The sequence below is a fragment of the Paracoccus indicus genome (assembly GCF_003056335.1).
Taxonomy (GTDB): Bacteria; Pseudomonadota; Alphaproteobacteria; order Rhodobacterales; family Rhodobacteraceae; genus Paracoccus; species Paracoccus indicus.
Genome location: NZ_PYWA01000005.1, coordinates 223,968 through 338,262 on the forward strand (window position 1 = coordinate 223,968; position 114,295 = coordinate 338,262).

Sequence of the window (114,295 nt, forward strand, 5' to 3'; positions counted from 1 at the left end):
GCACCATGTCCAAGGTCGAGTTGTGGTGCGCCGTGTACTGGCGGAAGCCAAGATCGGTCACCAGCATGTCCAGCTTGGCCAGGAAAGCCATGCCCGAAGCCTCATGCGTGCCGAACAGGCCCAGCTGCGGCAGGAAGTTGCCGGTCAGCTGCAGCGAGATGAAGATCGCCGGAATGGTATAAGCGATGATCAGCACGACATATTGCGCCACCTGCGTGTAGGTGATGCCCTTCATGCCGCCAAGAACGGCGTAGCAGAAGACCAGCGCCGCGCCGATCCACAGACCGGTCGAGTTCGACACCTCGAGATAGCGCGAAAAGGTGACGCCCACGCCGGTCATCTGACCGATCACATAGGTGATCGACACGATCAGCAGGCAGATCACGCCGATGATGCGCGCGGTCGGCGAATAGAAGCGGTCGCCGATGAATTCCGGCACGGTGAACTTGCCGAATTTCCGCAGGTAGGGTGCCAGCAGCAGCGCCAGCAGCACATAGCCACCCGTCCAGCCCATCAGGTAGGTCGAGTTGTCATAGCCCGTGAAGGCGATCAGGCCCGCCATCGAGATGAAGGACGCGGCCGACATCCAGTCGGCAGCGGTCGCCATGCCGTTCATGACCGGGCTGACACCGCGGTTCGCGGCGTAGAATTCCGCCGTGGACCCTGCGCGGGCCCAGATGGCGATGCCGATATACAGCGCGAAGGACGCGCCGATGACCAGCAGGTTGAGTGTAAACTGGCTCATCTCCGCATCCTCACTCGTCCACGCCGTATTCGGCGTCCAGCTTGTTCATGCGTGCGGCATAGAAGAAGATCAGCACGATGAAGAACAGGATCGAGCCCTGCTGCGCAAACCAGAACCCCAGGTCCGTTCCTCCGACCGGGATGGATTTGAGCAGCGGGCGAAAGATGATCGCGGCGCCATAGGACACCAGCGCCCATACGATCAGGCAGCCATAGATGATGCGAAGATTGGCCTGCCAATAGGCATTCGAAGATTGTCTGTCACTCATGTCCCTTAGGTCCTCCCTGTTCAGACATGTCGATCCGCCTTGGCCTTTTGATGCTGCCCTGTGCCTGGCGGGACGACCGGGGCAGTGTTGCGAGGCGGACGAACCGCCCCTGCCGATCTCAACCGCGATTCATGCGGTTTTCGATCAATTCGTCGACGACCTCGGGTTCGGCCAAGGTCGAGGTGTCGCCCAGGGCGCCATAGTCGTTCTCCGCGATCTTGCGCAGGATGCGGCGCATGATCTTGCCCGACCGCGTCTTTGGCAGACCGGGCGCCCATTGGATCAGGTCGGGCTTGGCGATGGGGCCGATTTCGGTGCGGACCCACCGTTCCAGATCGGCGCGCAATTCGTCCGAGGGCTCGATCCCGTTCATCAGCGTGACATAGGCATAGATGCCCTGGCCCTTGACCTGATGGGGGTAACCGACCACCGCGGCCTCGGCGACCTTTTCATGGGCGACAAGGGCGGATTCGACCTCGGCGGTGCCCATGCGGTGGCCGCTGACGTTGATGACATCATCGACGCGACCGGTAATCCAGTAATAGCCATCCTCATCCCGGCGGCAGCCGTCGCCCGTGAAGTAATAGCCGGGATATTGCTGGAAATAGGTCTCCATGAAGCGCTGGTGATCGCCCCAGACCGTCCGCATCTGGCCGGGCCAGCTGTCGGCGATGCACAGCACGCCCTCGGCGGGGTTGCCCTCGATGCGTTCGGCGCTAGAGGCGTCGAGGATCTCGGGCTTGATGCCGAAGAAGGGCACCGTGGCCGAACCGGGCTTGGTCTCGGTCGCGCCGGGCAGAGGGGTGATCAGATGGCCGCCGGTTTCGGTCTGCCACCATGTGTCGACGATGGGGCAACGGCCCTTGCCGACATGGTCGTTGTACCAGTTCCAGGCTTCGGGGTTGATGGGTTCGCCCACCGTGCCGAGGATGCGCAACGACGACAGGTCGTGGCCGTCGACATATTCCGGCCCCTTGCCCATCAGCGCACGAATGGCGGTCGGCGCGGTATAGAATTGCGTCACCTTGTGCTTTTCGCAGACCTGCCAGAAGCGGCTGGCATCGGGCCAGGTCGGCACGCCTTCGAACATCAGCGTCGTGGCGCCGTTGGCCAGCGGACCATAGACGATATAGCTGTGCCCCGTCACCCAGCCCACATCCGCCGTGCACCAGAAGACGTCGCCCTCGTGATAGTCGAAGGTGTATTGATGCGTCATCGCGGCATAGACCAGATAGCCGCCGGTCGTATGCACGACCCCTTTCGGCTTGCCCGTCGACCCCGAGGTATAGAGGATGAACAGCGGATCCTCGGCACTCATGGGACGCGGCGGGCAGTCGGGACCGACCTGCTGCATCTGTGCCTTCACATCGACGTCGCGGCCGTCGATCCAGGTCGTCTGATCGCCGGTGTGCTTGACCACCATGCAACGAACCTTGTCCGAGCAGTGCAGCAGGGCGGCATCGGTGTTGGCCTTCAGGTTCGTGCGACGCCCGCCCCGCGGCGCGGTATCGGCGGTGATGACGACCTTGGCGCCCGAGTCGTTGATCCGGTTCGCCAGCGCATCGGGCGAGAACCCCGCAAAGACGATCGAGTGGATCGCCCCGATCCGCGCACAGGCCAGCATGGCATAGGCGGCCTCGGGGATCATCGGCATGTAGATGACGACCCGGTCGCCGCGCATCACGCCCTGGCTCAGCAGAACGTTGGCAAAGCGGTTCACGCTGTCGGACAGCTGGGCATAGGTGATGTGCTGGGCGGGGGTCTCGGGATCGTCCGGCTCGAAGATGATGGCGGTCTGATCGGCGCGATTGGGCAGATGGCGGTCAACGCAGTTCACGCAGGCGTTCAGGACGCCATCCTCGTACCACTTGATGTCGACCTGCCCGAAGGTGAAATCGGTGTTCTTGACCTTGGTGTAAGGCTCGATCCAGTCCAGCCGCTTGCCTTCATGGCCCCAGAATGCCTCCGGATCCTCGATTGATTCGGCATAGCGACGCACATAGTCGTCGGGTCCGACATGCGCGTTTTCCAAGCCTGCCGTAATCGCGTGTTTCTGAATGTTTTCAGCGCTCATGACATCCCCTCCTCTCAGCCATGTGGCAGCGGGATGCACATCCGTCCCCTGATGCGTCCTGCCGCGTTCAAGAGATGTTAATCACAAACGATCCCAAAAGTTAACTATCTTTTCTTGCTGGATTTTTTTGTAAATTAATTCACAGGAAGAGGCAGGCGATAGTAAAAAATTCACCAAAAAGGGCGCCGGTCCCGCGACCGACGCCCCTTTCCGCAATCCCGCAGGCAACCGCGCTATTGCGGACGATCCATCCTGACATAGACGCAGACGCGCCCCTTCAGCGGTTGCGCCCAGCTGAGGCGGATCTGGCGACGCGCGCTGCCGACCTCGAACTGGACGTTGGGACTGGCATCGACGCGGGTGTTGTCACCCGTCAGGAGCGCGGATTCCGCGACGACCGATTGCACCGATTTCGCCCAGCCCTGGAACGGCAGCCCCGTGATGTTGGTCGTCGTCCAATTGGAGCCCGGGTTGTTCTGCGACACCTGGATCATCAGCGGATTTGCCACGTAGGTGTCGATGCCGTTGAAGGTATTGGCCTGAAACTGCAGGTTCCGCATATTGTTATAGTTCAGATCCGCGATCGAGGTATCGACCCGATCGATCCGGTCGACATTGCCGTAAAGCGCCTTGAAAACGTTGCCGACGACGTTCAGCCCTTGGATAAAATGCCCGCCGCCATAGGGTTTGACGGTGATCCAGGTGAACCAGGGCACGGTGTTGGAACACAGGAAGGTGTTCCCGGTCAGTGTCAGCCCGCCAAAGCTGAACTCGTTGTTGTTGAAGACGGGAAAGGCGCTGTGTTCGTTCGTCCATTCGATCGAGGCATTGTCGATATAGTTGCCGCTGACCGTCGTCTGCACGTTGGGCTGGGTCAGCACCAGGCCCGCATAGCGCAGCCCCTGCCCCGAGCCGTCCCCCTGGAACCAGTGGTTCCCCGAGATGATATGCCCGCCTCCGTTCGCGACCATAAAATGGGCGAAGCGAACGAAGCGGTTGTTGCGGATCTTGATGTCGTTGGCATTGACGTTGATGGCCACGGTGGTGCGCTGCTGTGCGGGTAGGTCCATGTCGTTGGACAGGAACTGGCAGTTGTCGACCAGCAGATCCTGGCAGCCCCGGCCGATCGAGGTGATGGCCCGATCCAGCGGACGGGTGAAATAGCAATCCTTGACCTGGATCATCTCGCCCTTGGACGACAGCATGATGCCGCTGGCGATGCCCTCGCAGCCGAAATCGATGTCCACGAAGTTCAGGCGGTCCAGCTGGCGCACGCCCGAAAAATCGAACAGATAGCGATAGCGTTCGAAGGAATAGGTGCGGGTGGCCGCGCCGCCATAAAGGGGCTGCGACAGCGTCAGCGTGCCTTGGCTGATGTTGCGCGCATTGACATAGACCTCGCGCCCGACGCCGCTGCCGACGACGCGGCTGCCGACCTCGATCTGGGCGACATTGGCCACATTGGTCAGCTGCATCGGGTTGTTGGGCTTGTAGGTTGCGACGCTGGTCCATCGCCCGGTGTTCCAGGCCGGGCCGGGCTTGGCCTGGATGCCGCCGTTGCGGATCAGGCGGCGGTTGGAAAACCCGTCCAGATCGGGGGCGAACTTGTCCAGCATCAGCGGCTCGTCCAGATCCACGCGGCGGCCGCAAAGGTCCAGCGACAGGTGATCGGTATAGCCCAGCAGCGCCTGGATGGCCTTCTTCATCCCAAGCGTCTCGTCACCGAAAGCATCGGCATAGGTGGGGAAATCGAAGCTCTTCATGAATGCCACCCGCGTCGAGGTGGGCGTGCTGATGCGCCCCTTGAAGCGGATCGGGCTGTCGATGGACAGATCGCCCGAGATGAAGAAATTCCCCTCGGGAACCACGACCCAGCCACCGTCGCTGGCCCGGTCGGCGGCGATGAAGGCGTCGCGGTCGTTGGTTACCCCGTCGCCAACCGCGCCGAAGTCCCGCACGTCCACCCAGTCCAGCAGGGACGGCACGAAGGCCGCGGTGATATCGTCGATCCGCAGCGATTCGACGCGGAACACGCCGCCGTTCGCGCCGACCAGATCCAGCCCGAAATGGCCGAAAACAGGCTTGGTGCCCCATGCCATGTCCACGCCCTTGCGCGACCCGATGCCGACGATGGCGCTGACCTCGATGATCTCGCCATAGTTGCGCATGGCAGTGGTCGGGCCGACCTCGACCAGCCCGTCGACGTGGTTTCGCTGGCCGTCACCGGCCCATCCGGCGATGCGGGCGCTGGCCAGCGCCCCCGCGACCGCCTTGACCCGCGCCGAGACCCGCAGATAGACGCCGGGGATCATCGGGGTTTCACCCATGAAGCGCAGGCTGGTGGTGGTCTGTTGCTTGATCACCTCGAAACACGCGCCGAAGTCCTGATCCGCCGGCACGACCGAGGCATTACCCGCCTGATCCCAGGTCGGACTGCCCGAGGTGCCATTGGTGCGCGACCAGACACTCAGACCCGCGCGAAAATCCGAAGGCGTCAGCAACAGCCCGTTCGTGATCGCAATATTCATCCGCTATCCCCTTGTGTCGGCATGACGGCCGGACAGGAAAGGGCCCGGCGTGATGGGCACAGAAATAGTTGATGAAGTGTTAACGCGGGTTGAACGGGGCGTGCGCTGCAACGGGGGTATCCGCAACGGCGCGTGTGAAAAAGGGGGCCGAAGCCCCCCGTTCCTCAGTTTTTCCCGATCAGCTCGCCGGCCAATGCGGCATCGATCAGCTTGCGGGTTTCGTCGATGCCGTACAGCGCGATGAAACCACCGAAGCGCGGCCCCTGATCGGCGCCCAGCAGCACCTGATACAGCGCCGAGAACCATGTCCGCAGCGGCTCGAACCCGTGTTCCTTGCCGATGGCGAAGACCATGGATTGCAGGGCCTCGGGGTCGGCAGGCTGATCCCATGCGGCAAGACGACCGGCCAGATCCTCCATCGCGCGACGCTCGACCTCGGTCGGGTCGCGGAAGGTCCGCGTGGGTGCCACGAAGTCGTTGAAGTAGCGCAGCGCAAAGCCCGCCGCCGCATCCAGACCCGGATGGGTTTCGGGCGTGGCCTCGGGGGCATAGCGCTGGATGAAGCCCCACAGCCCCTCCTTGCCGGTCTGACCGGCGACGGATGCCAGGTTCAGCAGCATCTGGAACGGCACGACCATGTCGGACGCCGGAACATCGCCGCCGTGAATGTGCCAGACGGGGTTCGCCAACTGCTGTTCGGGCGTCTGGTCCGGATAGGCGCGCAGCTGCTGGTGATATTCGTCGACAGCCTTGGGGATGACGTCGAAATACATCCGCTTGGCCGTCTTGGGCTTCAGATACATGAAGTAGGACAGGCTCTCGGTCGAGGCATAGGTCAGCCATTCGTCGATCGACAGCCCGTTGCCCTTGGACTTGCTGATCTTCTGCCCGTCCTGATCCAGGAACAGCTCATAGGTGAAATGCTCGGGCTTGCGGCCGCCCAGGATCTCGCAGATCTTGTCATAGATCGGGGTGTTGGTGCTGTGATCCTTGCCGTACATCTCGAAGTCGACGTCCAACGCCGCCCAACGGGCACCGAAATCGGGCTTCCACTGCAGCTTCACCTGTCCGCCGGTGACGGGCAGCGTCAGCTCTTCGCCGTCCTCGTCGTCGAAGGTGATGGTGCCGGCCCTGGCGTCGACATGCTTGATCGGCACATAGAGGACACGCCCCGTCTTGGGGCTGATCGGCAGGAAGCAGCTATAGCTCTGCTGGCGTTCCTCGCGCAGGCTGGCCAGCATGACCTCCATGATCTGGTCGTATTTCTCGGCGGCACGCAGCAGCGTCTCGTCGAACTTGCCGGACTTGTAGTAATCGGTGGCGCTGATGAATTCGTATTCGAAGCCGAAGGTGTCCAGGAAGCGGCGCAGCATGGCGTTGTTGTGATCGCCGAAGCTGTCGAACTTGCCGAAGGGATCGGGCACCGATGTCAGGGGCATCTGCAGGCTTTCGCGCAGCTTCTCCTGATCGGGGACATTCTCGGGGACCTTCCGCATCCCGTCCATGTCGTCAGAAAAGCAGACGAGGCGCGTGGGAATGTCGCTGATCAGCTCGAAGGCGCGGCGGATCATCGTCGTGCGCGCGACCTCGCCGAAGGTGCCGATATGGGGCAAGCCCGAGGGACCATAGCCCGTCTCGAACAGCACATAGCCCTTTTCCGGGGGCGCCTTCTCATAGCGTTTGAGCACCCGGCGCGCCTCTTCGAACGGCCAGGCCTTCGATTGCATTGCGGCTTCGCGCAAGGTGGTCATGTCATCTTCTCCTGCTAGGGTCCGGAACGCTTATTGAATGCGCGCGGCATCGTCAATAATCTGCGCCCGACCCAACCGGAGATCACCATGACCATCGACCTGCCTTCCCTGTCGCCCTGTGACGCGCTTGTCGCGGTGATGGTGGCCGTTTCGGCTTCGGACAGCACGATCCGCACGTCCGAGCTGGTGGCGATCCAGCGCATGGTCGATCATGCGCCGGTCTTCGCATCCTATGACGACGACCGCATCCGCGCGGTCAGCCAGACCGTGATGACCTTGTTCGACGAGGAAGATGGGCTGGACGCGATGTTCGGCCTGATCCGCGACGCCCTGCCCGAGAAACTGTACGAGACCGCCTATGCGCTGGCCTGCGACGTGGGTGCGGCCGACGGGCGGCTCTACGACGGCGAGATCGTCATGCTGGCCGAGATCCGCGACCAGCTGAACATTTCGCGGCTGCATGCCGCCGCGATCGAGCTGTCGGCGCGGGTCCGTCACATCACCCTGTGACCCCCAAGCCGTCCGACAAAAGCGCCGATCAGGTCGCGCTGCAGTGACTTGGCCGCATGGGTCCAGGTGCTGACCCCGGCGGGCAGCTCCTGCCCCTTGCTGGCATCCCGACGCGGCGGATCGGTGCAGAAGATTGCAAAGCTGCCCTGCTGCCCGTCGGGGGTGGTGACATAGCCCGCCAGGTTCGACACGAAGTTCAACGTGCCGGTCTTGGCCGCGACCCGATGGCGGATCGTGGCGTCGCGCCCCAGATCCGCCGCCAGCGGATCGGATTTCAACAGCGGCTGCAGGTTCAGATCGCGCCCCGGCCCGTTCAGAACCCGTACCATCCCGAAGGCCGAGACCAGGCTGTCCGACGACAGCCCCGAATGATCCGCCAGCCGCATCCCGCGCCCGATGTTGCCCAGCCACGCGCGCATGGCCTCGGCCGATGCAGCCAGATCGGGGGCGCCGCTGGCGTGCAGGCCGATCGTCTCGGCGGTCAGATTGGTGGAATACTTCAGCATGTCGCGGATGATGACATCCAGCGTCGGGCTGTCGTGCGATGCCACGACCTGCCCGTCAGGCAGCTGGTCGATGACCTCGGGGGTGGGCAGAACGACGCCCTGCGCCCGGCAGAGGGTCTGGAAGACGTCGCCTGCATAAAGCTCGGGCAGCCGCACGGGCAACCAACGGCTGCCGTTGCGCCCCAAGGCCGCGCGCGACACTGTCCAATATTCGCGGTCATCGTCGTGACGATAGCTGAACAGATCGGACTGCGCTGCGGGCGCCGCCGTGACGGTATAGGCGCGCGGAGAATGCCTGGCGGCCCGCGCCTCCATCTGCAGCTGATAGTCGACGCCGACCCGCCGCCATCCCAGATGCACCCGGTTGAAGTTCAGCATCATCCCCGAGACCGAGGGGTTGTAGGACAGGTAATCCGCCTGCTGATCCGTGATTTGCGGCAACTGTGGCAGCGCGCCGCCCCAAACGGCAAAGCGTGTCGGACGATCCATCCCCGATCCCGCCACCTGCTTGGCCAGCATCGCCAAGTCGTCCGTCGTCAGGACCGGATCGCCGCCTCCCGCTAGGATCAGCATATCGCCCGACCGGATGACCCGCGTCCGGAAGCGGTGGGAAGGCCCAAGGCGGTCCAGCGCGAACAGCGCCGTCAGCACCTTCATCGTGCTGGCAGGCGCGACAGGCAGGGCGGCGCGGCCTAGCGACAGCGCCTCGCCCCGGGCATCGGTCAGCGCATAGCCCACCTGTCCGGGCAACCCCGAGCGGGCGATCAGATCGCGGGGATCGGGCGCGGGCCGCAGGGGCGGCCGTTGATCCAGCCCCTGCCCCATCGCGCCCCCCGAGATCAATCCGGCGGCAAGTCCCGAGGCCAAGAACCCCCGGCGAGAGAAAGTCATGATGCATCCTTCCGGCGAATCGCGGTCGAGGACAGCCCCGACATCGGCAGGTTCAGAAAGGCCCACGCGGGGGCCTGCGCGCGGGCGATCTGCGCCGCACGGAATTCGGGGAATTGATGGGACTGCAAGACGCGGGCCGCAACAGATCGCCGCGCCGCAAGCCGGCTGCCGGGTCGCGCCATGACGGCCATCGGCACGGTCTGCGCGATCTGCCGCCAGCGGTCCCAATGGTGGAACTGAACCAGATTGTCCGACCCCATCAGCCAGACGAAGCGCACCCCCGGATAATGCAAGACCAAGGCCTGCAACGTATCGGCCGTCTTGCGCAGCCCAAGCCGCGCTTCGATATCGGTAATGATGATGCGGGGGTCATGGGTCAGCTGCCGGGCGGTCCGTATGCGCTGCTGGATAGGCGAGGGCCCGCGGGTCTTCAACGGATTGCCGGGGCTGACTAGCCACCAGACGCGATCCAGCCCAAGGCGGCGCAGGGCGACCTTGCTGATCAGGACGTGGCCGGCATGAGCAGGGTCGAAGGACCCGCCCAGCAGGCCGATCGTCTGTCCGGGCAATGCGATGGGAAAACCGGTTCTCATGGCGACCGCTTAGCCGATCGCATCGGCCAAGCCAACGCCCTGATGAGTCTGCGGATGCCCCGCCGGTCAGGGGGCATCCGCGTCAGGGTTATTTCACGACGATACGGCCATCGGTATAGGGCTCGTATCCGCCATCCTGCGCGCCAAGGTAATCGGCCACGACCTCGGCCAGATCGGGTCCGAAGTCATAGGCGTTCTGCCCCTTCTGTGCAAAGGTCGCATAGCCGTCGCCGCCACCGCGCATATAGTTGTTGGTCGTGACGCCATAGGTCGCAGCGGCATCGATGGGGGCCCATTCACCGTCCGCCTGCACCATCACATCGCTGATGCGCGCACCGACCTCGGCTGCCGGATCGACGGTATATTTCAGCCCCGAGACCTGCGCAAAGCGACCGGCCATTTCCTCGTATTGGCTGGCACCGTTCTCCAACGCCTCGACGATGTCGGCCCCGGTCAGCTGAAAGGTGGCCAGCGTGTTCTGGAAGGGAAGGACGGTATAGACCTCGCCCATGGTCACCTCGCCCTCGTCGATCGAGGCACGCAGGCCGCCGCCGTTCTGGATGGCGATGATGACGCCTTGATCCTTGACGCGGTCCAGCATGGCATCGGCCACCAGGTTGCCCATCTCGCATTCGCGGACGCGGCAAACCTCGCGGTTGCCTTCGATGGTGCCGGTGCTGGAGGCGACGATCTTCTCACGCAGTTCGGCGATGGGCTTCGCCATCTCCGCGACGCGGGCGGCGATGGCTTCATCCTCGGGGACGGTGTTGTCCAGCAGGATGGGCGCACCTTCGGCCTTGGTCAGCTTGCCCGCATCGTCGAAGGTCAGCTTCAGATGGCCAAGGTACTTGCTGTAGGCATAGGCCTGCACGACCGGCACCTGCACGCCGTCCGCCCCGTCGATCATGGTCGGATAGGCGCCCATCGCCCCCTCCATATCGCCCAGCAACGTGTGCGAGTGACCGCCGACGACCGCATCCAGCCCGGGCACGGCGGCTGCAAGCTCCTGATCGCGCAGATAGCCGACATGGGTCAGGGCGATGATCTTGTCTACGCCCTCATCGGTCAGCTCCTGCACCGCCGCCTTCAGCCCTTCCACCTCATCCTGGAAGATCACGTCGGGACCGGGCGAGGATGTCTCGACCGTATCCGTCGCCAGCGCCGAGACGATGCCGATCTTCTGATCGCCGACCTCAAGCACGGTATGCTTGCCGACCTTTCCCGACAGCACCTTGGATTGCGAAACATCCAGATTGCTGGAGATCACGGGGAATTCGACGCCATCGGTCAGCACCGCCAGCCCTTCGGGACCGTCGTCGAATTCGTGGTTGCCCACAGCCATCACATCATAGCCGATGGCCGTCATGAACTCGACGACATCCTTGCCCTTGTAGGTCGAATAGAACAGCGACCCCTGGTACTGGTCACCCGCATCCAGAACGACCACATTGCCGCCATCCGCGGTGATCTGATCGCGCAATTCATTGATCTTGGTCGCGATCCGCGCCACGCCGCCAAAGCATTCGCCGGCCTCCAGCGTTTCGGTATCGCAGGTGCTGTCGTACTTGTTGACCGGCTCGATCCGGCTGTGGACATCGTTGGTGTGAAGGATGTCCAACACCATCTCGGCATTGGCGGTCCCGGCAAACAGCGCAAGTGCCGAGGCGGCAGCAAGAAGACGACGTGTCATGCATGATTCCCTTTGTGGCCCAATATGGCGGCAGCGCCAGATTGGCGCTGTGGATCATGCACGTCAAACTTTCCCGCGCGGCACAGACGGCCAAGATCGCATCTTGACCCGGTGCCTGTCGGAACGGCAAATACGCCCATGCTGATATACAAGGTTTTCCGCGCGCCCGAATGGGCCCAGATGCAACGCGACGGCCAGACGGCCGGTGCGCCCGTCGATCTTGCCGACGGCTATATCCATTTTTCCACCGCCGCGCAGTTGCGCGTGACGCTGGCCAAGCATTTCGGGGGGGGAAGCGATCTGACCCTGTTGGCCTGCGATCCGCAGGCCTTCGGGGATGATCTGCGGTGGGAACCGTCGCGCGGCGGCGATCTGTTCCCGCACCTCTACCGCGAACTTCGGCAGACGGATGTGCTCTGGGCCCGCGCCATCGAAGGCACCAGTGACAATCAAAACATCGGGGATCTGGAATGAGCGTGATCGAAAAGCTGGGTCTTGCAGCCCTGCATCGCATGGACCCGGAGACCGCCCATGACCTGTCGATCAAGGCGCTGGCCGCGGGTGTTGCGCCCTTGCACGGGGGGCCTGTCACATCCGATCGCCTGCGCGTGCAGCTTGCCGGGATGGATCTGCCGAACCCCATCGGTCTGGCAGCAGGATACGACAAGAACGGTCGCGCCATCGCTCCGCTGATGAAATCGGGCTTCGGCTTCATCGAGATCGGCGCCGCAACGCCGAAACCGCAGCCCGGCAACCCCAGGCCGCGCCTGTTCCGGCTGACCGACCAGCAAGCCATCATCAACCGTTTCGGCTTTAACAACGAAGGGGCCGAGGTGATCGGCAGGCGTCTTGCCGCCCGTCCCACTGGCATTCCCGTCGGATTGAACCTTGGCGCGAACAAGGACAGCGACGATCGGGCCGAGGATTTTGCCAAGGTGGTGCGCACCGCAGGTGCGTCCGCCGATTTCGTGACGGTCAATGTCTCCTCTCCCAACACTGAACGCCTGCGCGATCTTCAAGGCGCCGATGCCTTGGCGGCCCTGCTGGACCGCGTGCTGATCGCGCGGAGTGGACTTGGGAAACGCCTGCCGGTTTTCCTCAAGATTGCCCCGGACCTGTCGGACGATGAAATCCGCCAGATCGCCTCGGTCGCGCGGAATGCCGGGCTGGACGGTATCATCGCGACCAACACGACACTGACCCGCGACGGCATCACCGGACCTCATGCGTCAGAGGCCGGTGGGCTTTCCGGGCGCCCGTTGTTTGCAAAATCGACCCGCGTTCTGGCCCTGTTGCACAAAGCAACCAAAGGAACGATCCCCCTGATCGGCGTCGGCGGCGTCGCCACTTTGGATGACGTGTGGCAAAAGCTTCGCGCAGGTGCATCGGCGGTGCAGGTCTATTCGGCCATGATCTATCAGGGCCTGTCGATCGCGCCGCGGCTGGCGGAAGGTCTAGATGACCTGCTTGCGCAACACGGCATGACCTTGCCCGAAGTCTGCGGCAGCGGTGTCGACGATTGGACCTGATCAGCCGAAGTCCTGCGCCCCGAGCAACTGGTTCATGCTGTGTGAAGGTTCGGAACACCCTGCGTCACCGATAACGCGCGCAGGCACGCCCGCCACGGTCTTGCATGGGGGAACCTCGTGCAGAACCACGGACCCCGCGGCAATGCGCGAATGATGCCCGATGCGGATGTTGCCCAGAACCTTGGCACCCGCCCCGATCAACACACCATCGCCAATCTTGGGATGACGGTCGCCGTCTTCCTTGCCTGTGCCACCAAGTGTCACCGAATGCAGCATCGAAACGTCATTGCCGACCGTCGCCGTTTCACCGATAACGATGGAGTGGGCGTGGTCGATCATCACTCCGGTCCCGATCCTGGCCTGCGGATGGATATCGACGCCAAAGCACTCCGAGCATCGCATTTGCACGAAATACGCCATGTCGGCGCGATTATTCGAATAAAGCCAATGGGCCATTCGATAGGCCTGCAAGGCTTGGAAGCCCTTGAAGAACAGCACCGGCTGCAACAGGCGATGCGTTGCCGGATCACGGTCATAGACGGCCATCAGATCTGCCCGCGCCGCATCGCCCAGTTCGGGCGCCTCGGAATAGGCCTGATCGGCGATTTCGCGCAATATTTGCTCGCTCATTTCGCCCGAGGCAAGCTTTAGCGAGAACCGATAGGCCAGCGCCGCTTCCAGGTTCGGATGGTGCAGCAGACCGGCGTGGATAAGCGATCCCAGCAAAGGCTCGTTGGCGACCGCTGCGCGGGCTTCGTCGCGCAATTGCGCCCAGATGGCGTCACGGTCCATCGTGACTGGGATCTTTTCTGCATGCAGCATGTTCATATCGGGCCCGCCGGATCTCTTGTCATCCAGTCATAAACCAGAATTGCGACAGGGAAAAGCCGGGCGGGCCCCAAGACATTACACTGGCAGGCGCAACTCCCACCAGTGAACCGCCAGCTTGATCCGTCCGCCGGTAAAGCTGCCACCCTCGGCCGAGATCAGAAGCGGCTCGGGTTGGTAATAGGTCATAGGGCTGCCAAGCATGCCGCGCGCCCACGACCCGGCATCTTTACCCAACCCCTGCCCGAACCGGTTGGCGGCCCCGTTGGTGCCAAGGCGCCAACTGGTCAGACTGCCGGTGATCGGTTGAACAACCCGCGCCACCGCACCGGTGACCATCGCTCCGGATGGGATAAAGACGTCCGTGATCAATTGCGATCCGGGCAGAAGGTCCACCTGGGCCTCGGACAGGCCCGCCACCAACCCCGAGCCGAACGCGCCCAGGTTCTGCGCCCCCGCAACCCAGACCGTGCCGTCGAAGATCGCCACGGCACCCCGATCCGCGACGAAGGCCTGCATGCCGCGTGCGGCATCGACGAAGACCCACCCCCCGTTCGCGGCGATGGCGATCTGTCCCGCATGACCTGCCCAATCACCCTGAGGCTGCGCGGGTACCGCCCAGCACTGACCGTCGATCGCAACCTCGGGCGGGTTTGTGAGAGAGATGCTTTGCAGGACCATGTTCACCATGCCGTCAAGGCGCATCAGCGCCTCATTGACGGTCACATGTTTCTGGGCCTGCGCAGGTTGCAGCAAGGGCATCTGAAGGCGCGTGGTGTCATTGGACATCGAAATCTCTCCTTGCGAATGGGCCGCGACCGAAGGTGCGCGACATTTGACAGACCCGGACCGTCAGCCGACCCGGCTTGATCTGGACCCATGCCAGATCGGGCAATGTCAGCTGTGGGCTGCTTGCCTGCGTTTCCAGGATCGTCCTGCCGTCCTGTTCGACCTGAACCAGATAGCTTTCGACATCCTCGCCCAAGGGAATATCGGCCCCCTCCCAGCCATCGCTTTCGATGCGCCCGCGCCGTATCCAAGACAGCTGGCGGCCCTCCATCCGCAGATGACAGGGGGAATAGGGGCGCAGCCCGACCCCCGGCGCCACAGTTCGGCGACTGCGATAGCTTGCGTCGTCGACGCTGCGCAGCGCAGGTCCGATCCACCAGAACCGTTCCTGACTACGCGCCGAAGGCGGCAGATCGACCTGCTTGGGTCCGCCGTCAAGCAGGACCACTAGGCTGCCCTTGGGCCAGACATCGGGCATGAGGGCATCCGTGCCCGCCTGACCGCGCAGTCGGTTGCTGATCTGCCAGACATTCGGCGCGATCAGTTCGGCCTTGGCGAATTGGATCACCTCCCACCCGTCGATCGACCCGTCGCCGATCGCCAGTGCATTCGCCCCCGATAATAGCGCCCGTTCCGTTACCGATTTCAGCGGATCGTTGGTCAGGCGCAATTGCAGCGGCGCACCGCGGTCGATGATGCCGGGACGCGCCCGCACCAGCGGCGTCAGGGTCCGTCCGATCAGCGACCGACGGTCCAACAGCAGGTTGGTGTCGAACCCGCCCTCGTCATCGACCGAGGAATAGGCCGCGACCGAGCCGGGCCAAGGATAGGCCGCCACGGCCAGATGCGGCGCATGCGCCACCTCATCACCCCGCAGCAACGGCAGGTCCAGGAAAACCGGATGAACCGGCGTCGGCGGCGAATACCGCCCGATCCCCCCCTGTTCCTGATAGCTCAGCTTCGGCGTATACAACCCAGGATCAATGCGCACCGCATCGACGGTGATCGCCCCTGCCCGCTCGATGCGGTCGATCCGCCAGCGCTGAACCTCTTGCCCCGGCATACGCGACAAGATCACATCGCCCGCCCCCAGTGCCGACATGGAAGGTGCCAGTGCGAAACGCGCAGTATCACGCGCGACTTCGGCCTCGGCGATCCAACGGTCGGCGATGTCGCGACCTTCGGGGCGTGTCAGCGACATGGCAAATTCGCTGTCCGACACTGCCTGACGGACATCGTCCGACAATGCGGATTCCGCCGTCGCCACCGCGTAGTCGCCGCCTGCAGCCACATGGCTCAGCCTGATGCGACCCGTCACTGCGCTGTCAGCCAGTCGCGTCGTCTCGAAACCCGTGACTTCACCCGCAATTGCCAGGTCGTCAGTTTCGATCTGCGCCTTGGCCAAGCCGTTGCGCGCGATGAACCTGATCTGGCCATCACGCTCGACCGCATCGAAACCATGGGCCAGCATCAAAGGCTGCAACGCTGCCCGTGCGGATTCGCTTCCCTGCAGGACATAGCCCCGCACAACGCCAGAAATTGCACTGACGTCGAAGTCAGTGACCCCCGCCATCCGGCAAAGGTCGCCGACAACGGCGCGCAGCGTCACCGCCCCCGCGCGACCGTTCAACCAATGGCCGCGATCCCAGGCCGGACCGTCCGACCAAAGGTCGTCACGACCCGGAAATGCCGGATAGGGCCGTGCGTCCCAGCACCAGACATGCGCCCGATCGGTATCAAGCATCGCCATGCCGTCGCCGTTTCGGGGGTTGTTGGCAGGATCGTTCCAGAAGTCCATCGAGGCCTCGACATAGGCCGCCTGGATCGCATCATCGCGCACACCGTTCGAATAATGCGGCAGCATGCTTTCCGAGCTCATGGCATCCAGGAACTTGTTGGGCTGGTTGGTCGCCTTGTCCAGCGCCGCGCAGCCCAATTCCGTGAACCAGATCGGCTTCGAGCCGGGCACCCAAGCCGTCGCCTGCTTCTGCCGCACGCCCTGCGGACGGTCGTAGTGCAGGTTCTGCCACCAGCCCGCCAGGTCCTTGTAGCGCCAGACCCAAGGCTCGTCATAGGTGCCATCGGTGATGGGCGTCCGGATCTGGGCGTCGCGATCGGCATCGCTGGCGTAATACCAGTCATAGCCCTCGCCCCCGGCGACATTCGACTTCAGATAGTCGATATTGTCGATCCGGCCCCAATGGGCATCCAAATGGTCGTCGCCATCGCGCCAGTCCGACAGCGGCATGTAGTTGTCGATGCCGATGAAATCGATGTTCGGATCGGCCCACAGTGGGTCCAAATGGAAGAACAGCTCACCCTCGCCCGTGTGGTGACCGAAGTACTCAGACCAATCCGAAGCATAGCCGATCTTGACGTCCGGCCCCAGGATCGCACGCACGTCGGCCGCCAACTGTCGCAAAGCCTCGACGGCGGGATAGCTGTTGCGCGGCCCCCGAATGCGGGTCATGGCGACCATTTCCGACCCGATCAGGAAGGTATCGGTGTTGCCCGCGACGGCGCACAGATGGGCATAGTGCAGGATGAACCGGCGATAGGACCACTCCGCCGGCCCCGAATAGATCACGGCGTCGCCAAAGCGGCGAAAATCATCGGGCGATGCCTTGCCAAAGAAGGCTGCCACCTGATCGACGGCAGCCTGCGTCAGGTCCTGCGTGCCCGGACGACCCGGCGCGATGTCCGTCGTGACGCGACCACGCCACGGCATCACAGGCTGCTCATCCCCACCATAGGGATCAGGCAATCCGTTTCCGGCAAGCTGCTCCATCAGGATGAACGGATAGAAGATCGCCTTGCGACCCGAAGCCGAGAGCGCGCGCAGCCCTTCGATCACCGATTTATCGGCAGGCGTTCCGCCATAGATGGGGCGCCCATCCTTGCGTGCCACCTCCTCGGCGGTTGCACGGCTGATCCCCCCGGCGTGCCAGGGCATCTCGTCACCGTCGACGTCACGGAATTCGACCTTTGGCTGAACCTTGCATTCGCCGATCCGCAGATCGCTGCCGAACCAGGAAACGACCATGGAGACCGAGCCCACATTCGGCAGCTCACGTCCCAGGACATCCAACGAGGCCGAAAAATCGGTCCCCCCCATGGGCGTGTTCACGTTGAAACTGCGGCTTTCGCCCAGATCCTCGCCGGTCGTGACAGGGGTCGTCGCCAGCGAATACTCGCCTGTTCCCGGGATCAGGGCCACGGCCCGGACATCGCGGCACAGCCCCGATCCGTCTCGGGCCGGGCAAGTCACCTCGAAGCTCAGGTGCGGCATGCGATTGCCCCAGCGTTCCAGCGACAGATTCTCCAGCACGACATAGGCCACACCGCGATAGGCCGGAGCGCTGTCGCCTTCATGTGCCGCGATGACCGGATCGGGCATTTGCCCTTCGCCGCCGCGATAGACGCGCATGTTCAGATCATCGGCGGCGATCTCCTCGCCGTCGGCCCAGACACGCCCGACGCTCAGGATGCGGCCCTCGCACAGCGCGAGCGCCAGAGAAAGACGATAGCTGATCTGTGTGACCTGAGGCTTGGGCGCACCCTTGCCGCCCCCGCTTTCCGAACGCGTGATCTCCTCCATGGGCGAGGCCCAGATCACATGCCCGGGCAACCGCATCTGGCCCCAGACGCGCGGGATGGCGATACCCTCACCCGCGGTCTGGATGCGCAGACGGTCGATGCGGCCCGTCTCGACCGCCTTGGCGCCGCCACCCAACAGGCGCTGGTCGATGACGCGACCGGCAATGGCGCCCGCCGCGCGGCCCAGAACCGCGCCCGACAGGCCGAGAACGGCGCCGCCAAACCCCGCGCCAAGCGATGCACCCACCGCTGACAGGACTATCGTGGCCATAAGGGCCTCCTTTGTTGGAATGGGTCAGGGAAAGCGGAAGCGCGCGACGACGCGCGACTTCCAGGGCCGCGTCAGCGGGCTTTCGATGACCCCATGATAGGTATAGGCGTGCAGGAACCGTGCATCGGCACCAACCTGTGACAGGATGCCAAGATGCTTGGCGATCGCGCCCTGACGCATGCGGAACAGCAGCACCTGTCCGATCTGCCATGCGTCACCTTCGCCCACCGGCAGAAGATGACGCATGGCCGCGTCATGCAGAACCTCCGTCCGGCCACATTCGGCCCAATCGGCGGTATAGGCAGGCGTCGGTTCCGGTTCGCTGCCGTGAAGCTGTCGCCAGACGCCCCGGATCAACCCGAGGCAATCCGCCCCGCTGCCCATGACACTGGCCTGATGGACATAGGGCGTCCCCAGCCATTCGCGTGCCGCCGCGACAACCGCCTCAGCCATTGCGCGACCCCGCCTGCGGGGCCATCAGCCAATCCTCGGGCGGCAGGTGCGGAAAGCCCCTGAAGTTCAGGAAGTTGTCAAACTTCAACCGGCAGGTCTTCGCGGCCTTGTCGCACCCCGCCGTCAGCTTCAGCCGATCTCCCGGAACCGGCGGAATGGGCAGCGCCGACCACAGCTCGATCGTACGACTGCCGTCTTCATGCGCGGTGTCGTTCTTGATCGCGGCACGCAGCCCCTCGGCATCCCCGTCCAGGACCAGCAGTTGCCCCTGCTCGAACCAATCGCCCGCAAAGCGCGGGAAGCTGGCAAAGGTGAAGACACGGGCATCCTGCACCGCCTGCACGACCGGCTGCGTGAACCAAGCCTCATTGTCTAGGTTCACCTTGCAGGACCCATCCCCCAGGCGCGCCGCGCAACGGGGGTGATAGACCCGGCCCTGAGGCGCGTTCAGCCGATCAGACAGTCCGCGCAATTCGGCACGGAAGGCGCCATTGGCACGCGTCACCTCGCCCAAGGTGCCGTTGAAGACCAGATCGCGCCGCGACACGTCGGACCAATCCACGTGCCACATCTTCAGCTGGGCGTCGTCCCAACGCCCCGCCATCAGGTCGCGTTCGGTGATGGCATCATCGTCCAGCGCACCCGCGACCTCGGTGTTGTCCACCCCCAGGCCGGTCGCCTGCGCGATGGCCTGCGCCGTCAGACCGACATCGGGGCGAAAGGTCGTGCCGCCGAACGCCAGCGGCGTATCGTGATCGGTAAAGCCCAGGGTCAGCCCGTCGCCCCTCCGAACGAACCAGGCCCGCGCGATTGTCGTCGTCGTCATAGCCGCACCTCGATGACCGGAATGTCGGGCACCTGACCCGCTTGGAAGGATGCGACCGAGACCGCGATGCGATCCGTGTCGAAACGCACCGGCACGTCGAATTCATATCCCGCCGTGACCTCGGCCCCCGTTTCGGGCGCCGCATCGAAGGTGATGACGCCGGTGGCGTGGTCGACCTGATAGTTGCTGCCGATGAAGACCTCGACGCCCCCGATACCAGCACGAACGGTGTTCAGGACCGGCTTGGTGATAGGACGCTGATAGACGGTCCCGCCCGAGCGATAGCCCTTGACCAGCTGGAACTTGCGCGTCTGCCCGTCGCCCGTCCCGATTACCTGATCGCTGAACACCGGCGCGCCCGAGGGCAGGCAGCTCTTGTGATCCGACCAATCCTTCCAGCGGAACCCGTGCAGCTGCCCTGCCCGAGCCTCGAAGAAGGCGATGACGGCGCTCAGATCGTCCAGCGACCGCAGCCCCATGCCCGCATCGAACCGACGGCGGGCATGGGCCCAAGGCGTGTTGCGCTGTTCGAAGCCGTTCGCCATTGAGACGATCTCGGTCCGCCTCTCGGGGCCGCCGATGGCACCGAACGACAGGCCCGCGGGAAATCTCACCTCGTGGAATGCCATGATTCTACCTCGTTTCAGCTGTTGCGATCGCCGCGTGCAAGAACACGCGACATCTGGGCTGCGATCTGCGACTGGCTGCGCTGGAAGCCCGCAACATCGGGCGTCTGGATGTTGAACGTCACGTTCATTGCGCCGCCGCCACCGGCCGCCGCGACACCCAGCTTGCCGTCGGGACCGCGCTGCAGGGGCATGATGGCCTCGGGTCCGGCCTCGCCCATCAGGCCGGTTCCACCGCGCATCGGAAAGGCGGTCGGTGCGCTGGCGATTCCGCCGACCGCCGTGCTGCGGCCTTGGGAAAACGCCCCGCCCTTGGCAAAGGGCGTCATCGCCTGTCCGAAACCGCCGCCCCCCAGGACCGAGGCCATCCCCCCGGCAAGCGAGCCCGCCAGCGCGCTTTCCACGGGCTTCATCGCGATGGAATAGACCGTATCGGCCAGCGACTGCCCGATCGACTTCAGCGCGTCCGACAACTTGCCGCCATCCAGAACCAGCCCGTCGATGGCACGCCCCAGACCTCGCTCTAGCCCCGACGACAGCGTCGTCACCTCGCGCGAGGTGAACAGCATCGACTGGCGCAGGCGGCCAAGTTCCTTCTCGAATTCGGCGGTCATCTGGGCATTGCGGCCCAGATCCTCCTCCAGCAGGTCCAGCGAGGACCCCACATCATCACTCAGCGCCATCCGTCACCCCATCCGGTTGCACCGACACGCCCGCCCTGGCAGGCACGTCGGGAAATTTCGTCAACAGATCCGCCAGCCGGTCGCGTGTCATGCGCGCGGGCGCCGGTTCGACGCCCAGCATCAGCGCCAGCTCGGACGGCGTCAGCTGCCAGAACTGGTCGGGCAGCAGCCGCAGATCACGCATGCCTGCGCGCATCAGACCGGGCCAGTCCAGCGTCGGACCGACCGTCATGCGACGTCCCGAAAGGCCAGCGCGATCAGCTGCGCGGCCGCGCGCGCACCTGCCAACGGACCACCCTCGATCTGCTTTGCCAGCAGATCATCCGCGTCGCCCTGCCAGCCGCCTCCGCGTAGCCCCGCCACCAGAACCGCGATGATGTCACCGCTGGCAAACCGCCCCTCGTCCAGCCGCCGGACCAGATCCGCCAGGCTGTCCTCGGCCAGCTGCGCTTCCAGCATGGCCAGCGCCCCAAGGGTCAGCCGCGCCACATGCGGCTGACCGTCCAGCACGATGGCGACCTCGCCTCTCATCGGGTTGGCCATCACATCGCCTCGAACAGCAGCGCGCCCGCCGAAGCCAAGGCGATCTCATAGGTCGCCTCGCCGTCATGGGTTCCCGCATATTCCAGCGAGGTGATCTGGAACGGGCCCGACACCTGGCCGAAATCGGGAATGACGATCTGGAACTGCGGCAATTCGCCGTCGAAGAAGGCCTGCCGCGCGCGACCGTCGCTTGCCTCGTCGCGAAAGACCCCCGACCCCGAAACCGAGGCACTGCGCACCCCCGCACCGCCCAGCAGTTCGCGCCAACCGCCCTCGCTTTCCATGCTGGTCACGTCGATGGTCTCGGCGTTGAACGACAGGCGCGTGGCACGAAGGCCCGCCACCGTCTCGAACGAGCCATTGCCCAGCATGTCCATCTTGATCAGAAGGTCGCGTCCATTCTGTACTGCCATGATCCTGTCTCCTCAGATCTGGTCGATGCGCGCGCGGAAGGTCAGATCGACCTGACGGGCGGCACCGTTCTTCAACCGACGCGCCGTGGCGCGCAGAAACTGCAAGCCCGCCAACTGCCCACGCGACAGCTGCAGCGGAACATCCTCAAGCGCGTCGGCCACGGCCACGGCTGCGGCCTTGACCGCCCCGAAGCCCGCACCATCGCTGCCCGACATCACCGAGATGATGAAATCATGCCGCGACCCGCGCGCCGTGGTATCGCCAAGGCTCCGCACGTCCTCGGACCCAAGCGAGACATGCACCCCGCTTGGCGCCTCGACCGGCATGGCGTCGAAGATCGCATCCCCCACCAGGTCGGCCAGCGCCGGATGGGCACGCAGCTGTTGATAGACCGCCGCCTGAAGGGCGACGCCTGCTCCGTAACTCATGTCGGATTCTCCTCTCGGGCGTGACAGGTCAGAAAGGCCCCCAAAGGGTCGCGCTCGGCCACGGCCTCGATCGCGAACAGGCGGTCGCCCATGCGGAACCGCTGCCCGGCCTTGGGCCGCCGCGCATCGCCGACAGGGGCCCCGCGCACGGAAATGCGCCACCGCACGGCACTGATCGCCCCGTCCTCGCGCCCCGAGCCCGCATCCATCTGCGCCCACAAGGCCCCAAGCCGCCGCCATGTCGTGAGATAGCCGCCCATTCCGTCGGCAAGCCTGTCAGGCTGTTCAAGCGCCAGCTGCGTCGTCAGGTTCGGCACCGCCATCAGCGCCACCCCTGGTTGCCGCGTCCGGCCAAAGTCCTGACCGCCCGCCATTTCTCGATCAACGCGCTGACACCAAAGGGCAGCGCCTGGCGCAAGCCGTCCTGGCTGCGGTCGTCGTAATATCGCGCCGCCAGCAGGATCACCGCCTGCGCCAGGTCGGCCGGCACCTGCGCCCAGCTGTCGCCGAAACCCGCGACGAAGCTGACCGTCACGCTGCCCCGTCGCGGCACATGCGGCAGCACCACCCCCGTAGGCAGCACGACCGGCCGCTGGCTGTCCGGCACCAGCCGCCACCCCTCGGGGGCCAGGGCGGTGATCGTGCCGTTGCCATCGTCGATCTCGATCTTCTCGACCGAATGGACCGGCGCCAAGGGCAGCGACTGTCCCAGCCTGTCGCGCCAGTCGTCCAACTGCATCCGGAAGCGCCGCTTCAGCAGCACCTTGCCCGTGCGCGCCTCGATCGTGGCGATCGCCGCGCGCAGAAACCCGCTCAGCGCCGCCGTTTCCGCCGCATCGTCGGGGCCATCGAACCCCGAGGCCAGCCGCAAATGGCCGCGCAGCGCCGCAACGGGCAATGCCTCCGCCGCTGGCGCCGTTTCCTCTATCAGCATCATCTTGCGAACCTCCTGTCCTGCCGTCCGCACATCTCCACCAGGACACATCCCCCAGGCCGGGGGATGATCCGTCTTCAAAGGTTCACGAAAGAAAAGGGACGCGCCCGAACACCGGCCATCAGCACGCGCGGACAGTTGCTTCACCGGTATGACCGGCGACGCGCGCGCCCCTCTCCCCTCACCTCTCCCGCAGGGAGATCAGGTGAACTGCAGCAGCTTGACGGCGCGGAAATCGGTCACGCCGCCGCCGACACGCTTGGTGGCATAGAAGAGGACATGCGGCTTGGCGCTGAAGGGATCGCGCAGCACGCGCAGGTCCGGACGCTCGACGATGGTATAGGCGGCGTGGAAATCGCCGAAGGCCACCGATTTCGAGTTCGCGGCAATATCGGGCATGTCCTCGCTGATCAGCACCGGATAGCCCAGCAGCTGCGGCACCTGGCCGACGCTCAGCGCATCGCTCCACAGGAAGCGACCGTCGGCATCCTTCATCTTGCGGATGCGCGCGGCCGTCTTGGAATTCATCACGAAGGATGCATTCGCGCGATATTTCGCACCAAGCGCATAGATCAGGTCGATCAGGCAGTCCGCCTGGTTGGTCGCGGCGAAATCGGCCGACTTGCCTGTCAGCACGGTGCCGATCTGGTTGTCGCCCGCGGTCGCATTGGGCGCCGTGGGATAGGCCAGAAAGCCCTTCGGCTTGTCGATACCGTCGCCGCTGACGAAGGCCGCCGCCTCGGAACGGGCGAACTTGTCGGCGATACGCTCGGCCAGCCAACCCTCGACGTCGAATGCCGCATCGTCCAGCAGGCGCTGGCTGGCCTTGGGCATGGCCGAAAGCTCGTGCACCGGGATGGAAATCCGCTCGATCCCACCCGAGGCACCCTCGACCGCCGCCGCTTCCGTGGCCCAGCCCGCACCCATGTCGCCCTTGTCGACCAGTACCTCATAGGCGGCGCTTTCGATGGTCACGACATTGGCCAGACGGCGCATCGAGGAACCGCCCAGCAGCACCTGCTGAACCGATTCCGCCACCGTCGGCGCGGCCAGGAAACCACCGTCGCTGGCGACCGTCAGGCCCTTTTCCTCGATGGCCAGACCGCGCAGGCCGTCATCGTCGCCGCTGCGCAGATAGGCGTTGAACGCCTTCTGATGGGGCACCTCGACCTCGGCGGTTGCGGAAAGGGGGGCGCGGCCACGCAGGGCAGTCTTGCGATCGATCATGGTCATACGGTGTTCCTGTGCATTGAGTTTGGTCTGGATGTCTTCGCGAAAGCCCTTGAGTTCATCGACGAACCCCAGCATGGCCCCGCGCAGATCGGCAGGCATGTCGCCGCCGCCTGCGGCTTTCACCTCGGTCATGGTCTTCTCCTCGTCATGATGATCAGGGCGCGACCGCCCCTTTTGCCGGACCGGGCCACCTGGGGCAGGGTCCGAACCCGAACGGAAGGCGCGGCAGACGCGCTCCCCTGAAACGTGTCAGCCGCGCAGCGCGTTGGCGGCGGCTGTGAAAAGGGCTGCAACCTCGCGCAGATCGTCGGCATCCTTGCGGCCGACCTTGGCCTCGGGCAGCATCGGGAAGGTCACCAGCGACACCTCCCACAGCTCGACCTCGGTCAGGATGCGCGCGCCCTTCTGGCTGCGCTCGGCGCGGATGGTGCGATAGCCGATCGACAGCCCGTCGATCGCGCCCGCCTGGATCAGCGCCGCCGCCTCGCGGGCCTGAGCAACCTCGGGCAGCAGCCGGCCCTTGACCCACAGGCCCGCGTCGTCTTCGCGGATCTCGTCCCAGACGCCGATGGGGCGGGTGGGGTCGTGCTGCCACAGCATCCGCACCTTGTCCCCCTTGCCCGCCAGCCGCGCCAAGGAGGCCGAGAACGCCCCTTTGGCGACCGCATCGCCGCCCTGATCGGTCAGGCCGAACAGACTGGCATAGCCCTCGATCACCTGTCCGTCGGACAGCACGGGCGCACCGCCCGCAAATTTCACTTCCAGCCCCGGAACCATCCTTCAGCCTCCTCTTGGTGCATAATCCAGTATCCCCTGGACGGCCTGCGTCAGGATCACGGCGACGACGCCATAGACGGTCATCCACAACCGTCGCTCCAGCCCCTCGATCATGGCCTCGATCCGCTCCAGCCGACGCTCGACCTGCCCGAACTGCAGCGCCATGATCCGTTCCTGCGCGTCGATCCGCTGGTCCTGCCACAGACCGTCCTTGACGAAACGAGAGCCCTCCATCGGCTCACGCCCCGTCCATGGGCGGCAGACCCAGCAGACTGCGCTTTTCCGCATCCGTCAGGAAATCCGCCGCTGCGATCCGCGCCCACTGCTGGTTGCGATCCTCGGCCAGCGCCGGGATCTGGTCGGGGTCCGGGCGCAGTTCGACCTCCTCGCCCAGGTGTTCGGACAGCCACCACGCGACCGAGGCCGTTACCCGCGTCGTCAGCGGCAGCACTGTCAGGCGATAGAACGCCCGATGCGCCTCGGCGTAATTGGCATAGGTCGCGTCACCCGGGATCCCCAGCAGCATCGGCGGCACGCCGAAAGCCAGGGCTATTTCCCGCGCCGCCGACAGCTTGGTCTCGTGGAACTCCATGTCACTGGGGCTGAAGCCCATCGGGCGCCAATCCAAGCCCCCCTCCAGCAGCATGGGCCGACCGGCGTTGCGCGCGCCTTGGTGGTTCATCTCGATCTCGCCCACCAGGCGATCATACTGATCCGCACTCAGCGTGCCCTGCCCGTCCATCCCCTTGTAGACGATGGCCCCGCTTGGCCGGGCCGCATTGTCCAGCAAGGCCTTCGACCAGGCCGAGGCGCTGTTGTGCACATCGAAAGCCACCGCCGCCGCCTGCATCGGCGACAGACCATAGTGGTCGTCGACCGGGTGGAAGCTCTTGATATGGCAGATCGGATCGGGGCTGCCCGTCATGTCGAAGCGGTGCTTGCGCCCGCCCACCGCATATTCATAGGCGACCGGCCAGCCATCCGCGCCGGGCACGATGGTCATCCGGTCCGACCGCAGCACATGCAACTCCTCGGGCAGACCCGCCTCTGTCAGCCCGACCGCTTCCAGATAGCCGTTGCCGGACAGCAGCATCTGCCCGAACAGCGCCTCCATCAGCTCGGCCCGCCCCTGCCCCGGATTGGGACGGCGCAGCAGGTCGATCACCGGATGAACCTCGAACCGCTGATCGCGATTGGCGCAGATCAGCGGCACCGCCGCCGCCGCCTCGGCGATCAGCTTGACCGACCGAAAGCCCACCGGATTGCCGACGAACCCGCCGCGCGTCAGGCTGCCCGTGTCCCGCGCCGACCAGACCGTCCGCCCTGCACCGCTGGCAAAAGCCACGACCCGACCCGTGGCACTCGCCTTTCTCTCAGGCACGGTCTGGGGCTTGCCCTCCCGTGAAAACATCCGAAACGCCATCTTCGCCTCCGTCGTTTGACATGAAAAAGGGCCGACCCGCAGGTCAGCCCCTTTTTCCTCGTTCGATTACCCGCGGCCGTCCCGCTAGAGCCGCCGCATCTGCGGACGCCGCCAGCTTGCAGCCGGCTCGATCATCAGCTCGTGCATGGCCCAGACCATCGCATCCAGCCGGTCCGGACTGCCGCGCCCTTCGAAGCCGCGAACCGTCATCTGGCACATCTGATCCTCAAGCGGGCCCAGACCGCCCTGCCGCGCGTGCCTGATGCGCCCCTGCTCATAGAGCGCGGCCACAGGCTCGGCCCGCAGCCCCTTGCCCCGCGACGCCCGCAGCGCCTTGAAGGGCACCAGGGGATCGATCTGCCGGATCACGCTTTCCACCATGTCGCCGCCCTGGTTGACCTCGACCACCAGACGCTCGGCCCCGTGGCGGTCCATCGCGGCAATCGCCGCCTTGGCCCAATCCGAAGGCCCGCCCCGGACGCTCGCATCCTCCAGCACATAGGCCTGCCAGTCGCGCGGCTCGCCCTGTGCCACGACGCCCGCCACGATGATCCCGCATTCGTCGCTGGCCTTCCCGTTCGTCACGGACGGGTCGACCGCCACGACGATGCGGTCCAGCCTGGGCAGCTGATCGACCCGCGCGCCTTCCACCATGGCGGTGGTCCACAGCGCACCTTCGACGTCGTCCAACAGCACCCCGTCCAGCTCCTGCCGCCCCAACCGCGTCCCGCCATAGCGGCTCTGGACCTCGGCCAGGAAACTCTCGGCCAGATAGGCGCGGTTCGCATCCGTCGGCGCATGGGTCACCACCGTCGAGGCGTTCCCCAGGATCCGCTTCAGCACACCCACGTTGCGCGGCGTCGTCGTGATCACCTGCTGGGGGTGCGCGCCAAGCCGCAACGCGAATTGCAGCATGTCCCAGACATCCTCGGCCTTCTTCCACTTGGCCAACTCATCGACCCAGGCCGCATCGAACTGCGGGCCGCGCAGCGCCTCGGGCTCATGCGCGGAATAGACCGTCGCCGTCGCACCATTGGCCCAGACCAGCCTGCGCCGCCCGGCCTCCCAGACCGGACGGCGATCGGGGGGCGAACAGGCCAGGATGCCGCTTTCGCCAAAGACCATCACCTCGCGGACCTGGTCGAAGGTTTCCCCGACCAGCGCCACGCGATGACATCGCCCCGGCCCATCGACGGTCGGCCCCTCGACCATCTGCCGCACCCATTCCGACCCGGCGCGGGTCTTGCCCGCGCCGCGCCCACCCATGATCACCCAGCTCTTCCAGTCGCCCGCAGGGGGCAACTGGTGGGGCAAGGCCCAGAATTCGAACAGCCACGGCAGGCTGCCCAAGGCGTTTTCCGACAGCCCGCCAAGGAAGGCCTCAACCTCCTCCGGCCCGGCGGAGGCAAGCCAGGCGGCGCCCGATCTCATCTCGTGCTGCGTCAAGGTCAAGGCAGCCTTCGGCGACCCCGCCCGCGATTTCTCTGCGAAGTTTGTCAACCTTGTTCCTTTCCGCCATCAGCAACTGGACCGCCTCTCGGGCGGTCTTCGCGGTGTCCATGGCCTTCTTCAGCTTGGCGGGATCCAGATCCCCGGCCTTGGCCGATACAAGCTCGGCCTGGTGCCCCCGAAGGTCCTTGACGTAGTCCCAGAACAGCCACCGCAGGACCGAAATCTCGTCCTCGTCGGCGGTGATCTCGGGAAACCGCAGCTCTGCCTTTTCCGGCAGAGATCCGGCCACGAAAGGACCTTCGAGGGGCTTGCCCTCGCACCATTCCATATCATTCATGCAAACTGTCCCGCCCCGTGTCCTGTCCGCACGAGCCGAAAGACGAAAAAAGCGGCCCAAGGTTCCCCTTGGCCGCTTGCCCATCTCTCCCAGCATGTAAATGTTCTACCTTGGGCCGTTCGCAAAGTCAATTGCTAAACCCATGATTGTGCATCTGGAGAAAATATCAATACAATAACAATACCTTAAATGCGCAACACCCTCTGCGCACGCCGCGCAACACCGGAGGTTTCAGGCGGCAACACCACCCGATGCCGCCGCAACGAAATCCGCAACAAGCTGCGATTCCTTGACGCCCGGCGCCGATTCTACGCCCGAGCTGACGTCGACGACCGGCGCACCGGTCAGCCGAACGGCTTCGGCGACATTGTCGGGCGTCAGACCGCCGGCCAGCATCCAAGGACGCAGCCAGTGCCGCCCGACCAGCAGCCGCCAATCAAAGGCCAAGCCGTTGCCGCCGGGCAGATCGGCACCCTTCGGCGGCTTGGCATCCACCAGCAGCATATCCGCAACCAGCCCATAGTCGGTCAGCGCGGGCAGATCGTCCGGCCCGCTGATCCCGACGGCCTTCATCACCGGCAGACCGGTCAAGGCCTTGACCTCGGTCACGCGGTCCGGCGTTTCGCTGCCATGCAGCTGGATGATGTCCAGCGGAACCTGTGCCAGCACGTCCTGCAGCAGGGCATCATCGGGGTTCACGAACAGACCGACCTGCGCCACCCCGACCGGAACCAGTTGCGACAGCTGCGCCGCCACCTTGGCGGTCACGGCGCGCGGAGATTTCGGAAAGAAGACAAAGCCCACGAAACGCGCCCCGGCATCGACGGCGGCATGCACATGCGCGGGCTGGCTCAACCCGCAGATCTTGACGTCAGCCACGGAATCAGCGCGCCGCGGGCAGCTGTGCCCGCCCAGGGGCCGGACGCTTGGCCGAGGGCTGCTCAAGGATCGCAAGCACGTCATCGCGCGGCGCCGCATGGCTTTCGCGCAGTTGCCCGACTTCATTCTCCAGCTGGACGACCTTGCGATCACGCTGGCGCGCCACCTTGCGGATCTTCGCTTCGCGCATCCACTCCCAGACCAGACCGGCCAGCATGCCAAGAGCGAAGGCGACAAAGATCACCAGGAACAGCGGCACCGCCACCAACCAAGTTCCGCCCAGGAACTGTCCCAGATTTGCCGGGAAAAGCGACAGGGTCACGATCTGCCGGTTCGCCAAGGCGACGGCGACCAGAACCAAGGCCAAGAAAGCCACGAAGATCAGACGGATGAAGCGCATGGGCGGTGTCCCTTGAATTGTCCCGCCCGGTTCGGCCAGGCTTGTCCCCTTTTACGACGCTCAGGCGTCGCCGTTCAACCTGTCACGCAACAGCTTGCCGGTCTTGAAGAAGGGAACATGCTTCTCCTCGACCTCGACGGCCTCTCCGGTGCGCGGATTGCGCCCCACGCGGCTGTCGCGCTGCTTGACGGAAAATGCGCCAAAGCCGCGTAGTTCGACACGGTCGCCCCGTGCCATCGCGTCAATCACTTCCTCGAATACCGTATTCACGATCCGCTCGACATCACGACGGAACAGATGCGGGTTCTCGTCAGAGATCATCTGGATCAGTTCGGAACGGATCATACCTTCCCCCAAATAGATGCGTCCTTGCCGCCGCATGGCGCCGGGAACCGCATAGGGGGTCAACACCCCCGTCAGCACGCTCAACGCGACACAGAAGTCACTGGTTTCATAGCGTTGCCAGCTTTATCCCATTGGCGCAAGACGCATGAACGGGGCGCATGCATAACAGGCATAAAAAAGCCCGCCCCGGATGAACCGGGGCGGGCGATCGTTCAGCCGTCAGGCTTTATCAGTTCTTGCTGCCCAGTGCGGCACCAAGGATGTCACCCAGCGAGGCGCCCGAATCCGAGCTGCCATAGGTGTCGATCGCTTCTTTTTCTTCGGCAATCTCGCGTGCCTTGATCGACAGGCCCAGACGGCGGGTCTTGGTGTCGACGTTGGTGACGCGTGCGTCGACCTTGTCACCGACCTGGAAGCGCTCGGGGCGCTGGTCCTGGCGGTCACGGGCCAGATCGCTGCGGCGGATGAACGACTTGACGCCGTTGTACTCGACCTCGATGCCACCCTCTTCGATCGCGGTGATCTCGGCGGTGATGATCGAGCCGCGCTTCACGCCGTCCACGGCTTCCGCCATGCCTTCGTTCTCAAGCGACTTGATCGACAGCGAGATACGCTCCTTCTCGACATCCACGTCCTGAACGACGGCCTTGACGACGTCGCCCTTGCGGAAGTCCTGGATCGCGTCTTCGCCGCGTGCATCCCAGCTGATGTCCGACAGGTGAACCATGCCGTCGATGTCGCCGTCCAGACCCACGAACAGACCGAATTCGGTGATGTTCTTGACTTCGCCTTCGATGACGGTGCCGGTCGGGTGGGTTTCGGCAAAGACTTCCCACGGGTTGCGCATGGTCTGCTTCAGACCCAGCGAAACGCGACGCTTGGCTTCGTCGATCTCCAGAACCATCACTTCGACTTCCTGAGAGGTCGAGACGATCTTGCCCGGATGGACGTTCTTCTTGGTCCAGCTCATTTCCGAAACGTGGACCAAGCCTTCGACACCGGCTTCCAGCTCCACGAAGGCGCCGTAATCGGTGATGTTGGTCACGCGGCCCTGATGGACCGACTCGATCGGGAACTTGTCGGCAACCGTATCCCACGGATCGGCCTGCAGCTGCTTCATGCCCAGGCTGATGCGGTGGCTGTCCTTGTTGATCTTGATGACCTGGACCTTGACGGTCTCGCCGATCGCCAGGATCTCGGACGGATGGTTGACGCGGCGCCATGCCATGTCGGTGACGTGCAGCAGGCCGTCAACACCACCAAGATCGACGAAGGCGCCGTATTCGGTGATGTTCTTGACCACGCCGTCGACCGTCTGACCTTCGGTCAGGTTGGCGATGACTTCGGCGCGCTGTTCGGCACGCGATTCTTCCAGGATGGCGCGGCGCGACACGACGATGTTGCCACGGCGACGATCCATCTTCAGGATCTGGAAGGGCTGCTTCAGACCCATCAGCGGGCCAGCGTCGCGCACGGGGCGGACATCGACCTGCGAACCGGGAAGGAAGGCGACAGCGCCGCCCAGATCGACCGTGAAGCCGCCCTTGACGCGGCCGAAGATGGCGCCTTCGACACGCTCTTCGTCGCCATAAGCTTTTTCCAGACGATCCCAGGCTTCCTCGCGGCGGGCCTTCTCACGGCTGATGCTGGCTTCGCCACGGGCGTTCTCGACGCGGTCCAGATAGACCTCGACTTCGTCGCCGACGCTCAGGTTGGCGTCTTCACCGGGGTTTGCGAATTCTTTCAGATCGACGCGGCCTTCCATCTTGTAGCCGACGTCGATGATGGCCTGGCCTGCCTCGATGGCAATGACGCGGCCTTTGACAACCGAACCTTCGTCCGGGGTGTCGATCTCGAGGCTTTCGTTCAGAAGGGCCTCGAACTCCTCCATAGTCGCTTTAGCGCACATGCGTGTTCAGTATCCTTTGTGTGTCTTTTACTGGCCTGACGGTTGGCTCCGCCGGTCTTTATGATGTCGGCCCGGGCAACGACAAAGGGCCGAGGCAAATGCCCGACCCGTCCGTAAGCGGCCTGTTCTGACCATGTCGCCCGTTTGACTGCGCCCGCTATAAGCGCGTTTCACCCGAAACTCAACGCTTAAACGCGAGCCCAGGGGCCGTTTGCCCGGCTATAGGTGCTGACCACCGGCTCTTCGAAGGCGTTCACGCCCATCGGCGCGACGTGATGTTCGACGTGCAACTCGGTGCCGTCGACGATCAGCAGCGCGAATTCGTTCTTCGCATCGCTCAGCCTTGCGCAAAGCGCCGTGCCGCCCTGCACCTGCAGGATGCGCGGCCAGCGCCCCGTCGCCATGACCTTGTCCACCGCCCAACGATGCAGATGCCCGCTGAGGACGACATGCACACCCGCGTCCTGCAGGCGGTCCATGGCCTCCTCGGCGCGGCGGGCGGGCTGCTTGTCGATGCCGGGCAGCTGTTGCATCGGGTGGTGCAGCGCGACGACATTGGTGGCGGCGGGATCGATGCCCCCGATCACGCGCCCGATCTCTCCGCGCCGGATCTTGCCGCGCTGCCAAGCATAGGGATCGGCACTGTTCAGCGCAAAGACCCGCGCCTGCCCCACTTGCGCCGTCGGCGTCAGATCGGGGCCGAAATGCTCCCGGAACCCCGCGAAGGGCCAGAACAGCCGCGCGATGGGGTTCAGCAGCGGCACGTCGTGATTGCCCGGCATCAGCATGACCGGCGCGCTGATCCGCGACAGGAAGTCCTGCGCCAGATCCATCTGCGCCGGCAACCCGCGATGCGTGATGTCGCCGGACACCACCACCAGATCAGGGCGCAGCGCCTCGATCCGGTTCAGCAGAGGGCCGATCAGCTCGCTGCGGTGAAAGCCAAAATGCAGGTCCGTCAGATGCAGGATGCGGGTCATGCGCGCCCCTCGGCATCGGCGGTCTTGTTGCGTCCGTCGGCGGGCAGCAGCACCTTCAGTGCCCCATGCCGCACCTTCAAATCGAAGGGACTGCGCAGCGGCGTCTTTTCCCCGTCATGCGCCACCAGCTGCCGCGCCTTTGGCGTGCGCATCTGCAGGCGATCCGTCACGATCAGGTCGAAATCGCTGTCCTTGGCGCTGTGCCCCATCGCCAGCCGCAGGGCCGAGCGGATCAGCGGCAGAGGCTGCCGCGCCTTGGCGATCAGCACGGCGAACTTGCCGTTGCGGATGGCATCCGCGCCCTCCAACCCGAAGCTGTCCAGCTGATAGGCGCTGCGTGCCACGAAGACCAAAGCACTGGTGTATTCCCGGTCCCGGCCATCGACATGCGCGACCAGATCCATCGGGCGGCGCAAGCGTCGCAGCGCCACCAGCACCGACCAATAGGCCGCAATCCGCGACCGACCCCAGCGCTTATAGATCCCCTCGCGTGTTTTCAGGATCTGCGGATAGGCGCCAAGGCTGACGTTGTTCAGAAAGACCAGATCGTTGATGTCGCCGACATCTGTCGCATCGACGCGCCCGTCCAGCAGGGTGTCCAGCGCGTCGTCCATCACTTCGCCCACGCCCAGATCGCGGGCGAAATAGTTGAAGGTCCCGCCCGGCAGCACCCCCATGACGACATCCGTGCCTGCCAAGGCCCCCGCCACCGCCGATTGCGTCCCGTCGCCACCCGCCGCGATCACCAGGTCGAAGCCCTCGGAGGCGACCTGCCGCGCCAGCCCCGGCAGGTCCGCGCCCTTGCGGCTCTGGCGCAGCTGATAGCTGCCGCAGGCCGGGGCCAGCCGCTTTTCAAGCAGCTCCACCAGCTGTCGATGCTTCTTCTTCCCCGAACTGCGGTTCATGACCACGCAGACCCTGGCGCGGCCAAGGTCGAAAACGTTCGAATTCTGCTGCATGAAATGCCTGTCCCCGGGCCCGTTGGTATGTTGATCACCAGCGCAACACCGGATGACGGGCAAGGGTTGCATTGCGCCCTCTAAAGTCGGTCCGCCGCCGCCACGACCGAGGGTTTCAGCCCGCCGCCGCCCGTTTCCAGATAGGTCAGCAGCTGCGCGCGCATCCGCGGCTCCCAGAAGTCCTTCAGATGCGAGGCGATCTTCTCGGCCGCATCGCCGGGCTGGCTGTCGAAGAAGGTGGCGATCTGGTTGGCCATCATGACCATCTTTTCAGGCGACATCGGATACCTTGGCGTTCAGCCGTTCGGGGTGGGAAAACAGATCGAAGCCCTCGCCGCGCGCAAAGGCCGCGACCGTGATGCCAGCGTCCCGCGCCAGTTGCAGCGCATGGGCGGTGGGGGCCGATACGGCAATCAGGATGCCGGCACCGGCGATGGCGCATTTCTGCACCATCTCGACGCTGACGCGGCTGGTCAGCACGAAGGCACCCTGCCCCGCATCGAGGCCTTGGCGGGCCATCGCGCCGATCAGCTTGTCCAGCGCGTTGTGGCGGCCCACGTCTTCACGCGCCAGCACGATGCCCTTGCCGGGCAGCAAAAACCCCGCCGCATGGACCGCGCGGGTCTGATCATGCAGCGGCTGCCAGTCGCGCAGCATGTCGGTCGCCTGCGCCACCTGGCCCGCATCCATCACCGGCCCTACACCCGCCAGATCGGGCAGCGACCGCGTCGCCTGATCCAGGCTGTCGATCCCGCACAGCCCGCAACCCACCGGCCCCGCCATGAAGCGGCGCCGCGCGGCCAGTGCCTCGGCCCGATCCTCGGACAGCCACATCTGCGCCTCGACCCCGCGCGGGTGGTCCATGATCTGCACCGAGGCGATCTGCGTCGCATCCGTCACGATCCCCTCGGTCAGCGAGAACCCCACCGCGAAATCTTTCAGATCGGCGGGCGATGTCATCATCACCGCCTGCGTCGTCCCGCCATAGACCATCGCCACCGGCGTTTCCTGCGCCAAGACGCGCCGCACCGGCGTCACGCTGCCGGAACGGTGATGGGTGGCGTCCACGGGATGGACGGGGGGTGGCAGGGGCATGGCTTACTCCGCGGCTGGCATGATCCGCCGTGACCGTTCCGCCTGTTCGTTATAGCTGGTCTGCCATTCCGACGGACCGTTCGAGGGGCTGACCTGCACGGCGGTGACCTTGTATTCCGGACAGTTCGTCGCCCAATCCGAAAAATCGGTCGTCACCACGTTAGCCTGCGTCACCGGATGGTGGAAGGTGGTATAGACCACACCGGGCGAAACCCGATCCGTCAGCACCGCCCGCAGCGTGGTTTCCCCCGCCCGGCTGGCCAGCCTGATCCAATCGCCATCCGCCACACGGCGCGTTTCCGCGTCATGGGGATGGATCTCCAGCACGTCTTCGTCATGCCAGATGCTGTTCGGCGTCCGTCGCGTCTGTGCGCCGACGTTGTATTGCGACAGGATGCGCCCCGTCGTCAGCAACAGCGGGAAGCGCGGCCCCGTGCGTTCATCCGTCGCCACATATTCGGTGATGATGAAATGCCCCTTGCCCGAGGCACCCGAGAGGAAACCGTCCACATGCATCATCGGCGTCCCGACCGGCGCATCGGCATTGCAGGGCCATTGCACGCTGCCTTGCGTCTCCAGCAGCTCGTAGTTGACGCCGGCGAAGCTGGGCGTGGTCGCGGCGATCTCATCCATGATCTGGCTGGGATGAGTGTAATTCCAACCCGCCCCCCCCGTGTCCTTCAGGATGGCATTGGCCAGCATCTGGGTCACTTCCCAATCCTCATAGCCGTTCTTGGGGGCCATGACCTTGCGCACACGGTTGATGCGGCGTTCGGCGTTGGTGAAGGTGCCGTCCTTTTCCAGGAAGGACGATCCGGGCAGGAAGACATGGGCGTAATTCGCCGTCTCGTTCAGGAACAGGTCGTGGACGATCACGCATTCCATCGCCCGCAGCCCCGCCGCGACGTGATGAGTGTCAGGGTCCGATTGCAGGATATCCTCACCCTGGCAATAGAGCCCCTTGAACGCTCCCTCGACCGCGGCATCCAGCATGTTGGGGATGCGCAGGCCCGGCTCGGGGTCGATCTCGACCCCCCATGCGTTCTCGAAGATCGCGCGGACGTCGGGCAGCTTGACGTGGCGGTATCCCGGCAGCTCATGCGGGAAGGAGCCCATGTCGCAGGACCCCTGCACGTTGTTCTGCCCGCGCAGAGGGTTCACGCCCACGCCCGGACGCCCGATATTGCCCGTCAGCATCGCAAGGTTCGCGATTGCCATGACGGTGGTGGACCCCTGGCTGTGTTCCGTCACCCCCAGCCCATAATAGATCGCGCCGTTGCCGCCCTTGGCAAACAGCCGTGCCGAGGCGCGTAGCTCGGCGGCGGGAACGCCCGTGACCAGCTCGACCGCTTCGGGCGAATGGCGCGGATCGCTGATGAATTCGGCGTAATGCTGGAATTCGTCCCAGTCACAGCGATCGCGGATGAAACCTTCGTCCATTAGCCCCTCGGTCACGACGACATGCGCCATCGCGCTGACCAGCGCCACATTCGTCCCCGGACGCAGCGGTAGATGGTGCTGCGCCTCGATATGCGCCGAACGCACCATGTCGATGCGGCGCGGATCGGCCACGATCAGCTTGGCCCCCTGACGAAGGCGCTTCTTCAACCGGCTGGCAAAGACCGGATGCCCGTCGGTCGGGTTCGCCCCGATGATCAGCACGACATCGGTTTGTTCGACGCTGTCGAAATCCTGCGTGCCGGCCGATGTGCCGAAGGTCTTGCCCAGCCCGTAACCCGTGGGCGAATGGCAGACGCGCGCGCAGGTGTCGGTGTTGTTGTTGCCGAAGACCGCGCGGGTCAGCTTCTGGACCAGATAGGTTTCCTCGTTCGTGCAACGGCTCGAGGTGATCACCCCGACCGAGCGTCGCCCGTGCTTCTGCTGGATGCCGCGCATCCGGTCGGCGGCGAAGGCCAGCGCCTCGTCCCAACCGACCTCGCGCCAGGGTTCGTCGATGCTGTCGCGGATCATCGGGTTCAGGATGCGGTCCTGATGGGCGGCATAGCCATAGGCAAAGCGCCCCTTGACGCAGCTGTGCCCGCGGTTGGCCTTGCCGTTCTTCCACGGCACCATGCGGACCAGCTGATCGCCATTCATCTCGGCCTTGAAGCTGCACCCGACCCCGCAATAGGCGCAGGTCGTGATGACCGAGCGTGTCGGCGTCCCCAGTTCCGCCACCGATTTTTCCTGCAGCGTCGCCGTCGGGCAGGCCTGCACGCAGGCGCCGCAGCTGACGCAATCGCTGGTCAGGAAGCTGTCGGTCGCCATGCCCGCGCTGACGCGGCTGTCGAAACCGCGGCCCTCGATGGTCAGCGCGAAGGTGCCCTGCACCTCCTCGCAGGCCCGCACGCAGCGTGAACAGACGATGCATTTGCTGGGGTCATAGGTGAAATAGGGGTTGCTGTCGTCCTTGGGGATATATTGCGGATTGCCCGGCCCTTCGCGCAGCCGCGCCTCGGATTGGCTGCGTGCGCCGACGCCCTTGGGATCGAAGTGGTTGTCGCCGGGGGTATAGCGCATGTCGCGCAGCCCCACCTGCCCCGCCGCGTCCTGCAATTCGCAATCGCCATTGGCCGAGCATGTCAGGCAGTCCAGCGGGTGGTCGCTGATATAAAGCTCCATCACGCCGCGGCGGATCTTCTGGACCTTGCCGGTCTGGGTGCGCACCACCATGCCCTCGGCCACCGGCGTCGTGCAGGATGCGGGCGTGCCGCGGCGGCCCTCGATTTCGACGACGCACAGGCGGCAGGACCCGAAAGCCTCAAGGTTGTCGCTGGCGCAGAGCTTGGGGACCGTGATGCCCGCCAGCATGGCCGCGCGCATGACGGATGTGCCCTCGGGGACCGTGACCTCGAAGCCATCCACGGTCAGGCTGACCGGCGCGCCGTGGCGGGCGGGGGTGCCAAGGTCGCGTTCGTCACCGGGCGCAAATTGGGGAATGACGAAATCCTTCATTCGGCGGCCTCCTTGGCGGTGGCAAAATCATCGGGGAATTGCGTCAGGGCGGACATGACGGGGAACGGCGTGAAGCCACCTAGCGCGCAGAGCGAGCCGTCCTTCATCACCTCGCACAAATCGGTCAGCAGATCGGCGGCAGCGGCATCGCCCGCAGCGATGCGGTCGATGGTCTCGACGCCGCGCACGGCACCGATCCGGCAGGGGGTGCATTTGCCGCAGCTTTCGACGGCGCAGAACTCCATCGCGAAACGCGCCATCTGCAGCATGTCGGCGGTATCGTCGAAGACCACCAGCCCGGCATGGCCGATCAGCCCGCCGTTCTTGTCGAACTCCTCATATCCCATCGGCGTGTCGAATTTCGACACGGGCATATAGGCCCCCAAAGGCCCGCCAACCTGCACCGCCTTGACGGGACGACCCGACAGCGTGCCGCCCCCGATGTCGTTGACGACCTCACCCAGAGAGACGCCGAAAGCCGTCTCGAACAGCCCGCCACGCCGGACGTTGCCCGCGATCTGCAGGGTCACCGTGCCGCGCGACCGTCCCAGGCCGAAGTCCGCGTAATGCTGGGCACCCTTCTCAAGGATCACCGGCACCGTGGCCAGGCTGATGACGTTGTTGACGACCGTGGGCTTGCCAAAGAAGCCCTCCAGCGCGGGCAAGGGCGGCTTGGCCCGCACGACGCCGCGCTTGCCTTCCAGGCTGTTCAGCAGGCTGGTCTCCTCGCCGCAGACATAGGCACCGGCGCCGACGCGGATTTCCATGTCGAAGGCACGCCCGCTGCCCAGCACATCCGCACCCAGCACGCCGCGCTGACGTGCGATCCGGACCGCCGCATTCATCACGGCAATCGCATCGGGGTATTCCGACCGCAGATAGACATAGCCCCGCGTCGCCCCCACGGCGAGGCCCGCGATCGCCATGCCCTCGATCAGGGTGAAGGGATCGCCCTCCATGATCATGCGATCGGCAAAGGTGCCGCTGTCGCCTTCATCGGCGTTGCAGACGATATACTTCTGGTCGGCAGGGGCATCATGGACGGTCTTCCACTTGATGCCGGTCGGAAAGCCCGCGCCGCCGCGCCCGCGAAGGCCGCTGTCGGTGACCTCTTGCACAATGTCTGCGCCGGTCATGCCGATGGCGCGGCGCAGGCCGACCAGACCGCCATGGGCCGCGTAATCGTCCAGATCCAGCGGGTCGATCACCCCGCAGCGGGCGAAGGTCAGCCGCGTCTGGCGGGCGAAGAAGGGGATATCCTCGACCCGGCCAAGGCTTTCCAGCGTGCCGTCCAGCAGCGCGGCCACATCATCGGGCGTCACGGGGCCGTAAGCCACGCGCCCGTCACCGCGGTCGATCTCGACCAGAGGCTCCAGCCACACCATCCCGCGCGAGCCGTTGCGGATGATGCGCACGTCGGGGCCGACCTGCGCGGCGATGGCATCGGCGACCTCATCCGCGCCAAGCGCCTTGGCGGCGCTGTCCATGGGAACCCAGATCTTCATGCGCCCACCTGCGTCATCAGCCGTTCCATCCGCGCCTCGTCCACGCGCCCGATCACGCGGTCGTCCAGCATCACGGCAGGCCCGCAGGCGCACATGCCAAGGCAATAGACCGGTTCGACCGTGACCGCGCCATCGCGGGTGGTGCCATGCCAATCGACGCCCAAGCGGTCCAGCATCCGCTGCGCCATGGCATTGCCGCCCACGGATTGGCAGGCCTCGGCCCGGCAGATCTTCAGCATGTGGCGCCCTGCCGGTTCCTTGCGGAAATCGTGATAGAAGCTGACGACGCCATGCACCTCGGCCACGCCAAGGTTCAGCAGATCGGCCAGCACGGGAACGGCGGCCTGCGGCACATGCCCCCATTCGGCCTGGATGGCATGAAGCATGGGCAGCAACGGCCCTTCCAGCCCCACCAAGGGGGTCACGAGGTCGCGGATATCGTCGGGGGCTGGCGCCTGGTCAAGCATGGCTGGCCTTTCAAGAGTCTCTGGCCGACATGAGACACCGCGGTCATTCGCAAATCAATAACGCTGTTCCGTCAAACGATAGAGATCATCTATCGATGGCCATCCTGCGCGCCTCGGTCAGCAGGGCCTGCAGGACGGGGGTATGCGGCTCTCGCCAGGGTGCGATCAGGCCGACGGCATGGCCGGTGGCCGGACCCTCCATCGGGACCAGCTGCAGGGGCTTGCCTTGGGTCAGGAAGCCCGCGATGTCCTGCGGCAGGATCGTCAGCCATCCCCCCGCCAGCACCTGAGAGACCAGCACCACGGTCGAGTTCGATTCCACCATCGTCACGGGCGTTACCCCCGCCTCGGCCAGACGGCGGTTGATGATGCGGCGGTTCTGCATGTCAGGCGTCAGCAGGCACAGGCGCTGCCCGTCCAGAGCGCCCCAAGGCACGGGACCGCCCTGCGCCAGCGGATGCCCCTCGGGCGCGATCAGCGCATAGCGTTCCTCGTAAAGCGGGACGGCACTGACCTTGCCCAGGGGTTCATTGTCCAGATAGCTGATGCCCGCATCGACCTGCAGATCGTCGATCATCTTCAGGATCTCGGTCGAAGCGCGCGACAGGATGGTGAAGCCGACCTTGGGATGGGCCTCTCCGAAGCGCGCCGCGATCCGTGCGGCCCATGTCAGCGCGGTCGGCACCACTGCGATGCGCAGCTGCCCCGACAGCCCGTGACGCACGGCCCGCATCTCGTCGCGCAGCTGGCGGGTGTCGCCGACGATGCGCCGCGCCCAGACCAGCGCCGACTGCCCCTCGGGGGTCAACCCGCCGAAGCGCGACCCGCGAAAGATCAGCAGCACGCCCAGCTGCGCCTCAAGCTGCTTGATCCCTGCGGACAGCGTCGGCTGCGTGATCCCCAGCGAGGCGGCGGCCCGTCCGAAATGGCCCTCCTTGGCCACGGCCAGGAACATCTCCAGCTTGTCGATCATGGCATCCCCCTTGGCGGGCATATGGACCGATGGTGCGGGGCGGGGTCAAGCTCTTGCGCAAGCGGATGGCAGCGGGCAAGGCTTGCGGCATGGCGGATATCATCCTGATCCACGGGGCATGGCATGGCGGCTGGTGCTGGACGGCGACAGCGGATGCCCTGCGCGACATGGGCCACCGCGTCGCCTGCCCCGATCTGCCCGATGCGCCCGATACCACGCTGGCAGATTGCGTGGCCGCCCTGCCCGCGATGGCGCGCCCGCTGGTCGTCGGCCATTCCATGGGCGGCATGGTGGCCGAGGCGATGACCGCCCCCGCATCCGCGCTGCTGCACCTGTGTTCCTATCTGCCGCTGGCGGGCGACAGCCTTGCGACGCTGGACCGCCTGCTGCCAGCCCCGCCCCGTCGCTGGCCGCGCGATGATCTGGGACGGCTGATCCTTCCCGCCGATCAGGCGCGGCAGATGATCTATCACGATTGCCCCCATGCCCCGATCCACGCCCTGCGCCCGCAGCCCGTGGGGCCGATGCGGGATCGGCTGGCGCAGCGCCGCCCGATCACCCGCCACTATGTCATCTGCGAAAACGACCGCGCCATTCCGCCCGCCCTGCAACGCGCCATGATCGACCGCGCGGGCGTCGATCATGTCCATCACCGCCCCTGGGGGCATTCGCCCTTCCTGTCGGACCCCGCAGGTCTGGCAAAACTGATCGACGCCGCCACCTAGGGCTGGATCAGCGCCGCCCGCCATTCCGACAGCAGCCCCGCCCGCCGCAACCGGTCGTCATAGACCAGCAGCCCCGCATCCAGCCGGATCGGGCGCAGCTGCGGCACCGGCGGCTTTCCCGTCCCTGCGATCAGCGCGACACCGGCGCTGTCGGCGATCAACCGTTGCGCGGGGTCCGACAACAGATAGGACAGCAGATCCTGCGCCCCCTGCGGATCGGGGGCATTCACCGGCACAAGGGCTGAGCGGACGATGGCGAAGGTGTAATCCTCGAAGGCCAGCTGGACCAAGTCGGGGTCGTCGGGGCGGAAGCGGGCGGCATAGCTGGCCACCACGTTATAGGCGATGGCGATGCGCCCCTCGCGCAGTTCGGTGATCATCTGCCCCGAACAGCAGAACAGCCGTGCGTTCAACCGGCCCATCACCTCGGCCAGCCGCCAGAACCCGTCCGAGACCTGATCGTCCTGCGCGATCAGGAAATAGCCCACGCCCGACACCTGCGGATCATAGGCGGCGACGCGGTCCTGAAATCGTTCCGGGTTTTCGCGCAGCAGGGCAATCAGGTCGCGCCGCGTCCGGGGCACCGGCAGATCGCCAAGGGCCTGGCGCGAGGCCAGCGTCACCACCGGCTCCAGCGCGATGCCCCACAACTGGTCGCGCCAGCGCGCCCAATCGGGCAGCCCCCGCGCATCGGGCGCGACCGATGCCGCAAGCCCGTCGTTGGCCAGCTTCATCTGCAGATCCATCGCGGATGAGATGACCAGGTCGAAGCGCGCGTCCTCATCATGGATGGCGGCATAGATCTCGGTCGAAGATGCCTGCACATAGCGGATGCCGCGCCCCGGATTGCGGGTGACGTAATCCTGCAGGACCGGCGCGAAGGCCGCCAGATCGGTCACCGACAGCACCTGGATCTGCGGGGCGTCCTCGGGGCCGAAGATGCGCTCATCCTCGGATTGCCAGGCGGCGGCCGGCCCTGCCAGCGCATAGGTTACGGCAACGGCAAATGCAGCAAGGCGCATGTTCCCCCCTTTTCACCGGACTTCAGTTGAAAGCGGCCACGATGGGCATGGGCGACCTCGGTCACGATGGTCAGTCCCAGCCCCGAGCCGCCGGTATCACCGACATTCGCACCCCGCCGGAACCGCCCGATCAGCTGCGCGGGATCGTCCGACAGCCCGCGCCCGTCGTCGGTGACGGCCAGAGTTGCCTCGGTCCCCGTGCAGGTCAGCGTCAGATCGACATGGCCTTCGGGGGCGGCGTATTTGATGGCATTGTCCAGCAGGTTGCGCAGGGCGATCTCGAGCATGCGCTCGTCGCCCTGGATGATGCAGGCGGCGATGTCATGGGTCACGCGGATGTCGCGCATCTCGGCGATGGGGTCGATGGCGCGCAGGACGGCGCGGGACAGCGCCGCCAGATCGACCTGTGCGGCGGCATATTGATCGGTGCGATACATGACCATCGCATGATCCAGGATCTGGTTCGCCGACCGGCTGCTTTCCCCGATGGCGCGGACCATGCGGCGCAGGCGGATGCGCGTGGCCTCGTCGCTGGTTTCGGCCAGTGCCAGTTCCGCCTCGGCGCGGACCAGCGACAGGGGGGTGCGGATACGGTGGGCGGCCTCGAAGATGAAGGTCTCGGCCAGCTCCAGCGCGGCGCGCAGGCGGGCGATCAGCCCGTTCAGCGCCCGCAGCAGGGGTGCCAGCTCTCGCGGGGTGGGGTGGCGGACGGGGCGCAGGTCGCGCGGGCCGCGTCGGCCCATGACATCGGCCAGCGTGCGGATCGGTTGCAGCACCGCCTGCGCCGCCAGAAGCGCCACGGGCAGCGCCAGCAGCATGAAGCCCAAGGCCGCCCAGGCCGCGCTGCGCGCCGTGTCCCGCGCAATCGCCGCCTGCCCCAGGCGCGTCTGCCCCAGCGTGACCGTCACCGGCTGCAAACGGTTCTGGATCAGCATCATCCGACCTACCGAGGCCAGCCGCAGCCGCGCGCCACGGTAATCGGCGCCGTAGAAGACCGGGGCCATGTCGGTGGCGGGGGTCGGCGGCGGGGGCAGATCCTCGTATCCCGTCACGCCCTGCCCCGCCACCGTCAGCAGATAGAAGATGCGTTCGTCCCCCATCGCCCCCAGCATGGAAAAGGTCGCATAGGGCAGATCCAGCTCCAACCCCTCATCGACGCTGCGGATGCCTTCGGTGATGGCGGTGACGGCAGCCCCCAGCACCGCATCCTGCGAGGCGCGCGAGGCGCGATCCGCGACCCAGCCCACCACCAGGAACAGCCCCAGCACCAGCACCGCCGACAGAACCAGGAACTGCCAGACCAGGCGGCGGCGCAGGGATACGATCCGCGCGGGATCGAACGGGCGCATCATTCGGGGATCAGCCGATAGCCGACGCCGCGCAGCGTTTCCAGCCGCGCCCCCGATCCGTCCAGCTTCTTGCGCAACCGGCCGACATAGACCTCGATGGCGTTGTCGCTGACCTCTTCATCGAAGGAAAACAGCCGGTCGATCAGATGCGCCTTGGAATAGGCCTGACCGGGGCGCGACAGCAGGATCTCCAGCAGGCGCAGTTCTCGGGCGCGAAGTTCGCGGATGTCATCGCCCACCGTCAGGGTTGCGCCCAGCTGGTCGAAGATGAAGCCCGCGAAGTGCCGCCTGTTGTCCACCGCCCCGTCGCGACGGCGCAGGACGGCGCGGCAGCGGGCCTGCAATTCGCCGAAATCGAAGGGCTTGGTGATGTAATCATCGGCACCCTGATCCAGCGTCATCACCCGATCGCTGACCGAGGCCGAGGCCGTCATCATGATCACCGGCGTATCCCGCCGCGCCGCTCTTTCGCGCACCAAGAAATCGCGCCCGTCGCCATCGGGCAGCGAAATATCCAGCAGGATCAGATCATAAGGCGCGGTTCCCAGAAAATGGCTGGCATCGGCCAGCGTCGCCGCATGGTCCACGCCATGCCCTTCCAGCGTCAGGCGTGATGCGACGGCCTTGGCAAGATCCTCGCTGTCTTCGACCAGAAGAAAACGCATCGGCACAACTTTCGGGCAGGTGGTGACAGGTTCGTGTCAGCTTTTCAGCAAAACCTGAACCCCGCAAGCCCGCCCAAAAGCAGGCGGGCCAGTCTGGGAGGACAGCATGAAAAATTGGACCCGCGCGGCAACCGCCGCATTGATGATGACCGTCGCAGCCCCGGCCATGGCCGAGGAATGCATCGCCCCCGCCAACCCCGGCGGTGGCTGGGACTTCACCTGCCGCCAGATCGGCCGGATCATGACCGAACTGGGACTGGTGCCGAACATGGTGCAGGTCACGAACCTGGCCGGTGCCGGTGGCGGCGTCGCCTTCACCCAGGTCGTCAGCAAGCGCAGCGACGACCCGTCGGTCTTCGTGGCGGCATCCTCGGCCACGACCACGCGTCTGGCGCAGAACGCCTTCGCGGGTGCGACCGCCGATCAGGTGCGTTGGGTCGGCTCCATCGGTGGCGATCCCGGCGTGATCGTCGTGGCCAAGGACAGCCCCTATCAGAACCTCAACGACCTGATCGACGCGGTGAAGGAAGACCCCTCGCAGGTGGCTTTCGCGGGCGGTTCGGCAGTGGGCGGCTTCGACCACCTGAAGGTGCTGATGACGCTGGACAAGGCGGGCTTCGATGACGCCAAGGCGGTCAAATACATCGGCTTGGACGGCGGCGCGGATGCGATCACCCAGACGGTCGGTGGCTTTGCGCAGGCGATGACAGGCGACATGTCCGAAATCACCGGCTTCATCAAGTCGGGCGACGTGCGCCCCGTGGCCGTCCTGTCGGAAGAACGGGTCGAGGGCTTCGAGGATGTCCCCACCGCCAAGGAACAGGGCGTCGACATCGTCGCCATGAACTGGCGCGGCATCTATGTCCCCAAGGACATCAGCGATGAAGATTACCAGAAATGGGTCGACATGCTGGGCAAGGTCGCCGAATCCGAACAGTGGCAGACCGTCATGACCGAAAACGGCCTGGCCCCCTATACGGTCCTGGGCGCCGATTTCCAGACCTTCGTCGATGAGAACATCGCCGAGATCCAGCAGGTCTCGAAAGAGATCGGTATTCTGCAATGATCAAGGGTGACCGCATCTTCGGAGCGTTCATGATGGTCGTGGCGTTGGGGTATATCCTCAACGCCCGCGGCATTCAGACCAGCTTCATGTCCGATCCGGTCGGTCCGCGGCTGTTTCCCTATCTGGTCGGCGCGGTGGTGATGATCGCCGCGCTGGTCATGGTCCTGCGCCCCGACCCCGACGAGGAATGGCCCGCAGGCCCGATGGTCGGACAGCTGGGTTTGGCGCTGGCGGTGCTGGCGGGCTATGCCTATGCCATCACGCCCCTTGGCTTCCTGATCCCGACGGCCATCGCGGCGGGGGTCCTCAGCTGGCAGATCGGCGGCAATCCGCGGCGCTCCGTGCTGGCTGGTGTCGGGTTGTCGGTCGGGCTGTTCTTGTTGTTCCGCGTCCTTCTGGGACTGGGTCTGAAGGCGCTTCCCGCCGGAATGGGGTTCTGAAATCATGGATACGCTTGCAAATCTGGCGATGGGGATGTCCATCGCCCTGACGCCCTATACGCTGCTGCTGGCCGTGATCGGCTGCTTCGTGGGGACCATCATCGGCGCGCTTCCGGGCCTTGGCCCGTCGAACGGCGTGGCGCTGCTGATCCCGATCTCATTCTCGATGGGGCTGGACGCGGTGTCCGCGCTGGTCCTGCTGACCTCGGTCTATTACGGGGCGATGTATGGCGGGCGGATCAGCTCGATCCTGCTGAACATTCCGGGCGACGAACCGGCGATGATGACGACGCTGGACGGCTATCCCATGGCGCGTCAGGGCAAGGCCGCCGAGGCGCTGGTCGTCTCGGGCGTCGCCTCCTTCGTGGGTGCCTTTCTGGCAACCGTGGGCCTGATGATCTTCGCGCCCTACCTGGCGCGCGTCGCCTATCAGTTCGGGCCTGCGGAGTATTTCGCGCTGTACATGCTGGCCTTCTGCACGCTTGGCGGCATCGGATCGACCAACCAGGCCAAGGCGGCCATGTCGGCGGCCATCGGTCTGGGCATTGCCATGATCGGTTTGGACAAGACCACCGGCATGCCGCGCTTCACCTTCGGTGAACTGCACCTGATGGACGGCGTCGATTTCCTTGTGGCCATCGTCGGCCTGTTCGCCGTGGCCGAGATCTTCCACTTCATCGAAAGCCACGGCAAGGACAGTGCCATCAGCGTCAAGCTGGGCAAGATCCTGGTGCCGTGGAGGATGCTGCGCCAGACCAGCGGCGCGATGCTGCGTGGCACGGGCATCGGCTTTGTCGCGGGCGTCCTGCCGGGTGCGGGTGCCTCGCTTGGGTCGTTCCTGGCCTATATGGCGGAAAAATCCGTCGCCAAGGACAAGGCCAGCTTCGGCCGCGGCAACCCAAAGGGCGTCGCCGCCCCCGAGGCCGGCAACAACGCCGCCGCCGGCGGTGCGCTGGTCCCGATGCTGACGCTTGGCGTTCCGGGTTCGGGCACCACCGCCGTCCTGCTGGCGCTGCTGCTGACGCTGAACATCACCCCCGGTCCGCTGCTGTTCGCCGAGCGCCCCGAGATCGTCTGGTCGCTGATCGCGTCCTTGCTGATCGCCAACGTCGTGCTGCTGGTGATGAACGTGCCGATGGTCAAGGTCTTCGTGCGCATCCTGTCGGTGCCCGCATGGGTGCTGTTGCCGGGCGTGACGATGATCGCCTTCGTGGGGATCTATTCGCTGACCGGATCCAGCTTCGACATGCTGATGATGGTGGCCTTCGGGGTCTTGGGCTATGTCATGCGCAAGCTGGGCATGCCGACCGTTCCGGTCATCCTGGGCATCCTTCTGGGCAACGCGATGGAGGACAACCTGCGCCGCGCCATGGTCCTGTCGAACGGCGATTGGACATATCTGTTCAGCTCTCCGATCGCTATCGGCTTGTGGACGGCGGCGGTTCTTGGTTTCGTGGCGCCGATCTTCCTGCGCCGCCTGCTGAAAAAGCCGGCCATGCCCGAAACCGATCCGACCCTGAACGAGGATTGACATGACCACACGCGTGCTGGTGCCCTCGGGCGTCCTGGGCCTGGGTTTCGACCGTGAAGCTCTTGCCCGGGGTGTCGCGATGGCCCCCGACATTATCTGCATCGACGGAGGGTCCACCGACAGTGGGCCCTTCAGCCTTGGCGCGGGCCAGTCGAAATATTCCCGCGCCGCCACGAAATCCGAATGGCGCAGCCTGATGCAGGCGCGCGCCGAACTGGGCGTTCCCCTGGTCATCGGCACCGCGGGCACCTGCGGGACGGATGCGACGGTGGACTGGATGTTCGACATCACCGCCGAGCTGGCCACCGAGTTGGGCCAGTCCCTGACCGTGGTGCGCGTCTATTCCGACCAGCCCGCCGACCGGGTCGCCACCGCCCATGCCGCGGGCCAGGTCACCCCCCTGACCCCTGCCCCCGATTTCGCGCTTGATGGCCTGACGAACATCGTGGCGCTGGCGGGCGTCGAACAGATCCAGACGGCGCTGGCGCTTGGGGCCGATATCGTCATAGCGGGGCGCACCACCGATACGGCGACCATCGCCGCCCTGCCCTTGGCGCGCGGCGATGCTGCCGGTCCGGCCTGGCATGGCGCCAAGATCGCGGAATGCGGGGCGCTGTGTTCGACGAACCCGACCTCGGGCGTGATCATGGTCGATTTCGACGATACGGGCTTTACCGTCCAGCCGCTGGCCGAAGGTGCGTTCTGCACGCCCCATTCCGTGTCGGCGCATATGCTTTACGAGAACTCGGATCCGTTCTGCCTTCATGAACCGGGCGGATACCTGGACGTGACGGGCGCGCGCTATACCGCGCTGGACGCCCGCCGCGTCCGGGTCGAGGGGTCGAAATGGGTCCCTGCCCCCTATACCGTGAAACTGGAAGGCGCGCGCATCGCGGGATACCAGACGACCATTCTGGCGGTTCTGCGCAACGCCCATTACGTCGAAAACGCCCAAGCCTGGGTGGACCGGCTGACCGGCTTCCTGCACGCCGAGATCGCCACCCGCATGGGTCTGTCGCAGGTTGATTACGACCTGCAATTCCGCCTGATGGGAGTCGACGCCACCCTCGGCGCCCTGGAAAACCGCCAAGGCAGCCCGGTCGAGGTCGGCGTCCTTGGCATCGTCACCGCCCGCGGTCAGGCGCAGGCATCCGAAATCGGCAAGCTGATCAACCCCTTCGTCCTGCACTATCCCCTGACGGATGATGAGGAACTGCCGACTTTCGCCTTCCCCTTTTCCCCCGCGACCACCGATCGCGGCGCGCTTTACGAATTTGCGCTGAACCACGTGATGGCGCTGGACGACCCGATGTCGGCCTTTCGCCTGACCAAGACGAAGGTGACCCCATGACCCTTGGCGATCTTGTCCTGAAAGTCCGGTCCAAGAACGCTGGCCCCTTCTGGGTGACCATCGACATCTTCTGCGACCGCGCCGATGTCTTCGACCGCCTCTCGGCGCAGTTGCGAACCGCCGACGTCGCGGCGCTTTACGGCGTGCCGCCGGAAGGGCTGAAGCGCTTCGACATCCCCGATCTGCGGGTCATCAAGTTCAGCCTGCCGCGCCCTGTCGTGCAGGGATCCGTCCATGACCGCGACATGCATGGCGCCCAATATGCCGCCCTGCTGGAAGAACTGAACCTTGACTAGACCACGGATCCTGACCTTCGGCGCGGGCCTTGCGGGGGCCGCGCTGTTTCTTCTGCTGGGACTGCCGCTGCCTTTCCTGTTGGGACCGATGCTGGGCTGCCTGATCGTGGCGCTGTCGGGCGCCCGCATGCAGGGCGCGGGACAGTTCGGCGTCTTCATGCGGACCTTTCTGGGCGTCGCGGTGGGCGCATCGATCACGCCGCAGGTGCTGGGCGGACTGCCCGCGATCGCCGGGTCGCTGGCGATGGTGCCGCTGTTCATCGGGTTGATCGCGCTGGTCGGCTATCCGCTGCTGCGGTTTGCCTTCGGCTTCGACCACCCGACCGCATGGTATGCGGCCATGCCCGGCGGGCTGCAGGACATGCTGGTCTTTGGCGAGGAAGCGGGCGGCGACGTGCGCGCCCTGTCGCTGATCCATGCGACGCGCATCCTGGTCATCGTCACGGTCGCGCCGCTGATCATGACGCTTTACTGGCAGGTGGATCTGTCGCAGCCACCCGGCGCGCCGATGTCATCGCTGCCCTGGTGGCAGATCGGGCTGATGGTCGTGGCGGGGCTGGTCGGATGGAAGGGCGGCGAGCGGATCGGGCTGTTCGGCGCATCGATCCTGGGGCCGATGATCCTGACCGCCGCCCTGTCGCTGTCAGGCATCATCCAGAGCCGCCCCCCGGCCGAGATCATCCAGGCCGCGCAATTCTTCATCGGCATCGCGGTCGGGGCGAAATACGCAGGGATAACCGCCCGCGAACTGCGCGTCGACGTGACGGCGGGGCTGGTCTATGCGCTGATCCTTGCGATCATCAGCCTGATCTTTCTGGAAAGCATCCACCTGATGCATCTGGCCCCCGCGCTGGACGCCTTCCTGGCCTTCCTGCCCGGCGGTCAGGCCGAGATGGTCATCATCGCCATCATCGCAGGCGCCGATCTGGCCTATGTGGTCAGCCACCACATCCTTCGGATCCTGATCGTGATCCTGCTGGCGCCCATCGTGTCGCGTCTGTTCGGGAAAAGGGGGCGCTAGGCCCCCTTGACCGCGATCACCGCCGCGCAATCGCCAGTCTGGATCAACCCCGGAAAATGCCGCGCGGCAATGATGCCGCCGCGATTGGCGGTGATGACCACGGATTCGACCCCGGTGCGGTCGGGCGCCCAGATCTGCGCGATGGGCTGGCCCGCCGTCACCGCATCGCCCAGATCCGCCAAGGGCTGCATCAGCCCGTCGCGGGTGGCGAAGTGGAAGCAGTCATCCCCCGGCATGTCCAGCCAGATGCTGTCCACCTGGGGAACCTCGCCCGCCAGGATGCCTGCGTGACGCAGCAGGTTGCGTGCGCCATCGATGGCGATCTGGGCGCTGCGGGCCGTGGCGGTGCCGCCGCCGCCAAGCTCGGTCGTGACGAATGTCTTGCCCTGGCTTTCGACCGAGGTGTCGAACATGCCGACCGCGTCAATCTCCAGCATCATCATCGAATAGGGCGCGCCAAAGGCACGGACACCCGCCACGCAGGCGGCCTGCTGGGTCTTGTCGTCCAGATAATGCGCCGCCGCATAGGGCAGGAAGTCCAGCGTCTTGCCGCCCGAGTGGTAATCCAGCACGACATCCGCCATGGGCACCAGCACATCGTTGAAATAGCTGGCGATCTTCTGGCTGACGCTGCCCTTGGGGTCGCCCGGAAAGGCGCGGTTCAGGTTCACCTGATCGATGGGGCTGACCCGCGTGCCCGCCCGGAACGCCGGATAGTTCATATAGGGCGCGATGATGACGCGCCCCGTGATCTGGGCAGGGTCCAGATCCCATGCCAGTTGTTGCAAGGCGATGGGGCCTTCGTATTCGTCGCCGTGATTGCCCCCGGTCAGCAGGGCCGTCGGGCCTTCGCCATTGGCAATGACGGTGATGGGGATCATCACGCTGCCCCATGCGCTGTCGTTGCGGGAATAGGGCAGGCGCAGGAAGCCGTGGTGCTTGCCCATGCCGTCCAGCGGGATGGTCGGAACGATGGGATGGGTCATGACTTGACCAGCATCCGGCGCGGGATGTTGCAGAAGAGCTCGGGCTCCCTTTCGGTGATGACGATGGATTCGGTCGTCTCGTAACCCCAGTTGTCCATCCAGAGGCCGGTCATGAAGTGGAAGGTCATGCCGGGCTTCAGTTCCGTCCGGTCCCCGCGGCGCAGCGACATGGTGCGTTCGCCCCAGTCGGGCGGATAGGACAGGCCGATCGGGTATCCGGTGCGGTTGTCCTTGACGATGCCATAGCGGTCCAGAACGGTGAAGAAGGCATTGGCGATGTCTTCGCAGGTGTTGCCCGCGGTGGCGGCGGCAAGGCCGACCTCCATCCCCTCCAGCACGGCCTTTTCGGCGTCCAGCATCTCCTGCGGCGGGGTGCCGAGGAAGATCGTGCGCGACAGCGGGACGTGGTAACGCTGATAACAGCCCGCGATCTCGAAGAAGGTGCCCTCGTCCAGCTTCATCGGCTGGTCGTCCCATGTCAGATGGGGCGCGGCGGCATCGGGACCCGATGGCAGCAGTGGCACGATGGCCGGGTAGTCGCCGCCATGCTGGGACCATTCGTCATAGCGCAGCCCCGCGTCATAGATCTCGGCCACCAGATCGCATTTGCGCATGCCGACCTCGATCCGGTCGGCGATGCGGCGGTGCATGCGTTCCACGATCCGCGCGGCCTTGCGCATATAGGCCAGTTCCTTGGGCGTCTTGATCGCGCGCTGCCAGTTCACCAGCCCCGTGGCGTCCAGGATCTGCGCGTCGGGCAGACCGGCCGAAAGGCGCTGATGGGCTTTGGCGGTGTACCAATAGTTGTCCATCTCGACGCCGATGAAGCCGGTGTGCCAGCCCTTGTCGGCCAGCGTCGCCCAGAGGTAATCCATCGGGTGGCGGTCCACCGACTGCACGTAATGGTCGGGATAGCCGATGATGTGATCGTCGCTCATCCAGACGGTGCGCAGCGCGCCTTGGGCGTCCTGCCCGCGCCCGAACCAGATCGGTGCGCCGGTCGGGCCCACGATCACGCATTGGTGGACATAGAACGACCAGCCGTCATAGCCGGTCAGCCACGCCATGTTCGACGGATCGCTGACGATCAGCATGTCGAGGCCCAGCTTTTCCATGCTGGCACGGGTCTTGCGCAGACGCTCCTCGTATTCCGCGGTCGAGAAGCGTTCCGGTGTCCTTTGCAGTTCTGGCATTCACGTGTCTTTCGAAAACGCGGCAAGCGCGTGGGTGGCAATCGCGGTATCCTGCGCACCGGTGCCGGTCAGATCGCAGATGGTGATCTGGTCGGGGCTGGTGCGACCGGGATGGGTTCGGGCGATGATCTGTCCCAGCTCGGGGACGCGGGCATCGACGTCATAGGTCTTCGCCTCGAAGGCGGCGCGCAATTCGCCCATCAGGCGGGTCTGGCTGGCGCGGTCGGCGACATAGAGGTCGGCGCGATCCAGGCAATGCGGGTCCAGCTCGTTCTTGCCGGGCTGGTCGCTGCCCATGGCTGTCACATGCATGCCGGGGCGCAGCCATGCGGCGCGGAAGATCGGCTCGGTCGCGGGGGTGGTGGTGACGACGATATCGGCAAGGCCCGCGGCCTCGGCCGGATCGGCGGTGGCATGGACGCGCATGTCTGGGCCGTCCAACTCGGCGGCAAGTGCCTGCGCGCGGGTCGTGTCGCGGGCCCAGATGACCGCGCGGTCGATGGGGCGCACCAGCCGCAGCGCCTGCAGCTGCAATCGCGCCTGCAGCCCCGCGCCGAAGATCGCCGCACGGGTGGCATCGGGCCGCGCCAGATGACGCGCGGCCACGCCCCCCGCCGCCGCCGTGCGGATGTCGGTCAGATAACCGTTGTCCAGCAGCACCGCCCGCACCCGCCCCGTCTGCGCGTCCAGCACCGCCATCATGCCGCTGGTCGAGGGCAGCCCCTTCGCCGGATTGTCGAAGAAGCCGGGCGAAATCTTGACCGCAAAGCCCGCCAGACCGGGGACATAGGCGGTCTTGATATCCACCTCTCCGTTCACCTCGGGCAGATGCATGGAAAGGACCGGCGGCATGACGACGCCGCCTTCGGCCAGACCGCGAAAGGCCTTTTCCACGACGTCGATGATATCCCGGTCCAGATGAATGCGCTGGCGCAGCTGTTGTTCGGTCAGGACCAGGATATCCGTCATGGGGTGCCCTTCATGATCTCAGCGTGGCGGAGGGGGTCGATGTTTTCGCCCGACAGGATCAGCACCAGCGGGCCGTCATCGGCCCTCAGGCGCCCTGCAAGGATCGCGCCCGCGCAGACGGCGGCGGCGCCCTCGACGACATGGCCGTCGCGGGCCAGATGGCGCAGACCCTCGGCGATCTGATCCTCGGTCAGCAGGATCAGGTCGTCCATCAGGTCGCGGACCATCGCGAAGGTCAGGCGGTTCTTCAGCCCGATGCCGCCGCCAAGGCTGTCGGCCAGCGTGGGCAGTTCGGGGATCTCGATCGGGTGGCCGACATCGAGGCTGGCGGCCATGGCCGCGCCGCGCTGCATGCTGATGCCGACGATGCGGATATCGGGGCGCAGCGCCTTGGCGGCCGCTGCGACACCAGCCAGCAAACCGCCGCCCGAGAGGGGCACGGCAATGGTCGCGGCATCGGGGATCTGGTCCAGGATCTCCAACCCCAGAGTGCCCTGCCCCGCGATGACATCGGGATGGTCGAAGGGCGGGATCAGGGCGAAGCCTTCCTCGCGCTGCAGGCGGACGGCCTCAAGGAAAGCCTCATCCTGGCTGTCGCCGATGATGCGCGCCTCGGCGCCCAGTTCGGTGATGGCGTCCAGCTTGTTCTGCGGCACGAGGCGCGACATGCAGATGATGGCGGGAATGCCCTTGGCCCGTGCCGCATGGGCCAGCGCCCGCCCGTGGTTCCCGGTCGAGGCCGTCGTGACCCCCGCCACCTTGCCCACGCGCGCGACCGCATTCGTCGCCCCGCGCAGCTTGAAGGCCCCCGTCGCCTGCCGGTATTCGCATTTCAGCCAGACCGGCCCACCCGCGATCTGCGACAGCGAGGGGGATGCCTGAAACGGCGTGATCCGCAGCTGGTCGCCGATGCGGTCGCGGGCCGCCATGATGTCCTCCAGCGTCACCATGTGCGGCAGCGAAACAGCGCACCCGGCCCGGCGGCGGGGACCTGCGCCTGATCCAGCATCGCCCAGAACAGCGACTGGTTCGAGGTGATGACGGGCTTGCCCAATTCCGCCTCGATCCGGTCGATCAGGCCAAGGGCGGGCAGCGCGGTGCAGGACATGAACAGCGCCTGCGCCTGCGGGTGATCGCTTTCCAGCGCCATCTGCATGATCGCATCGGCCCCAAGCCTTGCCATGTCGCGGTCGTCGGCGTGGTTCATCGAACTGCGGCGGACGACCTCGATGCCGTGTCGCTGGAAGTAATCACCCACCAGGTCGGTCGTCGCCGCCAGATAGGGCGTCATCAGCGCCAGCCGCGTCACCCCAAGTGCCGCGAACCCGCGCAGGGCGGCGGATGTCGGCGTCACCAGCGGCGCGCGGTCGTCCAGCAGATCGCCGATCCCCGGCCCCAAGACTGCCGAGGCCGAGGTGCAGCCGAAGCCGATCGCCTCCAGGTCCACCCCCGGCACCAGCAGATCCGCTGCCGCCCGCAGGCGGGGGCCGGTGTTGCGCAGGTTCTCTTCGGTCGTGGGGTTGTCGAAGGCGATGCGGGTGACATGCAGCTGGGTGCCCCAAGGCATCAGCCGCGCGGCATCGCCCTCGATCGTCATGTCGGTGGCAAGGGCCACCAGTCCGAAACGGCGCAGCGCCATCATGCACCCCCTTCCGCGAAGGCCAGATCACGCAGGAACAGCGCGATCTGCGGGAAGAAGATCAACGCGACGGCCACGGCCAGAAGGATGGCGATGAAGGGGGGCGTGCCCTTGATCACCTCAAGGTAGGGGCGCTTGAAGACCGCGATGGCCGTGAAGATGTCGCAGCCGAAAGGTGGCGTCGCACTGCCGATGGCGACCTGCAGGGTGATGATCGTGCCGACCAGCACCGGGTCCAGCCCGACCGATTGTACGACGGGCGAAAAGATCGGCACAAGGATCAGGATGACCACGATGGGATCGACGAACATGCAGCCCACGAAGAAGGCGATCGAGATCGTGAACAGCACCCCGTAAGGCCCCATCCCGTCGATGCCGATGCCGCCCAGGATCGCCTGCGGGATCTGCGCGAAGCTGATGACATAGCTGAAGGCCGTGCCCGCGCCGACCAGGATGAAGACCACCGCCGTGATCAGCCCCGTCGATTTGGCGGTCGCGTAAAGCTGCTTCATGCTGAGTTCGCGGAAAACCACCAGCTCCAGCAGCAGAGCGTAAAGCACGCAGGCCGCCGCAGCCTCGGTCGGGGAAAAGATGCCGCCATAGATGCCGCCGATGATGATGACCGGAAAGCCCAGGGGCCACAGCGCGCGGCGCACGGCGCGGAAGCGTTCGGACCAGCTGGCCGGTTCCTCGGTCGGGACGTTGTGGCGGACGGCATAGATATAGGCATAGATCGAGAACAGCAGCAGGATCAGCAGCCCCGGCCCGATGCCCGCGATGAACAGTTCCGAAATCGAGGTGCCGGACACGACGCCATAGATGATCATGCCGATGGACGGCGGGATCAGGAAGGCGATGTCGGAGGCGTTGATGATCAGGGCCAGCGAGAAGCTGTCGCTGTAGCCCGCCTTCAGAAGGCGCGGGCGCAGCGGGCCGCCGACGGCCACGACCGTGGCCTGCGTTGACCCCGAGACCGCGCCGAACATCGTGCAGGCACCGGCGGTGGAAATGGCCAGCCCGCCCCTCATGTGGCCCAGAAAGGCCATGACCAGATCGATCAGCCGTTCGGCCGATTGCCCGCGCGTCATCAGGTCGGCGGCGAAGATGAACATCGGCACGGCGATCAGGCTGGCGGGCTGGATGCCCGCGATGACCTGCTGGACCAGCGTTTCCAGCTGGCCAAGCCCGCCGAAGAGGCCCACGAAGCCGACCATCGATCCGATGATCAGCGGCACCATCATCGGAAAGCCCAGCAGAAGCAGGACGACCATCGTCCCCAGGATTGCAGCGGTCATTGATCGGGCGCCTTTTCATCCGGGACGTCGGAATATCCGTCGCGCGTGCTTGTGGACAGCCAGATGCCGTCGTTGGTCAGGTTCTTCAGCGCCGTCAGCAGGTATTGCAGGCCGGTCAAGAAAAAGCCCAAGGGCGCCCAGACCAGTATCCACCAGTTCGGGATCTGCAGCGCGGGCAGCACCCTGCCCCGTCCCGCCTGCGTGATGACATAGGTCAGCGCGAACCAGGCCAGCAGCAGCATCAGTGCGCCGGTCAGGCCCGCGATGATCGCCATGCCGTACTTGCGGCCCTTGGTCGGCAGCGCGTCGAAGAAGGCCGACATGCGGATGTGGCGGCCATGCCGCGCCGCATAGGAAATGCCCGCGAAGGTGATCAGCACGATCAGCGCCTGGTTCACCTCCTCCGAGAAATAGAGGGATCGTCCGAAGACATAGCGGCCCACCACATTGGCGACCGTGTTCAGCGCCATCAGCAGCACGCCTGCGGCCAGAAGGACCGCCTCGAGCCGCGCGATGGCGGCATCCACATGCCCCAGGGGGCCGGGAAGTCCGGAGTCGTATTGTGAATCGTCGATATCGTTGTCGAGCACCGGCATTTCCGCTGCGGCCAGAACGTCGGGATCCGGTTCGGGGGGTGTCGTCTTGGCCTGCATGGCTGCTTGTCCTGCCGATAAACCGCGTGGGGTCTTCATGGGCGAACCGGCCCCGCGACGGAGGCCGGTTCGGTGGCGCGGTTCTTACTTGGCGCCTGCGGCTTCAAGATCGGCCTTCATCTGGTCCAGCAGCTCCTGCGCACGCGGGCCACCGATTTCCAGGAAGGTCTTCTCGACCTGCTCGGCGGTGTCGCGGAAGGGGGCGCGCTGTTCCTCGGACAGTTCGGTCACGGTGATCTCGGGCTTGGCTTCCTTGATCATTTCCAGGGACTTCTCGGTCAGACCCTGCTGGTATTCGATGATCGTGTCGAAGGCCGCGTCGGCGGCGTCGCGGACCATCTTCTTGTCCTCATCCGACAGGCCGTCGAAGAATTCCTGGTTGGCCATCAGCGCGGTGGTGAAGTTGTTGTGGCCAAGACGCGTGATGTGGTCGGTGACCTCGTACATGCGGGTGGATTCGATGAAGAAGGCCGGGTTTTCCTGACCGTCGATGATGCCGGTCTGCAGGCCGCCATAAACCTCGCCCCAAGGCAGAGGCGTCGGCGTCGCGCCGAAGGCCTTGTAGCTTTCGACCAGCAGCGGGTTGGTCATGACGCGGACCTTGACGTCGCCCAGATCGTCGGGACCCTCGACCGGCTCTTTCGTGGTCAGCATGACCTCGCCCTCGGGGTACATCTTCAGCAGTTCCAGACCCTGTTCGGCATAAAGCTCGGGGAAGATCTCGTTGATGGCCTTGCTGTCGCGGAAGAAGGTCGCAAGCGTTTCCTCGTCCTGGGGCAGCAGGTAGGGCACGAAGAAGACCTGCGCCTCGGGGATCAGCGACCCGGTGAAGCCGGGCGACTGGTTTACGAACTGCAGGATGCCCGATTGGGTCTGTTCCATGATGTTGTCGGATTCACCAAGTGTGCCGAAGGGGAACAGCTGGACCTCGTGGTCGGAATTGGCCTCGACCTCTTCCTTGAATTTCTGGGCATAGACGCCCTGCACCTCGTCCAGAGCCTCCTCGAAGGCATAGCGCCACGTATCGGCCATGGCGGCGCCGCTTCCCAGAACCAGGGCTGCGATGCTGGCGGTCGTCAATGTCTTGATGGTCATGGTACCTCCTGTGGTGGACAATCGTGGGCCAACGGCCCCGCTGCCTCAAAGTTGCAGGATTCGGGCCTAATTGCCCGACCCGGCTTGCGCCGAGAGTTCGGCCCAAGCGATTTCCAAGTCAATTTCTATATTAAATCATGACAATTCCCGGCCGGGGTGTCAAACCGACTGCCCGTCGACCGTGCCTTCGGCCAGCGAACCGCCGGGAAGAATTGCACAAATCTGCCGCAGCGCGCGGTCCAGTTCGTCGGTGGTCGCCCCCCCGACCGAGATGCGCAGCCCCGGCCCCGAGGGCAGCACCGCGAACCCCGACCCGGGCGCCACGGCCACCTGACGCGCCAGGGCGGCGGCGACCACCGCGGCCTCATCCGTGCCGGCGGGAAGCGGCAGGAACCGGTGCAAGCCGTGCTGGAAGCCCTGCGCCATCGGCCCCAGGCTGCGCTGCATCATGCGGTTGCGGGCGGCCAGCTCGACCCGCTGCGCGGCCAGCAGGGCATCGGCGGTGCCGCCGGCGATCCAGTCCTGTGCGATCTCGGCCATCAAGGGCGTCGCCATCCAGTTCATCGACAGATGGCGGTTCAGCGCGGCCTCTGCCCAGTTTTCAGGCATCGCAAGAAACCCGAGGCGCAACCCCGGCGACAGGCATTTGGACAGCCCGGTGAAATAGAAGCTGCGGTCCGGTGCGATACTGGCGATGGGGGCGGGGCGACGCGGGGGCATGGGGCCGGTCGGATCGCTTTCCAGGATCATCAGACCGGCGGTGGCGGCGGCCTCGGCCAGTTCGGCGCGGCGGTCGCGGTCGATGATGCGGGCAAAGGGCCCGCCGCCCGCGGGCAGCAGGAAGACCGCCTTCATCCGCCCGCCCGAGGCCGCGGCGGCGGCGATCAGGGCGTCCGGGTCCATGCCCCGGTCGTCGCCCGCGATCCCGCGCAGCCGCAAGTGCAGATGCTTGGCCGCGGGCTTCAGCGTGTGGCAGGTCGAGCTTTCGGTCGCGATGATGTCGCCCGGCTGCGCCACCGTCATCAGCGCCACGAACATCGCGGGCGTCGTGCCGTTGGTGATCAGGATGCGCTGCGCGGGCACCACCATGCCGCAGCGGGCCAGCCATCCCGCCGCCATCCCGCCGTAAAGCGACATGGTCTGGCGCGGGCGGAAGGACAGCATCGCGGAATCGGGCAGCCGGTCCGCCAGCCGCATCATGCTGTCGCGCCAGGCATCCGCGATGATCGGCAGGCGCACGGGCGTCATCATCGACAGGTCGATCGGCGGACGGTCGGTGGGGGCGCGGAACCACGGCACCTCGATCGTCTCGCGCGGGCCGGATTTCACGAAGCTGCCCCGCCCCACCTCGCCCGAGATCAGGTCGGCGCGGATCAGCTCCTCATAGGCGCGGCTGACGGTCTGGACGCTGACGCCCAGCTGCCAGGCCAGGTCGCGATGCGGCGGCAGCCGCTGTCCGGGGCGCAGGCTGCCCGCGTCGATGGCGGCGGCGATCCCTTGGGCCAGGCTGCGATAGGCCGGGCGGGTAATATCCTGTTTTCTCAGTGGCCAATGGGACATGCAGACAGGATTGCAGCCCCCGCCCATGCTTGTCCAGATTGACAATCGACAAAGGCGCGGAAAGAACCGTGCCATGACCCCAGCACGCCCCGAACTGCGCCTCGACGACCGCGACATCGCAATCCTTGCGGTTCTGTCGCGCGAAGGCCGCATCGCCAAGACCGCCCTGGCGGCGCGGGTGAACCTGTCGCCAACCCCCTGCTGGGACCGGATGCAGCGGCTGGAGAAAGCCGGGCTGATCCGCGGATACCGCGCCGATATCAGCCTTGGCGCCTTGGGCAAGCACGTGCAGGTCTTCGTGACGGTCGAGCTGGACAGCCACCGCGCCGAAAGCTTCCAGACCTTCGAACGCGTGATCGCGCGGATGGATCAGGTCACCGGCTGCTGGGCCATCGGGGGTGGCTATGACTATCTGATGCAGGTCGTGGCCAGCGATGTTGCGGCGTTTCAGGACCTGATGGACGGGCTGCTGGAAAGCCGCGCGGGTGTGCGGCGGTATTTCAGCTATATCGTGACGAAGCCCGTCAAGGACATGCCCCCCGCCACGGCCTTGCTGCCGTAAGCGGAGGATTCCTCTGGCACGGCATGCCCGCCCCGAGGAATCCTCTGCCCCGCGCCCGATCTTCAGGGAAATCACCTGCCCGGCCCAGGTCACATTGGCGCCAAGCCAAGGAGGTGCGCCATGTTTGACGATCAAAGCCGACTGTCCGAGCGTCTGGACGATGCGGGCCTGTTGCCTGCCGCAGGCGATTTCCCCGCCGAAGGGCGTCTGGCCGTCCGCGACCCCGCCACCGGCGATCTGGTGGCACAGGTCGCCATCAGCGATGCGAACGGCGCGAAGGCTGCCGTCGATGCCGCCCAGGCCGCCTTTCCCGATTGGTCCGCCACCCTGCCCCAGCACCGCGCCGCGATCCTGCATCGCTGGCACGCGCTGATCCTTGCCGCCAAGGAGGATCTGGCGCGCATCATGGTCGCCGAACAGGGCAAGCCCATCAGCGAGGCACGAGGCGAGATCGACTATGCCGCCAGCTTCGTGCAGTTCTATGCCGAGGAGGCGTTGCGCCCGAACATCGAAGGCGTGACCAGCCATCTGGCCGATGCCGAGATGGAATTGTGGCGCGAACCCGTGGGCGTCGCAGCCCTGATAACGCCGTGGAATTTCCCCTGTGCCATGATCACCCGCAAGGCCGCCGCCGCCTTGGGCGCGGGCTGCACGGTGGTGATCCACCCATCGGCGGAAACGCCGCTGTCGGCGCTGGCGCTGGCGGTTCTGGCGCAGCGGGCCGGTTTCCCTGCGGGCGTCGTCAACACGATCATCGGCGATGCCGCGACCATCGTCGGCGAATGGACCGCCGACAAACGCGTGCGGGCGCTGTCCTTCACCGGGTCCACCGAAGTCGGTCGGCTGCTCTATCGTCAATCCGCCGACACCGTGAAGCGGCTGGTGATGGAGCTTGGCGGTCATGCCCCCTTCATCGTCTTCCCAAGCGCCGATCTGGACCGCGCTGTGACCGAGGCCGTGAAGGCGAAATTCGCCACATCCGGGCAGGATTGCCTGGGGGCGAACCGCTTCTATATCCACCGCGATGTCTATGACGACTTCTGCGCGCGCTTCACCAAGGCGACACAGGCGCTGAGCATGGGCCACGGCATGGACGACCCCGATATCGGCCCGCTGATCCACGACCGCCAGATCGACAAGCAGGTCGCCCATGTGCAGGACGCGCTGGCCAAGGGGGCGCGGCTGCTGTGCGGGGGCAAGGTCGACGATCTGGGGCCGCTGTTCTTCCAGCCGACCGTGCTGGCCGATGTCACCGACGAGGCGGCGATCATGCATGAAGAAACCTTCGGACCCGTCGCCGCTCTCTCGGTCTTCGACACCGAAGAAGAAGTCATCGAGCGTGCCAATGCCTCCGAATACGGGCTGGTGGCCTATGTCCACAGCCAGGACCCGCGGCGGATCTATCGCCTGACGCGGGCGTTGCAATACGGCATGGTCGCCGTGAACCGCACCAAGGTCACGGGCGCGCCTATCCCCTTCGGGGGGATGAAACAATCCGGTCTGGGACGCGAGGGCGCCCGTCAGGGCCTCGAGGCCTTTACCGAGATCAAATATGTCTGCCGCGACTGGGGCTGAAGAACCGGGGATGAAAGGAAATTCCGATATGCTGACCAATGATGAACTGGCCAAATGGGACCGCGAGAGCTTTTTCCATCCCTCGACCCACCTGGGGCAATTCGAACGCGGCGAGGCTCCGCAGCGCATCGTCACCGGCGGTGAGGGCGTCTTCATCCAGGACCGCGACGGCAACCGCCTGCTGGACGGTTTCGCGGGGCTTTACTGCGTGAACGTCGGCTATGGCCGCACGCAGATTTCCGAGGCCATCGCCAAGCAGGCGCACGAATTGGCCTATTACCACGCCTATGCCGGGCACGGGTCCGAGACCTCGATCACGCTGGCCAAGATGGTGATGGACCGCGCGCCCGAAGGCATGGCCCGCGTCTATTTCGGCCTTGGCGGGTCGGATGCCAATGAAACCAACATCAAGCTGGTCTGGTATTACAACAACATCCTGGGCCGCCCGAAGAAGAAGAAGATCATCAGCCGCTGGCGCGGTTACCACGGGTCGGGCTTGGTCACCGGCTCGCTGACGGGGCTTGAACTGTTCCACAAGAAGTTCGACCTGCCGCTGGAACATGTGATCCACACCGAGGCACCCTATTACTTCCGCCGCCCCGATGCCTCGATGTCCGAGGGCGATTTCACCGGCTATTGCGTCGACAAGCTGGAGGCCCTGATCGAGGCCGAGGGTGCCGACAACATCGCCGCCTTCATCGGTGAACCCGTGCTGGGCACCGGCGGGATCGTCCCGCCCCCCGCCGGTTACTGGCAGGCGATCCAGAAGGTCTTGGACAAGCACGACATCCTGCTGATCGCGGATGAGGTCGTCACCGGCTTCGGTCGCTTGGGCACGATGTTCGGGTCCGACCATTACGGCATGAAGCCCGACCTGATCACCAGCGCCAAGGGGCTGACCAGCGCCTATGCACCGCTGTCGGCTTCGATCGTCGGCCAGAAGATGTGGGACGTGCTGTCGCGCGGCACCGACGAAAACGGCGTGCTGGGCCACGGCTGGACCTATTCCGCGCACCCCATCGGGGCTGCGGCGGGCGTTGCCAACCTGAAGCTGATCGACGAGTTGGGCCTGGTCGAAAACGCCGGCAAGACCGGCGCCTATCTGAACCAGCGCATGCAGGCCGCCATCGGCAATCACGCCCATGTCGGCGAAGTGCGTGGCGAGGGCATGCTGTGTGCGGTGGAACTGGTCGCGGATCGCGACAGCCGAAAGTTCTTCGACCCTTCCGAAGGCAAGGGCGCCAAGGTCGTCGCCGCCATGCTGAAGCGCGGCGTCATCGCCCGCGCCATGCCTCAGGGTGACATCCTGGGCTTTGCGCCGCCGCTCTGCCTGACCGAGGCCGAGGCCGATCAGATCGTCGACGTCACCGCCGAGGCGCTTGCTGAAGTGCTGGGCTGATCTGCGTCCCGCGACGGCCGGGGGATTTGGCATCCCCCGGACCCCCTGCCCCCGCGCCTTCTTGGCGTCAGTCGGTCAGATCGGCGCGGGTGTCGATATCGATCAGCAGATCGGGCGCACGCACGAAAGCATCCTGAGGCAGATCGCGCAGAAGGCGGCCGGCACCCTGGTCGCCTTTCAGCGTCGCAAGGGCGGGCAGCATGGCGCGTGGGAAGCAAGCGGGCGGCAAGGGCGTCGCGCCGTCGTGGCTGGCTGCGATGGTATTGTCGCCTGCATGGTTCAGCACGGCGTCCAGATGCGCGGCCGTCACCCGCGGCATGTCGGCCAGCGCGATCAGCAGTCGGTCGGGCGCGCCAATGGCGGTCAATCCGGAGCGCAGGCTGTCCGATTGCTGCCCCTGTTCGATGCGGATGACGCGAAAGCCCTGCAAATGCGCCGCGACGGCATCGCTGGTGACGACGGCGACGCGATCATCCAGATCGGCGCTTCGCATCGCATCGGCGGCATGGGCCACCAAGGGCCGCCCCGCATAATCCGCCAGAAGCTTGTCCTCGGGTCCGAAGCGTCGGGATGCGCCTGCGGCCAGCAGCAGGCCGGTGCGGATCATCCGAAGCGGGCCTCGTATTCGGCCAGAACCTCGGTCAGGGTCGAGGCTGCGATCAGGCGTGGATCTCGTCCCCTCGCCACGACACCGATGGGGCCGCGCATCCGGTCCAGATCCTTGGGCGCGACGCCTTCCAGCGCCAGGGATTGCAGGCGCGCGTTCTGGGCGCGCCGCGACCCCAAGGCACCGACATAAAAGGCATCCGAGGCCAGAGCGCGCTTCAGCGCGGGCATCTCGCGGTCGTGGTCGTGGAACAGGGTGACGACGGCGCTATGAGCATCGGGCTTGGCCTCGGTCCCCAAGGTCGGGAAGCCCAAGGCCGCGACCAGCTGGGTCAGGGCCATCGCCTCGTCGCCCTCGCCGTGGATCTGGAAGGCCGGCGGCGGCGGCAGGGTCAGCTGGAAGCCCTGCCCCTGCGTGTCGCGCTGCGGCTTGCCGGTTTCCAGATCGACGTTCCAATGTCCGGTACGCCGCCGGATCCGGTCGTCCCAGATGGCGGACAACCAATCCGCGCAGGGCGCATGGATCAGCGCGATGCGCACTTGCCCGCCGCAGGGAAGCGGCAGGTCGATGGGGCCGCCTTCGCCATAGATCAGATGGGTCACAGGCTCGGTCCGGTCCAGATGGGCTGCGATATCGGCATCGATGCAGCCCGCGCCAAGCCGACCCACGCGCGTCCCGTCGGACCACAGCGCCATCATCGCGCCGGGCCGCCGCGGGAAGCCGCCCTTGGCGTCCGTCAGCATCGCCAGCGACCCGCCGGGGCGGGCCAGCAGCGCTTTCACGGGACAGTCGGCGGCGGCTGAGACAGGCAGGGTCATCGTCATGGTCGTAATCCGGCTGCGGGGAACAGACAAGGCAACGCGGCCCGGCCCTGATCGGATGCAAGAAAAGCACCGCCCCCCGCATTTTCAACCGCGCGGGGTCCCCGACATGCGAAAAGGGCCGCGATCCTTGCGGACGCGACCCATTTCGAAACGGTTGAAGGTGCAGATCTTACTTGATCTTGCCTTCCTTGTATTCGACATGCTGGCGCACGACGGGATCGTACTTACGCACGGTCATTTTTTCCGTCATCGTGCGGGCGTTCTTCTTGGTCACGTAGAAGTGGCCAGTGCCGGCGGTCGAGTTCAGCCGGATCTTGATGGTGGTCGGCTTCGCCATGTGTATCGCTCCTGCTTCGGGGCAATCGCGCGCCGCAAACCCCGTGGAATTCTTTATCGAAGCCGCCTTTTATCCGCCACCACGTCAGAGTCAACCGGCAAACGGCGAAAAACATCGCCCATGACGCAGTTGCCCGCGCCTCATGCAGCCCCCATGTTCAAGCGCCCCGCGCTGTGCGACACTGCGCGCCATGGATGCGGCCAAGGACTGCCTTGCCCCAGGATCACCGCACGAAGGATGAAGACATGCGTGAATTGCGCCTGAACGGAAAGACCGTCAAGGTCGAGGCCGAAAACGGCACCCCCCTTCTGTGGGTGATCCGCGACGAGTTGAAGCTGACCGGCACGAAGTTCGGCTGCGGCGTCGCCGCCTGCGGGGCCTGCACCGTGCACCTGGACGGCGAGCCCACCCGATCCTGCCAGACCTATGTCGAGGATCTGGACGGGGTCGAGATCACCACCATCGAGGCCATCTCGGGCGACCAGGTCGGCGCGGCGGTCCAGCAGGCCTGGACGGAACTGGACGTCGTGCAATGCGGATACTGCCAGTCGGGCCAGATCATGTCCGCCGTGGGCCTTCTGACAAGCAATCCCAGTCCGACGGCCGAGGAAATCGACACGCATATGTGGGGCAATGCCTGCCGCTGTGCCACCTATCAGCGCATCCGCGCGGGCGTGCAGCGCGCCGCCGAAATCCTGGAGGCGTAAGATGACCGTCCGCATGAACCGCCGCGGCTTCATCGCCACGGCCGCAGCCGCCGCAGCCGTCCTCTATGTCGGTATCAGCCCGAATGGCGCATTGGCCGCAAGCGGTGATGCCACCGCGCTGAACCCCTTCGTGCGCATCGATGCCGATGGCCGTGTCACCGCCATCATCAAGCATTTCGAGATGGGCCAAGGCCCCTCGACCGGGCTGACCACACTGATCGCCGAGGAGCTGGGCGTGACGATGGACCAGATCGGGTTCGAATTCGCGCCCTCGGACCCGCAGGTCTACAACAACCTGGCCTTCGGTCCGATGCAGGGAACGGGCGGTTCGACCGCCATGGCCAATAGCTTCATGCAATACCGCAATGCCGGCGCCGCCGCCCGTCAGGTGCTGATCGAGGCCGCCGCCGCCGAATGGGACGTCGATGCGGCCGGCCTGGACATCGTGGACGGCCGGATCACCGGCGGCGGCAAATCCGCCCCCATCGCCGATTTCGTCGCCGCCGCCGCCGCCCTGCCCGCCCCCGCCGAACCGCGCCTGCGCGGGCCCGACGAATGGCGGCTGATCGGCAAGGAGGGCACGGTCAAGCGCAAGGACACCCCCGCCAAGATCGACGGCACGGCGCAATTCGCCATGGACATGCAGCTGGACGACCAGCTGGTCGTCGTCATCGTCCACGCCCCGCGCATGGGGGCCACCGTGGCATCGGTCGATACCAGCGCGGCTGACGGCATGAGCGGGTTTGCGATGGCCAAGCCATTGCCGGACAATTCCGGCGTGGCGGTCTTTGCCGACACCACCTGGCAGGCCATTCGGGCGCGCGATGCGATCACGGTCGAATGGGACAATTCGGCGGCGGAAATGCGGTCCTCGGACCAGATCCGTGACGAATTGATCGCCGCCGTCAGCGACACCAGCACATGGGCGCCCAAGGGCGATCAGGCGCAGGTCGCCGCTGCCGTGGAGGGGGCTGCCAAGGTCATTGACCGGACCTTCTATTTCCCGCTGCTGGCCCATGCCCCGATGGAGCCGCTGACCTGCACCATCGAACCCACCGACAATGGCGGCGTCATCCTGCACGACGGCGCGCAATTTCCGACCTTCGGCCACATGACCCTGTCGCAGGTGCTGGACCTGCCGATGGAGAAGATCGCCATCCGCACCGTCATGGCGGGCGGGTCCTTCGGGCGGCGGGCGAATGCGACCTCGGACTACAACCGCGAATGCGCGATGGCCTTTGCGCTGACCGACCGCAGCCGTCCGGTGAAACTGGTCTGGACGCGTGAAGACGACATCAAGGGCGGCTATTATCGCCCCGCCTTCGCCCACCGCGTCCGCGTGGGCCTGAACGATCGGGGTGGCATCATCGGGTGGGATCACCGGATCGCGGGCCAGTCGATCATGAAGGGCACCTCGATGGAGCAGATGGCCGTGCATGACGGCGTCGATCATTCATCGGTCGAGGGGGTGGCCGATACGCCCTATGCCGTGCCCTCGATGTCGGTCGGCTTGTCGGATGTCGAAAAGGCCACCAGCGTCTTGTGGTGGCGGTCGGTGGGCCATTCCCACACGGCCTATGTGATGGAAAGCATGATCGACATGGTCGCGCAGGAAAGCGGTGCCGATCCGCTGGCGCTGCGGCTGTCGATGTTGCCCGGCGAAACACCCGCGCAGACCCGCATGGCGAGCGTCCTGAAGGCCGTGGCCGATATGGCCGACTGGTCGAACACGGGCGATCGTGCGCTTGGGCTGGCGGTGCATCATTCCTTCGGCAGCTTCGTGGCACAGGTCGCGCAGGTCTCGGGCGGCAAGGATGCGCCGGTCAGGATCGAGAAGGTCTTTGCCGCCGTCGATTGCGGCATCGCCGTGAACCCCGATGTGATCCGCGCCCAGATCGAGGGCGGCATCGGCTTTGGCATGGGGCATGCCATGCGCAACCAGATCACCCTGACCGAGGGCGAGGTCGATCAGTTCAACTTCCCCGACTATGAACCGCTGCGCATCTCCGACATCGGCGCGATCGAGGTTCAGGTCATGGCCTCGGCCGAGGCACCCTCGGGCGTGGGCGAACCGGGCGTGCCGCCTGCGGGTCCGGCGCTGGCCAATGCCATCGCCCGCGCGGGTGGGCCGCGCGTCACCGAACTGCCTATGATGACACAGGTGGATTTCGCCTGATGGCGATGGCCCGGCGCCCCGCGCGTCGGGCCGCCTAGCCTGCGGCGCGGGTCCGTTCGGTCAGTTGCAGGGGGCGCGGCGGTTCGATCACATGGCCGGTGACCTGGTTCCGCCCCGTCCTCTTGCCCTGATACAGCATCGCATCCGCGGTCGAGATCCACAGTTCCATCGACAGATCGGCGGCGCTGCGTCCCGTGGCGACACCCACGCTGATGGTGACGACGGGGCTGACGGCCGACCCCTTGTGGGGGATGCCCAGATCCTCGATCGCGCTGCGGATCTGTTCGGCGACATCCAGCGCGCCGTCGTGATCGGTGCGCGGCAGGATGCAGGCGAATTCCTCGCCTCCATATCGCAGGCAGACGTCGTCGCTGCGCCGCATGGCACCCTGCAGGGCATGGGCCACCCGGCGCAGGCAGCTGTCGCCTTCCAGATGGCCGTAGATATCATTGAACTGCTTGAAGAAATCGATGTCCAACATGATGAAGGACAGCCATTCGCCCTGTGCGGACAGGTGATGCAGCTGCGACTGCAGCAGCTCCTCCAGCAGGCGGCGGTTGCCAAGGCCCGTCAGCGCGTCGGTGGTTGCCAATGCCGAGAGCTGATCGCGCATGCGCTTCAGCTCGATATGGTTGCCGACGCGGCTGCGCAGCTTGATCGGCTGGATGGGCTTGGTGACATAATCGACGGCGCCGGCCTCGAAGCCGCGTTCCTCGTCCTCGGGCTCGTTCAGGCCGGTGGTGAAGATCACCGGCACCGTGCAAAGCACCGGGTCCTTCTTCAGCTGTCGGCAGACGGCATAGCCGTCCATTCCCGGCATGATGATGTCCAGCAGGATCAGGTCCGGCCGCGCGTTCATGGCCACCTGCAGCGCATCGGGACCGGACCTGGCAAAGCAGATCTCGTAGTCGTCCTCCAGCACGGCGGCCATCATCTCGATATTGGCGATCTCGTCGTCGACGATCATGATGACGGGTCGGCTCATGTCGCGGCCCCTTTCCTGTCGGTGCGCGGATCGGGCTGCATCTGGTCCAGCAGCAGGGCGGCGCGGGGGTAGTCCAGCTGCGACAGCGCATCCAGCAGCGGATGTTCGGCCCGCGCCTCGGCGCCCAGGCCCAAGGCATCGGCCAGCGCGTGAAATCCGCTGCGCGCCGACAGGCTGCGCCGGCGGATCTGGTCGCGCAGCGTCGCGATGGCGGGTTCAGCACCAGCCGTGGCCGGGGCCAGGGGCGTGGGGGCGACCGATGGCGCATCAAGGCTGCGGGCGGCGGCGATGGCCGGGATCAGCGCCTGCGACAGTTGCGCGATCATCCCGCGGGCTTCGGGGGCCTCGCCCCGATTCAGCGCCGCCTCGATCCGGCCCGCGAGGTCCGGGATGGATGGCAGCCCAAGCGAGCCCGCGACGCTTTTCAGCGTGTGTGCGCTGATGCTGGCCTCATCCGTGGCACCGCGGTCGATCATCTGATCCATCCGCGCCCCGACGTCGTCATAGGTTCGGCCGAATTCGACGATCAGCCGGTGCAGAAGTGCCGCCTTGCCGTTCATCCGGTTCAATGCCGCATCCAGATCGAAGGGAGGCAGGGCCACTGGCAATGCGCCCTTGGACGGTGCGGGCGCTGTGATCGGGGCAAGGGTGGGCAGCCATTTCGTCAGGGTCGCGATCAGCAGCGTCGGGTCGATCGGCTTCGAGAGGTGATCGTTCATCCCCGCCCCCAGGCAACGCTGGCGTTCCTCGTCATAGGCATGGGCGGTCAGCGCGATGATCGGCAAGTCGGTGGCAGAGATCGCCTGGCGGATGCGCCGGGTCGCCTCGACACCGTCCATGCGCGGCATCTGCACATCCATCAGCACAGCCGCGTAATCCGAGCCGCCGTTCAGGACCTTCTGGCAGGCGATGATCCCGTCATCCGCAACATCGACCTGCAGACCGGCGTCGGACAGCAGTTCGGTGGCGATCTCCTGGTTGATGGGGTTGTCCTCGACCAGCAGGATGCGGTGGCCCTTCAAGCCGCCCGGCAGTGCGGGCAAGGGTGGCAGCGGAGCAGACGACACCACCCGACCCGACGTACCGGGGAACAGGTGGTTCAGCGTCTCCAGCAGATGATGCGGGTCCAAGGGCTTGCGCAGCACGCCGCTGATGGCATGGCGATCGTCATCCTGGATCATGTCGTCGATGCAATAGGCGGTGACCATCAGCGTGATGGGCATCAGCGCCAGCTGCGTGCTGTTGCGCATGGCCCGCACGGTCTGCAAGCCGTCCATGCCGGGCATCTTCCAGTCCAGCAGCACCAGATCGTATGGGCGCCCCGCGACGGCTTCGCGTTCCAGCAGGGCCAGCGCCTCGGAGCCCGAGGACACCAGATCGCCCGTCAGCCTCCAGCGGTTCAGCAGCTCCTGGATGATGTCGCGCGATGCGGGGTTGTCGTCGGCCACCAGGATGCGCAGCGCGCGCAGGGCCGCATGGGGATGGGCCACAGCCTGCGCATTGGCCGAGGCCAGCAGCCACACCCGGAAGGTGAAGACGCTGCCGATGTCGGGCATGCTATCCACGGTGATCGCGCCGCCCATCTGTTCCACGATCTGCCGACAGATCGCCAGCCCCAGCCCCGTCCCGCCGAAGCGTCGCGTGGTCGAGCTGTCGGCCTGGGTGAAGGATGCGAACAGCTTGCCCTGCTGTTCGGGGGTCATGCCGATGCCGCTGTCGCTGACGGCGCATTCGATGCAGATGCGGTCGCCATCGCGTTCCGCCAGCCGCACCGCGACCGAGACGCGCCCCTCCTCGGTGAACTTGATGGCATTGTTCAGCAGGTTCAGGACCACCTGGTTCAGGCGCAACTCGTCCCCCGTCACCAGCGTCGGCACATCATCGGCAATGCGCATGCGGATGGTCAGGTTGCGGGCATGGGCGCTTTCGGCGACCAGCTGCACCTGACCCGAGATCGCCGCCCGCAGGTCGAAATCGCGCGATTCCAGTTCCAGGTTGCCGGATTCGTTCTTCGAAAAATCCAGGATGTCGTTGATCTGGCGCAGCAGCGACACGCCCGCGCTGTTCAGCTTGGTCACGTGATCGCGCTGGCGCGGCTGCAGGTCGCTGCGCTGCAACAGGTGGCTGAAGCCCAGGATCGCGTTGATCGGGGTGCGGATCTCATGGCTGACATTGGCCAGGAACATGCTTTTGGTGCGGATGGATTCCTCGGCGACGCGGTTGCGTTCCTCAAGCGCCAGGCTGCGGGCGACCAGCTCGTCGCTCATGACGCGGATGCGGGCGAAGGCGGTGCGGACCTTGTCGGTGACCCAGATCAGCACCGACATCTGGAACAGCACGATGGCCGCATGCAGCAACACGCGGGCCAGTTCGCCCTCGCCCGGGAAGACGGCGGCGGGCAGGACGTAAAGCAGCAGCAGATGGTGGATGGCGATGCCCGAGGCCGCCAGCACCAGCGCGCTGCGATCGAACCAGGCGATGTTCAGCGCCATGACCGCAAAAAAATACATGTGCATGTCCATCTGCCAGGGATGGCCCGCAAACAGCACCAGCAGGAAGGCCGGTTCCCCGATCAGCGCGATCCCCGCCAAATTGCGCGAGATGCGCACGTTGCCGAAACGCCGCCACGTCAGGTGATAGAGCCCCGCCAGCGCCGCCCCCCAGGCCGTGGCCTGCCAGACGGGCATGACGTGGTTCCATGCCGCCGCCGCCGCCAGCACGGGCACATGCGCCCACAGCAGCCAGACAAGCATACCGCCAAAGCGTTCGCGCAGGATCTGGATCTCATCAGTCATGGGCGGGCCCCCCGTTCATCGGTGAAGCAGCCCAGCAGCCGCGACGAGGGCAGCACCGCCCAAGCCCCCTGTGCTTTCAGGGCATCGCGGAAATCCGGATCCTCGGATGCGGCGATGGCGATGCCGCGCAGCCCGCCCAGACCCACGACGCCGCCCCCCGCGCGATAGACGAGGTCGGTCAGCCGCGCGCCCCCTGCCCCCGGTGCCAGCACCAGATACTGTCCCTGCACCGGCGAAACGGCCAGCGTCGCCACCGCCAATGCCACGACCCCGGCCAGCAGCAGCGCCAGCGCGGGGGCGAAGTCCATCCAACCGGCCGAAGGTTCGTCCAAGGGGTCCGTCGCGGAGCCGTTGCGTAGATTCGACATGTCACGTCCCTGCTGCTGCGTTATGTGCAGTCTAGTGTCGGGGACTGTCGGATGTCTTAACGCGCGCCCTTTCGGAAGCCGAAGAACGCTGACGTTTCAATTCAAATGCCACCTAAAGTTGTGGCATTCAGCCCAGGGGATGGACCTTGGCCCGGCCTGCCTGCACCCGCGACAGCTGCGCGGCCAGGGGGGCGTCGCGGAAACCGCTGCGGGCATGGCGGCGCAGGTTCACGCCCACCAGCGCCATCAGCACGCGCGCATCGCTGGCCGCGATCAGACGCTCGGCCGACAGGCGAACCAAGTGGCGCGGCGTGCGCCCCCAGGTCGCGACCAGAAGCGACCGCGCCGTCATCACCGCCAGTTGAAGCGTCACCCCCGACGACAGCGCGGCGGGTGCATCGAAGATGACGATGCTGTCGCTGTGACTGCCGTGGTCCATGAGCGACCTGATGCGATCGGCCAGGGGCGGGTTGGGACCGATGCCGATGTCGTCCAGTCGCACCAGCCGCAGCATGGTGCCATCATCCTTGGGGGCGTGCTGCACGGGTTCGGGCAGCCCTGTGGCGGGGTGGCAATCGACCAGCAGCACCCGCCGTCCCATCGCGTTCAGCCCAAGCGCCAGCGCCGAGGCGGTCACCGTGGCATCGCCCTCGCGCCCTGCCGGACAGACGAGGATGCTGAGCGGGATCGCCCCGCGCGACTGCGACTGGATCATCACCAGCATCGAGCGCAGGGCGTTCGCGAAGGGATGCTGGGGCTCGCGGCGGATCAGGCGGGTCAGGTTGCGCGCCTCGCGCCGGCGCAGACGGGGCAGCATGCCGACGGGCACGGTGTCGGGGGTCATGCGCAGCTGGTCGCCGCTGCGGGTGCTGCGGTCCATCAGCTCGGACAGGCCCACGACCATCAGCGCCGCGAAACCCGCCAGCACGATCGTCACCGCCAGATAGACCTTGCGCCCGCGCCCCTGCGGGGCCAGCGGCGGGGTAGCGGGCGACAGGACCTCGACCTTGACGGCGGGGACGTCGGCATCCTCGCGCAGGGCGCGCTGCCGGTTCTGCAGGCGGGCCAGGGCCTCGGCCTCGGCTGCGACGCCGCGCAGCATGTCGGCAAGCTCCAGCTCGGCCAGGTTGCGTTGCGACAGCCCGCCCTGCGCCTGTTCCAGCTGTTCCTGCACCGCCTCCAGGTCCGCCCGGTTCGCCTGAAGCGCCGCCTGGACCGAGGTGCCATAGACCTGCGCCGCGCGCCTGATCTGGTCGCGGGTGGTGGCGATGCGTTCCTCGGTCAGGTCGATGCCGCCGTATTGCGCGCCGTATTTCGCCTGCCGTTCGGCCAGGGCGTGCTGCTGTTCCTGCAACCCGTCGCGCAGGGCGGTCAGGCTTTCGGGCTCCCCCGGCAGCGGCACCAGCGGCATGCGGTCGGTGTCGGGGATCATCGCCAGCGTCGCCGAAAGCGCCGCCTGCTGTTGTTCCAGCTGGTCGCGGCGCGATGTCAGCGCGATGATCGTCTGGCTGCTGGACGATCCCCCCGGCGTGGCCGTCAGCCGGTTCAGGCGCTGGAACTCGCGCGCGCGCGCCAATTCGTCATCATAGGCCTGCTGCTGACGCGCGATGCGCGGGCCCAGCCATTCCAGCCGGGTCTGCAGCTGGTCGCGCTGCAGGGCGTTGCGCTGTTCGACATAGGTCTGCACGGTCAGATTGGCGATATCGGCGGCGCGCTGCGGATCGCCCGCCTTGAACGCCAACCCCACGACATCGGGCGCCCCCTCGCGCCGCACCCACAAACGCGAGGCGAAGGCGTTCAGCCGCTGTTCGGTCGGGTCCTGGACGGCGGGGGCATCGGGCTGGGGCGTCCCGATCCATCCGCGCAGCCGCGTGACCATGCGGCTGGCAAGGCCCGGTTGCGCGGGGGCCAGTTCGGGCGTCTGCGGCAGGTCCAGCCGGTCGATCACCGCCTGGATGTTCTGGCGCGAGGTCATGCGCTCCAGCTCGGTCTCAAGATTGAATTCCGTGGTTTCGTCGCGGGGCAGGTAATCGGGCTGGGTCATGATCAGCCGGGTGCTGGCCACATAATCCTTGGGCATGGCCATGATCAGCGGCACGGCGGCCGCCGTCAGCGTGATGGTGATGGCCGTGATGGGCAGCATGCGCCGCCGGATCAAACCGAAAAGCGCGGTCCATTCGATGGCGACGCCGTCCCCTTGGTCCTGCGCCGCGGCCTGCCGCGCACGGGCCCCTTCGGTACGGATTCGCGTGGGAAACTGATCGTTCATGCCAACTCTCGCTTGGGTAGGGGGCGGGCCGCAAGATCGCCGTGCAGGTCCGACAGGCGGGCGACATAACCGCCGATCTCCATCCGGGACAGGAACAGCGCCCGCCCCGCATCGGCCAGCCGCTGTCGCAGCGCGGGGTCCGCGATCAGCCGGGCCAACGTATCGGCCAAGGCGTCCGCATCGCCGACGGGCACGAACAGGCAGGTCCGGTCGTGGGTCAGCACTTCGTCGTGGGCGCCGACGCGGGTGGTGACGACGGCCATGCGATGGGCCAGCCCCTCGATCACGGCCATGGCCATCCCTTCGGCATGCGAGGGCAGCACGAGGATGTCGCCTTCGTCGCACAGGGCGCGGGCGCGGGCTTGGTCGATCCAGCCGGGGATCTGCACGCGACCCGCCAGCCCCAGGTCGGCGACCTGCGCCCGGATGTCGTCCAGCGGGCCATCTCCGGCCAGCGTCGCGACCCATGGCAGGTCACGCAACTGCGCCAGCGCCGACAGCAGCTCCGGCACGCCCTTGCGCGCGCCCAGCTGTCCCAGAAAGACGATGCGGCATGGTCCACCCGAGGGCGCGCTTGCCTGCGGGTGCGGGTCGGGGACGCAGTTGCGCAGCACCGTGATGCGATCCGGGGCGACGCCCAGCAGGTCGCGGACGGTGGCCTGATCACGCCCGCCCAGCACGATGACGCGCTGCGCCCGGCGGAACATGCGGCGGATTGCGGCCTGTTGCCACTGGGGGCGGCGGGCCAGATCGGCGGCATAGTCGAAGTCGTGCAGATGCAGCACATGCCCCTGCCCCAGCAGGCGCGCGACCTGCGACAGGATCAGCTTGCGCGCGGTGCTGCCCCGCCCCGCGACATGCAGGTGCTGCAGCCGGTCGCGGCCCGCGATCCTGTCGCCGATCATCGCAAGGATCGCCCCCGCCAGCATCACCCCCGACCGCAGGGGCCGGAACCGCATCCCGCGCGTGTCCTGCACGCGGTGGCGATAGGGCGCGGGATCGGCCTGGATCACATAGCCCGCCAGCCGCCCGATGCCGCCGCCATGTTCGCAGCCGCCCGCGATATGGTGGCGCACGATGCAGGGGCTGCGACCCTGTCCGGGCTGGTCTGAACGGGTCATCTGGTCATCCTGTCGCGTTGAGCCTGAACAATCATGGGGCCCGGGGCCTATCGGACTCAATCTGGCCGCCTGATATGGCGGGCATCCCTTCGGTCAGGGACATGACCCCTTTGGCGGATGCGGTCGTAAAGCTGCACCATCTGCGCGCCCACGCGGTCGGGGCGGACGGGACCGTCGGCCCATGCCGCAGCCCCCTGCGCCAGACGTTGGCGCAAGGCCGGATCGTCGTGCAGCAGCGCAAGGGCATCGGCCAGGGCGGCGGGATCGCGCGGCGGCACCACCAGCCCGGCCCCTGCGGCGCGGACGGTGCCGCCCAATTCGCCGACATCGGTGACGACGACCGGCTTGGCGAAGGTCGCCGCGACCATCAGCACACCGCTCTGCGAGGCCTCGGCATAGGGCAGCACCACCACGTCGCAGTCATGAAACAGCCGCGAGGCCTGTTCGTCGGGGATGAACCCGTGGTGGATTACATAGCGCGCCGGATCGCCCATCAGGTGGCGCAGATCGTTCGGATCGTCGCCGCGTCCCGCCAGCACCAGTTGCAGAACGGGGATGCGGTCGCCCAGCAAGGCCTCGGCCCGCAGAAGGTCGTCGACCCCCTTGTAGGCGAACATCCGGCCGAACAGCAGCACCTTCAGCCCCGGGCGAGGCGGCGGCGCAGGCAGGTCGTGCGCCGCCTCGGCATAGCGGGTGATGGTGGGATGGGGCACGACATGGACGCGCGCGGGCGATTTGCCGAAACGCGCGGCGGCGGCGGCGCGCAGGCCGGCGCCATGGACCAGCAGATCGTCAGACTGCCGCGCCATCAGCCGCGCGCCCCAATCGGGCAGCTGCAAGGTCTCTCGGTCGCCCGGATGGGGGGTGACGTCATGCACCGTGGTGATCAGGGCCGCATGACGGCGCAGAAACGGCGCGATAGCGTTCAGCCAGACCGTCGTGTTGCTGAGGACGTGGATCACGTCTGGCCGCGCCCGCCGCACCAGCCGCATCATCCGGGCCAGCAGGGCGATATTGCGCATCGACCGCGTGCGGGGCCAATCCATCAGCCGCAGATCGACCGCCGGGTCCAGCCAGCGCTCAAGCCCCCGGTAAAGCCGCGCAGGCGCGATCAGCGTCACCTGCGCGTGGGCTGCCAGCCCGTTGGCACAGGCGATGGTGTGATCGACGGGACCGGGGGCGATCAGCAGGACCCTCATGCCGGATCGACCGTCTGGCGCAGGCGCAGGGTGCGCAGCGCGTCCCGTCCCCGACGCAGCACATGCGGTTCGCCCGCAAAGCGCAGTCCGCGCAGGAACAGGCGCGTTCGGTCGGCAAGGCCAATCGGGCGCAAGCGCGACGCGGCGACGAAATGCGGAAAATGGTCGGCCATGTCCAGCCGCCAGCCCAGATCGCGGGCGGTCAGGAAAGCGTTCAGCTCCTCGACCGTGGCTTCCCAATGGGCCATGCGACGGCGCAGCATCGGCGCATCGTCGCTGGCGCGGTGCCAAGTGTTGTCATGGATGCGGTAGCCGCCCAAGGCCTGCGGCAGGGCGACGATCGGAAAGACAAAGGGGATCGCCCCCACCAGCCATGCATCGGCCGAGATGCGGAACCGCGCGGGGATCGCGCCGACGCAATCCCAGGCCTCGCGTCGGACTGAAATGGCCGAGGTCATCGGAAACGGCCAGACCCCCGCCGATCGCGCCATGCGCGGGGCGATGTCGCCTTGGCACAGCGTCCGCGGGATCGGTGGCCCAAGGGGGGCATCGTCGTTCCCCGTCGGCTGCAGCCGGTGATAGACCAGCCCCGCCTCGGGGGTGTCGGCAAAGGCACTGGCGATGGCCGCCAGCTTGCCCGGCATGAACCAGTCGTCCGCGTCCAGAAAGCACAGTATCGCCCCCCGACTGGCCGCCACCGCCGCATTCATCGCCGCCGCCTGCCCCTGGTTGCGTTGCAGGACCGCGCGCACCGCATGGCCGTAATCCGCGATCACCTGTCGGGAATCATCGGTGGATCCGTCGTCGACGACGATGACCTCGAAGCTGACGCCTTGCTGCGAGAGGGCGCTGTCGATGGCCCGCGCGACATAACGGCCATAGTTGTAGTTGTTAATCAACACGCTGATTTCCGGGGCGGGCATGGGCTTCTCCGGCTCGGAGGACAGGGTGGGCCGGGTCGGGATCATCCGCAGGCCTTGCCGGAAACGATAAGCGATGCCCGCCTTGCCCCGACAGCGGTCCGAATGGGGCCGCGGCGGCGCAACCGACACCTCCGAAAGGTGAAGGTTGGGGGGTGACGATGCCACCTTGGGTCATGGGGATGGCCGATGGTGACCCGTGCGGGGTGACGGGCAGGAACGCTAGGCTGAGGGGCATCGCCCGCCTGCAAGGGATGGGCATGCCATTCCCCCAAGGGCCCGCCATGACCGCAGCGACCGATCACCCAAGCCATCTGCCTGCCAGCTTTCACGACTATCTTGAAGGCCAGGGGACCGCGCGAGGCCGTTCCGGACGGCTGGCCGGGGCGGCGGTCTGGATGACGCTGGTGATCCTGTCCGGCGCGCTGCTGCCTTTGCTGGCGACATCGGGGGCGGGGCTGGACGATCGGGCGCGATCGCTTCTGCGGCTCAGCGTGTTGCCGGTCTATGCCACGACGCTGATCCTGGCCATGCGCCATACCCAGGCGGTCGCACGGTCGATCCTGCGCAGCGCGCCCCTGCTGGCGCTGGTCGGGTTTCAGTTCGCGACGGTGCTCTGGTCGATCGGCCCCTCGATCAGCCTGCGCCGGGCGGTGGCGCTGGCGCTGACGCTGCTGCTGTCGCATGTGCTGGCGGTGGCCTTCACGCCGCGGCGGCTGCTGTGGCTGGTGGCCAGCGCGCTTGGCACCTGCATGCTGGGCAGTCTGGCGATGATGGCGCTGCAGCCCTCGCTGGCCTTCGTGCCGGGTGACGGGGCGCTGCGCGGCATCTATCAGAACAAGAACGTGCTGGGCTGGGTGGCGGGTATCGCCACCGTGGCGGGGGTGATCCTGGCCTGCGACAAGGGGGGCGACCGCCGCAGGGCCGGTGCGATGATCGCCGCCGTCTCGGTTGCCTGCCTGATCCTGTCGCAATCCTCGACGGGGTTGCTGGCGGCGGCGGGAGCGCTGATCGTGGCGGGGTTCCTGGTGCTGCTGGGACGTGCGCGCGGGCTGGGGCGGGCGCTGCTGATGGTGGCCTTCATGGTGGCGGCGGGGATAACGCTGATCTTCCTTGGCCTGCTGCTGGTCCCCTTGCTGGAGGCCTTGGGCAAGGACGCCACCCTGACGGGCCGCGTTCCCATGTGGCATCTGATCGACATGCGCATCGCCGACCGGCTGTGGCTGGGCCACGGGTATCAGGTCTTCTGGACCATGGGCAACCAAGATGCCTGGGTGATCTGGGGCCAGATCGGATGGCTCAGCCCGCATGCCCACAGCGGATACCGCGACATCCTGCTGGGGTCGGGACTGGCGGGCGCGGTGCTGACGGCATGGGCCATCATCCCCGCCGTGCGCGGCGCGGCGCGGCTGACGCTGCTGCGACCCGGGCAAGGCTGGCTGTGGCCCTGTGTCTTCATGGCGCAGATCCTGATCCTGAACCTGACCGAGACCACCCTTCTGGCCCAGAACGGCCTGCAATGGACGCTGATGGGCACGATGATCGCCCTGACGTCCAACCACGCCCGCCGCCGCTGACAGGCCCATACGCAGGGTCAGGTCGCATCTACGCCTTTGGGACAGGTTCCGCCCAAAGGGCTAGCCCGCAGCCGTCCCCAAGGGCGCTTTCGTCGGCACCCCCTGCCCCACGCGCCCCGAACGGCCAAGTATCTGCATATCCCGCGCAGGCTTAGTTTCGGACCTGACGATCAACCCGAACGGGGGCGCAACATGACGACCGACCACCAGTGGCAAGACCCGGTGAAGACCACGAACGTCCTTGGACTGCGCGTCGCCGCGCTGACCCGCAAGGGCGCCGTTTCGCGGATTCTGGCGGATGTGCGGGACGGGCGACGCGGCTATGTCTGCGTGTCCGGCGCCCATAGCGTCATCGAATGCCGCGCCGACCCGGAGCTGGCACGCATCCACAACCGCGCCACACTGACCGTGGCCGACGGAATGCCCCTGGTCTGGGCGCTGCGCAGCGATGGCCACAACCAAGCCGAGCGGATCTATGGCCCCGACCTGATGCTGTCGGTCATCGACGCCAGCCAAGACAGCGGCATCGGACATTTCCTTTACGGCACCACGCCCGAGGTGCTGGACCAGCTGCGGGCGAACCTGCAGCGCCGCTTTCCCGGCGCGCATGTCGCGGGCAGCTTCGCGCCCCCCTTCCGCCCCCTGACCGCCGATGAGGAAACCGACATCGCCCACATGATCGACGACAGCAACGCAGGCATCGTCTGGGTCGGCATCGGATGCCCCAAGCAGGAACGCTGGATGGCGCGGATGCGCGACCGGCTGCAGGCACCGATGCTGATCGGCGTCGGCGCAGCCTTCGACTTTCACGCAAAGGGCAAGCTGCAGGCACCAGCCGTCATGCAGCGCAACGGGTTGGAATGGCTGTTCCGCCTGGTGACCGAGCCGCGACGCCTGTGGCGACGCTATGCCCGCACCGTGCCCGCCTATCTGCTGTTGCGCGGATTGCAGCGCAGCGGGTTGCGCCGCTTTCCCATAGCCCACGACCCCGACCACATGCCCCACAGGATGCAACCATGATCAGTTCGGACAGATTGCAGGGAACCCCCGTCACGGCCTTTGCCACGCAAGCGGACCACAGGACGCGCGCCGCCCTGTCGCGCAATGCGGTCATGGTCCTGACGGAAACGGCGGTGCTGGTCCTGGCCATGCAGATCACATCGGGGCTGGCGCATGCATCCGCATTGATGCCCGCCGCGATCACGCTGCTGGCCGTCCGGCTGCTGCTGGGGCTGGTGCCTGGGCGGGGGCTGCACCCGCATGAGATCATGCGCCGCAGCGTCGCCGCCGTGCCCATCGCGGCGGGCATCTGCATCATGCTGCCCGCGCTGCAGGGCGACACCGATCACGCCGTGGCCATCGCGCTGTTCCTGCTGGTGGCGCTGGTGCTGCAATATCCGGCGCGAATGATGGCGGTGGCGCTGCTGCACCGGGCGGGACTGTGGACGATCAACGCCCATGTCATCGCAGATCCGGCCATCTCTCCGCTGATCGAGACCTTCTTTCGCCGCAACTGGCGCTATGGGTTGATGCCCGACGCCAGCCGCCCGGCCTCGGTCGCGCTGGTGGCCGATGACGCGCTGGCCCGCCCCGAGGCGCTGCCTGCCAGCTATGCGCAGGTCTTCGTGCTGGCCGATACGCCGCAGCTTCGGATCTCGGGGCTGCATGCCGCGAACGCGGGCGGGGCCATCGGTCTGCGGGTCAAGCATCTGCGCCCCGGCATCGGTGCCGACCGGTTGAAGCGGGCGATGGATCTGGCCATCGCGGTGCCGATGATGGTGATCGCGCTGCCCTTCATCGCGCTGGCCGCCCTTGCGATCTGGATCGTCGATCCCGGTCCCGTCTTCTATGCCCAACCGCGCGAGGGTCTGAACGGCAGCGTCCTGAAGGTGCTGAAGCTGCGCACCATGTATCGCGATGCCGAAACCCGGCTGCAGGACCTGCTGCAGGCCGACCCCGAGGCCCGCGCCGAATGGGCCGCGCATTTCAAGCTGAAGAAGGACCCCCGCGTCCTGCCCTTCGTCGGCTGCTTCCTGCGCCGGTCCAGCATAGACGAGCTGCCGCAGCTGCTGAACGTCATCATGGGCGGCATGAGCGTCGTCGGACCCCGCCCCTTCCCCGAATACCACCTGGCCGCCATGCGCCCCGAGTTCCGCCGCAAGCGCTGCAGCGTGCCGCCCGGCATCACCGGGCTGTGGCAGATCTCGGAACGCAGCCAGGCCGATCTGGCCCAGCAGGAACAGCTGGACGCCTTCTACATCGACAACCGCTCGGTCTGGCTGGACCTGTCGATCCTGCTGCGCACCCTGCCCGCCGTCATCCTTGGGCGCGGCGCCTGCTGACACCAATCCCACGTTTCTGGAAAGGACACGCCATGTTTCGAAGCAAACGCATTCTTGTCACCGGGGGCGCAGGGTTCCTTGGATCGTTTCTGTGCGACAGCCTGCTGGCCGACGGCCACGAGGTGATCTGCTTGGACAATTTCCACACCGGGTCGCGCACCAACGTCCAGCATCTGCACGGCCACCCCCGGTTCGAGATCATGCGCCACGACGTGACCGTCCCCATCCACGCCGAGGTCGACGAGATCTTCAACCTCGCCTGCCCCGCATCGCCCGTGCATTACCAGACAGACCCGGTGCAGACCGTCAAGACCAACGTCCACGGCGCGATCAACGTGCTGGAACTGGCGCGGCGGCTGAAGGCGCGGATCTTTCAGGCCTCGACCAGCGAGGTATACGGCAACCCGCTGGTCCATCCGCAGGTCGAAAGCTATGCGGGCAACGTGAACCCCATCGGCCATCGCGCCTGCTATGACGAGGGCAAGCGCTGCGCGGAAACGCTGTTTTTCGATTACCACCGTCAATACGGGGTCCAGATCCGGGTCGCGCGCATCTTCAACACCTATGGCCCGCGGATGCTGCCCGACGACGGGCGGGTCGTGTCGAACTTCATCGTGCAGGCGCTGCGCGGCGATCCGATCACCATCTATGGCGAAGGCCAGCAGACCCGGTCCTTCTGCTTCGTCGACGACCTGATCCGCGGTTTCCGCGCGCTGATGGATGCGCCCGACGACGTGCTGCTGCCGATCAATCTTGGCAACCCGTCGGAATTCACCATCCGCCAGCTGGCCGAACTGGTGATCGAGATGACCGGATCGCGGTCGCGCATCGTCTTCAACCCCCTGCCGCAGGATGATCCGCAGCAACGCAAGCCCGACATCTCGCGCGCGGCGGATCAGCTGGGGTGGCGACCGGCGGTATCGCTGCGCGAGGGGCTGAGCCAGACCGTCGCCTATTTCGACCAGATGCTGTCGCAGCGCGTCCACAGCCATGTCGCGGCCTCGGTCCCGATCCAGAGCGGAGCGCGCATGCTGGTCAACGGCTTTGCCACCGGACGGAGCCTGGCGTGAAAATCCTTGTCTTCGCCCACCGGTTGGATCTGGGCGGGACACAGGCCCATGCGATCGAGATGGCCGCGCGTCTGCGCGACCGTCACGGATACCGGATCGTCTTTCATGCCGGGGCGGGCCCGCTGCAGCCGATGATGAAGGAACACCGGCTGCCGCTGGTCGTCGCGCCCGATGCGCGCTTCCAGCCGTCCCTGGCGCGAATGCGGGTGCTGCGCGACCTGGTCGCGCGCGAAAAGCCCGACCTGATCCATGCCTGGGATGCCTGGCAGGGGGTCGAGGCCTTCTGTGCCGTCCATATGACCATGCAGGTGCCGCTGATCATCAGCGATATGGGCATGACATTGTCGCACATGCTGCCGCGTCAGGTGACGACCACCTTCGGCGTGCTGGCCGTCCAGCAGCAGGCCCGGCAACAGGGCTGGCAGCGGTCGGCGCATCTGCCCCTGCCCGTCGATCTGATGCGCAACGCCCCCGATGCCATCGACCGCCGACAGGCGCGCGACTTCATGGGGGTGGGACAGGATGATCTGCTGATCGTGGCGATGGCCCGGTTGACCCACAGCATGAAGGCGGAATCGCTGCTGCACATGATCGAATGCCTGCGCCGCATCGGGCGCCATCTGCCGTTGCGGCTGGCGATCATCGGGGACGGGGGCGCGCGGGCCGAGTTGCAGCACATGGCCACCCGCGCCAACCGTGAATTGGGCCGCAAGGCGATCAGCCTGCGCGGTGCGATGACCGACCCGCGTGCCGCCTATGCGGCCTCGGACATGGTCATCGGGATGGGAGCCACGGCGCTGCGGGGGATGGCCTTCGGCAAGCCGGTGATCGTGACCGGAGACCTGGCCTTCGCGCGTCTGTTCGATCCCGGCACCTCGGCCTGGTTCACGGCCAACGGGCTGCACGGGGTGGGCGACGACGACGACGGCCAGGCGATGCAGCGGCTGATCGTGCAGCTGGCCTCGGACCCGCAACTGCGCGACAGGTTGGGCCGCTTCGGGCGCGATCACGTCGCCCGCCATCACGATCTGGACCGCCTGTCGGACGATCTTGCCGCGCTGTGCCGCACCGCGCGGGATGTGCCGCCGCAGCCGACGGTCGGCGGCACGATGCGCTCGGCGGTCGTCTACCTGCGCGAACGGCGCTTTCGCCGGTCCTGCTTCCGGGGCCTGGGCGAAACCTGAACCCCCATGCGAAAACCCCGACACCCGTGGGCATCGGGGTTCCCCCATTGGTTTTCTCGTGACTTCAGTGCGCGGTCGATCCGTCCCTGTCGCCCGTTCCGATCAGGCTGTTCAGGCGCTGCGCCGCCTGCGTCCGGTTCGTCGCGTTCACCTTGCGCATGATGTTGCGGATATGGACCTTGACCGTGCTTTCACACAGGTTCAGCTCATAGGCGATGGTCTTGTTGGCGGCACCCCGCTGCAGGGCGCGGGCGACGGCCAGCTGGCGTTCGGTGAAATGATCCTCGGACTCCTCGGTGCTGTGCTGGTTGGCGGCCAGGGTCTTGCTCAGCGTCACAAGGCTGCTGCGCGGCAGATAGGTGCCGCCCGAATGGACGATGCGGATGGCCTCGACCACATCGGCGAACTTGCCCTCGGGGGGGACGAAACCCGCCGCCCCGCTGGCGATGGCCGCCAGCATGGATTCCAGATCGGTCTGATCGGCAAGGATGATCACGCGGCAGGCCCCCGCCATGCCGATGACACCGTTGACCTCGGAGGCGATGCGTTCGTCCAGCATCGACGCGCTTCCGATGTTGTAGAGGATGACCTGGTTGTCACCCTCCAGATGACCCGCGCGCCATGCCTCGATCGAGGCGTGGCTCTCGATCACCGCACCGGCGCGATAGGCCTCGAGGCAATGGACGAAGCAGTCGCGCGCCAAGGGACGCGGATCGATCACCACCACCTGCGGCTGAACCTGCGCCGCCCAAGTCTTGTCACTAGCCTGTCGTTTCGTTCCTTCCGAAATTGGCGGATTTTCGTCGTTGGCCGAATAACGATGCAACATGTAAACATACCCCACGATTACTGGTGACGGTATCGGGAAAGAAACAATATCCGATGCGTCACGTTATACCCCGGCAAGAATTGCCTGCCGCCCCCCGGCTTTGCGCGATCGCATTCAATAATCTGATATCAATGAATTATCACGCACCAGAGCCAGGGTTTGGCCCCCTCGTGAAGCTGAAGTTACAGGTTGGTTCTTATGTCCAATATGATTACGATCAACTTTACATACCCAAAAGTGTATTTAAGACTTGGATATCGGCAGAAATCCGCCAACATTATTATATTCGAATATAGATAAGATTGTATAATTCACTCTTAGGTTGATTTTATTTTATCAGGATCACCCATAAAGATATATCTCAACGTCGGAGCACAGCATGACCGCACGGCCACGAATCGTCTGCCTCGGATATTCGGGAAACGCGCTTGAGATGTTCGAACATCTGGCCAGCGCCTTTCACGTCGCGGCCTTTCTGGACGACAACCCCCAGCTTGCCGGCCACAGCTTTCAGGGGGTTCCGGTGCTGCCCATGGCCGCGCTGGACCGTTTCGACGACGCGCTGGTGCTGGTCACCTATGGTTCGCAGCGCAGCATCGGCGTGCGGGCGGCCAATGTCGCAAGACTGGGCCTGGCGCGCGAGCGTTTCGCGACGGTCATCCATCCCGCGGCGCATGTCTCGGGTTTCGCGCGGATCGGCGCGGGGACGATGGTCTTTCCGGGGGCGGTGGTGACCTTCAACGCGGAAATCGGCGATCACTGCATGATCCTGCCGGGCAGCGTCGTGCATCACGACGTCACCTTGGGCGATCACGTACTGGTCGGGTCCAACGTCACCATCGCCGGTCATTGCCACGTGGACCAGGGCTGCTATCTGGGCAGCGCCAGTGCGTTCCGGAACGGCGTGAAGGTCGGGGCGGGATCGGTGATCGGCATGGCCGCGAATGTCATCGGGGACGTGCCGCCGGGATCGGTGATGATCGGCAATCCGGCACGCCCCCTGAAGCCGCGCTGATCAGGCCAGCGCGCGCAGCGGCATCTTCTGGGCGGCCAATGCCTCGGCCAGGACCGCGACCACCTTGTCCAGCTGATCGAAGCTCATCTGTGCGAACAGCGGCAAGAGCACGCTTTCGTCGCGCGCCCGTTCCGATCGCGTCAGATCATGGGGCAGCGGGATGTCGGCGCAGGCCTCCTCCAGGTGCATGCACATGATGCCGCGACGCGTGGCCACCCCGGCCTGCAGCATGTGCTGCATCAGGGCCAGCTGGTCGATGCCGTGATCCAGACGGACGGCATAGCTTTGCCAGTTCGACTGCATCCCCGCCGGTTCATGCGGTACCGTAACCCCCGGCAGATCGGCCAACCGCCGGTGATAGCGGGCCGCCAATGCGCGGCGCGACTGGATGATCTTGGGCAGGCGCTGCAACTGTTGCAGCCCGATCGCCGCCTGGATGTCGGTCATGCGATAATTGAAGCCGGGAACGGGATAGTCCTCGAAGATGACGCTGTTGCTGGCGTGGCGCTGCGTGTCGCTGACCGACATGCCGTGCTGGCGCCACAGGCGGAAGGCGGCGTCCAGATCGGGGCGGTCGGTGGTCAGCATCCCGCCCTCGCCGGTGCTGATGACCTTGCGCGGGTGGAAGGAGAAGCAGACCACGTCGCCGATGGGCCGCCCGATGGGCTGCCATGCGTCGTCCAGCCGGATCATCGACCCCGCGGCGCAGGCGGCATCCTCGACCACGCGCAGGTCGTGGGCGCGGGCGATGGCCATGATGGCGGCCATGTCGCAGGGCATGCCGATCTGATGCACGCAGAGGATCGCGCGTGTCCGGTGGGTGATGGCCGGGACGATGGCATCGGGGTCGATGTTGTAGCCGCCTTCCTCGATGTCGACGAAGACGGGGGTGGCGCCGCATTGGCGGATGGCATTGGCACCGGCGATGAAGGAATGGCTGACGGTGATGACCTCATCGCCCGGCTCGACGCCCACGGCCAGCAGGGCCAGATGCAGCGCCGTGGTGCAGTTCGAGACCGCGCAGGCATGGGCCGCGCCCGTCAGCCGGGCAAATTCCCGTTCCAGGGCGGCGACCTGCGGCCCCTGCGACACCCAGCCCGACAGCACCGCGGCGGCGGCGGCATCGGCCTCGGGGGGGCCCATCAGGGGCATGGCGATGGGGATCATTGCGCGACCTCGTGCAGGCTGGTTTCCGAGGCCCACCAATCGACCAGATCGCGCAGCCCCTGCGCCACGGGAATGGTGGCGGTGAAGCCCAGGTCGCGCTTGGCCGCAGCGGTGCAAGCCAGACGGCGCGGCACCGGATTGACCGAGCGTTCGGGCGCAAACTCCGGCGTCAGATCGGGGCGGCCCATGGCGTCCGCCAGCATCGCCGCCAGTTGCAGCAGCGAGGTCTCGGTCCCGCCGCCGACGTTATAGACCGCGTCACTTGCATCCGACATCGCCGCCAGCACGTTGGCGCGGGCCACGTCGCGCACGTCGATCATGTCCATCGTCTGCATCCCATCGCCGAAGATGATCGGCGGCTGACCGGCGGCGATGCGTTCCATCCAGCGGACCATCACCTCGGTATAGCGGCCATGCAGATCCATGCGCGGGCCATAGACGTTGAAATAGCGCAGGGCGACATAGTTCAGCCCTTCCATGTCGTTCAGCGACCGCAGCAGCCCCTCGCCCATGGTCTTGGCCGCGCCATAGAGCGTGCGGTTGCCATAGGGCGGTTCGGCCTCGGTCGTCGGAAAGCTGGACGCCATGCCATAGACCGAGGCCGAAGACGCCATCACCACCTTCTGCACGCGATGCTTCACGCAAATCTGCAGAAGGTCGAAGGTGGCGTTCACCATCACCTCCATCGCCAAGTCGGGTTCGGCGGCGCAATGGGTGATGCGCAGCGCGGCCTGATGGAAGACGATGTCGCTGTCGGCGACCAGACGCTCCATCAGGGCGTGGTCGCGGATGTCGCCGGTGACGATGCGCAGGCGCGGATCGGTGATGGCGTCAGAGAGGTTCTCGGCCCGTCCGCGGATCAGGTTGTCGACGGCGACGACCTGCCCGCAGCCCTGCGCCAGCAGCGCGTCGATGATATGGGACCCGACAAAGCCCGAGCCGCCGGTGACAAGAATGCGCTTGCCCGCAATATCCTGGGTCATGGTGTTGCCTTTCAGGCGCGCAGGGCCACGGGGGCTGCGACGGTTTCATTGACGGCGGCGATCACGGCTTGCACCTGATCGGCACCCATATGCGGGTGGATGGGCAGCGACATGGTGGCGTCGCAGAAGGCCTCGGCCACGGGGAAATCGCCGCGGCGATAGCCCAGATCGGCGTGACAGGGCTGCAGGTGGACCGGCACCGGATAGTGGATGTTTGTGGGCACGCCCGCCTGCTTCAGCTGGGCCATCACCGCATCGCGCGCGGGCGTGGCGATGGCATAGACGTGACAGACGTGATCTGTACCAAAGGGTCCGGCGGCGCGCGGGATGCTGGGGTCCAGCCCCGCGTCATAGGCATTGGCGACATCGCGGCGCGCGGCGTTCCACGCGTCCAGATGCGGCAGCTTGACCCCAAGGACGGCCCCTTGGACCGCATCCATGCGATAGTTGAAGCCCCTCAGGACGTGGTTGTATTTCCCCTGCTGACCCCAATCGCGCAGGCAACGCAGGCGGGCGGCAAGCGCATCGTCGCTGGTCACCACCGCGCCGCCTTCGCCGCAGGCCCCGAGGTTCTTGCCCGGATAGAAGCTGAAGCAGCCCATGTCCCCGAAGCTGCCCGCAGCACCGTCGCGGTGCGCGCCATGGGCCTGGGCCGCGTCCTCGATCACGGTCAGCCCGTGGGCGCGTGCGATGGCGTTGATCGTCGTCATGTCGGCCAGCCGCCCATGCAGATGCACGGGCATGATGGCGCGGGTGCGCGGGGTGATGGCAGCGAAGACGGATGCGGGGTCCATGCACCATGTGACCGGGTCGATGTCGACCAGCACCGGCGTCGCCCCGGCATAGGTGATGGCCGCGACGGTCGCAACGAAGGTGGCGGGGACGGTGATCACCTCGTCCCCCGGACCTATGCCGGCTGCGACCAGCGCCAGATGCAGGGCGGCGGTGCCGGTGCTGACGGCGATGGCGTGGCGCGTGCCGCAGAAGCGGGCGAAGGCCTCCTCGAACCGTTCGACGGGTTCGCCAAGGACATAGCTGCCGCCGCGCAGGGTCGCCAAGACGGCGGATTCCAGTTCGGGGGCGATCTGGTCGTATTGGGTCCGCAGGTCAAGAAACTGGATCATGACGCTTCCTTCAGGGTGACAAGGTCGACGGGGAAACCGCGCATGCTGCAGGACCGGCTGGCGGCGGCCAGCATCTCGACCACGCGCAGCCCGCTGGCGCCGTCGGTCAGGGGGGTGCTGCCTGCGTTGATGCAGCGGATGAATTCCTCGGCCTCGGTGACCAGGGCCTCCTTGGTGGAGAGCGCGGGCGCGCGCATGTCGCCCGACCGATACGAGATCATCTGCTGATAGGCATCGGGCGCATCCGCCCCGCAGTCGTAGATCTTGACCTTCTCGCTGGTCTGCATGTCGTCATAGATGATCATCTTTTGGCTGCCGCCGATCAGCGTCTGGCGGATCTTGACCGGGGCCAGCCAGTTGACGTTCAGATGCGCCATCGCCCCGTTTTCGTAATAGACCGACAGATGCGCCATGTTTTCCGGCCGCCCCTGCAGGAAGCCCGCCGCACTGGCGGAAATGGCGACGGGGGTGGATTTCATCAGGCGTTCCATGATGGCAAAATCATGGACGGCCAGATCCCAGATGACGTTCACGTCGCGCTGGAACAGCCCCAGGTTCACCCGCGTCGAGTCGTAGTAGTAAACATCCCCGATCTCTCCGGATTCGATGACGCGGGCGATGGTCTGGACCGCGCCTGTATAGACGAAAGTGTGGTCCACCATCAGCACCACGTTGCGGCGCGCAGCCTCGGCGATCATGATGCGGGCGCGTTCGGGCGTTTCGGCCATGGGCTTTTCGACCAGCACATGCTTGCCGCGCCGCAGGGCGTCCATCGACATGTCGAAATGCGTGCTGACAGGTGTGGCGATCATCACCGCGTCCACATTGGGATCGGCGATCATGTCGGCGATCGAGGTCGTCAGCCGCGCACCGGGATGGGCCAGGCCTGCGCGTTCCAGCGCCTTGGGCGACATGTCGGCGATCATCTCGAGCCGGGCGTCCTTCATGCCCGACACCGCGCGGGCCAGGTTCGGCCCCCAATAGCCATAGCCTGCAAGTCCAAGCCGGATCATGACGCCACCTCGTTTGCTGTCATCCGTGAAACTTCGGGCGGGACCGCGGTGCGCGACCGGATGTCGCCGGTCACGCGGGCGGGCACGCCCACGACGATCGCATAGGCCGGCACGTCCTGCGTCACGACCGCCCCCGCCCCGATCAGCGCGCTTTCCCCGATGGTGATGCCGCACAGGATGGTGGCGTTCGACCCGATCGCCGCCCCGCGACTGACCCGCGTGCGCAACAGGTTCCAGTCGTTCGCGCCCTTCAGCGATCCGTCGGGATTGGTGCTGGCGGGCAGCAGGTCGTTGGTGAACATGACGCCATGGCCGACGAAGACATGCTCCTCCAGCTCGACCCCCTCGCAGAGGAAGGAATGGGACGAGATCTTGCAGCGGTCCCCGACCGTGCAGCCGCGCTGGATTTCCACGAACGGTCCGATGCTGGTCTGATTGCCGACCCGGCAGCCGTAAAGGTTCACCAGCTCGGGGCAGGGTATCCTGACATCCGTGGCAAGTTCGCAATCTGTGATGGGCATGCAAACGCCTCCTGAAGCAAGCGCCACCCGGAACGGCTGGCCGCAGATCACGCTACTGCGGAACCGTCGCGGAACCAGTTCGCACTAGGTGGAATGCCCGTCGTGGCGGATGCGCCCTTAGGCCCGCAGGAGGCGTCCACATCCCCCCGTGGTTGCACAGGCCCATGTCCGAACCGGGGCGGCCTACGACCTTTGTCCCCCGCACTGTCCGAAAGTATATGTTCAACAATGGCCACCCTAACCCATTGCCCGTGCAGGATGTGCCGCCACGGGGCATCACATGCCGAAAAACGTATTCGTTTCAATGAACTTGTCGCCGTTCGCGCGCGATGACCTGCGGAAACGTCGCCGCAACCCTCGATTGAAGTGCCGAAATCTGACCGGTCGTTCAGGATTTCGCACCACTTGCCGACTGATCCTGATCAGTGTCCAATATGTCTGTTCATGGCTGGATCGGGGCGGGGTCGTCCGGCGTCGGGCAGAGCATCCCTCGATGATCGGGCCATCACCACGAAGGCCCTGCGCCGTGTTCCGTCGCAAGATGGCACTGGGCGCAGGGACCTCGTTTGGTCTATACATAATGCGTTAACCAGTTCGATTTCAGGTAAGATCAATGGCAGCCGCCGAAAACAAGACCACTCTGGACCAGCTGCGACGGATACGCGGCATCGACATCGACACGTCGGAAAGGCTGGCGCTTTTCAGACGCAAGATCGTCACCGTCGAGGCAGGCGACACCATCATCTTCGAAGGGCAGGAAAAGCGGCGCGGTTATTTCCTGTGTTCGGGCTGGGCATCCTCGGTCCGGCATCTGATCGACGGCAGCGACCAGATCCTGGACGTCAGGATCCCGGGCGATTTCATCGGCATCTCGGACATGCGGCTGAAGCACGCCCCCCATGCCACCGAGGCCATCACCCGGGTCGAGCTGGCACCCATCAGCTTTCGCGCGCTTCTGTCCATGAGCGCAGGCGCCGGTCAGCTGGCAGAGGCGATCCTGTTTTCCATCAATTGCGACATGGCGATCATCAGCGAACATCTGGTCGGCGTCGCCCGGCGCAATCCACAGGTCCGCACCGCGCATTTCCTGCTGGAACTGTCCGAGCGTCTGACCCGTGTCGGCATCGACGACCCCGATTGCTTCCATTGTCCCCTGTCGCAATACCTAATGGCGGACGTGCTGGGGCTGACGGCGGTGCATTTGAACCGCACCCTGCGCCAGCTGCGCGAACGCGGCTTCGTCAGCTTCAAGAGCGCGACCGTCGACATCCGCGACCGCGCCGGCATGATCGAGTTCGCAGGCTTCGACCCGTCCTATCTGCATCAGGCACAAAGCCGCAGCGCGATCTCGGGGTTGGTGGGGCCCGACGGGCGGTCGAACGGCAACGGATATTTCCGCGCGAACTAGGGCTGGCCGTGGCCACCATTCAAGGTACGACAGATGCGTGAACACGCCCAGCCCGATCCGAACGACACCCGCGCCCATCTTAAGGCGGCGGGCCATGCCCTGCTGCCCGGCGTGCTGGGCGCGGGGCGCGTCGCGCAGCTGCGCCAGGTGATCGAGCAGCACTTCGCGCGGGCCGGAAGGGCGCGGCTTGGCGGCAAGATCCAGTCGCGTGCCCTGGATCACGTGCGCGGTCTGCGACAGGCCCTGCTGACGCCCGAGCTTGCGGCCGTCATGGCCGCGCATGTCCCGGGGATGCCGCTGCTGACCGGGGATTGCACGGTCACGATGAACACGCGGGCGGGCTGGCGCCGCGACGCCCTGATCCATGCATCCCTTGACCCCGCCACCCTGAACGCCCCGGATTCCACGGTCCTGCGGGCGGCGATCTTCCTGCAGGATCAGAAGGGCCACGGTTTCCTGACCCGCCCCGGATCGCATCTGGACCTGCGCGCCGATAAGATCGCGCCGCAGCATGTGCCCATACGGGCAGGCGACGTCGTCGTCATGGATGCGCGGCTGGATCATGCCGATCACCCGCCCACCGCCGCCACGATGGCGCTGCGGGGGCTGTCGCGACCTGCAGGTCCACTGATGCGCCGCGACCCCGAGGATGTGTTGACCGCCTGGCGCGACAGATTGCGTGGCAGTCGTGCGAACCGCATCGCCCTGTTCGTGACATTCGGAGCCGACGACCGCTGGACGCGGGCCTATGAACGGGCCGGACGCGACAGGCACGGCCCCCCTGCCCTGATCGACGGTGAAACCCGCGCATTGCTGGATGGTCTGGGCCTTGGCATCATCCAGCCGGATCAGGGCAAGGCCGGGTCGAATTCATAGGCGCCCATGTCGATCAGGCCCCTGACGCGCGCCCTGCCCGCCAGATCACGCGCCCCCGCCGGACGCCGGCCCCGGCCCGCGTCAATGGCGGGCGATCCCGGCAGCAACTGGAAGCGTCCCTGCGCCGGGTCCGTGAACATCGGCGATAAGCCCTGAAGATTGCCGTCGCGGGAACGAAAGCGCGCGCCGTTCCACAAGATCACCGGCCTTTGTCCGCCATGCGCAAGGTTGGCCACGGCCTTCACCGATCGATGCGCCAGGCTGAAGGCCGTGTTGTGGGCATTGGCCGCCGGATCGGCGACGGCGATGTTGTTTTCGACGACGGCCCCTGCCGCGGTCTGGGTGATCGTGATCTCTCCACGTTCGGTGCCGGGATTCAATGGGTCCAGGTTGTTGTGCCAGGCTGTATTGTTGCGGACCGTGACGTTGTCGCTTTGAAAGACCTGGATGCCCTTGCCGCCATTGCGATAGACAAGGTTGTCCTCGACCAGCGTGGGAAAGCCATAGGGCGGGTGACCGGTGCCAAGGTTGCGCAGCCAGTCGATGATGATGCCGTTGCCGTCGGTATGGGGCGCGGGCACGGTGGTGGTCATGTTGTCGTGGCTGATGTTGCGCCGGATGATGGTCCGAAAGCCCCGGTCGCGCGTATCGCCCGTCAGATCGATGTTCGAGGCCACCGAGATCCCGCTGGTCTGATAGCCGTTCGTGGCGGCATTGCGGAAGGTGCGGTTGTCCTCGATGATCTGGAACTCGGACAGATAGAAGGATATGCCGCTGCCGCCGCTGTCGTGGACGGTGTTGTGGCGCAGATGGACGTGATGACATCTTTCCCCGTCGATCCCGTGGCCACCGCCACCCACGATGTCGAACCCCTGCACCGTGACGTGATCCGCCCTGATGTTCACCGTGCTGTAGGTGCCCTGCGGCGGCCTGATCCTTGCGCCCGATTGCTGCAGGGACCGCAGGGTGACATGGCGCCCCGGTTCGCCGCCCTGCCGGATGAACAGCTGCTCGACATAGGTGCCGGGGTGGACAAGGATCGTGTCGCCCGCGCCATGCGGCGATGCCAGCGCCTGCCCGATGGTGGTGAAAGGCCGCGCGGCCGAGCCGTTTCCCACCCCCTGCCCCTTGGCGACATGGATCACCCGCGCCTGCGCCATGGACACGCACGACAGGCAAAGCAGCGCAAGGATGACGGACCGGATCACCCTTCCATGGGTCCGGAGGCATAGAATTGCGCCATCGTCACGCGGGCGCGGTGATCGGCATCAAACAGCCGCGCGCGGTTCTGCGCCCCCTGCCGCAGCCGCGCCATCCGCGCAGGATCGCCCAGCATCGCCGCGCAGGCCGCCGACAGGCGTTCGGCCAGCCTTTCCGCCTTTTGATCGCCGCAGGGCACCACCGCACCGCAGCTGTCGTCGACGGCAATCCCCGGGCCGCCCAGGTCCAGGCAGACCACGGGCAGCGCGGCGGAAAGCGCCTCGCCGATGACATGGGGGCCGCTGTCGTGAAGGCTGGGGAACAGGAACAGGTCGTGGGCGGCATAAAGCGCCGCCATCCGGTCGCCCGGCACCTGCCCGGCAAAATCGACCGCCGCTTCCAGCCCCAGGTCGCGGGCCTGTTGGCGCATGGCGTCTGCCTCGGGGCCGGTGCCGGCAATGGTCAGGCGGGCCTGGGGCAGATGGGCGCGCAGATGCGCCAGCGCCATGATCGCCAGATGCGCGCCCTTCCAGTATTCCAGCCGCCCGACGAACAGCAACGCGGGCTTGCCGCCGATCCGCGTGACGATGCCGCCCGGCGTGGGCGCAAGGATGTCGGCCACGACATGGGTGCGGGGCCGGTGGCGTGCGGGAACAAGTGCGGCGGTTTCGGGGTCGGTGACCAGAATGGCATCGGCGCGACGCAGGCAGGACCGCACCATCGGATCGATGCGGCTGACGGCATTGATCACATCGCGCAGCCTTTCGCGCCGCTGCCCCCCTTGGGGAAAGGACGGGCGCAGAGCCTTGGGCGCGGCAGCACCTCCGCCGACGGGGCCGAAGACGAATCGCGGCCCCAGCCCGCCCAGGAACGAGGGCCAGCGCAGCACCGTCCAGGTCAGATGGTGGATCACGTCGAAATCCTGGTCCCGCAGCATTCGGCGCACGCGGCTGCGGGCGGTCATCTGCCATGCCATGTAGTGCTGACGGATATGGCGCGCCTCGGCATAGCCGGGACCGGGCCAACCCGGCACGTCGTGGAAGGCAAAGCGCAGGTTCGCGGGCGGCGGGTGATCGGCGCAATGGGCCTGGATCACGTCGCGATGGTGGCTGCCGCAGGTCAGGACGGTCACCTCGCACCCCTGCCGTGCAAGGGCCGTGGCGAACAGCCAGCCCTTGCCCGGTTCAGAGCCTGCGTTCGGTTCGCAGGCATAGGCGGAAAGAAGCACCCTCATGGGATCCGGGTCCGGTTTGGGATCGATACCCCGACAGATCAGCGCGAATGCGCCGCGCCATCAAGACCGCCCTGTGGATGCGGCAGGCATCCATTCGGTCATCACCCTTCCGCCGCGCTGTCGAAGGCGGTCCGGAAGCCGCCCCAGAACATGCGCATCCCGTCGAAGGGCATCTCGGGCATCGGCTTGCCCTGCGCTTCCTCGTGCATGGTCCGGAAGGCCGCGTCGCAGGTCGCGCGGTCGGGCCATTGCACCCAGCTGAAGACGATCACCTCGCCCTCCTTGGCATGTGTCGCGCGATAGAAATCTGTGCGCTTGCCGTGGGGCACGTCCTGCCCCCAGCATTCGACCGAACCCAAGGCGCCAAGACGCTGAAACATCTGCCAACCCTCATGGGCCATGGCCAGGTAATCCTCGCGCCTGTCGGCCGGAACCGCCGCCACGAAGCCCTGCACGTAATCCGTGGGCGCGTCGGTGCCGCTGGTCAGGATCGGCTCGAACCCGCCCGCGATCATGCGGCTGCCGTCGAAGGGCATGGCGGACAGCTTCTGCATATCCGGGTCGCCGGGCAGTTTATGCCAGCAGGCATCCGCCGTGGCGCGGTCCGGCCATTCGATCCATGAAAAGGTCACGGTTTCATGGGCCGCCGCATCCACGGCACCCTGGAAATCGGTCTGCTTGCCCTTGGGCAGATCGACGCCCCAGCAATCGACCATGCGCAGCGCGCCATGCTTGCGGAACATCTGCCACAGCTGCGTGACATGATGCAGATAATCGTCCTGGGACTCTGTCGGCACGGGGGCAAGGGCACCGTTGATATAGGTCATCTGACGTCTCCTGCTGTGGGTGGAATCACCTTGGGTGACGGCGATTGTCCCTTCAGACTGAGCCTGTTAGTAGTAAAAAACAACTAAAAGAGAGCTCCGTGACCAAACAGGCAAAAAACCAGCCGCGCATCCGGTATGACGAGGGCTGTCTTGGTGCCCATGCGCTGAACCTTGTGGGCGACAGGTGGGCGCTGCTGGTCGTGCGCGAGCTGGTCTTCGCCGCCAAACGCTTCGGGGCGATCCGCGCAGGGCTGCCGGGGGTGACGGCCAGCGTGTTGACGGGCCGGTTGGCGCAGTTGGAACAGGCGGGGGTCGTCACCCACGACCCCCAGGCGGGGACCTATGGGCTGACGGATGCGGGGCACGGGTTGCTGCCGGTGCTGCAGGCGCTGTGCCGATGGGCCTTGACGGTGCCGGGACATGATCCGCGACGGTTCATCAGCCCCTCGGCGCTGATGATCTCGATGGGGGTGACGCTGCGGGCGGGGCCGGATGCCAGCGCCGGCTTCGCTTTCGGCCCCGAGGCGTTCCAGATGCATCTGCAATCGGGCGTGCTGCGGACGACCGCGGTCGCGGACCCGCAGGCACCCTTCGTGCTGCGCGGCGACGGCAACGCCTTGGCGGCGGCGGTCTATGGGCCGCAGCCGCTGGCAGCGCTGGTTGCATCGGGGGTGGTGCAGGCGTCGGGTGATCTGGACCGCGCGCAGCGTTTCATCGACCAGTTCAGCCTGCAACCACGCGACTGAGCATCATTCGGCCGGGTGGACGGCGGGACCGCGCGGGCGGGTGATCATCCGCCAGACGGCCATGATCTCGGACCTGATCGGGTGGTCGGTCAGCATGATCCCCGCCAGCCAGCCGATCGCGGCCCCCACCACCGCCACCGCCGTCTGCCCCATGTCCAGATCGAAGCCCCGGCCCGAGGTCGCGATGACCACCACCGGCAGCGCGGCGGTAGCCGCCGTCACGCCGATGCTGCGCAGCGATGCAAGCCACAGCTGCCCGAACTGCAGCCCGATGGCCCGGCGGATGAACAGCAGCGCCACGAACATCTGGAACGGCGCGATGACCAGCAGGCTGGCCGCCACCGCCGTCAGCCCCAGATGCGCCGCCGCGATGACCGCCAGGACCGAGGGCGGCAGGCAGATCAGGCTGGCCCAGAAGGTGTCGCGGATGCGCCCGACGCTGACCAGCAGCGGGAAGGTCATGAAGGCCGGGGCCAGCGCCATGGTCGCGGTCGCGATGATGCGGACCAGCGGCGGGGTCTCGCTCCATTGGGCGCCCAGCAGGATGGCGACGACAGGATTGGCCAGCAGCGCCAGCATCATCAGCGTAGGCCATTGGATGGCCGACATCAGCGCATGTCCGCGCAGATAGCTGACGCGCAGATCGCCCCCCTGCCGCGAATGCATCGCCATCGCCGGCAGCACGACCGGTTGCAGCGCCGAGACCAGCGCCCGGTCGGGAAGCTGGCAGACGGTCACGGCGCGGGCATAGATGCCCACCGCATCGACGCCCAGCAGGCGGCCCAGGGCCAGGCGGGGCAGCATCTCGTAGGCCATGTTCAGCACCGTGACCGAGGATGACACCGCCCCGAAGGACAGGATGCGCCGCGCGCCCTGAAGGGACGGTCGAAAGACCCAGAACTCGGGTCGCAGCAGCATCGCGCCCAAGGCCAGCACCGCGCCCGCGGCGACGATCCCCCAGACATGGCTGACCGGCCCCCAGCCCATCGCGCCAAGGGTGATGGTGACGCCCGCGTTGACCATCGCCATGGCGACGTTCAGCATCGCCAACCGGGTGAACGACAGGTCGCGCTGCATCAGCGCCAGCAGCGGCCCGCCGAAGGGTGCGATCACGAAGGACAGCGCGGCGACGACCAGCAGCCGCCCCACCTGGGGCTCTTGAAAGAACCCCGCGATCAGATCGGATGCCGCCACCAGCAATCCTGCCAGCGACAGCGAGATCATCAGCGTGATCGTGAAGACCGTCCGCACCATCTGCGGCGCCAGCGTCTTTTCCTGCACGATGAAGATGCCCGTTCCGAACTGGCGCAGGTTGTCCAGCAGCAGGATGACGGTGCTGGCCAGCAGATAGATGCCCGTCTCGGCCGGGGTCAGGATGCGCGACATGGTGGCCAGCGTGACGACGCTGATGACCTGGGTGGCGTATTTGTCCGCGACCGAGGCGATGACGCTGCGGCGAATGACGCTCATGCGCAGGGTGTCGCTGTCTTAGGGCTCACGGCGCAGGCTCCTTCGAAGGGTGGTGCCAAGCCAAGCGGGGATCAGCGCACGCAGCGGACTGCCCGCCAGATCGCGCCTGGCGGCGATGCGGATCAGGTGGCGGATACGCCAGCCGGGCGGTGCGGCCTTCAGGACCAGCTGGGTCGCGCGCGACACGCGGATGGTGTCCGATCCGCCGATGCCGACCGGATCGTCGAAGACGAAGGGGATGAACAGGTCCAGATCGCCCATCCCCTGCATGGGGGCCAGATCGCCGGGATTGCGCGGCAAACCCTCGGTGCTGCGATAGAGGTCGGCCAGCTGACGACGCCAGCCCGCCCCGGTGTTGTTTTCGACGACCCGGGCCAGCGTTCGCGCGCCAAGGCTGCGCCGTGCCGCGTCGTCGCGCACCAGTGCCGCGATGGTCCGGCGCAGTTCGGCGACCGAATGCGTGGTCGCCATCACCCCGTCCAGACCCGGCGAATCCGCCGCCATCACGCCGCAATCGGGTCCATAGGCCGCGCGGGTGACCAGCGGCAACCCCTGCATCCCCGCTTCCAGAAGCGAGGTGATCGAGACGAAGGGGAAGGCATCCAGGTAGATGTCCGCCGCATCCAGATAGGGCTGGGTCTGCGTCGTCTCGCCGATCAGATGCACCTGCCCCGGCACCTGCGCGATGCTGTCCGCCCATGCAGGCATCTGACCCGGACCGACGACGACCATATGCATCTGCGGGTTGTCGTGCAGCACCGGCAGCAGAGCCTGCACGAAGTTGTCGCCGCCGATGTCGCGGAACTTGACGGCCCGCGCGATGGTCAGGACCACCACCGCCTCGGACGGGATCCCCAAGGCCTGTCGCGCCGCCTGCCGGGACATCTGCCGGGGCCGGTCGCCAAGGCACAACGGGATCAGCGCGCTGCGTTCAGGCATAACGCCGCGCCGGTCCAATCCCAGCTGCCGCCCGCTGCGCCGTGTGTTCACGATCATGTCCACGATGCCCGCGCCCAGCCAGAACTGGTGATCGCCGTGATTGACCATCATGCTGGGCGGGCGGTTCACCAGCCCCGCCAGCGCGATCATCGGCACCACGTCCATGTTGTGGACATGCAGCACCACAATATCGGCCCGCGCCATCAGCGCCTGCATCCCGCGCGCCCATCGCAGCAGCCCCCCCGGTCGCGCGTTCAGGCAAGTGACCGAGCCCCGCGCATCCTGCACCGCATCGGCGACATCCTGCGGCAGCGGGCAATGCTGGCCGGTCAATGCCAGCGAATGGACGTTGTCGGGATCGTTGCAGATCCAATGGGCGACCATGCGGGCGTGACCGCCGATGCCGTAAAGCTCGGTCGCGACATGCAGGATGCGGCGGGGGGTGCCCTCGTCCCGGGGCGGGCGGCAGGGGCGGTCGTCATGCAGCGCCTGCCGGCCAAGCTGGCGCAGCATGGCCTCGATCCGCGGGTCGGTGAACTGGCCGGTGTGCCACAGGACGGCGTAATTCGCTGCTGCCTGCAGGGCCGCCGTCGCCTGCGCGTGGCGACGCCGCGCCAGCAGCAGGCGGGCGCGTTCCAGCAGCCGGTCGTATTCCGCACGCCGCTGCGCGATGATGGCAGGGCCTTCGCGGCGCCAACCGGCCAGAACCGCATCGGGGTCCGCACGGTGGTCCATCACGACCCCTGCCGCGATGATTGCCCGCCCGAAGGTCGCAGCCGTTCCGCAAGGCATGCCAGCCGCAACCGCGCGACGCTGCGACGGCGTACCGGCCAACCGATCTGGCGCCGGATCTGCATGCGTTCATGGGCGGGCAGCGATCCGAACCACGCGAAGGGCCGGTCCGTGACCGACAGCGGCTTGCCGCCCTCGGGCATCGCCTCGCCCATACGCAGATAATCGGCCTCGTATGGGGTGCGATAGCAGACGGTGGGCGTGACCAGATGGGCGTGATCCAGACGCGCGCCCAGGATCGTCTGCCAATAGATCGTATCGACGATATCGGCCAGCCCGCGCGGGATCAGCCCCCAACGCGCCACCAAGGGCGCAGCGGCACGGGTCAGGAAATAGCAGCTGGTATCGACATGGCTGCGCCCGTCGTTCTTGTCGTCGTCGAACATGAAGGTTCCGTCGAAGCGGTGCATCGAACGGCCTGCCGTGCAGACCGCGGCCCCGGTCGCGTGATGCAGATCGATCATGCGCTCCAGGTGATCGGGCTGGAACCAGTTGTCGGCATCCAGGAATGCCACCGCGTCGTAACCGTGGTTGAAGGCACTGATGCTGCCCAGCACGCGCGGAATGTTGCCGCCGTCGCGATGGCCGTCGGGCAGCGTCATGTGACGCGCGTCCCACTCATCGACCATCGGGTTGGGAAAGCCGTCCGCGACCAAGATGTGGCGGCAGGGAACGCTTTGCGCCCGCACGCTGTCGTGGCACATGCGCAGGACGGCGTCGGCTTCCTTGTAATAGGGTGTCACCACCGCGATGCGCATAAGTCGGACGTCCTGTTGCTGCCCCTGCCGCAAGGCTAGCAGAGGCCGGCGCGCGGCAGTCTTTGGCTTTATGGCGAAACGGCGCGCCGATCGATCAAGCCCCCTGCCCGAAAGGCGTAGGCAGCTTCGTCATCCCGCGCATATCGCCCGTCGGTGGCCCGGTTCGGGGACCAGCCGCCCCCGGTCCAGCATCATCTGACCCCGGGCCAGGGCCTTGTGCAGATGGTCCGCCTCGGCTTCCTGTCGGTAGGGGTTGTCGATGCGTTGGCTGACGATCATCGTGGGGGTGCCGGTGGCGTCCAGGATCAGCGTCGCACCACCCTTGTGGCGCATGACCCCCTGGCCCGTCGCGATGTCGCAGGTCTGGGTGATCTCGGCGATGATCGAGAAATCGACGAAGCCCCCCGGCCCCACCCGCAGCGTCGGCCTGATCGAGGTGACCTGCGGCGCAGACAGCCCCTCGGCCCCCTTCACCGCCGCCCGCAGCCCCAGCTGATGCGCCAGCCGGGGATCGTCGTCGATGGCCAGTGCCAGGGCGCTGGCCTGACGGCGGATCTCTGACGCCGAAAGCGGGAAGGCCGGGCTGACGTGATAGCGCAGCTGGGACAGCGCTAGGCCGGGGATGGGGTGGACGGGAACCTCGGGCGGGCCCCATGCCAGCGCCGATTCCGATGGCACGTCGATCCCCTGCGGATAGATGCCCCGTCGGCGGAAGGCCTGGATCAGCTCCTCTCGATAGCCGCAGTCGTCCTGCGGGGCCAGCAGCCGGTCGGCCGTGATCAGCGCGCGCAGGTAATCGGCAAAGAGGATCGCGGCAGGCGGGCAGTAATCCAGCGCACGGATGCAGATGGACAGGAAATGCCCCGCCGTGCGCACCGCAATGCGCTGGACCTGGTCCTGCAGATAGCGCCCGACCGCGCTGCCCGAAGGTGCCGCCAGTGCCATCAGCGGCCCGATGCGGCGGTCCAGCGCATGCAGGAAGGCCTCGAATATGGCCGAGGACAGCAGCCCGCCGCGATCATGGGGCGCATCGGGGGCCTCGTCATAGCGTGGCAGGCCCTCGGACCCCTCACCCGCCTCGGTCCAGGCGATGTCCAGCGTGCGCAGGCCCGACCGGCGCACCAGCCGCCCCAGTTCCGGCGCAAGGCTGACCAAAGACGCGCCGCGCAGGAAATCCATCCCCGACCCCGCCAGCAGATGCGACAGATAGCTTGGGCGGGCAAAGCGCGACAGCAGTGCCACGATATCGGCCATCGCCTCGTGGAAGGCGAAGACGTCGGGGTTCACCGGCATGTCGTAGTCGGGCCGCAGCCCGTCGATCAGGGCGTGGGTGACCTCATGCGCGGTGACGTCGCTGGACAGCGCCGTGAACCGCAGCAACCGCCGATCGGCATGGTCGCTGTCGGGGCCCGCGGGGCTGTAGCCGAAGCTGACCGCGCCCGCATCGCGGTCGTAGCAGGCGTTCAGCGCGTTCTGGCCGAAGGGCATCAGGCGCAGCGGCGGATGGTGATCCTGCCGCCAGAAGGCCCATGCGACGGGACGGCCAAGCGCGCTGCGAAAGGCCTCGTAGGTCGCCATGGCTGTGAAATAGACGTTGCGGCAGTGGGTCTCGTCGCAGCCTTGGTCGAAGGTGAAATCATCGGGGCCGGGCCGGTCCAGATCGGGCCTGCTGCGCGACACGCCGCTGACGCAATCGGTGGCATCGACGGTGAACAGCCGCCCCTGCGGACCCGGTGCCAGCGGTTCATATGGCACCGCCATCCGTGACAGACCGCCGTCGCGGGTTCGGATCGACCCGTCGACGGTAAAGACCTGCCCCCGCCGCCAGCGCGCCGGCAGGTTGCCCTTCAGCGCATAGCAGGCGCCGGTGACGCCCGCCTCGCGCGTGATCGTGGGGTGGATGGTCAGGCGGGGCAGGACCTGCATCGCCTCAGACCAGCGGGAAGGCCTGATCCATCCGCGCAGGGTCGCAATAGACCCCCGGCGTCTGGTTGTTGCCCGCCGTCAGCGCGTTGATCCTTGCGCGGAACTGGGTGTTGGTCATCGCACCCGGGTTTGCGGCCAGCATGTCGCGCACGGCCCGCGAAAAGACCCCCATCACCGGCGATCCGTTTTCCTGCGCCGTCTGGATGGCCGAGGATGCGCTGTAGAGAACATGGTTCGACCCCTCGTATCCCGTCCCGCGCATGCCCGTCGGCCGCAGCGTCAGGGTCCTGCCATGCGGCACGTAATTGGCCTTGCGCAACGTCCCCAGGCTGCGTGGGCGGCCAGACATGGCAAGGCGCGTCGCGCTGCCCGAATGGCAGCTGTCCAGAAAGACATGCATCTGTGCGGCAGGGTCCAGCGCCTGCAGCAGGGTATGGATCTGGTCGTCGATCAGCGCGTGATCCAGCTGCGTCTCCAGCCCCGGGCTGTTGTTCGAGGCAACGATGGCCTGATCACGAGCCATGTCGCCATCGTCGTCATCCGTGCCGAATTCGGGCATCACCTCCATCCCGTGGCCGGAATAATGCCAGATCAGACTGTCGCCCGCCCGCCCGCGCGCCACGAAGTCGCGCAGATGCGCTACCAGCGCGTCGCGATGGGTTTGTTCGGGGGCGGTGATCTGGGTGACGTGATAGCCGCGCTGTTCCAACAGATCGCGCCAGCTGTCGGAATCGCGCGCGCAACCGTTCAGCTTGGCAGCGCCCGCATAGTGATCGATGCCGATGGTCAACGCGATCCGCGCGGGCTGACGGGCCATGGCGGGCGGATTGTCGGAACGCACCTCGGGGGTCGCAGCGGGCGCAGGCTGGTCGGTCATCTCCAGATATAGGCGCAGATCGTCCGGCAGGCGCGGCATCATCTCGTCGCCCCCGCGTGCGCTGCGGGCATTCTCGGGGAAAGGGGTGATCCGCGCGTCATGCCCCGGCCCGCGGATGAAGCGCATCACCGACCACATGGTCGCCGGGTCGTTGTCGAAGCCGCCATGGCTAGTCGCATCCGACCGCAACCGTCGCGGTGTCCCCTGAGGCGAGGGCGAGAAGACCAGCGCCTCGCGCGTGACGCCATTGGCCCAATCGGCAAGTCCCGCGACCAGCGCGGTGTCGTCCAGCAGATCGCGCTGCAACCCTGCGATCGGCGTCGGGCGGGATGTCTCGAACCCGAAGGCCACCAGATACAGCAGCGACTTGCCATAGATGCCGATGACGGTGTCGTCCCGCTCGGCCGTGTCGGTCATGGTATAGATCCGATGGCGCAGCGTCGCGCCCCCCGCCGCCAGCCCCGAGCGGTAAAGAGCCGTGGTCGCCGCCGGGGCCAGCGTCTGCAGGCTTTGCGCCGGACAGCCCGCCTGCCGCAGCACCGGCAACAGATGCAGCAGCACGATGGACCCCGCGCTGTGCCCCACCAGGTCGATGGGCGCGTCGGGCCCGAAGACCCGCCCCAGTTCGCGCGCCAGCAGGGTCAGCCCGTGCTGATCGCCGGGGGCGGAACACTGCCGCGCGCTGTTCTTCATGGTGGCCCAGATGCCGCGTCCGAAGATCTGCACCAGCCCCTCGATCGCGGCGTCGCGGATGCCGCCAAGGTCGAAGCCACGGGTGGCGCGGCGGCCGAACTGTTGCGCGATCATCTGCCAGATCACCGACAGCGCGTCGCTTTCCCAGATGCAGAAGACCGGATAGACGTCGTTCTCCAGCCACCAGGCCGCGGTGCTGCGGGCGTAGTCCAGGGCCAGCCCTTCGCTGACGAGACCGCCATGGGCATAGATCACCAGCCGCCTCCCGCTGCCCTGATCGATCCAGTCACGCGCCCGATCCGCAATGGCCGCCACATCCGAGGCATCGGTCTGGAACGCCCCGTCCCGCGACAATGCGCCAAAGCGCATGTTGACGACGTGATGCTTCAGATCGACCGTGCCCCCCCGCGATGATGCCACGGGCGCGGGCGTCACTTCGCGGCGCAGGGGGGCGGCCACGGGACGGTTCGCGGCCAGCCAGCGCAGGTGGTCGTCGATCACCTCGGACCGGATGCGCCGTTCGTCGTGCCGACTGTCGTCGGCCATCAGTTGCCGGAAGGCGGCCTCGACGCTGTCGCGGTCGAAGACGGGTTCCAGTTCGGCGGGCCAGTCCATCTTCTGGCGGGCGATCAGGGGGGGCGTCGTGCGGCTGCGACCGGTGCTGTCCTGCAGCCCCGCCAGCAGTTGCACTAGCGTTCCGCGGACCGCATCGGCATCCTTGGGATCGCAAGGACATATCAGCACCCGAACCATCGCCTGACCGTCCTGCGCACCGCAATCGGGATGGCGCAGCATTGCGGCCCAGCCCGATGGGAATATCACCAGATGGGGCAAATCCATGCCGTCATCGAAACCCTGCCTTTCAACCTCGGAGATAACTTCGAAAATCGCATTCAATTCGCCCGCATTTTCAGAAAGCTGCGCGAAATCCCCGACCCGCGTCAGCGCCGGGCCGACATCGACCTGCACCTGCAGGCTTTCGGCATCCACGAAGGGGGCTGCGCGGGCGAAGAAGGCGGTGATCTCGGGCTGGTTGCGAAAGATGGGACCGATGGCGGACATTCAGACACTCCCCCTCATGGCGCTGGCGCCGCTAATAAGGAAACCAATTACGTGAGCAAGCCTGACATATATCAGGAGTCTCGCCGACTATAATATAATCAAGACTCATTTAATATATAAAATATATATCCGACAAACTTGCGCGAATCCCTAATATGGGTGACCCTGGATTAATACTGCATCCTTCAATGGGGGCCGGGTGATGTTCAGGGTATGCGTGTTCGTAATGGTGATCTGGGCCGGTCTGGGGGCAGCCCCCGCGAAGGCCGCCGATCCGGCTGCGGGGTTCTGCGACCTGTCGCCCGGCGACTTCAGCCAGCTGCATGCCGACGACACCCGCGCCCGCCGCGTCGTCTGCGCCGAGGTCGGCGCGCTGGACCAGATGCTGGTCTACAACCGCTTCGGATCGCACAATCCCTTCGGCATGATCTTCGCCCTGATGCGCGACCTGGTGCCCGCCTCGCAGCCGGTGCCCGAGGACATCCTGACCGCCTGCGCCGATGACATTGGCACCCATGCCCGCCGCGACGATCTGACCGCCGGACAGGTGCGCCTGCACGACTGCAAGCGGCCCCGCCCGCTGACCCTGCGCGCGAACGTGGGCGACGTGCTGCATGTGCGGGTCCACAACCTGCTGCGCTTCGACGATGCGCAGGGCCGGCCCGATTATTCGCAGACCTTCTGCCGCCAGCAGGGCGAGGACCGCGTCACCGGCGATCACGGCATCCGCGACCTGGTGTCCCAAGGCACGCGCCAAGGGTCCGAGGGCAGCTATACCGACGCGCTGGTCCAGGCGCTCTGTTCCGCCGACAGCGCGGCGCAGGATGCCGCACTGGGGTCCGAGCCCTCGGATTGGCCGCGCACGCGGGGGATTTCCTTCGTGATCGACGGGCTGCGCCCGCTGCAGGACCCGCGTACGGGCAAGGTCGACGACATCTGCATGGGGCTGGGTCAGCTGGCACCGGGGGCCGCGCCCGTTGATTGCTTCTGGCACGCCGAACGCGAGGGGCCGTATTTCATCAACTCGGTTGCGGCACCCTCGGGCGGCGAGGGCGACGGTGGTTCGCTGACGCATGGGCTGTTCGGCAGCCTGACGGTCGAGCCTCAGGCCGCGGACCGGGCCGCAACGCAATGGTATGTCAGTCAGACCTCGCGCGCGGGGATGGATGCGGTCTGGGCACCCAATCTGGACAGCGACCAGCCCCACGACCGCGCCCGCCCGCTGGCCTATGACGCCCGCCAGCAGGTGGGTGGCGAGACCCTGCCGGTCCTGAACATCCTGGCCCCCCTTGGCGGTGCCCGCCACGAGATCGTGCACAACACGCTGAACGCCATCGTGGCCGAGGACGGGAAAGCCGCCTTCCGCGAATTTTCGGTCGTCTTCCACGATGAGCTAAAGACCTTCTATACCCGTAACTTCGAGGAATTGGAGCGTTTCCCCCAGCTGGCCGGCGTCAGCGACGGCTTTGCCATCAACTATGGGGCCAGCGGTCTGGGGGCGATGATCCTGGCCAACCGCAAGGGCATCGGACCCGCCGCCGACTGCATGGAGTGCCTCTATGAGGAGTTCTTCCTGGAAAGCTGGGTCAACGGCGATCCGGCCCTGCTGGAGGTCTATGCCGACGATCCCTCGAACGTGCATCATTCCTATCTGAACGATCCGATCGTCTTCCGGAACTTCCACGCAGGCCCGAAGGAAACCCATGTCTTCCACCTGCATGCCCACCAGTGGTTCGGCGGCAATGACGAAGGGCGCGGGGCCTATCTGGACAGCCAGACGGTCGCCCCCCGGCAGGGCTTTTCCTATCGCATCTATCACGGCGGGCTGTCGAACTATCGCCCCCCCGAGGGTGCCGATGCGCCCGCCCCCGGTCAGGGGTGGTGGGAAAGCCTGGGGTCCGGGAACCGCAACCGGACGGTGGGTGATTCGATCTTTCACTGCCATCTCTATCCGCATTTCGCCCAAGGCATGTGGGAGCTGTGGCGCGTCCATGACGTCTTCGAGGACGGATCGCGCCGTCTGCCCGACGGGCAGGCCGAGCCGGGGCTGTCGACCGAACTGCTGGACCGCGACCCCGAAGGACGCCTGACCGCCATAAAGCCGCGCCAGGGATCGGTCGATGCCGAAGGCCGCTTCGTCCCCGATGCCGCAGGCACCCCCATTCCGGCCATCGTCCCCCTGCCCGACCGCGCGGCACCCTTGCTGCCGACCTATGCCACGGATGACGGCACGGTGACGGCGGCGCAGGCGGTGCCGGGCTATCCCTTCTTCGTCGCAGGCCAGGCGGGGCACCGCGCGCCGCAGCCGCCCATGGACATCGCCGATACCGACGGCATTCCGGGCGGCGGGCTGCGCCGCCATGTCGTCACGCGCGGGTCCGAGCGCAAGCTGGGCATCACCGTCCCCACCGCCGACATGGCCATCGACGCGCTGACCGACGAGGCCACCCGCCGCCGGGTCGAGGATCTGCTGTATCGTGCCACGGCCAAGATGCTGGCGCTTGGCGATTTCTCGGGTCATCTGGCCAAGGCCTCGATCCGGCTGCTGGAGAGCGACGGCCAGCCCTTGGAACGCAGCGCGATGGCCTTCCACCACAACGGCCAGCTGCCCGAGGGCGACCCGCTGGTCCTGCGCGACGTCTATGGCCGCGACAGCAGCTATGACGCCACGCGCGGCGGCTATGTCAGCGCCGCGCCCGGCGATCCGATGGCCGATGCGCCCGCGATGCGCTTTGCGGTGAACGGCGCGCCGCCCAAGCCCGGTGCGCCCTTCGCCGATCCCTGCGGCGCGCCCGACGCCTATGCCGGGCGCGATCCGGACGATCCCGATAGCGGCCATCCGACGGCGGCGATGGCCTTGCGCGGCGATCCCTTCGACCCCGACCGGCAGGATTTCGTCCCCGATCCGGCGGTGACGGGGTTCCGGCGCTATGCGGCCTCGGCGGTGCAGGTCGATATCGTGACGAACAAGGCGGGCTGGCACGATCCGCAGGGGCGCATCAACGTGCTGACCAGCCAGTCCGACCGCTACAAGAACCTTGGCCCCAGCGCCCGCGAGGAACCTTTCTTCTTCCGCGCCTTTTCAGGCGAATGCATCCAGTTCCGCCACACCAACGAACTGCCCAAGGAGCTGGAGCTGGACGATTTCCAGGTCCAGACGCCGACCGACACCATCGGGCAGCACATCCATCTGGTGAAATTCGACGTCACCTCGGCGGATGGGTCGGGCAACGGCTGGAACTATGAGGATGGCACCTTCGCCGCCGACGAACTGGCCACGCGGCTGTGCGCATGGGCCGAAACCGGCGATCCACAGGCGCAGGCGATCCTGACCGATCTGGCCGACCGCGTGCGCGCCACGCTGGCCACGGACGGCGGCGATCTTCCGGATCTGGCGGCAGACGCCACCTTCTGCGAATGGGAGCCGGTGGCCGCGCATCGCATCTGGAACCTGGAACGCAGCCGCTTTCCCTATCTGTTCCAGACCACCGTCCAGCGGTGGTTCGCCGATCCGATCCTGTCGGTCGAGAACCCGGATGACCCCGCCGAGATGGCCGACCGGACCATGCGCACGGTGTTTTCGCACGACCACTTCGGGCCGTCCTCAATCCAGCAGCACGGGTTCTATTCCGCGCTGGTGGTCGAACCGGCGGGCAAGCAGGTCTGCAATGGCCGCGCCGACGGGGACGACGATTGCATGACGACCAACGCGACCGAGGTGGTCGAGGGCGGAACGGATGGCATCGGCACGCATAAGATCGTCACCGGCGGTCCCGATGACGAATTGCACCCCGATTACCGCGAATATGCGCTGGCGATCGCGGATTTCGCGCTGCTTTACGACCCGACGGATGGGGATGAAGACGACATCTCGGCGGCGGCGGGGGAACTGCCCTCGGGCGCGATGCTGGCCGCTGCCGAGGACATCGACGCCCCCAGCCCGAAGGGCCTGGCCAAGCTGGTCTGCGAAGCCCAGCACCGCGACGCCACCGACCCCGAGGGTGCCTTGGAAAGCCGCTGCGCCGCCCATGTCACCCGCGACACCATCGACGGCACGTTGCAGGTGGTCGAGGGGCATGACGCGCCCCCCGCCATGGTCGCCCGCGACCTGATCGAGGACCCCGAGGTTCCCGCCCTGCGCCGCCACATGGCGCTGGTCCGATATCGCGCGGGCTATGGCCAGGGGATGGCGCGTCCGGTGAATGCGCCCGCGCGGCCAGAAAGCATCTCTGTCGATCACCATGATCCCTATCTGGTGAACTATCGCGGCGAACCCGTGCCCCTGCGCATTGGCCAGACCGCCGAGACCCTGACCCCCATCGCCATGACCGGCGAGGATGATGATCAGGACGCCCGTACCGCCTTCGACTGCTTCCTGGCGCGACAGCCCGACATCGTGCTACAATTCCTGCGCCGGGGTCAGGCGGGTCCGACCACCGCCGCCGCCGATGCCCCGCCCGTTCCGGGCCTCGAGGTCCCCGAAGACGCCGCGCTGGACGCATCCATGGTCGCGGCGGCCTCGGCGCTGAACTGTTCCATCGACAGCCAATCCGCCGATCCGCGCGGGAACATGTCCCATGTCTATCGGTCCGAGTTCACCGCGCCAGAGCTGCAACCCGCCGATGCGCCCGCCGCCGAACCGGTCCCGGCGGATGGCAGCGCCGATGCGACCGCTCTGCGCAACCGCGGCCACGGCGATCCCGCCACGCCGCTGCTGGAGACCTATTCCGACGAACGCGTGCAGATCCGCCTGATCCAGGGCGCGCAAGAGGTCCAGCACACTTTCACGCTGGAGGGTCTGCAATGGCGCCGCCAGATCGACCAGCGCTATCCCGCGACCTCGGATGAGCTGGCCGAGGATCTGGAGCATGTGACCTGGGCACAGGGCTGCCGGACCCGCGCGCGCGGCAGCATCGCCCGCCAGCACGACCGCTGGCGCAAGGGCATGCTGCGCGACACCGATGACGCCGCCTTCTGGATGGATCATTCGCGGCTGGTGGCGCTGTGCGACAACGTCGAATCCTTCGTCGCCGCGCAAGAGGTCGGCATCTCGGAGCACTTCGAGATCCCGGCGGCCCCCAGCAAGCATTCCGTCCAGTTCCGTGCTGCGAGCGTCAATTCAGGTGAAAGGCCGACGGCAGTGTTGGACTACATGTTCCACTTCGGATCGCTGGATGCCATCTGGAACGGGGCCTGGGGCCTGATGCGCGTCTATGACAACCCCACGTCCCGCGACGAAACATTGCGGATCGAGGATGCCGCCGCCTGCGACCCGGCCAGCCAAGAATGCCTGATCCGAACGGCCCTGCGGCCCCTGCCCGACACCGCCGAGGCCACAAACAACGGACGCGGGCAGATCGAGGTGCGCCAGGGGATGGATTGCCCGATGAACGCACCGCGCATCCGGGCCTTTGCCGTCGCCATGCCGCTGCCGCAGGGACAGCGCTATGCCTCCTGGGCGGATGGCTATCGCGACCCGAACGGGCTGGCGCTGATCCATGTCCCCGAGGCGCTGGTGGCCCCTTGGCTGGCGGAGGGCGTGCCGATGGACAAGGTGCAGGACCTGCGCGATGCGGCGCTGGCGCATTTCCGCGACCAGCCGATGGTGATCCGTGCCAATGCGGGCGATTGCCTGTCGCTGTCGATCGTGAACGCCATGGCACCGCAGGCCGACCAGCCTTGCGGCCACGCCCCGAACGGCACCCCCGGCCCCGTCACCGATTGCCTGGGCGACGCGCCCATGCCGCGCATCGTCAAGCTGAACCTTGAACCGGACTGGGGCGACGCCGACCCCGAAACCGGCATCCAGCGCCAGGCCGACAGGGTGGACATACGCCCCTCGGCGCGGATCGCCTTCACCACGGCGCTGTCGATGCTGACCCGAGGCGGAGATGCGCATCTGCCCTTCGGCGTGAACCGCACCACCTCGGTCCCGCCGGGACAGGTGCATCGGGCCGATTACTACATGGGGCTTCTGCGCGTCGACTGGCGGCTGATCGACCACCTGATGGCCAGCACCGATCCCGACTTCGGGCCGAACCCCGTCAGCAATGCGCTGCAGAACTGCGGCAGGCTGGGCATCGCGTCCGACGCCATCGCGGGCAGCACGGCGGCTGCGACCGACACCGCGCGGCAGATCCTGATGGGCGATGATCCGGACTATTACGTCATGACCATGAAGGATCCCGAACCGCGTGAACCCAGCGCGGGCCAGTTCCCCATCCACATCCTTGGATCGACCTATTGGGGGCATGTCCAGCAGCGCGAACGCACCGCCCGCCCCCTGCCCCCCGGCACGCTGGAGAACGCGGCGCAGATGACGGTCGATTGCGCCATCGCCCTGCTGGATGAAAAGGGGCTGGGGGCCAGCATCGCGGGGCAGCCCGCATCGCACCCCGACCCGGATGCGGCGGCGCTGAGCGCCATTCCCTATGCCTTCGGGGCGGTGCCGTTGAAGCCGATTGGCGATCTGTTCAACCATCTGCCGCACGGGCTGTTCGGCTCGCTGGTGGTGGAGCCTCAGGGCGCGACCTATGACGGGCGGCCCGTTCTGAACGGCGGGTCGGGCGAATATCTGCCCGCAGGTCCGGGATTCCGCGGCAAGGCCCATCGCGGGCGGGGCGACAACACCCTGATCAGCTTCACCGACGCCGATGGCACCGAACGCAGCATCCGCGAGTTTGCGCTGTTCTATCAGGACGGGCTGAACCTCTGGGACAGCCGTTCGGGGGAACGGCGTCTGGCCATCGACAGCCCCGCAGACGGACCCTTCCTGCCCATCGTGGAGGACTGTATCGTCTGCGACGATAGCTATGATCTGGGCGAAAAGGCCGTCAGCTATCTGTCGCCCGCCTTCCATCGCAGGCTGCGCAGCCCTTCCGGTCAGGGGCCGCGGTCTGACAGTGACCTGAACGCCGAACTGTTTCCCATCGACTTCCGGTCGCAGAGGGACAGCCTGACCTCGAATTCGCTGCGGCTCTGGGCGCTTCCGGGCGAGGAGGTCCTGATCCGCGTCATCCACCCCGGCGGGCGCGCAAGGCAGCGGGCCTTCGTTACCGTCGGCAACGACTATGACGACCTGGTGCCGGGCTTCGGCTTCCCGCATTCGGCGCTGCTGGCGCCGGGCAAGGCGATCTCGGCGGCATTCGCGGCGCCGGTGCGGTCGGGATGCTATTTGTGGGCCGACGGGCCGCGCCAGATCGAGGCTTCGGGCGCATGGGGCGTTCTGGACGTACTGGACGACATGGGGGCGACGTCATGCGGCTTTCACGACTGATCGCGGGGGTGGCGCTGTCGGTGGCCGCAGCGCAGGCCCCGGCGCAGGGGCTTGATCCGGGCTTCGGCGGCGGTGCGCGGGTCCAGATCACCCTTGCCGATCTGGACGACCAGCCGCTGGCCCGGCCCGTGGCCGGCACGCCCTTCCGCATCCGGGTCCACCTGCGCGATCCGGCCAGCGAACGCCCTGTGACGGATGAACACCTCAGCGGCTGGATCCGCCCGGTCGAGCGGTCGAACGGCGAATGCCGCGATGCCGCCCGCGCCAATACGCTGGCGGGCGACAGCCTGCCGCGTGGGACCACCGATCTGGGACGCTCGCTTTTCGGGGTGCGTCATGACGACGGGACGGTCTCGATCGTGGATTGGGAACATTCGCTGGCCTCGGCCAACATGCTGGCCATGGTGCGGATGCCGCGGATGCCCGGGGCCATCACCGCCCTGCGCGATGATTTCGGCTTCGTGCTGACCGATGAGGCGGGCGCGCGCGTCACACTGGATGCGGCGGCGGGGACCGAACCGCGCCCCCTGCCCGACATGGGCGGAACCGGCGCGGTGCTGGTCACGCCCGATGGCTGGATGGCGCAGGGGGATCGGCTGATCGGTCCCGATGGGGCGTCGTTCACCCTGCCCGCCCCGGTGCTGGCCCTGCGCCCCGCCCTGTTCGATGCCGATCTGGGCCGCTTCATGGGCGTGGCCGTTCTGACACGGGGCGGCACGGGGTTCGTCGCAGATGGCGCAGGGCTTTCGGCCCCCGTGCAAGGCCCGCCGGATGCCACCGACATCGCCCATCTGCCCGAGGCGCGCGCGATGTTCTTTGCCGACGGCAGCGACCAGCTGAGCGTCGTCTATGGCACCGACCGCCGCATCACCGCGCCCCTGCCCGCCCCCGCCGACCGAATATCGGCATCGCCCGAGGGCGATCTGGCGCTGGCATGGTCCGGGCAGTCGGGGGCGCTGTCGGTCGTGGATGTGGCGACCGCCCAAGTGGTTCAAGCGGTGCATCTGAACCGCGCCCCGCTGGATCAACCCCTGCGAGAGGTTGCCTTCGCCGAGGGCGCCGCCTTCCTGGCGCTGCGGGACCTGGATTTCGTCGTCGTGCTGGATCTGGAGCAGGCGCGCCGCGGCACCCCCGCCGCCGCCCGCCCCGTGCGGATCGGCCCCAAGGTCGCGGATCTGCCGCCAGATGCGGGGCCCTTCCTGATCCAGACCACGCGCGGCCATGCCAGCCAGACGGTGCTGGCGCTGCATCCGGGCCTGTCCACCGCCTTTCCCGTCAAGCGCGACAGCGGCAATGCCACCGCGCCGATGAACGGTTTCCGCATCCGTGGGGCGCGTCCCCTGGGAATGGCCGAACTGTCGGCCGGCCTGACCGAGACCGCCCCCGGCGATTACCACGCCGCCACCGTCCTGCCTCAAGGCGGCCCGCATGAGCTGATCGTCTCGGCGGGTCCGGGGCGCTTCACGGCCTGCATGCGGGTCGAGGTTCAGGGTCCGATGCAATCGCAACTGGTGTTGCAA

101 protein-coding genes (2 of these 101 only partly in view) are annotated in these 114,295 nt (G+C 66.3%); 26 read left to right on the forward strand and 75 right to left on the reverse strand.

Annotated elements, in window-relative coordinates:
- The 5 genes from DDE75_RS10270 to DDE75_RS10290 form a co-directional block, all read right to left on the reverse strand.
- A protein-coding gene (locus DDE75_RS10270) for a sodium:solute symporter family protein (protein ID WP_108502280.1) crosses the window boundary here: on the reverse strand, window positions 1–745 show its 5' portion. It extends 1,067 nt beyond the left edge of the window; the window shows 745 of its 1,812 coding nt (coding positions 1–745); its start codon is at window positions 743–745; its stop codon lies beyond the left edge, outside the window.
- Window positions 746–755: 10 nt separating this feature from the next.
- Window positions 756–1,013, reverse strand: coding sequence for a DUF4212 domain-containing protein (locus tag DDE75_RS10275; RefSeq protein ID WP_108502281.1), 258 nt, complete (start codon window positions 1,011–1,013; stop codon window positions 756–758).
- A 118-nt stretch (window positions 1,014–1,131) separates the two neighbouring features.
- A complete protein-coding gene (gene acs, locus DDE75_RS10280) occupies window positions 1,132–3,087 on the reverse strand; it encodes an acetate--CoA ligase (RefSeq protein WP_108502282.1) in 1,956 nt (651 codons plus the stop codon).
- 233 nt (window positions 3,088–3,320) lie between these two features.
- Complete coding sequence (locus tag DDE75_RS10285; protein ID WP_108502283.1) at window positions 3,321–5,615, reverse strand: glycosyl hydrolase family 28-related protein; 2,295 nt, start codon at window positions 5,613–5,615, stop codon at window positions 3,321–3,323.
- A gap of 164 nt (window positions 5,616–5,779) precedes the next feature.
- Window positions 5,780–7,366: a lysine--tRNA ligase gene (locus DDE75_RS10290; RefSeq protein ID WP_108502284.1), complete on the reverse strand. Its 1,587-nt coding sequence runs from the start codon at window positions 7,364–7,366 to the stop codon at window positions 5,780–5,782.
- 87 nt (window positions 7,367–7,453) lie between these two features.
- On the opposite strand from DDE75_RS10290, the gene DDE75_RS10295 reads away from it, so the two are divergent.
- Complete coding sequence (locus DDE75_RS10295; RefSeq protein WP_108502401.1) at window positions 7,454–7,876, forward strand: tellurite resistance TerB family protein; 423 nt, start codon at window positions 7,454–7,456, stop codon at window positions 7,874–7,876.
- Here DDE75_RS10295 and dacB read toward each other — a convergent pair.
- From dacB to DDE75_RS10310, 3 genes are all read right to left on the reverse strand, one after another.
- Complete coding sequence (dacB, locus tag DDE75_RS10300; protein ID WP_170310939.1) at window positions 7,861–9,273, reverse strand: D-alanyl-D-alanine carboxypeptidase/D-alanyl-D-alanine endopeptidase; 1,413 nt, start codon at window positions 9,271–9,273, stop codon at window positions 7,861–7,863. The two genes, DDE75_RS10295 and dacB, sit on opposite strands and share 16 nt — an antisense overlap.
- On the reverse strand, window positions 9,270–9,866 hold the full coding sequence (locus DDE75_RS10305) for a nicotinate-nucleotide adenylyltransferase (protein WP_108502285.1): 597 nt from the start codon (window positions 9,864–9,866) through the stop codon (window positions 9,270–9,272). Before DDE75_RS10305 ends, dacB begins: the two co-directional genes overlap by 4 nt.
- 88 nt (window positions 9,867–9,954) lie before the next feature.
- Window positions 9,955–11,556: a bifunctional metallophosphatase/5'-nucleotidase gene (locus DDE75_RS10310; protein WP_108502286.1), complete on the reverse strand. Its 1,602-nt coding sequence runs from the start codon at window positions 11,554–11,556 to the stop codon at window positions 9,955–9,957.
- Window positions 11,557–11,694: 138 nt separating this feature from the next.
- Between DDE75_RS10310 and DDE75_RS10315 the strand changes: the two genes are divergently transcribed.
- Window positions 11,695–12,030 carry a DUF952 domain-containing protein gene (locus tag DDE75_RS10315; protein WP_108502287.1) on the forward strand — a complete coding sequence of 112 codons (336 nt, stop codon included), beginning with the start codon at window positions 11,695–11,697 and terminating at the stop codon, window positions 12,028–12,030.
- The gene (locus tag DDE75_RS10320) at window positions 12,027–13,085 is read left to right on the forward strand and encodes a quinone-dependent dihydroorotate dehydrogenase (protein ID WP_108502288.1); all 1,059 of its coding nucleotides are present in this window, start codon (window positions 12,027–12,029) and stop codon (window positions 13,083–13,085) included. The genes DDE75_RS10315 and DDE75_RS10320 overlap by 4 nt, the downstream gene beginning before the upstream one ends.
- On the opposite strand, the gene cysE is transcribed toward DDE75_RS10320, so the two are convergent.
- The 31 genes from cysE to DDE75_RS10475 form a co-directional block, all read right to left on the reverse strand.
- Window positions 13,086–13,877, reverse strand: coding sequence for a serine O-acetyltransferase (gene cysE, locus DDE75_RS10325; protein WP_170310940.1), 792 nt, complete (start codon window positions 13,875–13,877; stop codon window positions 13,086–13,088). It lies immediately after the preceding gene.
- Window positions 13,878–13,991: 114 nt separating this feature from the next.
- Window positions 13,992–14,702: a DUF2793 domain-containing protein gene (locus tag DDE75_RS10330; RefSeq protein ID WP_108502290.1), complete on the reverse strand. Its 711-nt coding sequence runs from the start codon at window positions 14,700–14,702 to the stop codon at window positions 13,992–13,994.
- Window positions 14,692–18,570: a baseplate multidomain protein megatron gene (locus DDE75_RS10335; RefSeq protein ID WP_108502291.1), complete on the reverse strand. Its 3,879-nt coding sequence runs from the start codon at window positions 18,568–18,570 to the stop codon at window positions 14,692–14,694. The genes DDE75_RS10330 and DDE75_RS10335 overlap by 11 nt, the downstream gene beginning before the upstream one ends.
- A 24-nt stretch (window positions 18,571–18,594) precedes the next feature.
- Complete coding sequence (locus tag DDE75_RS10340) at window positions 18,595–19,023, reverse strand: NlpC/P60 family protein (protein WP_108502292.1); 429 nt, start codon at window positions 19,021–19,023, stop codon at window positions 18,595–18,597.
- Window positions 19,016–19,849: a DUF2163 domain-containing protein gene (locus DDE75_RS10345; protein ID WP_108502293.1), complete on the reverse strand. Its 834-nt coding sequence runs from the start codon at window positions 19,847–19,849 to the stop codon at window positions 19,016–19,018. The genes DDE75_RS10340 and DDE75_RS10345 overlap by 8 nt, the downstream gene beginning before the upstream one ends.
- The gene (locus tag DDE75_RS10350) at window positions 19,846–20,478 is read right to left on the reverse strand and encodes a DUF2460 domain-containing protein (RefSeq protein ID WP_108502294.1); all 633 of its coding nucleotides are present in this window, start codon (window positions 20,476–20,478) and stop codon (window positions 19,846–19,848) included. The genes DDE75_RS10345 and DDE75_RS10350 overlap by 4 nt, the downstream gene beginning before the upstream one ends.
- Before the next feature lie 14 nt (window positions 20,479–20,492).
- Entirely contained in the window at window positions 20,493–21,158 is a 666-nt protein-coding gene (locus DDE75_RS10355; RefSeq protein WP_108502295.1) for a phage tail tape measure protein, read from the reverse strand.
- A complete protein-coding gene (locus DDE75_RS10360; protein WP_108502296.1) occupies window positions 21,145–21,390 on the reverse strand; it encodes a rcc01693 family protein in 246 nt (81 codons plus the stop codon). The genes DDE75_RS10355 and DDE75_RS10360 overlap by 14 nt, the downstream gene beginning before the upstream one ends.
- On the reverse strand, window positions 21,387–21,701 hold the full coding sequence (locus DDE75_RS10365; protein WP_108502297.1) for a gene transfer agent family protein: 315 nt from the start codon (window positions 21,699–21,701) through the stop codon (window positions 21,387–21,389). Before DDE75_RS10365 ends, DDE75_RS10360 begins: the two co-directional genes overlap by 4 nt.
- Window positions 21,701–22,114, reverse strand: a complete 414-nt coding sequence (locus tag DDE75_RS10370; RefSeq protein ID WP_108502298.1) for a phage major tail protein, TP901-1 family — start codon at window positions 22,112–22,114, stop codon at window positions 21,701–21,703. Before DDE75_RS10370 ends, DDE75_RS10365 begins: the two co-directional genes overlap by 1 nt.
- 12 nt (window positions 22,115–22,126) lie before the next feature.
- Complete coding sequence (locus DDE75_RS10375; protein ID WP_108502299.1) at window positions 22,127–22,543, reverse strand: DUF3168 domain-containing protein; 417 nt, start codon at window positions 22,541–22,543, stop codon at window positions 22,127–22,129.
- On the reverse strand, window positions 22,540–22,866 hold the full coding sequence (locus DDE75_RS10380; RefSeq protein WP_108502403.1) for a head-tail adaptor protein: 327 nt from the start codon (window positions 22,864–22,866) through the stop codon (window positions 22,540–22,542). The genes DDE75_RS10375 and DDE75_RS10380 overlap by 4 nt, the downstream gene beginning before the upstream one ends.
- Complete coding sequence (locus DDE75_RS10385; protein WP_108502300.1) at window positions 22,866–23,480, reverse strand: head-tail connector protein; 615 nt, start codon at window positions 23,478–23,480, stop codon at window positions 22,866–22,868. Before DDE75_RS10385 ends, DDE75_RS10380 begins: the two co-directional genes overlap by 1 nt.
- A 198-nt stretch (window positions 23,481–23,678) precedes the next feature.
- The gene (locus DDE75_RS10390; protein WP_108502301.1) at window positions 23,679–24,842 is read right to left on the reverse strand and encodes a phage major capsid protein; all 1,164 of its coding nucleotides are present in this window, start codon (window positions 24,840–24,842) and stop codon (window positions 23,679–23,681) included.
- 117 nt (window positions 24,843–24,959) lie between these two features.
- Complete coding sequence (locus DDE75_RS10395; protein ID WP_108502302.1) at window positions 24,960–25,487, reverse strand: HK97 family phage prohead protease; 528 nt, start codon at window positions 25,485–25,487, stop codon at window positions 24,960–24,962.
- Between the two features lie 3 nt (window positions 25,488–25,490).
- The gene (locus DDE75_RS10400) at window positions 25,491–25,721 is read right to left on the reverse strand and encodes a GTA head formation protein, RCAP_rcc01685 family (RefSeq protein ID WP_072297881.1); all 231 of its coding nucleotides are present in this window, start codon (window positions 25,719–25,721) and stop codon (window positions 25,491–25,493) included.
- Window positions 25,722–25,725: 4 nt separating this feature from the next.
- The gene (locus DDE75_RS10405; RefSeq protein WP_108502303.1) at window positions 25,726–26,910 is read right to left on the reverse strand and encodes a phage portal protein; all 1,185 of its coding nucleotides are present in this window, start codon (window positions 26,908–26,910) and stop codon (window positions 25,726–25,728) included.
- 84 nt (window positions 26,911–26,994) lie between these two features.
- Window positions 26,995–28,341: a DNA-packaging protein gene (locus DDE75_RS10410; protein ID WP_108502304.1), complete on the reverse strand. Its 1,347-nt coding sequence runs from the start codon at window positions 28,339–28,341 to the stop codon at window positions 26,995–26,997.
- Entirely contained in the window at window positions 28,292–28,699 is a 408-nt protein-coding gene (locus tag DDE75_RS10415) for a permease (RefSeq protein WP_108502305.1), read from the reverse strand. Before DDE75_RS10415 ends, DDE75_RS10410 begins: the two co-directional genes overlap by 50 nt.
- A gap of 231 nt (window positions 28,700–28,930) precedes the next feature.
- Window positions 28,931–29,578: a phosphoribosylanthranilate isomerase gene (locus tag DDE75_RS10420; protein WP_245894695.1), complete on the reverse strand. Its 648-nt coding sequence runs from the start codon at window positions 29,576–29,578 to the stop codon at window positions 28,931–28,933.
- 4 nt (window positions 29,579–29,582) lie between these two features.
- Entirely contained in the window at window positions 29,583–29,978 is a 396-nt protein-coding gene (locus DDE75_RS10425) for a LapA family protein (protein WP_108502307.1), read from the reverse strand.
- A 60-nt stretch (window positions 29,979–30,038) separates the two neighbouring features.
- Complete coding sequence (gene ihfB, locus DDE75_RS10430; protein ID WP_072297885.1) at window positions 30,039–30,323, reverse strand: integration host factor subunit beta; 285 nt, start codon at window positions 30,321–30,323, stop codon at window positions 30,039–30,041.
- A gap of 229 nt (window positions 30,324–30,552) precedes the next feature.
- A complete protein-coding gene (gene rpsA, locus DDE75_RS10435) occupies window positions 30,553–32,232 on the reverse strand; it encodes a 30S ribosomal protein S1 (protein ID WP_108502308.1) in 1,680 nt (559 codons plus the stop codon).
- 188 nt (window positions 32,233–32,420) lie between these two features.
- Window positions 32,421–33,212 (reverse strand): metallophosphoesterase family protein, encoded by a 792-nt coding sequence (locus DDE75_RS10440; protein ID WP_108502309.1) that lies wholly within the window; start codon window positions 33,210–33,212, stop codon window positions 32,421–32,423.
- Window positions 33,209–34,171, reverse strand: a complete 963-nt coding sequence (locus DDE75_RS10445) for a diacylglycerol/lipid kinase family protein (RefSeq protein ID WP_108502310.1) — start codon at window positions 34,169–34,171, stop codon at window positions 33,209–33,211. Before DDE75_RS10445 ends, DDE75_RS10440 begins: the two co-directional genes overlap by 4 nt.
- Before the next feature lie 80 nt (window positions 34,172–34,251).
- Window positions 34,252–34,452, reverse strand: coding sequence for a formate dehydrogenase subunit delta (locus DDE75_RS10450; protein ID WP_108502311.1), 201 nt, complete (start codon window positions 34,450–34,452; stop codon window positions 34,252–34,254).
- On the reverse strand, window positions 34,442–35,266 hold the full coding sequence (gene fdhD, locus DDE75_RS10455; protein WP_108502312.1) for a formate dehydrogenase accessory sulfurtransferase FdhD: 825 nt from the start codon (window positions 35,264–35,266) through the stop codon (window positions 34,442–34,444). Before fdhD ends, DDE75_RS10450 begins: the two co-directional genes overlap by 11 nt.
- A 3-nt stretch (window positions 35,267–35,269) precedes the next feature.
- The gene (gene fdhF / locus DDE75_RS10460; RefSeq protein ID WP_108502313.1) at window positions 35,270–38,221 is read right to left on the reverse strand and encodes a formate dehydrogenase subunit alpha; all 2,952 of its coding nucleotides are present in this window, start codon (window positions 38,219–38,221) and stop codon (window positions 35,270–35,272) included.
- On the reverse strand, window positions 38,218–39,726 hold the full coding sequence (locus DDE75_RS10465; protein ID WP_108502314.1) for a formate dehydrogenase beta subunit: 1,509 nt from the start codon (window positions 39,724–39,726) through the stop codon (window positions 38,218–38,220). Before DDE75_RS10465 ends, fdhF begins: the two co-directional genes overlap by 4 nt.
- Entirely contained in the window at window positions 39,723–40,193 is a 471-nt protein-coding gene (locus tag DDE75_RS10470; RefSeq protein WP_108502315.1) for a formate dehydrogenase subunit gamma, read from the reverse strand. Before DDE75_RS10470 ends, DDE75_RS10465 begins: the two co-directional genes overlap by 4 nt.
- Window positions 40,194–40,278: 85 nt before the next feature.
- Window positions 40,279–41,166 carry a LysR family transcriptional regulator gene (locus DDE75_RS10475; RefSeq protein ID WP_108502404.1) on the reverse strand — a complete coding sequence of 296 codons (888 nt, stop codon included), beginning with the start codon at window positions 41,164–41,166 and terminating at the stop codon, window positions 40,279–40,281.
- Between the two features lie 89 nt (window positions 41,167–41,255).
- Between DDE75_RS10475 and DDE75_RS10480 the strand changes: the two genes are divergently transcribed.
- Entirely contained in the window at window positions 41,256–41,891 is a 636-nt protein-coding gene (locus tag DDE75_RS10480; RefSeq protein ID WP_162798977.1) for an alpha/beta fold hydrolase, read from the forward strand.
- Here DDE75_RS10480 and DDE75_RS10485 read toward each other — a convergent pair.
- From DDE75_RS10485 to DDE75_RS10495, 3 genes are read right to left on the reverse strand one after another with little or no spacing between them, the layout of a single operon-like run.
- Complete coding sequence (locus DDE75_RS10485) at window positions 41,888–42,913, reverse strand: ABC transporter substrate-binding protein (RefSeq protein WP_108502317.1); 1,026 nt, start codon at window positions 42,911–42,913, stop codon at window positions 41,888–41,890. The genes DDE75_RS10480 and DDE75_RS10485 overlap by 4 nt on opposite strands.
- The gene (locus tag DDE75_RS10490; RefSeq protein WP_162798978.1) at window positions 42,883–44,262 is read right to left on the reverse strand and encodes a sensor histidine kinase; all 1,380 of its coding nucleotides are present in this window, start codon (window positions 44,260–44,262) and stop codon (window positions 42,883–42,885) included. Before DDE75_RS10490 ends, DDE75_RS10485 begins: the two co-directional genes overlap by 31 nt.
- Window positions 44,262–44,927 carry a response regulator transcription factor gene (locus DDE75_RS10495; RefSeq protein WP_108502319.1) on the reverse strand — a complete coding sequence of 222 codons (666 nt, stop codon included), beginning with the start codon at window positions 44,925–44,927 and terminating at the stop codon, window positions 44,262–44,264. The genes DDE75_RS10490 and DDE75_RS10495 overlap by 1 nt, the downstream gene beginning before the upstream one ends.
- A gap of 106 nt (window positions 44,928–45,033) precedes the next feature.
- On the opposite strand from DDE75_RS10495, the gene DDE75_RS10500 reads away from it, so the two are divergent.
- The 6 genes from DDE75_RS10500 to DDE75_RS10525 are packed head-to-tail and all read left to right on the forward strand — an operon-like array spanning window position 45,034 to window position 50,632.
- Window positions 45,034–45,993, forward strand: coding sequence for a Bug family tripartite tricarboxylate transporter substrate binding protein (locus DDE75_RS10500; RefSeq protein ID WP_108502320.1), 960 nt, complete (start codon window positions 45,034–45,036; stop codon window positions 45,991–45,993).
- Window positions 45,990–46,433, forward strand: a complete 444-nt coding sequence (locus DDE75_RS10505; RefSeq protein WP_211659329.1) for a tripartite tricarboxylate transporter TctB family protein — start codon at window positions 45,990–45,992, stop codon at window positions 46,431–46,433. The genes DDE75_RS10500 and DDE75_RS10505 overlap by 4 nt, the downstream gene beginning before the upstream one ends.
- A gap of 4 nt (window positions 46,434–46,437) precedes the next feature.
- Window positions 46,438–47,964, forward strand: a complete 1,527-nt coding sequence (locus DDE75_RS10510) for a tripartite tricarboxylate transporter permease (protein ID WP_108502321.1) — start codon at window positions 46,438–46,440, stop codon at window positions 47,962–47,964.
- 1 nt (window position 47,965) lies between these two features.
- On the forward strand, window positions 47,966–49,315 hold the full coding sequence (locus DDE75_RS10515) for an acyclic terpene utilization AtuA family protein (RefSeq protein WP_108502322.1): 1,350 nt from the start codon (window positions 47,966–47,968) through the stop codon (window positions 49,313–49,315).
- Window positions 49,312–49,611, forward strand: a complete 300-nt coding sequence (locus tag DDE75_RS10520) for a DUF4387 domain-containing protein (RefSeq protein WP_108502323.1) — start codon at window positions 49,312–49,314, stop codon at window positions 49,609–49,611. Before DDE75_RS10515 ends, DDE75_RS10520 begins: the two co-directional genes overlap by 4 nt.
- Window positions 49,604–50,632: an AbrB family transcriptional regulator gene (locus DDE75_RS10525; RefSeq protein ID WP_245894696.1), complete on the forward strand. Its 1,029-nt coding sequence runs from the start codon at window positions 49,604–49,606 to the stop codon at window positions 50,630–50,632. The genes DDE75_RS10520 and DDE75_RS10525 overlap by 8 nt, the downstream gene beginning before the upstream one ends.
- On the opposite strand, the gene doeB is transcribed toward DDE75_RS10525, so the two are convergent.
- The 9 genes from doeB to ehuR all read right to left on the reverse strand — a co-directional run bounded on the left by doeB (window position 50,629) and on the right by ehuR (window position 60,022).
- Complete coding sequence (gene doeB / locus DDE75_RS10530; RefSeq protein WP_108502324.1) at window positions 50,629–51,618, reverse strand: N(2)-acetyl-L-2,4-diaminobutanoate deacetylase DoeB; 990 nt, start codon at window positions 51,616–51,618, stop codon at window positions 50,629–50,631. The two genes, DDE75_RS10525 and doeB, sit on opposite strands and share 4 nt — an antisense overlap.
- Window positions 51,615–52,811, reverse strand: a complete 1,197-nt coding sequence (gene doeA, locus DDE75_RS10535) for an ectoine hydrolase DoeA (RefSeq protein ID WP_108502325.1) — start codon at window positions 52,809–52,811, stop codon at window positions 51,615–51,617. Before doeA ends, doeB begins: the two co-directional genes overlap by 4 nt.
- Window positions 52,812–53,780: a cyclodeaminase gene (locus DDE75_RS10540; RefSeq protein ID WP_108502326.1), complete on the reverse strand. Its 969-nt coding sequence runs from the start codon at window positions 53,778–53,780 to the stop codon at window positions 52,812–52,814. It abuts the gene before it with no gap.
- The gene (eutB, locus tag DDE75_RS10545; RefSeq protein WP_108502327.1) at window positions 53,777–54,730 is read right to left on the reverse strand and encodes a hydroxyectoine utilization dehydratase EutB; all 954 of its coding nucleotides are present in this window, start codon (window positions 54,728–54,730) and stop codon (window positions 53,777–53,779) included. Before eutB ends, DDE75_RS10540 begins: the two co-directional genes overlap by 4 nt.
- Window positions 54,724–55,419 carry a maleate cis-trans isomerase family protein gene (locus DDE75_RS10550; protein WP_162798979.1) on the reverse strand — a complete coding sequence of 232 codons (696 nt, stop codon included), beginning with the start codon at window positions 55,417–55,419 and terminating at the stop codon, window positions 54,724–54,726. The genes eutB and DDE75_RS10550 overlap by 7 nt, the downstream gene beginning before the upstream one ends.
- Window positions 55,419–56,714 carry a TRAP transporter large permease gene (locus DDE75_RS10555; RefSeq protein WP_108502329.1) on the reverse strand — a complete coding sequence of 432 codons (1,296 nt, stop codon included), beginning with the start codon at window positions 56,712–56,714 and terminating at the stop codon, window positions 55,419–55,421. The genes DDE75_RS10550 and DDE75_RS10555 overlap by 1 nt, the downstream gene beginning before the upstream one ends.
- Complete coding sequence (locus DDE75_RS10560) at window positions 56,711–57,310, reverse strand: TRAP transporter small permease (RefSeq protein WP_108502407.1); 600 nt, start codon at window positions 57,308–57,310, stop codon at window positions 56,711–56,713. Before DDE75_RS10560 ends, DDE75_RS10555 begins: the two co-directional genes overlap by 4 nt.
- A 141-nt stretch (window positions 57,311–57,451) precedes the next feature.
- Complete coding sequence (locus tag DDE75_RS10565) at window positions 57,452–58,462, reverse strand: TRAP transporter substrate-binding protein (RefSeq protein ID WP_108502330.1); 1,011 nt, start codon at window positions 58,460–58,462, stop codon at window positions 57,452–57,454.
- A 159-nt stretch (window positions 58,463–58,621) separates the two neighbouring features.
- On the reverse strand, window positions 58,622–60,022 hold the full coding sequence (gene ehuR, locus DDE75_RS10570) for a MocR-like ectoine utilization transcription factor EhuR (protein WP_162798980.1): 1,401 nt from the start codon (window positions 60,020–60,022) through the stop codon (window positions 58,622–58,624).
- A 73-nt stretch (window positions 60,023–60,095) separates the two neighbouring features.
- Between ehuR and DDE75_RS10575 the strand changes: the two genes are divergently transcribed.
- From DDE75_RS10575 to DDE75_RS10585, 3 genes are all read left to right on the forward strand, one after another.
- Window positions 60,096–60,584 carry an Lrp/AsnC family transcriptional regulator gene (locus tag DDE75_RS10575; RefSeq protein WP_108502408.1) on the forward strand — a complete coding sequence of 163 codons (489 nt, stop codon included), beginning with the start codon at window positions 60,096–60,098 and terminating at the stop codon, window positions 60,582–60,584.
- A 120-nt stretch (window positions 60,585–60,704) separates the two neighbouring features.
- The gene (locus DDE75_RS10580) at window positions 60,705–62,159 is read left to right on the forward strand and encodes an NAD-dependent succinate-semialdehyde dehydrogenase (RefSeq protein ID WP_108502332.1); all 1,455 of its coding nucleotides are present in this window, start codon (window positions 60,705–60,707) and stop codon (window positions 62,157–62,159) included.
- A 28-nt stretch (window positions 62,160–62,187) separates the two neighbouring features.
- Window positions 62,188–63,558, forward strand: coding sequence for an aspartate aminotransferase family protein (locus tag DDE75_RS10585; RefSeq protein WP_108502409.1), 1,371 nt, complete (start codon window positions 62,188–62,190; stop codon window positions 63,556–63,558).
- 67 nt (window positions 63,559–63,625) lie between these two features.
- Here DDE75_RS10585 and DDE75_RS10590 read toward each other — a convergent pair whose 3' ends face one another.
- From DDE75_RS10590 to rpmG, 3 genes are all read right to left on the reverse strand, one after another.
- Window positions 63,626–64,165: a nucleotidyltransferase family protein gene (locus DDE75_RS10590; RefSeq protein WP_108502333.1), complete on the reverse strand. Its 540-nt coding sequence runs from the start codon at window positions 64,163–64,165 to the stop codon at window positions 63,626–63,628.
- Window positions 64,162–64,983 (reverse strand): XdhC family protein, encoded by an 822-nt coding sequence (locus DDE75_RS10595; protein ID WP_162798981.1) that lies wholly within the window; start codon window positions 64,981–64,983, stop codon window positions 64,162–64,164. Before DDE75_RS10595 ends, DDE75_RS10590 begins: the two co-directional genes overlap by 4 nt.
- A 175-nt stretch (window positions 64,984–65,158) precedes the next feature.
- Window positions 65,159–65,326: a 50S ribosomal protein L33 gene (rpmG, locus tag DDE75_RS10600; protein WP_022707377.1), complete on the reverse strand. Its 168-nt coding sequence runs from the start codon at window positions 65,324–65,326 to the stop codon at window positions 65,159–65,161.
- 245 nt (window positions 65,327–65,571) lie between these two features.
- Between rpmG and DDE75_RS10605 the strand changes: the two genes are divergently transcribed.
- Window positions 65,572–66,033, forward strand: a complete 462-nt coding sequence (locus tag DDE75_RS10605; protein WP_108502410.1) for a (2Fe-2S)-binding protein — start codon at window positions 65,572–65,574, stop codon at window positions 66,031–66,033.
- A 1-nt stretch (window position 66,034) separates the two neighbouring features.
- Window positions 66,035–68,209 (forward strand): xanthine dehydrogenase family protein molybdopterin-binding subunit, encoded by a 2,175-nt coding sequence (locus tag DDE75_RS10610; RefSeq protein ID WP_108502335.1) that lies wholly within the window; start codon window positions 66,035–66,037, stop codon window positions 68,207–68,209.
- Window positions 68,210–68,243: 34 nt separating this feature from the next.
- Here DDE75_RS10610 and DDE75_RS10615 read toward each other — a convergent pair whose 3' ends face one another.
- The 7 genes from DDE75_RS10615 to DDE75_RS10645 all read right to left on the reverse strand — a co-directional run bounded on the left by DDE75_RS10615 (window position 68,244) and on the right by DDE75_RS10645 (window position 77,914).
- Window positions 68,244–69,194: a diguanylate cyclase gene (locus DDE75_RS10615; protein ID WP_108502336.1), complete on the reverse strand. Its 951-nt coding sequence runs from the start codon at window positions 69,192–69,194 to the stop codon at window positions 68,244–68,246.
- On the reverse strand, window positions 69,191–71,989 hold the full coding sequence (locus tag DDE75_RS10620) for a response regulator (RefSeq protein ID WP_108502337.1): 2,799 nt from the start codon (window positions 71,987–71,989) through the stop codon (window positions 69,191–69,193). The genes DDE75_RS10615 and DDE75_RS10620 overlap by 4 nt, the downstream gene beginning before the upstream one ends.
- Window positions 71,986–72,357 carry a hypothetical protein gene (locus DDE75_RS10625; RefSeq protein WP_162798982.1) on the reverse strand — a complete coding sequence of 124 codons (372 nt, stop codon included), beginning with the start codon at window positions 72,355–72,357 and terminating at the stop codon, window positions 71,986–71,988. Before DDE75_RS10625 ends, DDE75_RS10620 begins: the two co-directional genes overlap by 4 nt.
- A 127-nt stretch (window positions 72,358–72,484) precedes the next feature.
- Complete coding sequence (locus DDE75_RS10630) at window positions 72,485–74,626, reverse strand: GumC family protein (protein ID WP_108502339.1); 2,142 nt, start codon at window positions 74,624–74,626, stop codon at window positions 72,485–72,487.
- The gene (locus DDE75_RS10635; protein ID WP_108502340.1) at window positions 74,623–75,747 is read right to left on the reverse strand and encodes a glycosyltransferase family 4 protein; all 1,125 of its coding nucleotides are present in this window, start codon (window positions 75,745–75,747) and stop codon (window positions 74,623–74,625) included. Before DDE75_RS10635 ends, DDE75_RS10630 begins: the two co-directional genes overlap by 4 nt.
- 56 nt (window positions 75,748–75,803) lie before the next feature.
- Window positions 75,804–76,946: a glycosyltransferase family 4 protein gene (locus DDE75_RS10640; RefSeq protein WP_108502341.1), complete on the reverse strand. Its 1,143-nt coding sequence runs from the start codon at window positions 76,944–76,946 to the stop codon at window positions 75,804–75,806.
- Complete coding sequence (locus DDE75_RS10645; protein WP_245894697.1) at window positions 76,943–77,914, reverse strand: glycosyltransferase family 2 protein; 972 nt, start codon at window positions 77,912–77,914, stop codon at window positions 76,943–76,945. Before DDE75_RS10645 ends, DDE75_RS10640 begins: the two co-directional genes overlap by 4 nt.
- Window positions 77,915–78,150: 236 nt before the next feature.
- On the opposite strand from DDE75_RS10645, the gene DDE75_RS10650 reads away from it, so the two are divergent.
- The 5 genes from DDE75_RS10650 (at window position 78,151) to DDE75_RS10670 (ending at window position 84,039) form a co-directional block, all read left to right on the forward strand.
- The gene (locus DDE75_RS10650; protein WP_108502342.1) at window positions 78,151–79,443 is read left to right on the forward strand and encodes an O-antigen ligase family protein; all 1,293 of its coding nucleotides are present in this window, start codon (window positions 78,151–78,153) and stop codon (window positions 79,441–79,443) included.
- Between the two features lie 192 nt (window positions 79,444–79,635).
- Window positions 79,636–80,463: a WecB/TagA/CpsF family glycosyltransferase gene (locus DDE75_RS10655; RefSeq protein ID WP_108502343.1), complete on the forward strand. Its 828-nt coding sequence runs from the start codon at window positions 79,636–79,638 to the stop codon at window positions 80,461–80,463.
- Window positions 80,460–81,785, forward strand: a complete 1,326-nt coding sequence (locus DDE75_RS10660; protein WP_108502344.1) for a sugar transferase — start codon at window positions 80,460–80,462, stop codon at window positions 81,783–81,785. Before DDE75_RS10655 ends, DDE75_RS10660 begins: the two co-directional genes overlap by 4 nt.
- 32 nt (window positions 81,786–81,817) lie before the next feature.
- Window positions 81,818–82,855, forward strand: a complete 1,038-nt coding sequence (locus DDE75_RS10665) for a UDP-glucuronic acid decarboxylase family protein (protein ID WP_108502345.1) — start codon at window positions 81,818–81,820, stop codon at window positions 82,853–82,855.
- A complete protein-coding gene (locus DDE75_RS10670; RefSeq protein ID WP_108502346.1) occupies window positions 82,852–84,039 on the forward strand; it encodes a glycosyltransferase family 4 protein in 1,188 nt (395 codons plus the stop codon). The genes DDE75_RS10665 and DDE75_RS10670 overlap by 4 nt, the downstream gene beginning before the upstream one ends.
- Window positions 84,040–84,103: 64 nt before the next feature.
- Here the strand turns inward: DDE75_RS10670 and DDE75_RS10675 are convergent, their stop codons facing one another.
- On the reverse strand, window positions 84,104–84,868 hold the full coding sequence (locus DDE75_RS10675) for a response regulator transcription factor (protein ID WP_108502347.1): 765 nt from the start codon (window positions 84,866–84,868) through the stop codon (window positions 84,104–84,106).
- Between the two features lie 379 nt (window positions 84,869–85,247).
- On the opposite strand from DDE75_RS10675, the gene DDE75_RS10680 reads away from it, so the two are divergent.
- On the forward strand, window positions 85,248–85,883 hold the full coding sequence (locus DDE75_RS10680; protein WP_108502348.1) for a NeuD/PglB/VioB family sugar acetyltransferase: 636 nt from the start codon (window positions 85,248–85,250) through the stop codon (window positions 85,881–85,883).
- On the opposite strand, the gene DDE75_RS10685 is transcribed toward DDE75_RS10680, so the two are convergent.
- From DDE75_RS10685 to DDE75_RS10705, 5 genes are read right to left on the reverse strand one after another with little or no spacing between them, the layout of a single operon-like run.
- Window positions 85,884–87,050, reverse strand: coding sequence for a DegT/DnrJ/EryC1/StrS family aminotransferase (locus tag DDE75_RS10685; protein WP_108502349.1), 1,167 nt, complete (start codon window positions 87,048–87,050; stop codon window positions 85,884–85,886). It abuts the gene before it with no gap.
- Window positions 87,047–88,033, reverse strand: a complete 987-nt coding sequence (locus DDE75_RS10690; RefSeq protein WP_108502350.1) for an NAD-dependent epimerase/dehydratase family protein — start codon at window positions 88,031–88,033, stop codon at window positions 87,047–87,049. Before DDE75_RS10690 ends, DDE75_RS10685 begins: the two co-directional genes overlap by 4 nt.
- Before the next feature lie 11 nt (window positions 88,034–88,044).
- On the reverse strand, window positions 88,045–89,157 hold the full coding sequence (locus DDE75_RS10695) for a DegT/DnrJ/EryC1/StrS family aminotransferase (protein WP_108502351.1): 1,113 nt from the start codon (window positions 89,155–89,157) through the stop codon (window positions 88,045–88,047).
- Window positions 89,154–90,170, reverse strand: a complete 1,017-nt coding sequence (locus tag DDE75_RS10700) for a Gfo/Idh/MocA family protein (protein WP_108502352.1) — start codon at window positions 90,168–90,170, stop codon at window positions 89,154–89,156. The genes DDE75_RS10695 and DDE75_RS10700 overlap by 4 nt, the downstream gene beginning before the upstream one ends.
- Complete coding sequence (locus DDE75_RS10705) at window positions 90,167–90,691, reverse strand: acyltransferase (RefSeq protein WP_108502353.1); 525 nt, start codon at window positions 90,689–90,691, stop codon at window positions 90,167–90,169. Before DDE75_RS10705 ends, DDE75_RS10700 begins: the two co-directional genes overlap by 4 nt.
- A gap of 613 nt (window positions 90,692–91,304) precedes the next feature.
- On the opposite strand from DDE75_RS10705, the gene DDE75_RS10710 reads away from it, so the two are divergent.
- Together DDE75_RS10710 and DDE75_RS10715 are read left to right on the forward strand one after the other, a co-directional pair.
- Window positions 91,305–92,099 (forward strand): Crp/Fnr family transcriptional regulator, encoded by a 795-nt coding sequence (locus DDE75_RS10710; protein WP_108502354.1) that lies wholly within the window; start codon window positions 91,305–91,307, stop codon window positions 92,097–92,099.
- 33 nt (window positions 92,100–92,132) lie between these two features.
- Window positions 92,133–92,975, forward strand: a complete 843-nt coding sequence (locus DDE75_RS10715) for a phytanoyl-CoA dioxygenase family protein (protein WP_108502355.1) — start codon at window positions 92,133–92,135, stop codon at window positions 92,973–92,975.
- Here the strand turns inward: DDE75_RS10715 and DDE75_RS10720 are convergent.
- The 3 genes from DDE75_RS10720 to DDE75_RS10730 form a co-directional block, all read right to left on the reverse strand.
- A complete protein-coding gene (locus tag DDE75_RS10720; protein WP_108502356.1) occupies window positions 92,948–94,183 on the reverse strand; it encodes a right-handed parallel beta-helix repeat-containing protein in 1,236 nt (411 codons plus the stop codon). The genes DDE75_RS10715 and DDE75_RS10720 overlap by 28 nt on opposite strands.
- The gene (locus tag DDE75_RS10725; protein WP_108502357.1) at window positions 94,180–95,409 is read right to left on the reverse strand and encodes a glycosyltransferase family 4 protein; all 1,230 of its coding nucleotides are present in this window, start codon (window positions 95,407–95,409) and stop codon (window positions 94,180–94,182) included. Before DDE75_RS10725 ends, DDE75_RS10720 begins: the two co-directional genes overlap by 4 nt.
- Window positions 95,410–95,510: 101 nt before the next feature.
- The gene (locus tag DDE75_RS10730) at window positions 95,511–96,236 is read right to left on the reverse strand and encodes a DUF1428 domain-containing protein (RefSeq protein WP_108502358.1); all 726 of its coding nucleotides are present in this window, start codon (window positions 96,234–96,236) and stop codon (window positions 95,511–95,513) included.
- A gap of 98 nt (window positions 96,237–96,334) precedes the next feature.
- On the opposite strand from DDE75_RS10730, the gene DDE75_RS10735 reads away from it, so the two are divergent.
- Window positions 96,335–96,982: a winged helix-turn-helix transcriptional regulator gene (locus DDE75_RS10735; RefSeq protein WP_108502359.1), complete on the forward strand. Its 648-nt coding sequence runs from the start codon at window positions 96,335–96,337 to the stop codon at window positions 96,980–96,982.
- Window positions 96,983–96,985: 3 nt separating this feature from the next.
- Here the strand turns inward: DDE75_RS10735 and DDE75_RS10740 are convergent, their stop codons facing one another.
- From DDE75_RS10740 to DDE75_RS10760, 5 genes are all read right to left on the reverse strand, one after another.
- Window positions 96,986–98,452 (reverse strand): oligosaccharide flippase family protein, encoded by a 1,467-nt coding sequence (locus DDE75_RS10740; protein WP_108502360.1) that lies wholly within the window; start codon window positions 98,450–98,452, stop codon window positions 96,986–96,988.
- An 18-nt stretch (window positions 98,453–98,470) separates the two neighbouring features.
- Window positions 98,471–100,126, reverse strand: a complete 1,656-nt coding sequence (locus DDE75_RS10745) for a glycosyltransferase family 4 protein (RefSeq protein ID WP_108502361.1) — start codon at window positions 100,124–100,126, stop codon at window positions 98,471–98,473.
- Entirely contained in the window at window positions 100,126–100,941 is an 816-nt protein-coding gene (locus DDE75_RS10750; RefSeq protein WP_108502362.1) for a glycosyltransferase family 2 protein, read from the reverse strand. The genes DDE75_RS10745 and DDE75_RS10750 overlap by 1 nt, the downstream gene beginning before the upstream one ends.
- Window positions 100,942–101,070: 129 nt before the next feature.
- On the reverse strand, window positions 101,071–102,867 hold the full coding sequence (locus tag DDE75_RS10755; RefSeq protein ID WP_108502363.1) for a gluzincin family metallopeptidase: 1,797 nt from the start codon (window positions 102,865–102,867) through the stop codon (window positions 101,071–101,073).
- A gap of 4 nt (window positions 102,868–102,871) precedes the next feature.
- The gene (locus DDE75_RS10760; RefSeq protein WP_108502364.1) at window positions 102,872–105,499 is read right to left on the reverse strand and encodes a caspase family protein; all 2,628 of its coding nucleotides are present in this window, start codon (window positions 105,497–105,499) and stop codon (window positions 102,872–102,874) included.
- A gap of 202 nt (window positions 105,500–105,701) precedes the next feature.
- On the opposite strand from DDE75_RS10760, the gene DDE75_RS10765 reads away from it, so the two are divergent.
- Window positions 105,702–112,775, forward strand: coding sequence for a cupredoxin domain-containing protein (locus DDE75_RS10765; protein ID WP_162798983.1), 7,074 nt, complete (start codon window positions 105,702–105,704; stop codon window positions 112,773–112,775).
- Window positions 112,757–114,295, forward strand: partial view of a hypothetical protein gene (locus tag DDE75_RS10770; RefSeq protein ID WP_108502366.1) — the 5' portion only. Its footprint extends 282 nt past the window's final position; the window shows 1,539 of its 1,821 coding nt (coding positions 1–1,539); the start codon lies at window positions 112,757–112,759; the stop codon falls past the right edge of the window. The genes DDE75_RS10765 and DDE75_RS10770 overlap by 19 nt, the downstream gene beginning before the upstream one ends.

Bases quoted from the DNA above. Each gene is read 5' to 3' on its own strand.
- DDE75_RS10320 (WP_108502288.1), top strand. From the start codon at position 12,027: ATGAGCGTGATCGAAAAGCTGGGTCTTGCAGCCCTGCATCGCATGGAC.
- DDE75_RS10440 (WP_108502309.1), bottom strand. From the start codon at position 33,212: ATGACCCGCATCCTGCATCTGACGGACCTGCATTTTGGCTTTCACCGC.
- DDE75_RS10560 (WP_108502407.1), bottom strand. From the start codon at position 57,310: ATGCCGGTGCTCGACAACGATATCGACGATTCACAATACGACTCCGGA.
- DDE75_RS10575 (WP_108502408.1), top strand. From the start codon at position 60,096: ATGACCCCAGCACGCCCCGAACTGCGCCTCGACGACCGCGACATCGCA.
- eutB (WP_108502327.1), bottom strand. From the start codon at position 54,730: ATGGTGACGCTGGAGGACATCATGGCGGCCCGCGACCGCATCGGCGAC.
- DDE75_RS10640 (WP_108502341.1), bottom strand. From the start codon at position 76,946: ATGAGGGTCCTGCTGATCGCCCCCGGTCCCGTCGATCACACCATCGCC.
- DDE75_RS10550 (WP_162798979.1), bottom strand. From the start codon at position 55,419: ATGGCGCTGCGCCGTTTCGGACTGGTGGCCCTTGCCACCGACATGACG.
- DDE75_RS10655 (WP_108502343.1), top strand. From the start codon at position 79,636: ATGACGACCGACCACCAGTGGCAAGACCCGGTGAAGACCACGAACGTC.
- DDE75_RS10690 (WP_108502350.1), bottom strand. From the start codon at position 88,033: ATGACCCAGGATATTGCGGGCAAGCGCATTCTTGTCACCGGCGGCTCG.
- DDE75_RS10615 (WP_108502336.1), bottom strand. From the start codon at position 69,194: ATGAGCCGACCCGTCATCATGATCGTCGACGACGAGATCGCCAATATC.
- DDE75_RS10375 (WP_108502299.1), bottom strand. From the start codon at position 22,543: ATGAGTTACGGAGCAGGCGTCGCCCTTCAGGCGGCGGTCTATCAACAG.
- DDE75_RS10470 (WP_108502315.1), bottom strand. From the start codon at position 40,193: ATGCTTGACCAGGCGCCAGCCCCCGACGATATCCGCGACCTCGTGACC.
- DDE75_RS10685 (WP_108502349.1), bottom strand. From the start codon at position 87,050: ATGATCCCCATCGCCATGCCCCTGATGGGCCCCCCCGAGGCCGATGCC.
- DDE75_RS10465 (WP_108502314.1), bottom strand. From the start codon at position 39,726: ATGAAGATCTGGGTTCCCATGGACAGCGCCGCCAAGGCGCTTGGCGCG.
- DDE75_RS10750 (WP_108502362.1), bottom strand. From the start codon at position 100,941: ATGCGCATCGCGGTGGTGACACCCTATTACAAGGAAGCCGACGCCGTC.
- ihfB (WP_072297885.1), bottom strand. From the start codon at position 30,323: ATGATCCGTTCCGAACTGATCCAGATGATCTCTGACGAGAACCCGCAT.
- DDE75_RS10295 (WP_108502401.1), top strand. From the start codon at position 7,454: ATGACCATCGACCTGCCTTCCCTGTCGCCCTGTGACGCGCTTGTCGCG.
- DDE75_RS10480 (WP_162798977.1), top strand. From the start codon at position 41,256: ATGGCGGATATCATCCTGATCCACGGGGCATGGCATGGCGGCTGGTGC.
- DDE75_RS10285 (WP_108502283.1), bottom strand. From the start codon at position 5,615: ATGAATATTGCGATCACGAACGGGCTGTTGCTGACGCCTTCGGATTTT.
- DDE75_RS10555 (WP_108502329.1), bottom strand. From the start codon at position 56,714: ATGACCGCTGCAATCCTGGGGACGATGGTCGTCCTGCTTCTGCTGGGC.
- DDE75_RS10520 (WP_108502323.1), top strand. From the start codon at position 49,312: ATGACCCTTGGCGATCTTGTCCTGAAAGTCCGGTCCAAGAACGCTGGC.
- DDE75_RS10515 (WP_108502322.1), top strand. From the start codon at position 47,966: ATGACCACACGCGTGCTGGTGCCCTCGGGCGTCCTGGGCCTGGGTTTC.
- DDE75_RS10490 (WP_162798978.1), bottom strand. From the start codon at position 44,262: ATGCGCCCGTTCGATCCCGCGCGGATCGTATCCCTGCGCCGCCGCCTG.
- DDE75_RS10485 (WP_108502317.1), bottom strand. From the start codon at position 42,913: ATGCGCCTTGCTGCATTTGCCGTTGCCGTAACCTATGCGCTGGCAGGG.
- DDE75_RS10675 (WP_108502347.1), bottom strand. From the start codon at position 84,868: ATGTTGCATCGTTATTCGGCCAACGACGAAAATCCGCCAATTTCGGAA.
- DDE75_RS10345 (WP_108502293.1), bottom strand. From the start codon at position 19,849: ATGACGACGACGACAATCGCGCGGGCCTGGTTCGTTCGGAGGGGCGAC.
- DDE75_RS10745 (WP_108502361.1), bottom strand. From the start codon at position 100,126: ATGGACCACCGTGCGGACCCCGATGCGGTTCTGGCCGGTTGGCGCCGC.
- DDE75_RS10310 (WP_108502286.1), bottom strand. From the start codon at position 11,556: ATGACACGTCGTCTTCTTGCTGCCGCCTCGGCACTTGCGCTGTTTGCC.
- DDE75_RS10620 (WP_108502337.1), bottom strand. From the start codon at position 71,989: ATGACTGATGAGATCCAGATCCTGCGCGAACGCTTTGGCGGTATGCTT.
- DDE75_RS10365 (WP_108502297.1), bottom strand. From the start codon at position 21,701: ATGGCCAACCCGATGAGAGGCGAGGTCGCCATCGTGCTGGACGGTCAG.
- DDE75_RS10715 (WP_108502355.1), top strand. From the start codon at position 92,133: ATGCGTGAACACGCCCAGCCCGATCCGAACGACACCCGCGCCCATCTT.
- DDE75_RS10540 (WP_108502326.1), bottom strand. From the start codon at position 53,780: ATGACGGATATCCTGGTCCTGACCGAACAACAGCTGCGCCAGCGCATT.
- DDE75_RS10495 (WP_108502319.1), bottom strand. From the start codon at position 44,927: ATGCGTTTTCTTCTGGTCGAAGACAGCGAGGATCTTGCCAAGGCCGTC.
- doeA (WP_108502325.1), bottom strand. From the start codon at position 52,811: ATGCCAGAACTGCAAAGGACACCGGAACGCTTCTCGACCGCGGAATAC.
- DDE75_RS10680 (WP_108502348.1), top strand. From the start codon at position 85,248: ATGACCGCACGGCCACGAATCGTCTGCCTCGGATATTCGGGAAACGCG.
- DDE75_RS10410 (WP_108502304.1), bottom strand. From the start codon at position 28,341: ATGAGATCGGGCGCCGCCTGGCTTGCCTCCGCCGGGCCGGAGGAGGTT.
- doeB (WP_108502324.1), bottom strand. From the start codon at position 51,618: ATGACCCATCCCATCGTTCCGACCATCCCGCTGGACGGCATGGGCAAG.
- DDE75_RS10580 (WP_108502332.1), top strand. From the start codon at position 60,705: ATGTTTGACGATCAAAGCCGACTGTCCGAGCGTCTGGACGATGCGGGC.
- DDE75_RS10510 (WP_108502321.1), top strand. From the start codon at position 46,438: ATGGATACGCTTGCAAATCTGGCGATGGGGATGTCCATCGCCCTGACG.
- DDE75_RS10705 (WP_108502353.1), bottom strand. From the start codon at position 90,691: ATGCCCATCACAGATTGCGAACTTGCCACGGATGTCAGGATACCCTGC.
- DDE75_RS10400 (WP_072297881.1), bottom strand. From the start codon at position 25,721: ATGGAGGGCTCTCGTTTCGTCAAGGACGGTCTGTGGCAGGACCAGCGG.
- DDE75_RS10505 (WP_211659329.1), top strand. From the start codon at position 45,990: ATGATCAAGGGTGACCGCATCTTCGGAGCGTTCATGATGGTCGTGGCG.
- ehuR (WP_162798980.1), bottom strand. From the start codon at position 60,022: ATGTCCCATTGGCCACTGAGAAAACAGGATATTACCCGCCCGGCCTAT.
- DDE75_RS10595 (WP_162798981.1), bottom strand. From the start codon at position 64,983: ATGACCCTGCCTGTCTCAGCCGCCGCCGACTGTCCCGTGAAAGCGCTG.
- DDE75_RS10290 (WP_108502284.1), bottom strand. From the start codon at position 7,366: ATGACCACCTTGCGCGAAGCCGCAATGCAATCGAAGGCCTGGCCGTTC.
- DDE75_RS10360 (WP_108502296.1), bottom strand. From the start codon at position 21,390: ATGACGGTCGGTCCGACGCTGGACTGGCCCGGTCTGATGCGCGCAGGC.
- DDE75_RS10565 (WP_108502330.1), bottom strand. From the start codon at position 58,462: ATGACCATCAAGACATTGACGACCGCCAGCATCGCAGCCCTGGTTCTG.
- DDE75_RS10635 (WP_108502340.1), bottom strand. From the start codon at position 75,747: ATGACCCGTTCAGACCAGCCCGGACAGGGTCGCAGCCCCTGCATCGTG.
- DDE75_RS10700 (WP_108502352.1), bottom strand. From the start codon at position 90,170: ATGATCCGGCTTGGACTTGCAGGCTATGGCTATTGGGGGCCGAACCTG.
- DDE75_RS10660 (WP_108502344.1), top strand. From the start codon at position 80,460: ATGATCAGTTCGGACAGATTGCAGGGAACCCCCGTCACGGCCTTTGCC.
- DDE75_RS10370 (WP_108502298.1), bottom strand. From the start codon at position 22,114: ATGGCAGTACAGAATGGACGCGACCTTCTGATCAAGATGGACATGCTG.
- DDE75_RS10650 (WP_108502342.1), top strand. From the start codon at position 78,151: ATGACCGCAGCGACCGATCACCCAAGCCATCTGCCTGCCAGCTTTCAC.
- DDE75_RS10605 (WP_108502410.1), top strand. From the start codon at position 65,572: ATGCGTGAATTGCGCCTGAACGGAAAGACCGTCAAGGTCGAGGCCGAA.
- rpmG (WP_022707377.1), bottom strand. From the start codon at position 65,326: ATGGCGAAGCCGACCACCATCAAGATCCGGCTGAACTCGACCGCCGGC.
- DDE75_RS10405 (WP_108502303.1), bottom strand. From the start codon at position 26,910: ATGGCGTTTCGGATGTTTTCACGGGAGGGCAAGCCCCAGACCGTGCCT.
- DDE75_RS10760 (WP_108502364.1), bottom strand. From the start codon at position 105,499: ATGTCCGCCATCGGTCCCATCTTTCGCAACCAGCCCGAGATCACCGCC.
- fdhD (WP_108502312.1), bottom strand. From the start codon at position 35,266: ATGCCCCTGCCACCCCCCGTCCATCCCGTGGACGCCACCCATCACCGT.
- DDE75_RS10350 (WP_108502294.1), bottom strand. From the start codon at position 20,478: ATGGCATTCCACGAGGTGAGATTTCCCGCGGGCCTGTCGTTCGGTGCC.
- DDE75_RS10445 (WP_108502310.1), bottom strand. From the start codon at position 34,171: ATGCAGCAGAATTCGAACGTTTTCGACCTTGGCCGCGCCAGGGTCTGC.
- dacB (WP_170310939.1), bottom strand. From the start codon at position 9,273: ATGACTTTCTCTCGCCGGGGGTTCTTGGCCTCGGGACTTGCCGCCGGA.
- DDE75_RS10630 (WP_108502339.1), bottom strand. From the start codon at position 74,626: ATGAACGATCAGTTTCCCACGCGAATCCGTACCGAAGGGGCCCGTGCG.
- DDE75_RS10275 (WP_108502281.1), bottom strand. From the start codon at position 1,013: ATGAGTGACAGACAATCTTCGAATGCCTATTGGCAGGCCAATCTTCGC.
- DDE75_RS10500 (WP_108502320.1), top strand. From the start codon at position 45,034: ATGAAAAATTGGACCCGCGCGGCAACCGCCGCATTGATGATGACCGTC.
- DDE75_RS10625 (WP_162798982.1), bottom strand. From the start codon at position 72,357: ATGTCGAATCTACGCAACGGCTCCGCGACGGACCCCTTGGACGAACCT.
- DDE75_RS10315 (WP_108502287.1), top strand. From the start codon at position 11,695: ATGCTGATATACAAGGTTTTCCGCGCGCCCGAATGGGCCCAGATGCAA.
- DDE75_RS10385 (WP_108502300.1), bottom strand. From the start codon at position 23,480: ATGATGCTGATAGAGGAAACGGCGCCAGCGGCGGAGGCATTGCCCGTT.
- DDE75_RS10710 (WP_108502354.1), top strand. From the start codon at position 91,305: ATGGCAGCCGCCGAAAACAAGACCACTCTGGACCAGCTGCGACGGATA.
- cysE (WP_170310940.1), bottom strand. From the start codon at position 13,877: ATGGACCGTGACGCCATCTGGGCGCAATTGCGCGACGAAGCCCGCGCA.
- DDE75_RS10740 (WP_108502360.1), bottom strand. From the start codon at position 98,452: ATGAGCGTCATTCGCCGCAGCGTCATCGCCTCGGTCGCGGACAAATAC.
- DDE75_RS10755 (WP_108502363.1), bottom strand. From the start codon at position 102,867: ATGCAGGTCCTGCCCCGCCTGACCATCCACCCCACGATCACGCGCGAG.
- DDE75_RS10585 (WP_108502409.1), top strand. From the start codon at position 62,188: ATGCTGACCAATGATGAACTGGCCAAATGGGACCGCGAGAGCTTTTTC.
- DDE75_RS10730 (WP_108502358.1), bottom strand. From the start codon at position 96,236: ATGACCTATATCAACGGTGCCCTTGCCCCCGTGCCGACAGAGTCCCAG.
- DDE75_RS10610 (WP_108502335.1), top strand. From the start codon at position 66,035: ATGACCGTCCGCATGAACCGCCGCGGCTTCATCGCCACGGCCGCAGCC.
- DDE75_RS10765 (WP_162798983.1), top strand. From the start codon at position 105,702: ATGTTCAGGGTATGCGTGTTCGTAATGGTGATCTGGGCCGGTCTGGGG.
- DDE75_RS10425 (WP_108502307.1), bottom strand. From the start codon at position 29,978: ATGCGCTTCATCCGTCTGATCTTCGTGGCTTTCTTGGCCTTGGTTCTG.
- DDE75_RS10305 (WP_108502285.1), bottom strand. From the start codon at position 9,866: ATGAGAACCGGTTTTCCCATCGCATTGCCCGGACAGACGATCGGCCTG.
- DDE75_RS10725 (WP_108502357.1), bottom strand. From the start codon at position 95,409: ATGAGGGTGCTTCTTTCCGCCTATGCCTGCGAACCGAACGCAGGCTCT.
- DDE75_RS10590 (WP_108502333.1), bottom strand. From the start codon at position 64,165: ATGATCCGCACCGGCCTGCTGCTGGCCGCAGGCGCATCCCGACGCTTC.
- DDE75_RS10355 (WP_108502295.1), bottom strand. From the start codon at position 21,158: ATGGCGCTGAGTGATGATGTGGGGTCCTCGCTGGACCTGCTGGAGGAG.
- DDE75_RS10475 (WP_108502404.1), bottom strand. From the start codon at position 41,166: ATGATCGACAAGCTGGAGATGTTCCTGGCCGTGGCCAAGGAGGGCCAT.
- DDE75_RS10330 (WP_108502290.1), bottom strand. From the start codon at position 14,702: ATGTCCAATGACACCACGCGCCTTCAGATGCCCTTGCTGCAACCTGCG.
- DDE75_RS10695 (WP_108502351.1), bottom strand. From the start codon at position 89,157: ATGATCCAGTTTCTTGACCTGCGGACCCAATACGACCAGATCGCCCCC.
- DDE75_RS10340 (WP_108502292.1), bottom strand. From the start codon at position 19,023: ATGGCTGAGGCGGTTGTCGCGGCGGCACGCGAATGGCTGGGGACGCCC.
- DDE75_RS10395 (WP_108502302.1), bottom strand. From the start codon at position 25,487: ATGGTTCCGGGGCTGGAAGTGAAATTTGCGGGCGGTGCGCCCGTGCTG.
- acs (WP_108502282.1), bottom strand. From the start codon at position 3,087: ATGAGCGCTGAAAACATTCAGAAACACGCGATTACGGCAGGCTTGGAA.
- rpsA (WP_108502308.1), bottom strand. From the start codon at position 32,232: ATGTGCGCTAAAGCGACTATGGAGGAGTTCGAGGCCCTTCTGAACGAA.
- DDE75_RS10665 (WP_108502345.1), top strand. From the start codon at position 81,818: ATGTTTCGAAGCAAACGCATTCTTGTCACCGGGGGCGCAGGGTTCCTT.
- DDE75_RS10335 (WP_108502291.1), bottom strand. From the start codon at position 18,570: ATGGCCACGATAGTCCTGTCAGCGGTGGGTGCATCGCTTGGCGCGGGG.
- fdhF (WP_108502313.1), bottom strand. From the start codon at position 38,221: ATGAAGGATTTCGTCATTCCCCAATTTGCGCCCGGTGACGAACGCGAC.
- DDE75_RS10390 (WP_108502301.1), bottom strand. From the start codon at position 24,842: ATGACCGAGGTGAAAGCCGCAGGCGGCGGCGACATGCCTGCCGATCTG.
- DDE75_RS10450 (WP_108502311.1), bottom strand. From the start codon at position 34,452: ATGTCGCCTGAAAAGATGGTCATGATGGCCAACCAGATCGCCACCTTC.
- DDE75_RS10415 (WP_108502305.1), bottom strand. From the start codon at position 28,699: ATGAATGATATGGAATGGTGCGAGGGCAAGCCCCTCGAAGGTCCTTTC.
- DDE75_RS10645 (WP_245894697.1), bottom strand. From the start codon at position 77,914: ATGATCCCGACCCGGCCCACCCTGTCCTCCGAGCCGGAGAAGCCCATG.
- DDE75_RS10380 (WP_108502403.1), bottom strand. From the start codon at position 22,866: ATGGCGGTGCCGAACCTGACGACGCAGCTGGCGCTTGAACAGCCTGAC.